Source organism: Actinoplanes regularis (genome assembly GCF_900188005.1).
GTDB lineage: Bacteria > Actinomycetota > Actinomycetes > Mycobacteriales > Micromonosporaceae > Actinoplanes > Actinoplanes regularis.
Map to the genome: position 1 here is coordinate 1 of NZ_FZNR01000008.1, position 115343 is coordinate 115343.

The 115343-nt window shown below is 69.9% G+C and carries 100 protein-coding genes, 3 tRNA genes, 1 other RNA gene and 2 pseudogenes (1 of these 106 running past the window's edge); 43 read left to right on the plus strand and 63 right to left on the minus strand.

The features are described 5' to 3' along the window. From CHC09_RS21445 to CHC09_RS21490, 10 genes are all read right to left on the minus strand, one after another. The coding region (locus CHC09_RS21445; RefSeq protein WP_143232455.1) for a Clp protease N-terminal domain-containing protein at positions 1–1148 on the minus strand (1148 nt) is incomplete at its 3' end. Positions 1149–1501: 353 nt separating this feature from the next. After that, positions 1502–1858: a histone-like nucleoid-structuring protein Lsr2 gene (locus tag CHC09_RS21450; protein WP_089294968.1), complete on the minus strand. Its 357-nt coding sequence runs from the start codon at positions 1856–1858 to the stop codon at positions 1502–1504. A 104-nt stretch (positions 1859–1962) separates the two neighbouring features. Continuing rightward, positions 1963–3471, minus strand: a complete 1509-nt coding sequence (lysS, locus tag CHC09_RS21455; protein ID WP_089294969.1) for a lysine--tRNA ligase — start codon at positions 3469–3471, stop codon at positions 1963–1965. A 60-nt stretch (positions 3472–3531) separates the two neighbouring features. Beyond that, positions 3532–4290, minus strand: a complete 759-nt coding sequence (locus CHC09_RS21460; protein ID WP_089294970.1) for a type III pantothenate kinase — start codon at positions 4288–4290, stop codon at positions 3532–3534. A 52-nt stretch (positions 4291–4342) separates the two neighbouring features. After that, positions 4343–5200, minus strand: a complete 858-nt coding sequence (nadC, locus tag CHC09_RS21465) for a carboxylating nicotinate-nucleotide diphosphorylase (protein WP_089294971.1) — start codon at positions 5198–5200, stop codon at positions 4343–4345. Beyond that, entirely contained in the window at positions 5197–6843 is a 1647-nt protein-coding gene (locus CHC09_RS21470; RefSeq protein WP_089294972.1) for an L-aspartate oxidase, read from the minus strand. Before CHC09_RS21470 ends, nadC begins: the two co-directional genes overlap by 4 nt. 61 nt (positions 6844–6904) lie before the next feature. Continuing rightward, entirely contained in the window at positions 6905–7885 is a 981-nt protein-coding gene (locus tag CHC09_RS21475; protein ID WP_089294973.1) for a septum formation family protein, read from the minus strand. Positions 7886–7979: 94 nt separating this feature from the next. Then, positions 7980–8408 carry an aspartate 1-decarboxylase gene (panD, locus tag CHC09_RS21480; protein WP_089294974.1) on the minus strand — a complete coding sequence of 143 codons (429 nt, stop codon included), beginning with the start codon at positions 8406–8408 and terminating at the stop codon, positions 7980–7982. Further along, positions 8408–9241, minus strand: a complete 834-nt coding sequence (gene panC / locus CHC09_RS21485) for a pantoate--beta-alanine ligase (protein ID WP_089294975.1) — start codon at positions 9239–9241, stop codon at positions 8408–8410. The genes panD and panC overlap by 1 nt, the downstream gene beginning before the upstream one ends. Then, positions 9238–10140, minus strand: a complete 903-nt coding sequence (locus tag CHC09_RS21490; RefSeq protein ID WP_089294976.1) for a Rossmann-like and DUF2520 domain-containing protein — start codon at positions 10138–10140, stop codon at positions 9238–9240. Before CHC09_RS21490 ends, panC begins: the two co-directional genes overlap by 4 nt. 297 nt (positions 10141–10437) lie before the next feature. Between CHC09_RS21490 and CHC09_RS21495 the strand changes: the two genes are divergently transcribed. Beyond that, positions 10438–11385: an SAM-dependent methyltransferase gene (locus CHC09_RS21495; RefSeq protein ID WP_089295246.1), complete on the plus strand. Its 948-nt coding sequence runs from the start codon at positions 10438–10440 to the stop codon at positions 11383–11385. 267 nt (positions 11386–11652) lie between these two features. Then, on the plus strand, positions 11653–12777 hold the full coding sequence (locus tag CHC09_RS21500; RefSeq protein WP_089294977.1) for an NADH-quinone oxidoreductase subunit D: 1125 nt from the start codon (positions 11653–11655) through the stop codon (positions 12775–12777). Between the two features lies 1 nt (position 12778). Here CHC09_RS21500 and CHC09_RS21505 read toward each other — a convergent pair whose 3' ends face one another. The 4 genes from CHC09_RS21505 to CHC09_RS21520 form a co-directional block, all read right to left on the minus strand. Then, entirely contained in the window at positions 12779–14707 is a 1929-nt protein-coding gene (locus CHC09_RS21505; protein ID WP_089294978.1) for a hypothetical protein, read from the minus strand. Between the two features lie 95 nt (positions 14708–14802). After that, positions 14803–15801 (minus strand): glycine betaine ABC transporter substrate-binding protein, encoded by a 999-nt coding sequence (locus CHC09_RS21510; RefSeq protein ID WP_089294979.1) that lies wholly within the window; start codon positions 15799–15801, stop codon positions 14803–14805. 139 nt (positions 15802–15940) lie between these two features. After that, positions 15941–16657 (minus strand): ABC transporter permease, encoded by a 717-nt coding sequence (locus tag CHC09_RS21515; protein ID WP_089294980.1) that lies wholly within the window; start codon positions 16655–16657, stop codon positions 15941–15943. 120 nt (positions 16658–16777) lie between these two features. Then, positions 16778–17500, minus strand: coding sequence for an ABC transporter permease (locus tag CHC09_RS21520; RefSeq protein ID WP_239138422.1), 723 nt, complete (start codon positions 17498–17500; stop codon positions 16778–16780). 2 nt (positions 17501–17502) lie between these two features. On the opposite strand from CHC09_RS21520, the gene CHC09_RS21525 reads away from it, so the two are divergent. Further along, positions 17503–18477: an ABC transporter ATP-binding protein gene (locus CHC09_RS21525; protein ID WP_089294981.1), complete on the plus strand. Its 975-nt coding sequence runs from the start codon at positions 17503–17505 to the stop codon at positions 18475–18477. Between the two features lie 37 nt (positions 18478–18514). Here the strand turns inward: CHC09_RS21525 and CHC09_RS21530 are convergent, their stop codons facing one another. The 7 genes from CHC09_RS21530 to folP all read right to left on the minus strand — a co-directional run bounded on the left by CHC09_RS21530 (position 18515) and on the right by folP (position 23101). Beyond that, positions 18515–19006 (minus strand): hypothetical protein, encoded by a 492-nt coding sequence (locus CHC09_RS21530; RefSeq protein WP_089294982.1) that lies wholly within the window; start codon positions 19004–19006, stop codon positions 18515–18517. Between the two features lie 47 nt (positions 19007–19053). Beyond that, positions 19054–19335, minus strand: coding sequence for a hypothetical protein (locus tag CHC09_RS21535; protein ID WP_373871931.1), 282 nt, complete (start codon positions 19333–19335; stop codon positions 19054–19056). A 16-nt stretch (positions 19336–19351) separates the two neighbouring features. Further along, entirely contained in the window at positions 19352–20587 is a 1236-nt protein-coding gene (locus tag CHC09_RS21540) for an ABC transporter permease (RefSeq protein WP_089294984.1), read from the minus strand. 126 nt (positions 20588–20713) lie between these two features. After that, on the minus strand, positions 20714–21247 hold the full coding sequence (locus CHC09_RS21545; RefSeq protein WP_089294985.1) for a DUF3180 domain-containing protein: 534 nt from the start codon (positions 21245–21247) through the stop codon (positions 20714–20716). Continuing rightward, positions 21244–21771, minus strand: a complete 528-nt coding sequence (folK, locus tag CHC09_RS21550) for a 2-amino-4-hydroxy-6-hydroxymethyldihydropteridine diphosphokinase (RefSeq protein WP_089294986.1) — start codon at positions 21769–21771, stop codon at positions 21244–21246. Before folK ends, CHC09_RS21545 begins: the two co-directional genes overlap by 4 nt. 61 nt (positions 21772–21832) lie before the next feature. Continuing rightward, on the minus strand, positions 21833–22204 hold the full coding sequence (gene folB / locus CHC09_RS21555; protein ID WP_089294987.1) for a dihydroneopterin aldolase: 372 nt from the start codon (positions 22202–22204) through the stop codon (positions 21833–21835). 78 nt (positions 22205–22282) lie between these two features. Beyond that, positions 22283–23101, minus strand: coding sequence for a dihydropteroate synthase (gene folP, locus CHC09_RS21560; RefSeq protein ID WP_089295248.1), 819 nt, complete (start codon positions 23099–23101; stop codon positions 22283–22285). Between the two features lie 364 nt (positions 23102–23465). Here folP and CHC09_RS21565 point away from each other — a divergent pair, with 364 nt between their 5' ends. The 7 genes and pseudogenes from CHC09_RS21565 (at position 23466) to CHC09_RS21595 (ending at position 31686) form a co-directional block, all read left to right on the plus strand. After that, a complete protein-coding gene (locus CHC09_RS21565; RefSeq protein ID WP_089294988.1) occupies positions 23466–23762 on the plus strand; it encodes a hypothetical protein in 297 nt (98 codons plus the stop codon). A gap of 1 nt (position 23763) precedes the next feature. Then, complete coding sequence (locus CHC09_RS21570) at positions 23764–24126, plus strand: hypothetical protein (protein ID WP_089294989.1); 363 nt, start codon at positions 23764–23766, stop codon at positions 24124–24126. Positions 24127–24157: 31 nt separating this feature from the next. Beyond that, positions 24158–27429, plus strand: a pseudogene (locus CHC09_RS48870) (ATP-binding protein). Between the two features lies 1 nt (position 27430). Next, the gene (locus CHC09_RS21580) at positions 27431–29416 is read left to right on the plus strand and encodes a hypothetical protein (protein WP_089294990.1); all 1986 of its coding nucleotides are present in this window, start codon (positions 27431–27433) and stop codon (positions 29414–29416) included. An 82-nt stretch (positions 29417–29498) separates the two neighbouring features. Continuing rightward, positions 29499–29966 (plus strand): hypothetical protein, encoded by a 468-nt coding sequence (locus CHC09_RS21585; protein ID WP_239138420.1) that lies wholly within the window; start codon positions 29499–29501, stop codon positions 29964–29966. Continuing rightward, positions 29963–31084 (plus strand): M23 family metallopeptidase, encoded by a 1122-nt coding sequence (locus tag CHC09_RS21590; RefSeq protein WP_089294992.1) that lies wholly within the window; start codon positions 29963–29965, stop codon positions 31082–31084. Before CHC09_RS21585 ends, CHC09_RS21590 begins: the two co-directional genes overlap by 4 nt. Then, positions 31084–31686: a hypothetical protein gene (locus CHC09_RS21595; protein ID WP_089295249.1), complete on the plus strand. Its 603-nt coding sequence runs from the start codon at positions 31084–31086 to the stop codon at positions 31684–31686. Before CHC09_RS21590 ends, CHC09_RS21595 begins: the two co-directional genes overlap by 1 nt. 1 nt (position 31687) lies before the next feature. On the opposite strand, the gene CHC09_RS49025 is transcribed toward CHC09_RS21595, so the two are convergent. After that, positions 31688–32323 (minus strand): Rv0361 family membrane protein, encoded by a 636-nt coding sequence (locus CHC09_RS49025; RefSeq protein WP_483398206.1) that lies wholly within the window; start codon positions 32321–32323, stop codon positions 31688–31690. 382 nt (positions 32324–32705) lie between these two features. On the opposite strand from CHC09_RS49025, the gene CHC09_RS21600 reads away from it, so the two are divergent. From CHC09_RS21600 to CHC09_RS21610, 3 genes are read left to right on the plus strand one after another with little or no spacing between them, the layout of a single operon-like run. Next, positions 32706–35300 (plus strand): FtsK/SpoIIIE domain-containing protein, encoded by a 2595-nt coding sequence (locus tag CHC09_RS21600; protein WP_089294993.1) that lies wholly within the window; start codon positions 32706–32708, stop codon positions 35298–35300. Further along, entirely contained in the window at positions 35297–35998 is a 702-nt protein-coding gene (locus CHC09_RS21605) for a hypothetical protein (protein ID WP_089294994.1), read from the plus strand. Before CHC09_RS21600 ends, CHC09_RS21605 begins: the two co-directional genes overlap by 4 nt. A gap of 19 nt (positions 35999–36017) precedes the next feature. Further along, positions 36018–36278: a hypothetical protein gene (locus tag CHC09_RS21610; RefSeq protein ID WP_089294995.1), complete on the plus strand. Its 261-nt coding sequence runs from the start codon at positions 36018–36020 to the stop codon at positions 36276–36278. A gap of 189 nt (positions 36279–36467) precedes the next feature. Here the strand turns inward: CHC09_RS21610 and folE are convergent, their stop codons facing one another. The 6 genes from folE to dacB form a co-directional block, all read right to left on the minus strand. Further along, the gene (gene folE, locus CHC09_RS21615) at positions 36468–37115 is read right to left on the minus strand and encodes a GTP cyclohydrolase I FolE (protein ID WP_089294996.1); all 648 of its coding nucleotides are present in this window, start codon (positions 37113–37115) and stop codon (positions 36468–36470) included. Continuing rightward, positions 37112–39124 carry an ATP-dependent zinc metalloprotease FtsH gene (gene ftsH / locus CHC09_RS21620; protein WP_089294997.1) on the minus strand — a complete coding sequence of 671 codons (2013 nt, stop codon included), beginning with the start codon at positions 39122–39124 and terminating at the stop codon, positions 37112–37114. The genes folE and ftsH overlap by 4 nt, the downstream gene beginning before the upstream one ends. Positions 39125–39422: 298 nt before the next feature. Next, positions 39423–39998: a hypoxanthine phosphoribosyltransferase gene (hpt, locus tag CHC09_RS21625; RefSeq protein WP_089294998.1), complete on the minus strand. Its 576-nt coding sequence runs from the start codon at positions 39996–39998 to the stop codon at positions 39423–39425. 65 nt (positions 39999–40063) lie between these two features. Beyond that, positions 40064–41071, minus strand: coding sequence for a tRNA lysidine(34) synthetase TilS (gene tilS / locus CHC09_RS21630; RefSeq protein ID WP_089294999.1), 1008 nt, complete (start codon positions 41069–41071; stop codon positions 40064–40066). A gap of 2 nt (positions 41072–41073) precedes the next feature. Then, complete coding sequence (locus CHC09_RS21635; RefSeq protein WP_089295000.1) at positions 41074–42132, minus strand: zinc-dependent metalloprotease; 1059 nt, start codon at positions 42130–42132, stop codon at positions 41074–41076. Between the two features lie 48 nt (positions 42133–42180). Then, positions 42181–43704 (minus strand): D-alanyl-D-alanine carboxypeptidase/D-alanyl-D-alanine endopeptidase, encoded by a 1524-nt coding sequence (gene dacB / locus CHC09_RS21640; protein WP_239138419.1) that lies wholly within the window; start codon positions 43702–43704, stop codon positions 42181–42183. Positions 43705–44372: 668 nt separating this feature from the next. Between dacB and CHC09_RS21645 the strand changes: the two genes are divergently transcribed. Further along, on the plus strand, positions 44373–44876 hold the full coding sequence (locus tag CHC09_RS21645) for an inorganic diphosphatase (RefSeq protein ID WP_089295002.1): 504 nt from the start codon (positions 44373–44375) through the stop codon (positions 44874–44876). A 66-nt stretch (positions 44877–44942) separates the two neighbouring features. Here CHC09_RS21645 and eccD read toward each other — a convergent pair whose 3' ends face one another. Continuing rightward, on the minus strand, positions 44943–46358 hold the full coding sequence (eccD, locus tag CHC09_RS21650) for a type VII secretion integral membrane protein EccD (RefSeq protein WP_089295003.1): 1416 nt from the start codon (positions 46356–46358) through the stop codon (positions 44943–44945). Between the two features lie 155 nt (positions 46359–46513). Here eccD and eccCa point away from each other — a divergent pair, with 155 nt between their 5' ends. Next, a complete protein-coding gene (eccCa, locus tag CHC09_RS21655; protein ID WP_089295004.1) occupies positions 46514–50428 on the plus strand; it encodes a type VII secretion protein EccCa in 3915 nt (1304 codons plus the stop codon). Positions 50429–50506: 78 nt separating this feature from the next. Continuing rightward, positions 50507–52036 carry a type VII secretion-associated serine protease mycosin gene (mycP, locus tag CHC09_RS21660; protein WP_089295005.1) on the plus strand — a complete coding sequence of 510 codons (1530 nt, stop codon included), beginning with the start codon at positions 50507–50509 and terminating at the stop codon, positions 52034–52036. Positions 52037–52657: 621 nt separating this feature from the next. Here the strand turns inward: mycP and CHC09_RS21665 are convergent. The 5 genes and pseudogenes from CHC09_RS21665 to CHC09_RS21685 all read right to left on the minus strand — a co-directional run bounded on the left by CHC09_RS21665 (position 52658) and on the right by CHC09_RS21685 (position 57373). Next, a complete protein-coding gene (locus tag CHC09_RS21665; RefSeq protein WP_089295006.1) occupies positions 52658–53836 on the minus strand; it encodes a MarP family serine protease in 1179 nt (392 codons plus the stop codon). 27 nt (positions 53837–53863) lie between these two features. Next, a complete protein-coding gene (locus CHC09_RS21670) occupies positions 53864–54589 on the minus strand; it encodes an NUDIX hydrolase (protein ID WP_089295007.1) in 726 nt (241 codons plus the stop codon). Continuing rightward, positions 54586–55128 (minus strand): TlpA family protein disulfide reductase, encoded by a 543-nt coding sequence (locus CHC09_RS21675; protein WP_239138418.1) that lies wholly within the window; start codon positions 55126–55128, stop codon positions 54586–54588. Before CHC09_RS21675 ends, CHC09_RS21670 begins: the two co-directional genes overlap by 4 nt. A 203-nt stretch (positions 55129–55331) precedes the next feature. After that, a pseudogene (gene nth / locus CHC09_RS21680) lies at positions 55332–56099 on the minus strand (endonuclease III); the annotation flags it as partial. Between the two features lie 92 nt (positions 56100–56191). Continuing rightward, positions 56192–57373 carry a CapA family protein gene (locus CHC09_RS21685; protein ID WP_089295009.1) on the minus strand — a complete coding sequence of 394 codons (1182 nt, stop codon included), beginning with the start codon at positions 57371–57373 and terminating at the stop codon, positions 56192–56194. Between the two features lie 205 nt (positions 57374–57578). On the opposite strand from CHC09_RS21685, the gene CHC09_RS21690 reads away from it, so the two are divergent. From CHC09_RS21690 to CHC09_RS21700, 3 genes are all read left to right on the plus strand, one after another. Further along, positions 57579–58256 (plus strand): Crp/Fnr family transcriptional regulator, encoded by a 678-nt coding sequence (locus tag CHC09_RS21690; protein ID WP_014447921.1) that lies wholly within the window; start codon positions 57579–57581, stop codon positions 58254–58256. 214 nt (positions 58257–58470) lie between these two features. Beyond that, the gene (locus CHC09_RS21695; RefSeq protein ID WP_089295010.1) at positions 58471–59841 is read left to right on the plus strand and encodes a carboxyl transferase domain-containing protein; all 1371 of its coding nucleotides are present in this window, start codon (positions 58471–58473) and stop codon (positions 59839–59841) included. 11 nt (positions 59842–59852) lie between these two features. After that, positions 59853–61856 carry an ATP-binding protein gene (locus tag CHC09_RS21700; protein ID WP_089295011.1) on the plus strand — a complete coding sequence of 668 codons (2004 nt, stop codon included), beginning with the start codon at positions 59853–59855 and terminating at the stop codon, positions 61854–61856. A gap of 248 nt (positions 61857–62104) precedes the next feature. On the opposite strand, the gene CHC09_RS21705 is transcribed toward CHC09_RS21700, so the two are convergent. From CHC09_RS21705 to sp36, 5 genes are all read right to left on the minus strand, one after another. Continuing rightward, positions 62105–63082, minus strand: a complete 978-nt coding sequence (locus CHC09_RS21705) for a serine/threonine-protein kinase (protein ID WP_089295012.1) — start codon at positions 63080–63082, stop codon at positions 62105–62107. A gap of 31 nt (positions 63083–63113) precedes the next feature. Beyond that, positions 63114–66716: an adenylate/guanylate cyclase domain-containing protein gene (locus CHC09_RS21710; protein WP_089295013.1), complete on the minus strand. Its 3603-nt coding sequence runs from the start codon at positions 66714–66716 to the stop codon at positions 63114–63116. After that, entirely contained in the window at positions 66713–67531 is an 819-nt protein-coding gene (locus tag CHC09_RS21715) for an MBL fold metallo-hydrolase (protein WP_089295014.1), read from the minus strand. The genes CHC09_RS21710 and CHC09_RS21715 overlap by 4 nt, the downstream gene beginning before the upstream one ends. A gap of 95 nt (positions 67532–67626) precedes the next feature. Beyond that, on the minus strand, positions 67627–68112 hold the full coding sequence (locus CHC09_RS21720; protein WP_179277216.1) for a RidA family protein: 486 nt from the start codon (positions 68110–68112) through the stop codon (positions 67627–67629). Then, on the minus strand, positions 68109–68264 hold the full coding sequence (gene sp36 / locus CHC09_RS46415) for a Sp36 family protein (protein ID WP_089295015.1): 156 nt from the start codon (positions 68262–68264) through the stop codon (positions 68109–68111). The genes CHC09_RS21720 and sp36 overlap by 4 nt, the downstream gene beginning before the upstream one ends. A 471-nt stretch (positions 68265–68735) precedes the next feature. Here sp36 and CHC09_RS21730 point away from each other — a divergent pair, with 471 nt between their 5' ends. From CHC09_RS21730 to bagB, 3 genes are all read left to right on the plus strand, one after another. Next, positions 68736–69383 carry an Rv0361 family membrane protein gene (locus tag CHC09_RS21730; protein WP_089295016.1) on the plus strand — a complete coding sequence of 216 codons (648 nt, stop codon included), beginning with the start codon at positions 68736–68738 and terminating at the stop codon, positions 69381–69383. A 33-nt stretch (positions 69384–69416) separates the two neighbouring features. Then, on the plus strand, positions 69417–70370 hold the full coding sequence (gene bagA, locus CHC09_RS21735; RefSeq protein WP_089295017.1) for an ATPase BagA: 954 nt from the start codon (positions 69417–69419) through the stop codon (positions 70368–70370). Positions 70371–70456: 86 nt separating this feature from the next. Beyond that, positions 70457–71587 carry an ArsA family ATPase gene (gene bagB / locus CHC09_RS21740; RefSeq protein ID WP_089295018.1) on the plus strand — a complete coding sequence of 377 codons (1131 nt, stop codon included), beginning with the start codon at positions 70457–70459 and terminating at the stop codon, positions 71585–71587. On the opposite strand, the gene CHC09_RS21745 is transcribed toward bagB, so the two are convergent. Continuing rightward, the gene (locus CHC09_RS21745; RefSeq protein ID WP_014695048.1) at positions 71588–71890 is read right to left on the minus strand and encodes a WhiB family transcriptional regulator; all 303 of its coding nucleotides are present in this window, start codon (positions 71888–71890) and stop codon (positions 71588–71590) included. Positions 71891–72222: 332 nt separating this feature from the next. Here CHC09_RS21745 and CHC09_RS21750 point away from each other — a divergent pair, with 332 nt between their 5' ends. Then, a complete protein-coding gene (locus tag CHC09_RS21750) occupies positions 72223–74625 on the plus strand; it encodes a transglycosylase domain-containing protein (protein WP_089295251.1) in 2403 nt (800 codons plus the stop codon). Between the two features lie 76 nt (positions 74626–74701). On the opposite strand, the gene CHC09_RS21755 is transcribed toward CHC09_RS21750, so the two are convergent. Further along, the gene (locus CHC09_RS21755; RefSeq protein WP_089295019.1) at positions 74702–75154 is read right to left on the minus strand and encodes a GatB/YqeY domain-containing protein; all 453 of its coding nucleotides are present in this window, start codon (positions 75152–75154) and stop codon (positions 74702–74704) included. A 25-nt stretch (positions 75155–75179) separates the two neighbouring features. Here CHC09_RS21755 and CHC09_RS21760 point away from each other — a divergent pair, with 25 nt between their 5' ends. Together CHC09_RS21760 and CHC09_RS21765 are read left to right on the plus strand one after the other, a co-directional pair. Continuing rightward, entirely contained in the window at positions 75180–76073 is an 894-nt protein-coding gene (locus CHC09_RS21760; RefSeq protein WP_089295020.1) for a metallophosphoesterase, read from the plus strand. Positions 76074–76147: 74 nt separating this feature from the next. After that, positions 76148–76224, plus strand: a tRNA-Pro gene (locus CHC09_RS21765). Positions 76225–76446: 222 nt separating this feature from the next. On the opposite strand, the gene CHC09_RS21770 is transcribed toward CHC09_RS21765, so the two are convergent. Further along, the gene (locus CHC09_RS21770) at positions 76447–76743 is read right to left on the minus strand and encodes a hypothetical protein (RefSeq protein WP_089295021.1); all 297 of its coding nucleotides are present in this window, start codon (positions 76741–76743) and stop codon (positions 76447–76449) included. Positions 76744–76894: 151 nt separating this feature from the next. Here CHC09_RS21770 and pyrE point away from each other — a divergent pair, with 151 nt between their 5' ends. Beyond that, the gene (pyrE, locus tag CHC09_RS21775; protein WP_089295022.1) at positions 76895–77425 is read left to right on the plus strand and encodes an orotate phosphoribosyltransferase; all 531 of its coding nucleotides are present in this window, start codon (positions 76895–76897) and stop codon (positions 77423–77425) included. A 57-nt stretch (positions 77426–77482) separates the two neighbouring features. Here the strand turns inward: pyrE and CHC09_RS21780 are convergent, their stop codons facing one another. Genes CHC09_RS21780 through CHC09_RS21790 form a run of 3 tightly spaced genes read right to left on the minus strand, consistent with a single transcriptional unit; the run spans position 77483 to position 80483 of the window. Then, on the minus strand, positions 77483–78157 hold the full coding sequence (locus CHC09_RS21780) for a hypothetical protein (RefSeq protein ID WP_143232457.1): 675 nt from the start codon (positions 78155–78157) through the stop codon (positions 77483–77485). Further along, a complete protein-coding gene (locus CHC09_RS21785; protein WP_089295024.1) occupies positions 78154–79209 on the minus strand; it encodes an aspartate-semialdehyde dehydrogenase in 1056 nt (351 codons plus the stop codon). Before CHC09_RS21785 ends, CHC09_RS21780 begins: the two co-directional genes overlap by 4 nt. Before the next feature lie 8 nt (positions 79210–79217). Further along, a complete protein-coding gene (locus tag CHC09_RS21790) occupies positions 79218–80483 on the minus strand; it encodes an aspartate kinase (RefSeq protein WP_089295025.1) in 1266 nt (421 codons plus the stop codon). Between the two features lie 183 nt (positions 80484–80666). Between CHC09_RS21790 and CHC09_RS21795 the strand changes: the two genes are divergently transcribed. From CHC09_RS21795 to CHC09_RS21810, 4 genes are all read left to right on the plus strand, one after another. Then, positions 80667–81458 (plus strand): hypothetical protein, encoded by a 792-nt coding sequence (locus CHC09_RS21795; protein WP_089295026.1) that lies wholly within the window; start codon positions 80667–80669, stop codon positions 81456–81458. Positions 81459–81645: 187 nt separating this feature from the next. Further along, a complete protein-coding gene (leuA, locus tag CHC09_RS21800; protein ID WP_089295027.1) occupies positions 81646–83376 on the plus strand; it encodes a 2-isopropylmalate synthase in 1731 nt (576 codons plus the stop codon). Between the two features lie 59 nt (positions 83377–83435). Continuing rightward, positions 83436–84083, plus strand: coding sequence for an HNH endonuclease family protein (locus CHC09_RS21805; protein ID WP_239138415.1), 648 nt, complete (start codon positions 83436–83438; stop codon positions 84081–84083). Further along, positions 83996–84340, plus strand: a complete 345-nt coding sequence (locus CHC09_RS21810) for a hypothetical protein (RefSeq protein WP_373871933.1) — start codon at positions 83996–83998, stop codon at positions 84338–84340. The genes CHC09_RS21805 and CHC09_RS21810 overlap by 88 nt, the downstream gene beginning before the upstream one ends. 88 nt (positions 84341–84428) lie before the next feature. On the opposite strand, the gene CHC09_RS21815 is transcribed toward CHC09_RS21810, so the two are convergent. From CHC09_RS21815 to ffs, 9 genes are all read right to left on the minus strand, one after another. Then, positions 84429–85466 (minus strand): ABC transporter ATP-binding protein, encoded by a 1038-nt coding sequence (locus tag CHC09_RS21815; protein ID WP_089295029.1) that lies wholly within the window; start codon positions 85464–85466, stop codon positions 84429–84431. Between the two features lie 19 nt (positions 85467–85485). Then, positions 85486–86520 (minus strand): ABC transporter ATP-binding protein, encoded by a 1035-nt coding sequence (locus CHC09_RS21820; RefSeq protein WP_089295030.1) that lies wholly within the window; start codon positions 86518–86520, stop codon positions 85486–85488. 11 nt (positions 86521–86531) lie between these two features. Then, the gene (locus CHC09_RS21825) at positions 86532–87533 is read right to left on the minus strand and encodes an ABC transporter permease (RefSeq protein ID WP_089295031.1); all 1002 of its coding nucleotides are present in this window, start codon (positions 87531–87533) and stop codon (positions 86532–86534) included. Positions 87534–87636: 103 nt separating this feature from the next. Further along, a complete protein-coding gene (locus tag CHC09_RS21830) occupies positions 87637–89421 on the minus strand; it encodes an ABC transporter substrate-binding protein (protein ID WP_089295253.1) in 1785 nt (594 codons plus the stop codon). A gap of 73 nt (positions 89422–89494) precedes the next feature. Beyond that, positions 89495–90502, minus strand: coding sequence for an ABC transporter permease (locus CHC09_RS21835; RefSeq protein WP_089295032.1), 1008 nt, complete (start codon positions 90500–90502; stop codon positions 89495–89497). A 409-nt stretch (positions 90503–90911) separates the two neighbouring features. After that, positions 90912–91505 carry a recombination mediator RecR gene (gene recR / locus CHC09_RS21840; RefSeq protein WP_089295033.1) on the minus strand — a complete coding sequence of 198 codons (594 nt, stop codon included), beginning with the start codon at positions 91503–91505 and terminating at the stop codon, positions 90912–90914. A gap of 4 nt (positions 91506–91509) precedes the next feature. After that, on the minus strand, positions 91510–91848 hold the full coding sequence (locus tag CHC09_RS21845; protein ID WP_179277235.1) for a YbaB/EbfC family nucleoid-associated protein: 339 nt from the start codon (positions 91846–91848) through the stop codon (positions 91510–91512). Positions 91849–92253: 405 nt separating this feature from the next. Continuing rightward, positions 92254–95340, minus strand: coding sequence for a DNA polymerase III subunit gamma and tau (locus tag CHC09_RS21850; protein ID WP_089295035.1), 3087 nt, complete (start codon positions 95338–95340; stop codon positions 92254–92256). A 91-nt stretch (positions 95341–95431) separates the two neighbouring features. After that, positions 95432–95527: signal recognition particle sRNA small type (gene ffs / locus CHC09_RS21855), an RNA gene on the minus strand. Between the two features lie 82 nt (positions 95528–95609). Here ffs and CHC09_RS21860 point away from each other — a divergent pair. Further along, a tRNA-Ser gene (locus CHC09_RS21860) sits at positions 95610–95697 on the plus strand. 379 nt (positions 95698–96076) lie between these two features. On the opposite strand, the gene CHC09_RS21865 is transcribed toward CHC09_RS21860, so the two are convergent. From CHC09_RS21865 to CHC09_RS21875, 3 genes are all read right to left on the minus strand, one after another. Beyond that, positions 96077–96418, minus strand: a complete 342-nt coding sequence (locus tag CHC09_RS21865) for an STAS domain-containing protein (RefSeq protein ID WP_089295036.1) — start codon at positions 96416–96418, stop codon at positions 96077–96079. 213 nt (positions 96419–96631) lie between these two features. Next, on the minus strand, positions 96632–96841 hold the full coding sequence (locus tag CHC09_RS21870) for a hypothetical protein (protein ID WP_089295037.1): 210 nt from the start codon (positions 96839–96841) through the stop codon (positions 96632–96634). A 342-nt stretch (positions 96842–97183) separates the two neighbouring features. After that, positions 97184–97273: transfer RNA gene (locus tag CHC09_RS21875), tRNA-Ser, on the minus strand. 116 nt (positions 97274–97389) lie between these two features. Between CHC09_RS21875 and deoD the strand changes: the two genes are divergently transcribed. Continuing rightward, positions 97390–98103 carry a purine-nucleoside phosphorylase gene (deoD, locus tag CHC09_RS21880; protein WP_089295038.1) on the plus strand — a complete coding sequence of 238 codons (714 nt, stop codon included), beginning with the start codon at positions 97390–97392 and terminating at the stop codon, positions 98101–98103. Positions 98104–98317: 214 nt separating this feature from the next. Here deoD and CHC09_RS21885 read toward each other — a convergent pair whose 3' ends face one another. From CHC09_RS21885 to CHC09_RS21900, 4 genes are all read right to left on the minus strand, one after another. Beyond that, positions 98318–98896 (minus strand): nucleoside deaminase, encoded by a 579-nt coding sequence (locus CHC09_RS21885; RefSeq protein ID WP_239138414.1) that lies wholly within the window; start codon positions 98894–98896, stop codon positions 98318–98320. Positions 98897–98922: 26 nt separating this feature from the next. Then, complete coding sequence (locus CHC09_RS21890; RefSeq protein WP_089295039.1) at positions 98923–99441, minus strand: tRNA adenosine deaminase-associated protein; 519 nt, start codon at positions 99439–99441, stop codon at positions 98923–98925. Positions 99442–99545: 104 nt separating this feature from the next. After that, the gene (locus CHC09_RS46420; RefSeq protein ID WP_179277217.1) at positions 99546–99713 is read right to left on the minus strand and encodes a hypothetical protein; all 168 of its coding nucleotides are present in this window, start codon (positions 99711–99713) and stop codon (positions 99546–99548) included. Positions 99714–99837: 124 nt separating this feature from the next. Beyond that, entirely contained in the window at positions 99838–100203 is a 366-nt protein-coding gene (locus CHC09_RS21900; RefSeq protein WP_089295041.1) for a hypothetical protein, read from the minus strand. Positions 100204–100387: 184 nt separating this feature from the next. On the opposite strand from CHC09_RS21900, the gene CHC09_RS21905 reads away from it, so the two are divergent. Continuing rightward, positions 100388–101341: a prephenate dehydrogenase gene (locus CHC09_RS21905; RefSeq protein WP_089295042.1), complete on the plus strand. Its 954-nt coding sequence runs from the start codon at positions 100388–100390 to the stop codon at positions 101339–101341. A gap of 41 nt (positions 101342–101382) precedes the next feature. Further along, positions 101383–101952 (plus strand): DinB family protein, encoded by a 570-nt coding sequence (locus tag CHC09_RS21910; protein WP_089295043.1) that lies wholly within the window; start codon positions 101383–101385, stop codon positions 101950–101952. On the opposite strand, the gene mtnA is transcribed toward CHC09_RS21910, so the two are convergent. Beyond that, complete coding sequence (mtnA, locus tag CHC09_RS21915) at positions 101953–102915, minus strand: S-methyl-5-thioribose-1-phosphate isomerase (protein ID WP_089295044.1); 963 nt, start codon at positions 102913–102915, stop codon at positions 101953–101955. A 9-nt stretch (positions 102916–102924) separates the two neighbouring features. Continuing rightward, complete coding sequence (locus CHC09_RS21920) at positions 102925–104778, minus strand: M48 family metallopeptidase (RefSeq protein WP_089295045.1); 1854 nt, start codon at positions 104776–104778, stop codon at positions 102925–102927. A gap of 121 nt (positions 104779–104899) precedes the next feature. On the opposite strand from CHC09_RS21920, the gene CHC09_RS21925 reads away from it, so the two are divergent. The 9 genes from CHC09_RS21925 to CHC09_RS21965 form a co-directional block, all read left to right on the plus strand. Continuing rightward, positions 104900–105847: a hypothetical protein gene (locus CHC09_RS21925; RefSeq protein WP_089295046.1), complete on the plus strand. Its 948-nt coding sequence runs from the start codon at positions 104900–104902 to the stop codon at positions 105845–105847. A 20-nt stretch (positions 105848–105867) separates the two neighbouring features. Continuing rightward, on the plus strand, positions 105868–106926 hold the full coding sequence (locus CHC09_RS21930) for a PHP domain-containing protein (protein ID WP_089295047.1): 1059 nt from the start codon (positions 105868–105870) through the stop codon (positions 106924–106926). Positions 106927–106969: 43 nt separating this feature from the next. Then, positions 106970–108658: a DUF885 domain-containing protein gene (locus CHC09_RS21935; RefSeq protein ID WP_089295048.1), complete on the plus strand. Its 1689-nt coding sequence runs from the start codon at positions 106970–106972 to the stop codon at positions 108656–108658. A 440-nt stretch (positions 108659–109098) separates the two neighbouring features. Further along, the gene (locus CHC09_RS21940; protein WP_089295049.1) at positions 109099–110277 is read left to right on the plus strand and encodes a hypothetical protein; all 1179 of its coding nucleotides are present in this window, start codon (positions 109099–109101) and stop codon (positions 110275–110277) included. Continuing rightward, positions 110264–113446 carry a sensor histidine kinase gene (locus tag CHC09_RS21945; RefSeq protein WP_089295050.1) on the plus strand — a complete coding sequence of 1061 codons (3183 nt, stop codon included), beginning with the start codon at positions 110264–110266 and terminating at the stop codon, positions 113444–113446. Before CHC09_RS21940 ends, CHC09_RS21945 begins: the two co-directional genes overlap by 14 nt. Beyond that, positions 113443–113889, plus strand: coding sequence for a roadblock/LC7 domain-containing protein (locus CHC09_RS21950; RefSeq protein ID WP_089295051.1), 447 nt, complete (start codon positions 113443–113445; stop codon positions 113887–113889). The genes CHC09_RS21945 and CHC09_RS21950 overlap by 4 nt, the downstream gene beginning before the upstream one ends. Continuing rightward, positions 113886–114350 carry a DUF742 domain-containing protein gene (locus CHC09_RS21955; protein WP_089295052.1) on the plus strand — a complete coding sequence of 155 codons (465 nt, stop codon included), beginning with the start codon at positions 113886–113888 and terminating at the stop codon, positions 114348–114350. Before CHC09_RS21950 ends, CHC09_RS21955 begins: the two co-directional genes overlap by 4 nt. After that, positions 114328–114954: a GTP-binding protein gene (locus CHC09_RS21960; protein ID WP_089295053.1), complete on the plus strand. Its 627-nt coding sequence runs from the start codon at positions 114328–114330 to the stop codon at positions 114952–114954. The genes CHC09_RS21955 and CHC09_RS21960 overlap by 23 nt, the downstream gene beginning before the upstream one ends. Positions 114955–115053: 99 nt before the next feature. Next, positions 115054–115343: the start of a hypothetical protein gene (locus CHC09_RS21965; protein ID WP_089295054.1), read on the plus strand. 349 nt of this gene lie beyond the right edge of the window; only the first 290 of its 639 coding nucleotides appear in the window; its start codon is at positions 115054–115056; its stop codon lies off the right edge, out of view.

Sequence of the window (115343 nt, forward strand, 5' to 3'; positions counted from 1 at the left end):
GCCAGCGTCGCCGCGGCCACCAGGGCGGCATCCGTGATGCTGATCCGGTGGTGCGCCTCGTAGCGGTCACGCAGACCCTTGAGGATCTCGATGGTGTGCGCCAGCGACGGCTCACCGACCTGGATCGGCTGGAAGCGGCGCTCGAGAGCGGCGTCCTTCTCCAGGTGCTTGCGGTACTCGTCGAGGGTCGTCGCGCCGATCGTCTGCAGCTCGCCACGCGCGAGCATGGGCTTCAGGATCGAGGCCGCGTCGATCGCGCCCTCGGCGGCACCCGCACCGACCAGGGTGTGGATCTCGTCGATGAACAGGATGATGTCGCCCCGGGTGCGGATCTCCTTGAGCACCTTCTTCAGGCGCTCCTCGAAGTCACCGCGGTAACGGGAGCCGGCGACCAGCGCGCCCAGGTCGAGCGTGTAGAGCTGCTTGTCCTTCAGCGTCTCGGGCACCTCGCCCTTGACGATGGACTGGGACAGGCCCTCGACCACGGCGGTCTTGCCGACGCCCGGCTCGCCGATCAGCACCGGGTTGTTCTTGGTCCGGCGGGACAGCACCTGCATGACCCGCTCGATTTCCTTCTCCCGGCCGATCACCGGGTCGAGCTTGCCCTCCCGGGCGGCCTGCGTGAGGTTGCGCCCGAACTGGTCGAGGACCAGCGAGGTGGACGGCGCGGCCTCGCCGGTGGCGGTGCCCGCGGCGGCCGGCTCCTTGCCCTGGTAACCGGAGAGCAGCTGGATCACCTGCTGGCGGACCCGGTTGAGGTCGGCGCCGAGCTTGACCAGCACCTGGGCGGCGACGCCCTCACCCTCCCGGATCAGGCCGAGCAGGATGTGCTCGGTACCGATGTAGTTGTGCCCGAGCTGCAACGCCTCCCGCAGCGAGAGCTCCAGCACCTTCTTCGCCCGCGGCGTGAACGGGATGTGCCCGCTCGGCGCCTGCTGACCCTGGCCGATGATTTCCTCGACCTGCTGACGGACCCCCTCGAGAGAGATGCCGAGGCTCTCGAGAGCCTTTGCGGCGACGCCCTCCCCCTCGTGGATGAGGCCCAACAGGATGTGCTCTGTACCGATGTAGTTGTGGTTGAGCATCCGGGCCTCTTCTTGGGCCAGGACGACAACCCGTCGCGCTCGGTCGGTGAACCGCTCGAACATGCCCTCGTGCTCCTCACGTGCCGTGCGCCAATGCTGAGCCTGTCTCAACAGCTGGCGGGGCCAGCGCACGGGCATCGGTGATACCCGTGCTGTAACTCTATCGCCGCCGGGAGCATCCGCCGGGCCCCTCGCAGGCCCTCAAAACGATCCGCAACGTTGATTTAGCCAACTTCGCACGCTCAGCGGCTCTTCCCCCACCCGAACGTGTACGCGGACAGCGAAATCCGCTTGGTCCACAGCCTGTGGACAACGCGGTCCTCCCTGTGGATAACCGTACTGAAGGCGACTCGGCGACGGGCTGGAAGCACAGAGAGGGCGTACCGGTGACCGGTACGCCCTCTCCAGCGAAAAACTCAGGCCCGACCGGGGCCCTTCGCGTGGTACTCGTCGACGATCTCCTGCGGGATGCGCCCGCGGTCGGAGATGTCGTAACCGGCCTTCTTGGCCCACTCCCGGATCGCCTTGTTCTGCTCCCGGTCGGCCGCAGCCCCGCCCCGGCCACGGGCCGCGCGGCCGCCAACGACCACACCGCCACGAGCCACCTTGGTGCCCGCGCCCACGTACGGAGCGAAGACCTCCCGCAATTCCGCGGCGTTCTTCTCCGAGAGATCGATCTCGTACTGAATACCGTCAAGCGCAAACTTCACGGTCTCGTCGGCTTCGGCACCGTCGATGTCATCGACCAGCTTGTGAATGATCTGCTTGGCCACGCGCCGTTATCCTCCCGAACACAGGTTCTCTCCCACGCAATGCGAGAACAATAACGCCAGGGGGACATCGCCCGTCAATGGCGGGGGCAGTAATTGACGATCGGCTACTCCGGGCGGACCAACGGGAAGAGGATCGTTTCCCGAATGCCCAGGCCGGTGAGCGCCATCAACAGCCGGTCGATTCCCATTCCCATGCCACCGCTGGGCGGCATTCCGTACTCCATGGCCCGGAGGAAATCCTCGTCGAGCTGCATCGCCTCGGCGTCGCCGCCGGCCGCCAGCAGCGACTGGGCGTGCAGCCGTTCCCGCTGAACAACCGGGTCGACCAGCTCGGAGTACGCGGTGGCGAGCTCGAAGCCGCCCACGTAGAGGTCCCACTTCTCGGTGAGACCGGGCGTCTCCCGGTGCGGCGCGGTCAGCGGCGCGGTCTGCTCCGGGTAGTCCCGGACGAAGGTGGGCGCCTGCAGGGTGTGCTGCACGAGGTGCTCGAACAGCTCCTCGGCCAGTTTGCCGGCGCTCCACTTGGGGTCGACACCGAGCTGGACCTTCTCCGCGTACCGCTGGAGCTGGGCCAGGTCGGTCTCGATGGTGACCTCCTCGCCGAGCGCCTCGGAGATGGCGCCGAAGAGGGTGATCTGGTTCCACTCGCCGCCCAGGTCGACCTCGGTGCCGTCGTGGTGGGTGACCACGTGCGAACCGGCGACCGCCTGCGCGGCCTCCTGAATCCACTCGCGCGTCTGCACCTGCATCACGTTGTAGTCGGCGTACGCCTGATATGCCTCGAGCATGGCGAACTCCGGGGAGTGCGTGGAGTCCATGCCCTCATTCCGGAAGTTCCTGTTGATCTCGAAGACCCGGTCGATGCCGCCGACCACGGCCCGCTTCAAAAACAGTTCCGGAGCGATCCGCAGATAAAGATCAGTATCCAGTGCGTTGCTGTGCGTCACAAACGGACGAGCGGTCGCGCCACCGTGCAGCAACTGCAACATCGGCGTTTCCACCTCGAGATAATTGCGGCGGAACAGCGACTCCCGAAGGCTACGGACCACAGTTGCGCGAGTACGCACGGTGTCCCTGGCCTGCGGTCGAACGATGAGATCCACATAACGCTGCCGCACCCGGGTCTCCTCGGAAAGCGGCTTGTGCGCGACCGGGAGCGGGCGCAGCGCCTTGGCGCTCATCGACCAAGAATCGGCGAGAACGGAGAGCTCACCACGCCGGCTGGTGATCACCTCACCGGTGACCGCGACCAGGTCACCGAGGTCGACCAGCCGCTTCCACTCCTCCAGCCGCTCGGCACCGACCCGGTCCAGCGAGAGCATGGCCTGCAGTTCGGTGCCGTCACCCTCCCGGAGGGTGACGAAGCAGAGCTTGCCACCGCTCCGGATGAAGATCACCCGACCGGTGACCGAGACCTGGTCGCCGGTGGCGGTGTCGGTCGGCAGCTCCGCGTACTGCTCGCGGATTTGGGCCAGGCTGATCGTCCGGGGGACGGTGACCGGGTAGGGCTGCACACCCTCGGCCAGCATCCGGTCCCGCTTCGCCCGGCGGACGCGCATCTGCTCGGGAAGGTCCTCGGCGGGTTCGGTCGCTGGCGTGTTCTGCTCGGTCACGGCACGTCTTCCTGTGGAGTGGGGCTGGGACAACGACTCGGAAAGCCTACTCAGCCCGGTTCAGACGTTCCGCTCATATACCATCCGCAGGCCGATCAGCGTGATCATCGGCTCATGCGCGGTCAGCGTGCGGCACTCGTCCTTCACCAGCCAGGCCAGGCCGCCGGTGGCGATCACCGCGCGGACCGGGCCGATCTCCTCGACCATCCGCTCCACGATCCGGTCCACCTGACCACCGAAGCCGTAGTAGAGCCCGGCCTGCAGGCACTCCACGGTGTTCTTGCCGATCACCGAGCGCGGCTTGGTCGGCTCCACCTTGCGCAGCTGGGCGGCCCGGGCGGCGAGGGCGTCGAAGGAGATCTCGATCCCCGGGGCGAACGCGCCGCCGAGGAACTCGCCCTTCGCGCTGATCAGGTCGAAGTTGGTGGTGGTACCGAAGTCGACCACGATCGACGGCCCGCCGTAGAGCGCGTGCGCGGCCAGGGTGTTCACCACCCGGTCCGCGCCCACCTCCTTCGGGTTGTCGATGGCCAGCTGCACCCCGGTCTTCACGCCCGGCTCGACGATCACGCTGGGCACGTCGCCGTAGTACCGCTTGAGCATCGTGCGCAGGTTGCGCAGCGCGGCCGGCACCGTGGAGCAGGCCGCGACCCCGGTGATCTCCACCGCGTCGCCGGCCAGCAGCCCGCGGAACATCAGACCGAGCTCGTCCGCGGTCGAGGCGGCGTCGGTCTTGATCCGCCAGTTGTGCACCAGCTTGTCACCGTCGAAGGTGGCCAGCACGGTGTTGGTGTTTCCGATGTCAATGCAAAGCAGCACGGATGCCCCTAAGGATCAAAATCAAGAGCCCTATTCTGTACGGGCGGTGCTGTCAGCGCGGGCGCAGGTCCAGTGCGATGTCCAGGATCGGCGACGAGTGGGTCAGCCCGCCCACCGACAGGTAATCCACCCCGGTCGCCGCGTAGGCCGCCGCGGTCGCCAGGGTCAGGTTCCCGGTCGCCTCCAGCTCGGCCCGCCCGCCGATCGCACCGACCACCTCGGCCAGCAGCTCCGGGCTCATGTTGTCGCAGAGCAGGAACGTCGCGCCGGCCTCCACCGCCTCCCGCGCCTCGGCCAGCGTGGTCACCTCGACCTGCACCGCCACGTCCGGGAAGGTGTCCCGGACCAGCCGGTACGCGGCGGTGATGCTGCCCGCGGCCAGCTTGTGGTTGTCCTTGATCATGGCGACGTCGTACAGGCCCATCCGCTTGTTGGTGCCGCCGCCGGCCCGGACCGCGTACTTCTCCAGCGATCGCAGCCCTGGCGTGGTCTTGCGGGTGTCCAGCACCGTGGCCTTGCTGCCGGCCAGCTGGTCGGCCCACTTACGGGTGTGGGTCGCCACCCCGGACATCCGGCTGATCAGGTTGAGCGCGGTCCGCTCGGCGGTGAGCAGCGCCCGGGTCGGCCCGGTCACCATAGCCAGCACGTCACCCCGCGCGACCCGGTCGCCCTCCTCGGCGATCTGCCGGAACTCCGCGTGCCCCTGCGAGGTGATCGCGAAGACCTCGGCGGCCACCGGCAGGCCGGCCACCACGCCGTCGGCGCGGGCCACCAGCTCGGCGGTGTCGACCTGATCGGATGGGATGGTCGCCTCGCTGGTCACGTCGCGGGGCGGGTCCCCGAGGTCCTCGGCGAGCGCGGTCAACACGATCCGCTGCACCTCAGCGAAGTCCAACCCGAAGTCGTTCACTGCATCTCCTGAAAATTCTGGGTCATGCCGCCGCCCGCGACGATGGAGTCGAGCAGGTGCCCACGCCACTCGTCGGCCGCGGTCGGGTAGTCCTCACGCCAGTGACAGCCCCGCGTCTCCCTCCGGCTGCGCGCCGAGGCGACCAGCGCGGTGGCGACGGTGAGCAGGTTGGTCGCCTCCCACGCCGCGGTGTTCGGGGTGGCCCGCGACTGGGCCAGCCGGGTCAGCTCCTTGGCCGCCGTGTCGAGCGAGTCGGCCGAGCGCAGCACCCCGGCGCCGCGGGTCATGGCGCGCTGCACCTCGGGGCGGATCGCCGCGTCGGCCACCCACGCCGGGGTCATGTTCATCCGCACCGGCTCGGCCTGAGCGGGCAGCTCCCGGCCGATGTCGTCGGCGATCCGTTTGGCGAAGACCAGGCCCTCCAGCAGCGAGTTGCTGGCCAGCCGGTTGGCGCCGTGCACGCCGGTGCAGGCCACCTCGCCACAGGCGTACAGACCCGGGATGGTGGTGCGGCCGTGCAGGTCGGTGCGGACCCCGCCGGAGGCGTAGTGCGCGGCCGGGGCGACCGGGATCAGCTCGGTCGCCGGGTCCACGCCGGCCGCCCGGGTGGAAGCCATGATCGTCGGGAACCGGTGCTCCAGGAACTCCTTGCCGAGGTGCCGGGCGTCCAGGTAGACGTGATCCGCGCCGGTGGCCCGCAGCACCCGGTAGATGCCCTTGGCGACCACGTCGCGCGGGGCCAGCTCGGCCAGCTCGTGCTGCCCGACCATGAACCGGTCGCCGTTCTCGTCGACCAGGTGCGCGCCCTCGCCCCGCAGCGCCTCGGAGATCAGCGGCCGCTGCACCGAGTTGAGCCCGGAGGTGACGAACGAGGTCGGGTGGAACTGGACGAACTCCACGTCGGTGACCGCCGCGCCGGCGCGCAGCGCGAGCGCCACCCCGTCGCCGGTGGAGACCGAGGGGTTGGTGGTGGACGCGTAGATCTGCCCCATCCCGCCGGTGGCCAGCACGACCGCGCGGGCCAGGATGGCGCCCACGCCGTCCTCCGAGCCCTCGCCCAGCACGTGCAGGGTGATCCCACAGGCCCGCCCGTCGGCGGCCCGCAGCAGGTCCAGCACCAGCGCGTGCTCGACCAGCCGGATCCACGGGTCGCGGCGGACCGCGGCGTGCAGGGCGCGCTGCACCTCGGCGCCGGTCGCGTCGCCGCCGGCGTGCACGATCCGGTCGGCCCGGTGGCCGCCCTCGCGGGTCAGCATCAGGGAGCCGTCCGGGTTGCGGTCGAACTCGGCGCCCCGGCGGATCAGCTCCCGGATCCGCGCCGGGCCCTCCTCGACCAGCACCTTCACCGCCTCCGGGTCGCAGAGCCCGACACCGGCGATCTCGGTGTCGTACGCGTGCGCCTGCGGCGTGTCCAGCGGGTCGAGGACGCCGGCGATCCCGCCCTGCGCCCAGCGCGTGGAGCCGTCGTCGATGTTGACCTTGGTGACCACCGTGACGTGCAGGCCCTGCTCACGCAGGTGCAGAGCGGCGGTCAGCCCGGCTATCCCGGAACCGATCACGACCACGTCGGTGGTCTCGTTCCAGCCCGGCTCGGCGGCGGCGAGCCGGCGCGGTAGCGCCGGTAGATCCGCGAGAGGTGACATGTGGTCAGTACACTCCGCCCGTGCACACCCGGCACGGCGGGGGCACCATCAGTGGTCAGTGTTACTTGTACTGGACCGGCAGCGCTTTGGGCCCCTTGCCCTTCAGCGAGGACGTCAGCGCGGCGCCGTCCAGCCAGAAGTAACAGCGCACACCCCGGTCACCCTGTGCCCAGACGTCCGAGTTTCCGGGGAGCGAGACCACGCCCGTCCGGTATTCGAGGTTCTTGTCGTCGGGCACCCCGATGTAGTCGGCGACCACCGAGCGACAGCCGTCGTGGAACCTCTCCCAGGCTTCGTCGCCCTTCGGGTACGAGATGTCGGCCGGCGCCTTCCACACCCCGGCGAACTCGGCGTTGTGCTTGGCGCCGCAGGAGGCCGGACCCATGGTGTCGATCGCACCGCTCGAGTCCAGGCTGACCGCATAGCAGCCGAGCCTCAGCCTGGCGCCGGCGTCGGTGGCCAGCACGTTGCGCAGGCTGCCCTTGCGCTCGACCAGAGCGCCGTTGTCCTCGATCGAATCGAGCTCGACCACCTCGCAGCGGAACCAGCGGGAACCGCCGGCCCACGCCGCGGGCGACGGGTGGGTCACCCCGATCCACAACCGGGCGGTACGCCACGGACCCCCGACGTAGGCGGTCGTCTTCTGGTCGCAGATCTCGTAAGCCTTGTGCGCCCCCGCGGAGGCCTCCGACGGCGGCTGGTCAGCGGTCGCGGCCTGCCCGGTGTACTCGCCCACGTAGACCGTCTCGGTGCGGTGCGGCATCGCGCAGTTGACCTCCTCGTAGGTCGCCCGCGGGCCGGTCGACGCGAAGTTGGCCATGTGACAGGTGTCGGCCTTGGGTTCGAAGCCGGTCGCCGGGGCCATCGCGGCCCAGTTGTTGGTGAGGTCCCCGTCGACGTTGCCGGGGTTTCCGCACCCGGCGGCCAGCAGCATCAATCCCAGCAGGGCGGCCAGGTCGACGCCGAAGCCCGGACTCGAACCGGCGCGCCGGTTCCGCGCGCCGGCACGCCGGTGACGCGATCGGGCACGCCAGAGTCGCATGAAGGACCTCCCCACACGCCGCCGATGTCCGATTTATCGATCATATGATGATCAGACCGGTTCATCGGCGGCGTTCGGGAAAGTCACTCCACGATCAACGGGCGGGCAGCGTCAGGTCGCCCCGGACCAGCTCGTCGGCCATCCCGGCGACCGCCTCGGCCGGGTCCGCACCCAGCTCGATCACCCGGTTCTCGGCGTCCACGTGCACCACCCGAGGCTGGTACGCACGGGACTCCGCGTCGTCCATCTGCCCGTAGGAGATCAGGATGACCAGGTCACCGGGGTGGACCAGGTGCGCGGCGGCACCGTTGATGCCGATCACGCCGGTGCCCCGCTCACCCGGGATCACATACGTCTCCAGCCGCGCGCCGTTGGTCACGTCGACGATCGCCACCAGCTCGCCGGGCAGCAGGTCGGCCGCCTCCATCAGGTCGAGGTCGACGGTCACCGAGCCGACGTAGTGCAGGTCGGCCTGCGTCACGGTGGCACGGTGGATCTTCGACTTCAACATGGTGCGCAGCATCAGGCTTCCTTCCGGAGAACGATCGAGACGTTGTCGATCAGGCGGGTGGCGCCGACCCTGGCGGCCACCAACAGGCGGGCCGGGCCGTCGGTGGGGACTGCCCCCAGGTCGGGACCGGTCAGTTCGAGGTAGTCAAGGCGTGCGCCCGGCTCATCCGCCAGGATCTTCCCGGCGGCGGCCAGGACCGCTTTCGGCTCGCTGTGTACGGCGCCCTCGCGCAGAGCGCGGGAAAGCGCCAGCGCGGAGATCCGTTCTGTCGGCGAAAGATACCGGTTACGGCTGGACAGGGCCAGACCGTCGTCTTCCCGTACGGTCGGAACCCCGACGATCTCCACGCCGAGCTCCAGATCGACCACCATCCGGCGGATCAGCGCAAGCTGCTGGAAGTCCTTCTCGCCGAAGAACGCGACGTCGGCGCGGGTGAGCCGCAACAACTTCTCGACCACGGTGAGCATGCCGGAGAAGTGACCCGGTCGGCTGGCGCCCTCCAGGATCGCGCCGAGCGGCCCCGGATTCATCGTGATCGACGGCGCCCCGCCCGGATAGACGTCGTCCCGGCCGGGCGCGAAGACCACCGCCGCGCCCTCGGCCCGGCACGCCTCGAGATCCTCGTCCAGGGTCCGCGGGTACTTCTCGAAGTCCTCGGCCGGCCCGAACTGCAACGGGTTCACGAAGATCGTCACGACCACGAACGGCGACCGCTCCCGGGCCACCCGGATCAGCCGCCGGTGCCCCTCGTGCAACGCGCCCATGGTCATCACGACCGCGATCTCGCCACCCGCGGCGTCCAGCACCGCGGCCAACTCGTCGCGGGTGTGCACCACCTGGGTCATGCCGGGCTCCTCACTGTGCCGTCTGCCACCGTCGCCACGCCGTCCCGCGGTGCGAAATCCGCCACCGGGAACAACACCCGCAGAAGATCCTCGGCGTCCTGCGGGCGCAGTCTTCCGGACGTGAGCGCGCGGTCCGCGGTGCGCCGGGCCAGAGCCAGATACGCCGGTACGGCCTCGTCCGGCAGCCGATCCAGGTGTTTCGCCACCGTGCCGGCGTCCCCCCGGGAGACCGGCCCGGTCAGCGCGGCGTCACCCATCCGCAGCGCGTTGTCCAGCGCCGCGGTCAGCAGCGGGGCGAGCACCCGGGCGGGCTGCTCGACCCCCGCCGCGCGCAGCGTGTCAGCCGCCTCGTTGACGAGCGTGACCAGGTGGTTCGCACCGTGCGCGAGCGCCGCGTGGTAGACCGGCCGGGCATCCTCGGCGATCCACTCCGGCACGCCACCCAGGTCGGCGACCAGCCGGGTGGCGAACGCCCGGTCCCGGCTCGTCACGCCCCAGGCGATGCCGGGCAGCCGGGCCAGATCGGTCTCCGTGCCGGTGAACGTCATCGCGGGATGCAGCGCCATACCGGTTACATCGCCGAAAACGTCCAGTCCGTGAGCACCGGAGGTGTGCGCGACGATCTGATCCGGACGAAGCGCCCCGGTGCTGTTCAAGCCGGCGACCACGCTCCGGAGGGCGTCGTCGGGGACGGCGAGCAGCAGCAGGTCGGTGGCGGCGCGGGCGACCTCGCCGGCCGGCCGGATCACGGCCTCCGGCAGTAGGCGGGCGACCCGCTCGCGGGAGGCGGCCGAGACGGCCGCGGCGGCGACCACCCGGTGCCCGGCCGCGTTCAGCGCCGCGCCCAGCACAGCACCCACCCGGCCGGCGCCGATCACGCCGACGGTCAAAGCGTTCATGGATCCAGTCCTCAGGTCGGGTACCGGTCGAGCGCCAGTATGCGCCGCCGTAACACGCTCGTAGCAACCACGTGTGAACAACCGCACCGGGCCCCCTGCCCGGTCGTTCCCAGGGGTGTATCGGACGTTCTCCGACACCCCTGAGCCCTGGCACGACGTTCCCGGCCGGGGCAACCCTAGACACCCCGGACCCCGGCCCGGCGCCGCGCTGGGACCGGTGCGACTCGAGGGAAGCGGCCCGGGCCCGGCGGAGCCTTCTAAGCTGACGGCGTGACGGGGATCGGCTGGCGGTCGGCGATGGGGTCGGCCCTCTACGGCCCGGACGGGTTCTTCGTGCGCCCGCAGAGCGGCCCCGCTGATCATTTCCGGACCAGCGTGCACGCGTCGCCGCTGTTCGCCGGGGCGTTGGCGCGACTGGTCGAGCGGGTCGACACGGCGCTCGGCCGGCCGGAGCGGTTCGACCTGGTGGATGTCGGAGCCGGGCGCGGAGAGCTGCTCACCACGCTGTGCGCGGCGCTGCCCGGGGACCTGGCCGACCGGGTGCGGCCGGTCGCGGTCGAGATGGCGGCCCGGCCGGAAGGGCTGGACGGGCGGATCCGGTGGCGGCGGGACCTGCCGGAGACGGTGACCGGGCTGCTGATCGCCACGGAATGGCTGGACAACGTGCCGCTCGACGTCGTGGAGACGGACGGGTCCGGGCGGCTGCGGAAGGTCCTGGTGGACCGGCGCACCGGGGTGGAGACGCTGGGCGGGCCGGCCGACGCGGCCGAGGTCTTGTGGGCGAGCCGCTGGTGGGCCGGGCCGGGGCGGATCGAGATCGGCGCCCCACGGGACGCGGCCTGGTCGGATGCGGTCGAGCGGGTGCGCCGCGGCGCCGCACTCTGCATCGACTACGGCCACCGCCGGGAGGAGCGGCCTCCACTGGGGACGCTCACCGGGTTCCGCGACGGCCGTCAGGTTCCACCGGTCCCGGACGGCAGCTGCGACGTCACCGCCCACGTCGCCGTCGACGCGACCGCGGAGGCGACCGGTGTGCCGTACGAGATGATCCGTCAGCGTGAGGCGCTGCGACCGTTCGGGATCAGCGGTGCGCGCCCGTCGCTCGCCCTGGCCGGCAGCGACCCGGTGGTCTATCTGCGCGCCCTCGCCGCGGCCGGCGAGGCGGCCGAGTTGACCTCCACCAGCGGGCTCGGTGCCCACTGGTGGCTCTGGCACCCCATCGGCATCGATCTCTCGCTCGCCTGACCTCCACCGCTCGGCGCGTCGCGGCCACGCGGTGGCGGCGACGCCGCGCGAGATCGGCCCGGGGCGTGGCCCGAAAGGGCTGGACACGGGGCTCCACAGGTCGTACCCGGGAATGGTTTGCGGTGGGACCGAAACCGGGTGGCGCGGCCGGGTCGTCCGGTGGGTGTTCGTCGCGCGGGCCGCCGCGCGCCGGAAAGCGAGCGGCTGACCCGGACCGGACAGCGGCGGGCGTGCGACGATGCGTCTGTGACGGACTCGCTGAGGGAGATGACTGTCGGGACCGGAGCCGGGCTGGAGACGGCGGACATGGTCCTCAACATCGGGCCGCAGCATCCGTCGACGCACGGCGTGCTGCGGCTCAAGCTGACGCTGGACGGGGAGCGGGTGGTCACCTGCGAGCCGATCGTCGGGTACATGCACCGCGGCGCGGAGAAGCTCTTCGAGGTGCGGGACTACCGGCAGATCATCATGCTGGCCAACCGGCACGACTGGCTCTCCGCGTTCTCGAACGAGCTGGGCGTGGTGCTCGCGGTCGAGCGGCTGATGGGCATCGAGGTGCCCGAGCGGGCGATCTGGCTGCGGATGGCCCTCGCCGAGCTGAACCGGGTGCTGAACCACCTGATGTTCCTCGGCTCGTACCCGCTGGAGATCGGCGCGATCACGCCGATGTTCTACGCCTTCCGGGAGCGGGAGACCCTGCAGGCGGTCATGGAGGAGGTCTCCGGCGGGCGGATCCACTACATGTTCAACCGGGTCGGTGGCCTGAAGGAGGAGGTCCCGGCCGGCTGGACGAAGCGGGCGCGGCAGGCGGTGGCGGCGGTCCGGCGGCGGATGCCCGATCTGGACCGCATCATCCACAGGAACGACATCTTCATGGCGCGGACCGTCGGGGTCGGCGTCCTGTCCGCGGCCGACGCCGCCGCCTACGGCGCCTCCGGTCCGGTGGCGCGGGCAAGCGGTCTGGATTTCGATGTACGGCGGGACGAGCCGTATCTCCTCTACGACCAGCTCGACGTTCCAGTGGTGACCCGGACGGCCGGGGACTGTCACGCGCGGTTCGAGGTGCTGCTGGAGCAGGTGTACGTGTCACTCGACCTGGTCGAGGCGTGCCTGGACCGGGTGGAGCGGATCGGCGGGCCGGTCAACGTGCGACTGCCCAAGGTGGTCAAGGCGCCGGAGGGCCACACGTACGCGTGGACCGAGAACCCGCTCGGGGTGAACGGGTACTACCTGGTGTCCCGCGGCGACAAGACGCCGTGGCGGCTCAAGCTGCGGACGGCGTCCTACGCGAACGTGCAGGCGCTGGCGACCCTGATCCCGGGCTGCCTGGTGCCGGATCTGATCGCGATCCTCGGGTCGATGTTCTTCGTGGTCGGAGACATCGACAAGTAGGTCACCAGCCGGCCGGGGCGTCTCCGCGGTAGCCGGGCATGTTGGCGAAATCGGCCAGCGAGCCGACGTTGGTGTCGTTGGCCGAGGGACGGTGCCGGCGGGCCTTGTACTGGCCGGAGTCGTCGCCGTTCGCCGGGAAGCCGCCGCTGGCGGGTTCGAAACCGTTGTCCGGGCCGTAGCCGTTCGCGGATTCGAAACCGTTGTCCGGGCCGTAGCCGTTCGCGGGGTCGAAACCGTTGTCGCCGCCGTAGCCGCCGTCCGAGTCGTAGCCGTAGCCGCCGCTCGGGCCGTAACCGTTGGCCGGGCCGTAACCGTCTTCGGCGCCGTAGCCGTCGTCAGAGCCGTAGCCGTTGCCGGGTACCTCGTTCATACCGGCGTAGCCGTTGGGGGCGTCAGGGCGGCCGTACACCGCCGGGGCGGGGCGGACGGCGGCGGAGGCGCGCGGCTGTGGACCGGAGGTGGCGCCGGCCGGGGCGGCGCCGTAGACGCCGCTGGGGGCGGGAGGCGCGACGGCGACGCGGGCCGTGCCGGCGGCCGGTGGAGGTACGGAGGCGGCGCCGCGCTGGCGTGGCGTCGGAGCGCCGGACATCGGGGCGCCCGGCATCGGGGCACCGGGCCGCGCAGTGCCCTGAATCGGAGCGCCGGGCCGCGCAGCACCGGACATCGGAGCACTCGGCATCGGAGCACCGGGCCTCGCAGCACCCTGAATCGGGGCACCGGACCGCGCAGCACCGGACATCGGAGCACTCGGCATCGGAGCACCGGGCCTCGCAGCGCCCTGAATCGGAGCGCCGGACCGCGCAGCACCGGACATCGGAGCACTCGGCATCGGAGCACCGGGCCTCGCAGCGCCCTGAATCGGAGCGCCGGACCGCGCAGCACCGGACATCGGAGCACTCGGCATCGGAGCACCGGGCCGCGCGGCACCCTGAATCGGGGCACCGGACATCGGAGCGCCCGGCATCGGAGCGCCGGGCGGCGGGACGACCGCGGCCGCACCGAACGAAGCCGAACCCACCACGGCGGCGCCGGTGGCGGGGCCGCCGATCGAGGCGGAACCGGTGGGGACCGCCGCGGATGCGCGGCCGGCCGGGCCGCCCGGTGACATCGGGCGGGCGCTGCCCGCGACCACGGCACGGCCGCCGGCGGGGCGGGCGGGTTCGGGGGCGACGGGCTGGCTGTACTCGTCGTAGTAGTCGTTCTGCTGGTCGCCGTAGCCGGGCTCGGCCTCGTAGCCGTTCGAGCCCGGCCCGTTGAAGGCTCGGTCGTCATAACCGGGCTGGCCGTCGAAGCCCTGCTGGTTGTCGAAGCCCTGCTGGCTGTCGAAGCCCTGCTGGCCGTCGAAACCCTGCTGCCCGTCGAAACCCTGCTGCCCGTCGAAACCCTGCTGCCCGTCGAAACCCTGCTGGCTGTCGAAGCCCTGCTGGTTGTTCATGCCGGGCTGCGCGTCGGGCTGGCCGTCGAAGAAGCCGTTCTCGGGGGCGAAGCCGTTGTCCGGGCCGAAGCCACCGCCTTGCCCAGAGCCGCGACCCGGCTGCGGAACGTAACCGTTCGGGGTACCCGCTCCGGCCGGGACCGGCACCCGGGCGCCGGGCGTGCGCGGCGTCAGCGGCGGCCGGTTCGGATCCGGCGCGGAAGCGGCCGCCCGTGCCGATATCTCCGCGGTCAGTTCCTTTCGAAGCCGGTCGATCTCCTCCGCGACGCGGTCCTCGACATCCATCCGGAGCAGCATCGGATCACTGCGGATCAGCACCGACGCGCCGATCAGCACGACACTGACGGCGATCAGCAGCACCGCGAACCGGACCGAGCCCAGGCTTCCGCCGACCATCACGAGCGCGGCCGCCAGCGGGGCGAGGATCACTCCGGCCCAGAGAAGGCCGCGAAGCAGGCGTGCGCTGTGTCCCGCTTGGGAGTCCCGTTCCGGCATGGGCGCAGATGTTACCGAGAGTGCGCCCGGGACGAAACGGCCGAACGCCGGGTGGCATACACCGGCCCGGCGTTCAGCACATCTGTCACCGATCGTCAGCCGGCCGCGAGCGCACCGTCCGAGCTGAAGACCAGGCCCACCGAGATGGTGCCCTGCTTCAGAGCGTTCTTGGTGAGCGGACCGCCCGCGTCCAGCGTGTCGAACCGGCCGGCCTGGAAGCTGTACGTCTCGACGAGGCCCTGCTGGCACTTGGGCCGCTGCGGGCACTCGGCCGGGCCGCCCAGCACGGTGGCCGCGCCGGAGCACTTGCTCGCCAGGTCGGAGAGCGTGGTGAGGGCGTACTTCTCGGCGAAGGCCGTGGTGACGGCGAACGCGTTCTGATCCTGCGCGGCGCTCGCCTGACCGAAGACCAGGCCGCGCTTCTCACCGAGCGCCTTGAGGCTGGCCACCGTCGCATCCAGGTCGGACGACGAGGGGTCCTTGGCGTTCTTGTCGACCTTGCCGGACAGGAACGTCGCGAGGGTCGCGGCGTACTCCGGGACGACCGAGATCTCGCCCTTCTCCAGAGCCGGCTCGTAAAGCTCACGGTTGCCGATCTGCTGCACCTTCACGGTGTAGCCGGCCGCGGTGAGGACGATGCCGTACAGCTCGCCGAGTGTGGCGTTCTCGGAGAAGTTCGCCGCCCCGACGGTGATCTTGCCGCCTGCGCCCTTGGCGAGGCCCGCGGTCAGGTTGTTCGCCGTGACGAACTCCTGGGCGGCCGCCTTGGACGACTTGCGGTCGACGTCGACGGCCTTGTTCAGCTCGACCAGCTTGGCGGTGTCGAGCGCCGCCGACACCTTGTCCAGCGCGGCGATCAGCTCGGGGCTGGACGCCTTCTTGTTGATGGCCGGGATGACGTTGTCGGTGTTCTGCAGCTTCTTGTCGTCGGTGAGCACGACCAGCTTGTCCCCGGCGACCGGGGCACAGCCCTGACCACCGGCGGCCGCCGACGGGGGTGCCGCGGTGCCGGAGGAACCGGCTTCACCGCAGCCGGCAAGGACGACGGCGGCCGCGGCGAGGACGCCGGCCGCACGGAAAAGGTTCTGACGCATCACTGCCGCCTTCTGTGTCCCGGCACCGCCCAGGTGGCGGTGCCGCGTGTCCGACGGGCAGCCGGAATCGCGATGCCCGCTGGTTCTCGTCTTTCCTACCAAGGGGGTATGACAAGATCACCCTTTTGATGCCGGAGCGTTATCCGGTGGTCACCGTCACACCGGTTCGACGGCGCTTGCGAGCCCGCAGGGCAGGCGGGGTGACCAGGCGTTGCACGAGTGCCAGCAGGGCCTCGACGAGAAGTGCCAGCAACGCTACGGCGAGACCGCCGGCGACGATCTGTCCCCCGCCGCCGTTGCTCATCCCGATCCCGAACCCGGCGCTGATGATCTGTCCCAGGCCACCGCCGTTGACCAGGGCGGCCAGCGCCGCGGTCGCCACCACCTGGACCGCCGCCGTGCGCAGCCCGGCCGCCAGGTACGGCACCGCGAGCGGCAGCTCGACCTGGCGCAGCAACTGCCCGCCGGAGAGGCCCATCCCGCGGGCCGCCTCCCGGGTCTCCGGGTCGACCGAGCGCAGCCCGGTGTACGCGTTCGCCAGCAACGGCGGCACCGCGAAGACGGCGAGCGCCACCACCACCGGCGGCTTGCCGAAGCCGAGCGGGGTGAGCGGCAGGATGGTCAGCAGGGCCAGCGTGGGGATGGCCAGGGTGAGGTTGGCGACAGTGATGACCGCGCCGCCGCCCCGGCCGCGGTGCCCGAGCCAGATCCCGACCGGCCAGCCGACCGCGCAGCCGAGCAGGACCGCCCAGAGGCTGATCAGCAGGTGCTCGGTCAGGCGGTCCAGCAGGCCGCCGGGGTTGCTCCAGTTCAGCGGATCGTTCAGCCAGACGATGCCCTCGTGGAGATAGCTCATCGGTACACCTCCACTGAGCCCACTGATTCGCTCGCAAGCTCGCTCATGCCGCCACCTCCGCTACGCTCCGGCGTCGACATGAGCCAACAACTGAGCCCATTGATTCGCTCGCAGGCTCGCTCATGTGGCCCGACCCCGGGTCCAGGGGGTCAGCAGCCGGCCCAACCCGGCCAGCAGCAGATCGAGCACCAGGGCCAGCCCCACACAGAGGACCGTGCCGGTGAGGATCTCCGCTTTGTAGAAGTTGTTCCGGAAGCCGCCCAGGATGAGGTCGCCGAGACCGCCCTGCCCGATCAGCGAGCCGACCGTGACGAGCGCCACAGTGGAGACGGTGGCCAGGCGCAGGCCGGTCAGGATGCCCGGCAGCGCGAGCGGCAACTCGACCCGCAGCAGCCGGCCCGACCGGCTGTACCCCATGCCGGTCGCGGCGTCGATGACCTCGGGCGGGACCTGGGTGAGCCCGGCCAGCGAGTTCCGGACCAGGACCAGCAGCGCGTACATCACCAGGGCGACCAGGACCGAGGTGGTGCTGGTCGTGCCGAGCAGCGGGGCCAGCAGGGAGAGCAGCGCCAGCGAAGGGATCGTGTAGAGAATCCCGGAGAGTGCGAGAATCGGCGCGGTCAACGGTTTGATCCAGTAGGCGACGACGGCCAGCGGCACGGCGACGACCAGTGCGAGGAGCACGGTCTGCGCGGTCAGCCCGGCGTGAAAACGCAAGGCTTCGCCGATGGTGTCGGCGTTCTCGTGGACGTACCGCCAGGAGAACCAGGGATTTCCCGGCCCGTCGCCGGCGGGTGCGGCCACCGGCGTCAGCAATGCCGGTCCCCAGGACAGGAGAGACATAGGTGGACGCTACCGCGGCATCGATCACCCTGGCGGACGTCGGCAAGGTCTATCCGGACGGCACCGTGGCCGTCGACGGCTTCAGTCTCGAGGTGCGTGCCGGCGAGCTCGCCGTGCTGATCGGCGCCTCCGGCTCCGGCAAGTCGACCATCCTGCGCATGATCAACCGGCTGATCGAGCCGTCCCGCGGGACGATCACCATCGACGGGCGCGACATCCTCGAGCAGGATCCGGTGCGGCTGCGCCGGCAGATCGGCTACGTGATCCAGAACGTCGGGCTCTTCCCGCACCAGACGGTCCGGGCCAACGTCGGCACGGTCGCGCGCCTGCTCGGCTGGGACCGCAAGCGGATCAACACCCGCGCCGACGAACTGCTGGAACTCGTCGGCCTGGACCCGGCGCGGTACGGCAAGCGGTACCCGCACGAACTCTCCGGCGGCCAGCGCCAGCGGGTCGGGGTGGCCCGCGCCCTCGCCGCCGATCCGCTGGTGCTGCTGATGGACGAGCCGTTCTCCGCGGTCGACCCGATCGTGCGGGCCCGGCTCCAGGAGGAGTTCCTGCGGCTGCAGGCCACCGTGCGCAAGACGATCGTGCTGGTCACCCACGACATCGACGAGGCGGTCCGGATGGGCGACCGGATCGCGGTGCTGGCCGAGGGCGGCCGCCTTCTCCAGTACGCGACCCCGGCCGAGCTGCTGAGCCGACCGGCGTCACCGGAGGTGCGGGACTTCGTCGGCGCCGACCGCGGCATCCGGCGGCTCGCGGTGACCCCGGTGCGGGACGTGATGTCGGCCCACGACGGCCCGGCCGACGGCCTGCCCAGCGTGGACGTCGCGGCGACGCTGCACGAGGTGCTCGCCGTGATGCTCACCGAGAACGCCGGCACGGTCCTGGTGACCGAGAACGGCCGTCCGGTCGGTCAGGTGACCCGGACAGCCGTCTTCGAGACCCCCGTACCGGAGGAATCCGCGGTCTGACCGGCCCGCTACCGGGCATTTCGCCGAGCGGGGCCGATCACCTGGTTCCCCGGCGACCGCCGAGGCTCGCCAGGCCGACAATCCAGCCGACGAAGAGACCGTATTGGGCGCCGCTGCCGGCCGACCGGAACGCGCCGAGCAGCGAGGGGTTGGCAAGGAAGAGGGTGGCGAGCAGGGAGGCGAGACCACCCGCGAAGATGTACGCGGCCCAGCCGGCGAAGAGCTGGCTGATCGTGCCGCGAGCCCGGGCCAGCTGCGAACCGGGCAGCAGGACCAGGAAGATGAAGGTCAGCAGGACGAGAAGGATCGCCCTGAGGTCACCGACGACCACGTCGCGCAGCGAGTCCGAGGTGTCGAACTGCCAGCTCGGCCAGTGCAGCAGGCGCAGCCACCAGCCGCCCGCGGTCTCCGGGTCGGTGTTCTCCCCGACCCAGTCGCCGTACCAGGGGCTGCCGAAGATCAGAACGAGTATGAGCGCGGCGAGAGTGCCCGCACCGGGTGCGGTCTTGTAGCTGTTTCCGAGAGCCATGGCCCCGCTATTCCCGGCGGGGACACGCACTCAAACGACGACTGTCACTATTTGCCGAGATAGTCGATGAACGCGGCCCGCAGCAGCGGCTCCTGCTCGCCGAGGTTACGGCCTTCCAGCTCGCGGTAGAGCGCGACGGCCTCGTCGATGGTCGGGCCGATCGAGTTGGGCGCGCCGTCCAGCGCGGCGGCCTCGTCGGCGTCCGGCAGGTGCCCCAGCACCGACCAGAAGAAACGGACATCGCGCTTCTCACGGGCCCTGGCGAAGGCACGTTCCCGCAGCTTTTCGGTGGACAGGGCGTCCAGTTCGGCGAAGCCGGGCGTGGTCATGTCCGAAAGCATACTTTCAGCGAGTGGCGCCCCACGGTCCGTCGTCCCAACGGTCACCGCGCGCGGGCTGGGCCGGGGCGGTGGTCCAGGTCTCCGGCATGGTCGGCGACCAGCTGGTGGCGAGGCCGCTGGAGGGCGCGGCGTTCCAGTTCTGCGTGGTCGCGGCGTTGGCCAGGCGGCCGTACGACTCGACGATCCGGGTGGTGATCAGGCCCGCGACGAAGATCGCGCCGGCGATCGCGAAGAGCGAGATCCGCAGGTCCCGACGGTCCTGGAAGTCCAGGAACAGGGTCAGCGCGATGACCGCGAAGAGAGTGCCGAAGATCCCGCCGCGGCGACCGTACGCACTGGTCCCGCCGAGCAGCGCCAGGCCGAGGCCGATACCGGTCCACTCGAGGCCGGTGCCGGGCCGGATCGGAGCGGCCGAATGACCGGCCAGGATCACGCCGGCGCCGGCCGCGAAGACCGAGGAGAGGACCAGGGCCACCAGCACCGGCAGCACGGCCCCGGCGCCGCGCCGGGCGGCCGGGTCACCGTCCGGGCGCATCCGGCCGAGGAACCGGCGCACCGGGCCGATCGCCCCGAGGCCGGAGCCCAGCACGGCCAGCAGCGCGAACCCGCCGAAGAGCAGGAAGGCGCGGTCGGTCGGCTCCCAATCACCCTGCACCGCGACGGCGCCGACCCGGAGCTGGTCGAAGGTGATCACGCCGAGCGCGGCGGCCAGGGTGGCCGCCCAGCCCGGCACGTGCAGCACCAGGATCAGCACGCCCACGATCAGGCCGCCGGCGGCCGCGATGATCAGCGCTGGGACCAGCGCCTGGAGGATGCCCTTGTCCCCGTTCTCGGCGAACTGGAACTCGGCGGCCAGCACGATCGGGCCGATCGCCAGGTTCGGCACGCCGGCTCGCAGGGACAGCCCGGCACCGAGCGTGATCAGGCCGACCGCGGCGCCGACGACCAGCAGGCCGTCCAGGGCGGGGCGCTGCAGGACGGCGGAGTTCTCCCGCCACAGCAGGAAGCCGATCACCCCGGCAGCGACCAGGAGAACGATCTCCCAGCCCAGGTGGACGCCGAGCCGGTCCCGGCCGTCGTCCTCGGCCGCCGGAACCGCGCCAACCGGGGCGGGCAACGACTGGTCGAGGGTGGAGCCGCCGGCGGTGTCGTCGAGCTGGACACGGCGCCGGTACGCGGCCGGGTCGGTCTCACCGGTGCTGTCGCCGGGCCGGCGGAACGCCGTCTCGTCGTACGCCATGGTCCGCGCCTCCTTACGCCCCCAACAGCGGTTCGAGGCGCACGCTACTCCGGGTCGGGTGACCCGCCGCACAGGATACGGATACGAGACGGCCACAGTTCAGAGCCCATAACACTTTGACGTTTGTCAACGCCTGTCGGAGGGCCTGCCGGAGTCGTCGTCCTTCCGGTCGGGCCGATCCGGCACCCGGCAGGAGCGCTCCAACCAGAGTGCCGTGCCGATCAGGGCGACCGCCGCGACCAGTGTGGTCGCCACCGTCGGGATGTCCGCCTCGGCGAAGTCGGTCGGCTCCGTCACGAGCCAGATCAGAAGCCCCGCGGAGAAGCCGGCGGTGAGCGCACCGACCAGGGAGGACGCCTTGGCGAGTGCGGCGTAGCGGGCCACGGCGAGCGGCTCGACCGGCGGTGCGCCGGGCTTGCGCTGGATCCGGGCACTGGTGTTCTGCGCGAGATAGCCCTCGACCACCGCGAGCGCGAACAACACGATCGCCCCGGTCCAGGGCAGCGGGGTCAGCTTGTAGAAGAGCTGGTTGTAGCCGAGCAGCAGCCAGCCCAGCGCCGCACCGATCAGCGCGGCCAGCACCAGCGCCGAGACGCTCGTCGGTTGCAGTGACGGGTCGGTCCGGCGCCTGTCCGGGGAGCCGTCGGGGTTGGCGCTCACGCCATCGACTCTAGCGACAGATCCGGGCGGAACGTCATCGCGGCGACATCGGCGGCGAGTTCCGGCGCGGCGAGCAACTCGGCGAGCGCACCGTGGCCGGGCAGGTCGCCGTCGGGCTGCAGGTCGAGCCACGGGCGCAGCACGAAGGCCCGCAACCGCGCCCGCGGATGCGGCAGGGTGAGTTCCGGGTCGTCCACGGAGACCGGGCGGCCGTCGGCGTCCCACACGGCGATCACGTCGACGTCCAGGGTGCGTGGGCCGAACCGGCGGTCCGGGTTCCGCTCGCGGCCCTCGGCCGCTTCACAGGCCCGCGCCCGGTCCAGCCAGTCGTGCTGGGTCGCGGCGGGATCCTCGACCAGGATCACCGCATTGAGGTACGCCGGTTGATCCGGATCGCCCCATGGGGGCGTCTCGTAGACCCCGGACACCGCTCGCACGCTGTCGCCGAGCAGGTCGACCGCCGCCCGCAGGTGGGCCTGCCGGTCTCCCAGGTTGCTCCCGACCGAAAGAACGGCCCGGCTCATGCCGCCACCTCCGCTGCGCCCCGGCGTCGACCTGAGCTGACTGATCCGCTCGCAAGCTCGCTCATGCGGAACGCTCCCGGCGCAGGGTGACCGCGACATCGGCGAACTCGTGCGGGATCGGGGCCTGCGGTTTGTGCACGGTGACCTCGGCGGCGGACACCCGCGGGTCGGCCAGGCAGACGTCGAGCAGCCGGTCGGCGAGGCGTTCCAGCAGATTGACCGGCTCACCGGTGAGGACTTCCACCAGGGCGGTCGCCAGTTCGCCATAGTGCACGGTGTCGGCCACGTCGTCGGTCGCGGCGGCCCGGCCCAGGTCGAGGTCGAGGTCGAGGCGGACGTCGACGACGAAGTCCTGGCCCTGCTCACGCTCGAAGTCGTAGACGCCGTGCCGGCCGCGGGCGCGCAGCCCGGTCAGCGTGATCTGTCCGGTCACCCCGGTTCCCCCTGTCTCACTCGTTGCCAGGTCAGCTCGGCCTCCGGGCCTGGAATGGGGCGGACCCGGGTCGTACCTCTAGCTGTTCTGGGTCTTTTTCAATCGCGGCGACCCGGTGGCGCGCCAGACCGCGAGGGCGTCCGCGGTCTCGCGGACCTGATGGACCCGGATCCCCCAGGCGCCGGACGCGGCCGCCAGCAGTGAGGTGGCCAGGGTGGCCGCCTCGCGACCGGGCACCGGGCGCGGCGTCCCGTCCGGTTCCGCCAGCAGTCTTCCCAGGTAGGTCTTGCGGCTGGCGGCGAAGAGGACCGGGAAGCCGAGATCGATCAGGACGTCGAGGTGCGCGCTGAGCGCCCAGTTGTGTTCCGGATTCTTGGCGAAGCCGAGACCCGGGTCGAGGATGATGCGGCCGGGGTCGACCCCGGCCGCGATCGCGGCGTCCGCCCGGGCCCGCAGTTCGTCGCGGACCTCGGCGACCACGTCCTGATAGACGGCCAGCCGCTGCATGTCGCGGGAGTGTCCGCGCCAGTGCATCAGAACCCACGGGCAGCCGGCCGCCGCGGCGACCGTCGCCATGGCCGGATCGGCCAACCCGCCGGAGACGTCGTTGATCACCACAGCGCCGGCGGCCAGGGCGGCCTCGGCGACCGCGGCGCGGCTCGTGTCGATGCTCAGCGGGACGCCGGCGGCGGCAAGACCTTCGATGACGGGTACGACCCGAGCCGCCTCCGTGGCGGCGTCGACACGCTCCGCGCCGGGGCGGGTCGACTCACCTCCGACATCGACGATGTCCGCGCCCGCACGGAACAGGGAAATGCCATGTTGAACGGCGGCTTCGAGGTCGGTGAAACGGCCACCGTCGGAGAACGAGTCCGGCGTGACGTTCAGGACGCCCATCACGACCGGGTGATCCCGATGCAGCAGTTCAGCGCCGGTGACCTGGGCATCTGTCGGCGGAGTGAGCACCCGCCGAGAGTACGGGGCCAGGGTGTTTCGAACAGGTGTACGATGCCATCGTGACGCTCATTCATCCATTCCTTCACCATGGGTAACGAAACGGACGCTTGTTGCTCGCAAGTACGAGCCGTACTCTTCGGATCTGGGCATCATGAAGTGACCGAAGAGAGCAGACGAGCATGGCAGTGCCCGAATGGCTCACTCGACGTGGTGAGCTACAGGCAGCACGATATGGGCGTTGCCGAACGGCTTTACAACTGCAGCGTGTCCGCACCCCCCATACCGGACACGGGGAGGTTTACCGATGATTGCCACCGAGCTCGCCGGTCACGTCGCGACGGCGCTCCAGAGCAGCGTGCTCGCAGCACCCGCGGAGACTCCCGGCATCAACACGTCGGGCATCGTCTCTTTCTTCGCGAAGAACATCGCACCGATCCTGCTGGCGGCACTCGGCGTGATCTTCATCGGCCGGGCCAGTCGCGGCGAGGTCTCCAAAGTGCTCACCAGCTCGGCGATCGCCATCGTGGGCCTGGCCTTCATCGCCGGCGCGGCAACCCTCTTCTTCGTCGGCGACTACCTGATCAAGTTGATCTTCAACTGAGATGCGGCTCCGGACCGACGACGACATCTACCGGGCTCGCCTGGTCTACCTAGGCCCGCCCGGGTACACACTGCCGATCCACCTGCCATATGCGCAGTACGGCATGTTCGTGGTGTTGGTACCCCTCTTCATGGTCCTCCACTACCTGATCACGCTCGACTTCGATGCGTTCCCGGCCTGGGAGATCGCCCTGGCCATGGTGACGACGTCGTACGTGTTCCGGCACGTCGACCCGGATCGGCCGGCCCGGGTCGTCATCCGCACCGCGCTCACCGACTGGCGCCGCACCCGCGAGTCCGCGGTGGAGCGTCGCGATCCCAGACTTGTCGCCACTCGCATCCGGGTTCGGGAGGAGTTGGTATGACCGGTTCGGCCATCCTCGGCGGTGTTCTCGCATGACCACGACCCCTCCACCGCACGGGCGCCCCCGCGCGGGCGCTTCCGCCCCGGGCAGGCAAAGTAACGGTGTGCGCTCGGACAATTACTCCTCGCCCGATTCGCTGGAAGGAGCCGAGGAACTGGTCGTCGCTCCCGGACACGGCGGCGTCGGCGTATTCCAGGCGCCGGGCGCGGTCCGGTCACCGGGCGCCCCGATCGACACCACCATGGACATCGACTCCCCGTTCCTCGATCTGTTCGGCGGCGCCGGCGGCCCCCTGCCCACCCGTCCGAGTGATCCTCCGACGAAACCGGATACGGCCAACGGCCATCGCACCAACGGGTCCGGCCCGGCGCCCCTGCCGGTCGCCGTCGACCCGCCCGCTTCGAACGGCTGGCAGGGCACGTCCCTCACCCGGGCTCCGGCCCCCGCCCAGCCCTTCACCGCCGAGCCCTTCACCCCGTGCCGAAGCCCGACTTCCAGCCGGATCCCGGCACCGACGAACCCGACGACTGGTCCGACTTCGACGAGTGGCCGCCACAGCCCGCCCCGGTTCCGCCGGCCCGGCAGAAGGCGCCGGCACCCGGCCTGCTGCCCGCCCCGGCCGCCGCACCGCTGCCGGTTCCCGTGCCGGAGAAGGCGCCGGCCAAGCGCACGGAGAAGGCTCCCGCCCGGCGCGAGCCCAAGCAGGCCCGCCGCAAGGAGCCGAAGGCCGCGGCACTGCGCCCGCACAAGCTCAAGTTCAACGACCGCGATCCCGCCATCGAGCTGGCGATCAGCGAGATCGCCGGGCACCTGACGTTCACCCAGAGCACCGTGACCGCGTGGTACTCGCTGCCCGAGGTGCGCTGGGCGTTCCGTCCCGACGCGGAGCGCGAGGCGCTGCTCAGCGCGATCTCCGAGCAGTACGCCGGCCTGGCCGGGTTCCGGTTGCACCTGCGGCGCACCACCCGGCCGTTCCCGGCCGACGAGTGGGCTCGCACGGTCGACTCGTTCACCACCAAGCCGCTGCCTGACGTGCACGGCGCGACGTCCTGGTCGGACCATCTCGTCGCGGCGCAGCGACACCTGCTCTCGGTGAACCACGCGGAGGGGCAGACCTACCTCGGCGTCACCTTCGCCCGGCGTTCGCTCGGCGACACCTTCTCCGAGCGGATCCTGCGCGCCTTCGGCCGCGGCACCTCGGAGAACGAACGGCGCAAGCTCGGCCGTACGGTCGAACAGTTCGACGAGGTGCTGAACGCGTTCGGGATGCGCGGCCGGCGGGTCACCCCGCAGGAGCTGGAGTGGCTGCTGTTCCGTTCGGTGGCGCTCGGCATGGCCCCGCCCGGGCTGCTGTCGCCGGTCTCCAACGGCCACTGGGAGACCGGGGACCTGCTCGCCCTCACCGAGCAGGTGGAGCGCTACCGGACGCCGTACGGTTCCACGGTCAAGCTGGTCAATCGGATGACCGGCGAGGAACGCCACGTCGCGGTCCTCTCGGTCGGCCGGATGGAGCCGCTGGAGATCCCGGAGAAGCATGAGCCGTGGATGCACTTCCACGAGCGACTGCCCTGGCCGATGGAGCTCTCCTCCCGGCTCGACATCCTCGGCTCGAACAGCTCTTTCAAGAACCTCGAACACCGGCTCCGGATGATCCGGTCGCAGCAGCTCGACTACGCCGAGCACGGCATCGACGCCCCGCCGGAACTGGAGCGTCTGGCCAAACGCGCACTGGTGATCGGCGACGAGATGACCACCGGCCTGCCCACCGACTCGGCCCGGGCACACGGCTGGCACCGGATCGCGGTCAGCGGCGCCAACCGCGAGGAGTGCCTGGAACGCGCTCGCCGGCTCATTCAGCTCTACTCCCGCGAGCTGCGGATCTCCCTGCAACACCCGAAGAACCAGGACCAACTGGCCCGCGAGTTCATCCCGGGCGAGCCGATCGCCAACACCGGATACGTCCGCCGGATGCCGGTCAAACTGCTGGCAGCGGCGCTCCCACAGGCTGCTTCCACGGTCGGCGACCGGCGTGGCGACCTGATCGGCCGGACCGCCGGCACCTGCCGACGCCCGGTCTTCCTCGACCTGCACTTCCCGATGGAGGTGCGGGAGCGCTCCGGGCTCGGCGTCTTCGTCGCCGAGCCGGGTGGTGGTAAGTCGACGCTGATGGGCGCGCTCGGCTACCTCAACGCCCGCCGTGGCGTACAGGTAACCCTGCTCGACCCGTCCGGGCCGCTCGCCCGCCTGTGCCAGATGCCGGAGCTGCGGCCGTACAGCCGCGTTCTGAACCTGACCGGCTCCGAGCAGGGCACCCTCGCTCCGTACTCGCTGATCCCGACCCCGATCCGCTCCGAGTTCCCGACCGGCCCCACCGGCGACCGGGAGTACGAGATCGCGATCTCCAACGCCCGGGCCGAACGCCGCATGCTGGTCCAGGACATCTGCTCGATGCTGGTTCCCCCACAGGTCGCCAAGGAGGCCTCGACCGCGACCCTGCTCCGGCACGCGGTGCGGCAGGTCCCGGCCGAGGAAACCTCCACCCTCGACGACGTGGTCACCACCCTGCAGGGACTCGGCGACGACGAGGGCCGGGAACTGGCCAACCTGCTGCTCGACACCGCGGAGATGCCGCTCGCCCTGCTCTTCTTCGGCCGCCCGCCGGAACACCTCCTCGGCGCCGACGCCGCACTCACCGTGATCACCATGGCCGGCCTGCGCCTTCCCGACCTAAAAATCGAACGGGAATACTGGTCCGCCGAGGAGTCGCTGGCCCTGCCGATGCTGCACACCGCTCACCGCCTCGCGGTCCGGCGCTGCTACGGCGGCTCGATGTCCTCCCGCAAGATGGTCGGCCTCGACGAGGCCCACTTCATGGAAGGCTGGCGCTCCGGCCGCTCCTTCCTCGTCCGGCTCGCCCGCGACTCCCGGAAATGGAACCTGGCCGCGCTCGTCGCCTCGCAGAACCCCCGCGACATCCTCGGCCTGGACGTCCAGAACCTGGTCTCCACAGTCTTCGTCGGCCGGATCGCCGAAGACCAGGAGATCGCCTCCGAGGCGCTCCGTTTGCTGCGAGTCCCGGTCCACGACGGTTACGAGGCCACGCTGGCCAGCCTCTCCCAGGTCGACACGGCGTCGCAGCACCGCCTGGGCTTCCGCGAATTCGTCATGCGGGACGTGGACGGGAGGGTCCAGAAGGTCCGCGTCGACGTCTCATACGTCGAGGGCTTGCTGGAGCACCTGGACACCACACCCGGAGTCGCACCGCCGACGGTGGTGCCCCTCCCGTCCGACCTGGAGGTTTGAGATGGTGCGGCGGGGGTTGGCGCTGTTCTCAGTCCTGGTCATGACAGTGGTGGCATCCGTCGCCTGGGCTGTAGCAACCCCAGCCAGCGCATACGCAGCGCCTACTAAAGCGCCAGGTGGCGCCTGCAGCGTAGAAGAATGGCGTAACGGCATTGACGAGTGCCTTGACCGACTTAAGAAGTCTGTTGGAGACAAGGCGAAATGCGAAAATGCACCAACCCCCAGCACACCCGATTCGGGATTGGCTGGGTGGTTCGCGGAGCGGCCAGCACAATCAATCGAGACCGGCCGAACTGGCATCTATACCCAATATGGGTATGCTGGGTATAATTTTCCAAGCTATGACCAGGGTGGTGGATGCGCAGCTCCGATCACCGAAGTTGATTCGCGAGCCGAGTCGACCATCGCAAACGGCGAATTTATGGTTGCGACAGCAATTATTGGAGCATCGAACGCGCTTCGCGAGCGCGCTTGGGATCCGAAATCCCTGTGGGGTTGGGCCGACAGCCTTGTCGAACAAGCAACCAAGGACGTTTACGAAAAAGTATTCCACGTCTTCGGCGCAATCACTCTCGCAATAATCGGTCTATACCTAATCTGGCGCTCCCGGCAGGCCGACATGGGCGCGGCAACAACCACTGTTGGCTGGGCCATCCTCATCATGGTTGCCGTTACAGCGATCGCCGCATGGCCCGTTCGGTCGGCGAATATAGCAGATCAAAGTCTTGTGACATCACTAGACGTTGTTCACAATGCGCTCGACCCAAAGAAGCAAAGCGATGTGGAGCAGAACTGCAAGCTTGGCGACCCAAAGGCATGCATCGATAACCGACCGCCTGCCGTACGCGCAAGCGATACCGTAACCGAAACCATGCTCTATCGAAACTGGCTACGAGGCATCCTTGGATCGGCAGATAGCGAGACTGCTCAAAAGTATGGCGCCGCTCTTTATCGGGCGCATTCTTTCCAATGGGATGACGTTGAGGACATTCGAAATAATCCCACGACCCGAGATGCAAGGATCGAACTAAAGAAGGCTGAATGGCGGGCACTTTCAGCCCAGATCAAGACCGAGGATCCTGAAGCCTACGAATACCTTCAGGGAACCAACGGCATGGAGCGCATCGGATCGGGATTCATCGCCGCACTTGCCGCATTAATGTTCGCCATGTTCGACATTACGGCCTCGGTTTTGGTCCTGCTGGGTTTTTTGGTTTTTCGCTGGGCTGTGATAGTTGCGCCTATTCTCGGGACAATCGGACTTCTAAGACCTGCAAGTGCAGGAATTCGTCGCCTCGGAAACGCGGTCGTAGCGGCAGTGTTCAACATTGCCATCTTTGGAACAGGAGCCGCCATCTACCTGTTCGCCGTCGACCTAATCATGAATACGGAAACACTCCCCGGATGGCTGCAAGTAGTTCTGGTCTGGCTGTGCGGCGTAGTTGGCTGGCTGCTACTTCGGCCATATCGCCGAATCACTCAACTCGGTGGAAAAGACAGCGCCGCCGAGATTGCCTCGGGGGGCTCTTGGCATCGTCGGTTCTTCCGCGACATGCGCGAGGCCGCCAAGCTTGAAATCTCGGACGGCGAAAGTACTCGGGAGCCTGCTCTCGGCAAGGGTGGTCGAACGGTCTTCGCGGAGCCGCGAAACGTGCGACCCGAGGCCCGGCTGGAAGACCCGGCGCACTCAGCTACGGCCCTTAGCGAGCCAGGCCGCACTGGCTTCCAAGAAGGCTCGAGACTTCCGGCACCAAACCGCCCAGACGGCAATGAGTCGACCCAGCAGGGAAGAGCCACGGCCGAATCGACTGGCAATGCCACCAATGGCACCAGTCGCTCTGCCCAGAACCGGTCGCGGACCCGGCATACCGACTGGACCGATCCGGACGTGGCCGAACAGCCGACCTCGTACACGATCTACCGGCCGGCTACCGGATCCACCACTCAGGAGCCGGTCACCCCGCGGATGCGTTCCGAGGCAAGGTGATTGCATGTCGGGGATATTCGCGCGTGGACTTAACGCTCTTTTCCGTTCGAGGTGGGGCGTTGCCCTGGTTCTAGTTGCCCTCGTGCTGATCATCGTCGGCGTCGGACGGCTCTTATCAGACGGGAAGTCCGAGTCAAACCCGATCGGGCTGGGCTCTCCCGCGCCTGCAATCAGCATCGACCCGTCCGAGGATGACAGCGTCGTCTTTTCAGACCCGCCACCCACACCGAAAACCAGTCCAGGCGGAGCCCAGCCAGAGCAGGTAGCTTACGCCTTCGCCTCCGCCTGGGTGAGCCACACAGGTGTTACCTCGAAGAAGTGGCTGGACCGTCTGCTACCAAACGCCACCACCGACCTCGCCGACCAACTTCGCGGAGTCGACCCTGATGGTGTTCCAGCAGACCGTGTGATAGGACGGCCCGCTCTCGACGTGGTCAACGAGACACAGGTCAACGCAATCGTCACCATGAACTCCGGCAAACTCGGCCTCCGACTGGTCTCACCGGAAGGCCATTGGCTGGTCGACGGCATCGACTGGGAAGGGGCATGACCCTCCGGCGGCCACGAAGGGCCGTCTTTCTTGTCGCTCTGGCTACCGCTCTCGCCCTACTGTGCTGCGGCGGAAGCCTCACCGTACTACTTCTTGGTGAACTCACCAACGACGGCGATCAGGCTAATCTGACCGCTACTGGGTTCGAATGCGGGCAGGGTGGGCCAATCGATGCGAACGCTAAACTGCCGAAGGCTCGGCAGTATGGCGCGCAACAGATCCGCAACGCAGCCATCATCATCAACGTCGGCGCGAGGCTTAGGCTACCGCCTCGCGCTTGGGTGATCGCCGTGGCGACGGCAATGCAGGAATCCGGGCTTTCCAACCTCGGCAACCTAGGCGCCCGTAACGACCACGACTCCCTCGGCTTATTCCAGCAACGCCCGAGCTCCGGATGGGGAAAGCCGGCGGAAATCCAGAACCCGGAGTATGCCGCCACAAAGTTCTACGAGAAGCTCAAGACAATTCAGGGCTGGGAGAGCATGTCTCTAACCCGGGCGGCGCAGGCGGTCCAGATCAGTGCTTACCCGGATGCATACGCCAAACACGAACCAGCCGCCACCCAGATCGTCAATATGCTCGCTCACGGTGCAGCGAACGCCGTTGGCAACTCGCTCTCAATGTCGTGCGCAGGAGCTGGGCAAGTCGCCGCCTCCGGCTGGACCATCCCGGTGAAGGCAGACGTAGGCTCCGGCTTCCGAAGCCCAGAACGGCCTAACCACCAAGGCGTCGACCTGATCGCCTCGAGATACACACCAATCGTCGCAGCCGCGAGCGGCATCGTATCCGTAGTGAAGTGTGATGAAGACTTCAAGGGACGGAAGACCTGCAACGTCGACGGATACCCCGGCAAGGGCGGCTGTGGCTGGATGGTAGAGATTCACCATGCAGGAAATGTAATGACCCGTTACTGTCACATGGTGCAGCCACCCTTTGTCAAGGTGAACCAGAAGGTAACCGCCGGCCAGGTCATCGGCCGGGTAGGTACAAGTGGAAACTCTTCCGGTCCACATCTGCACTTCGAGGTCCACTATAACTACGATCGGTCAAGTGTCGGGGCAACCAATCCCGTGACATTCATGCAAAAGCAAGGCGCACCCCTAGGAAATGCCGGATGATGGACGATCCCATTTCAGATCCATTTATCGGCCAGAACTATTGGAAGCTGGATCCGCCTCGTCCGGTCATAGCGATTCCAGCAACCATGACCGACAGCCTGCGTGGCCGTCGGGTACTCATTGGACTTCCCGGCATCGGCTGGCGCAGTGATCTGCGAGCAGACGAAAAGACAATCAAGGGAAGTCGAACGTATGTTCCTATTATGTCAGAGTCAGAGTGGTATCGGTCTGAATCGGAAAAGATAGAGGTATTCGCTGCGCTAGTCCCGATCGACCGAGTCTGGGTGGAAGATCTAGGTATCGCCAGCCCGTCCAACTTAATCCAAGAAGCACAACCACACCTCGTATCGCTCGACGCTCCGCCGCGACGCCTTCCAACATTGGCCGAACGAGCAATTTCTTTAATGGGACGGCGCGCGATCAGACTCCTCGAGGACGGCGTCGAGCAGCGCGATCTGCGCGTGGCGACAGAGCTTTACACCGGCGAAGACGGCAATATTTGCGCACGAGTGGCTAAGGAACTTGAATGGTATAACTGGTCTTGGAGCGGCCACGTTCCCCAAACATTAGAGGTTCACGCAAAGCTCCTCTGGATTGAATAAGTCATGAATTTGGGCTAGCGGAACAAACGCGCCAGTCACCATCATTCAATAGATCGAATTTCCATGGAGCAGACGTTCTTTCCGAGCCATCCGAAACCGTACGAACAATATCAACAGTCGCAGCCGCATGGTCACCCGAGATTTGAACGTTCAAGTTCCTCCAGGTTACCACAACCTCGATTGAGTACTTCTTCTCAGCTGCCTCAATCTCCCTCCTGAAGAGGCTTAGCTCGCCGAGGTCGCTCTTATCTTTGCAAATATACAGCGCGGCATCTTGGTCATTTCGGTGAGTCATATATGCGCTCAGGAAATTTACCATGACAACGCTTGGGTCCGACCTTTTTACTTTTGTCGCATTGTCGTATAGGGCGACGATTACTCCAAAGCTACCTAAACAGAGCAGTGCTACAACCCCCGCACTCAGGGCCAGCCATAGGCGGGCCCTGGGGCTACCGCCACGCTTTCGGGATGTAGCCAGGGTCGCGACGGACCGAGCAGGCGACGGGTTGGCCAAGCTCGGAGACTGGGTCGGACCAGGGGTCTGTGGCGAGATGGGGTTGGCCGATGGGGCCTGCGAGCCCATCGGCGCTCCCGATGGCGTGGGTCCGACTCCGGATTTCGGCTCGCGCGGCTGCATACATACGACACTAATTCGTCATCGTCGTCTCATCACAACAGGACGAGCATCAAAGCACAGCACGGAAGGCAACCTGGGCAACGCCTCAGTCGGCCAACGCAGCCGCCACTTGGGCCACCACGTCAGATGGCCGACCCGGGTGTTCCACCTGGCGAATCATGGCGCTGGCGGGCCTGGACAGTTGAACGACTCGAAGCGGTCGAACTGCGAACGACCGAGCCGTGTGCTCGTCGCCGACGATCGTCAGCTCCAGGTGACTCCTGATAGGACTCGCCTGGCGGGCATCATAGGAGCGACCACCACGGATGCCACGAAACCCCACCGGGACCGCATTGCGTAGCCCCCCGCCCGTCTGGGATAGGTTTTATGCGCGCGACAGGAGGTGACAGCAGTGGCGGATTCGGCTCTGCGGGTCCGGCAGGCTGCTGCTTTGCACCGGCAAGCGGTGGCGACAGTGGACGCGGCCTCCGCCGCCCTAGGTGCGTTCGCGCCGAACGCAGCCGACCCCAGAGAGCAGCATCGTCTGGCCGGGCAGCTACGGGCAGCCGCCGCACAGGTCGCCCCGGGCTGGCTCGGAGCGCCGTTGGACGCCCTGACGCGGATGGCGCCGCTCGGCGGTGGACAGACTCCACAGTTCGTCCGCATCGGAGTCGGCCAGCCGCTCGATGACGTCCGCTTCCCGGCCGTCGTACCGCTGCTCGGGGTAGGCCATCTCACCATCGATGCCAGCGCCACCGATCCACGAGTCTTCGGGCTGATCAGGTCTTTGATGCTGCGTTTGTTCGCGGCCGCGCCGGCCGGCTCGCTGCTGGTGCGCACGGTGGACGGGGTGGGTGGCGGCGCGGTCTTCCAGCCGTTCGAGGAGCTGGCCGATGCCGGGCTGATGTCTCCACCGGCCACCGACCGGCAGGGCCTGCGGGATGTGCTCGCCGAGGCGGAGAAGTGGCTGCGCCCGGTCCGAGGCACCGCACGGCGGATCCGGCGGGATCGGATGCTGCTGGTGGTGATCGCCAGCCTGCCCGAGATGACCGAGGGCGAGGAGCTACGCCGGATCGCCGCGCTGGCGCAGCAGGGACCGGATTCCGGCCTGCATCTGATCGTGGCCGGCTGGCCGCCCCCGCCGCTCACCGCGGAGACCACTCAGGCCCCGCTGCCGCGTACCACCGCGATCTCGGTGCGTAATCCGTTCGCGGTGGTCGGCGACCCGCCCGGTGGGGCCTTCGGGTCGACGGCGGAGGCGCCGTGGCTGAACGCGCCGGTCTTCCTCGACGAGGAGCCACCACCGCATCTGGTCGACGCGGTCTGCCAGGAGCTCGCCGCGCACAGCGCGGAGGCTTCCCGGGTGACCCTCACAGATCTGCTGCCCGAGCCGACCGAGGAGCTGTGGTCGGCGGACGCGGCCGGTGGGGTGGAGACGGTTGTCGGGCATCACGGCGATGTGCCGCTGGTGCTGCGGTTCAACGATCTGACTCCGCATTGGATGGTCGGCGGCCGGTCCGGCGGCGGCAAGACCGCTTTCCTGATCAACGTGCTGTACGGGCTGGGCACCCGCTACTCCCCCGATGAGCTGGCCCTCTACCTGCTCGACTTCAAGGAGGGCGTCTCCTTCGCCGAGTTCGTCCCCACCCAGCGGGACCGGACCTGGCTGCCGCACGCGCGCGCGGTCGGTGTCGAGTCCGACCGGGAGTACGGCTTGGCCGTCCTGCGCGAGCTGGACGCCGAGATGGGCCGCCGGTCGATGGCGTACAAGCGGGCCGGGGTGTCGCGCTTCGCCGACTTGCGGGCGGTCGCCGCGGAGGAGGGCCGGGGAAGTCCACTGCCTCGGGTTCTGTGCGTGATCGACGAGTTCCAGGTGCTGCTGGCCGGCAACGACCCGACGGCCGCCGAGGCGGTGGGGCTGCTCGAGTCGCTGGCCCGCAAGGGCCGGTCGTACGGCATCCATCTGGTCCTGGCCAGTCAGACCGTGCTCGGGGTCGAGGCGTTGTACGCCAAGCGCGATTCGATCTTCGGCCAGTTCCCGGTGCGAATAGCGTTGCCGGGCGGTGGTGATGTGCTGGAGCCGACCAATGATTCGGCGGCCGGCCTGCCGCTGGGCAGCGCGGTGGTGAACACGGCCGGCGGCCTGGGCGGCCCGCGAGGTGCCACCCGGGGCCACGAACGGGTGGTTCGTTTCCCCGATCCGCACGCCGATCAGGGGCTGCTGAGCGAGCTGCGGCACAAGCTGTGGGGCGCCCGGGACCCGGAGTCGATCCCGCCACGGATCTTCGCGGGGTACGCGCACCAGCATCTCGCCGACGACCCCACCTATCGGGCCGCGCTGGCCGGCCGCGCCGGCCGGCCGACCGCGCTGGTCGGCCGGATGATCGACGTGAGCCTGTCGACCGCCGCGTTCCCGTTGGACTCGTCGCCGGGCCGGCACCTGGCGATCCTGGGCTCGCAGGCGGCCGGTGCCGAGGTCCTGGACGCGGTGGCGCGCAGCGTGGCGGCCTGTCACGCGCCGCGGACCGCCCGGTTCGTGATCTCGTCCCTGGTCGCGGAGGGGGACGCGCTGGCCGAGGCGCTTGCGGCGGAGATCGCCCACCGGCAGGACGTGGTCGTGGTGGACGCGGCGGGGCTCGCCGCGGAGCTCGGTTCCGGGGAGCCGGGCTACCGGGTGGTGTTCGGGATGGACGCCGCGCCGCAGGGCGGCCTGGTCGGCCTGCGACAGCTGCTGCGTGAGGGGCCGAGCCGGGGCGCGCATCTGCTCTCCTGGTGGCGCGGGGTGCGCCGGTTCGGTGAGGAGACCGGCGGCAGCGTGGGCCGGGAGGACGTGGCCGGGCTGCTGTTCCTGAACGTTCCGCAGTCGGAGGTGTCGTTGATGCTGGGCCGTCCGGTGGACTGGCAGCCGCGGCCGAACCGGGCGCTGCTGCACGACCGGCACACCGATCGCACATCCACCGTGGTCCCGTTCGTGCAGCCGGAGGGCGACAACCCATGACGGACCAGGAGCAGGCGGAGCAGAGCGGCGTCGTGCCGGCGCAGGCGGCCGCCCCGGACGACGGTCCCTGGGCGGCCTACCTGACGGCTGCCCGGGAGCTCGACAGGGTGCGCAGGGCGGCCAGCACGGTGGCCGGGGAGCAGGCGACGACGATCGGCGCCGCGCAGCAGGAGCTTGCTTCGGTGCGGGCCCGGCTCGCCCCGCAACGAGCACGGCTGGTGCGCGATTTCGGCGTACCGGAGCTGGATCTGATGCCGTTGGAGGGTGAGCGGGCCGCCGCTCTCGCGGCGATGACCGGCGGTCCGGCCGCCATCCTGGCCGCGCTGCGGCAGGCCCGGCGCACCGCGGACGCCGCGGATCATGCTTTCATCGGCCCGCTTCCGGCCGGTTCCGGCCGCCCCTGGGCGCGGAACCTTCTGGTGTACGGCCCGTTCGCGGCCGCGGTGCTGTTCGTGCAGATCATTCTCTACCTGGTGGCGCCGAGCGGCTCGCTGCCCACCTACACGCTGCTGTGCGGGCTCAGCATGCCGCTGCTGGCGTTCGGGCTCGGGTGGGGCACCATCGGCTTCGTCTGGGGCGCTGACGGCGAGCAGGGCGGGGTGAAGGCGGACCGGACACCGGTGCTGGGCATCGTCACCTGCCTCATCCCGGTGCTGCTCACCTGCATGGGTGTCGGCCTGCAGCAGCTGCTGAGCTGAGTCACGAGAGGACCTGGGCATGGCGAACGTCGAGGAAGTCAAAACCAACATCGCGGTGTCGGTGGCCGGGGCGGACCGGGCGATCACCGGCATCCAGGTGGTCAGCGATCAGCTCGACCAGTCGTTGGCGCTGCTGCGACTGACCTCGGTCGGCTCGTTCCATCCGGCCGCTGTGGCCGCGATCGCGCACCTGGAGCAGGCTCGCACCCGGCTCGACGAGGCGATGCAACTGACCCGCGCGGCCATGGACTCGGCCAACCAGTTCCGAAGCATGATCTGAGAACCAGACCTAGATCAAATTCAAGAAGCGGATGTCGTGCGTCCGCTGGGGTACAGATCGCCGCTCCCGCCGGGACCCCTCCGGGCTTCGCTGGCCGCTACGCGTCCAGAACGCGAAACCCTCCGGGGCGACGTCCGTGAGTGGGCACGGTCCAAGAACCGAAACCCGGATCGACAGGAGCCGGGGCGGTCAGCGGGCGTTTATCAACGCCATGGCCTCGGCCCGCACCTTGCCGTCGGTCTGGAAGGCGCCGCGGACCGCTGAGGTGACCGTGCGCGCCCCGACCTTCCGGATCCCGCGCATCTCCATGCACAGGTGCTCGCACTCCAGCACCACGATCGCCCCGCGCGCTTCCAGCTTCTCCATCAGGAGGTCGGCGATCTGCGAGGTGAGGCGCTCCTGGACCTGCGGCCGGCGGGCGTAGACCTCGACCAGGCGGGCCAGTTTCGACAGTCCGGTGATCCGGCCGTCGGTGCCCGGAATGTAGCCGATGCTCGCGACACCCTTGAACGGCAACAGGTGGTGCTCGCACATGCTCTGCACCTCGATGTCACGGACCAGGACGAGTTCCTCGTGGTCCGCCTCGAAGGTGGTGGTGAGCACGGTCGCCGGGTCCACCCGCAGGCCGGCGAAGAGCTCGGCGTAGGCACGGGCGACCCGGGCCGGGGTCCGCTCGAGGCCGTCCCGGTCCGGGTTCTCGCCGATCGCGAAGAGGATCTCCCGGACCGCCTTCTCGATCCGCCCGAGGTCGACGGCCTGCTCGACCGGGGTACCGGTGAGCTTGCCGTCGACCAGTCGGGCGGCGAGGTAATCGAGTTCGTCGCGCGTTTTGATCAGATGCTGCTTTCAGAGCCGTTCGCGTTCGGGTTTCCGACCGCGATCTGGCCGTCCGCCTCGGCCTGTGCCTTCAGCTTCTCCCGCTCGGCGGGAGTGAGTACCGGCGGAGCCTCCGACGGCAGGCGCTTGCCGAAGCCGTTGAAGGGGGACATCGGGGGACGCTTCTGCACCCGGGCGCAGATCCGGTCCATGTCCTCGCGGGTGATCGTCTCCTTCTCGATCAGCTCGAGGACCATGTCGTCGAGCACGTCGCGGTACTCGACCAGGATCTCCCAGGCCTCGTCGTGGGCGAGCTCGATCAGAGCGCGCACCTCCGCGTCGATGTCGGCGGCGACCGAGTCCGAGTAGTCCCGCTCGTGGCCCATGTTGCGACCCAGGAACGGCTCGTCACCACTGGTGCCGTACTTCACGGCGCCCAGCTTGGAGCTCATGCCGTACTGCGTGACCATGGCACGGGCCAGGCCGGTCGCCTTCTCGATGTCGTTGCCGGCGCCGGTGGTGGGCTCGTGGAAGACGAGCTCCTCGGCGGCCCGGCCACCCAGCGCGTACGCCAGGGTGTCGATCATCTCGGCACGGGTCTGGGTGTACTTGTCCTCGGTCGGCAGGACCAGCGTGTGACCGAGCGAGCGGCCGCGCGGCAGGATCGTCACCTTGTGCACCGGTGCGGAGTGCGGCAGCGCGTAGGCGACCAGCGCGTGTCCACCCTCGTGGTACGCGGTGATCTTCTTCTCGTTGTCGCTCATCGCCCGGGTGCGGCGCTCGGGGCCGGCGATGACCCGGTCGATCGCCTCCTCGAGGAAGTAGTTCGAGATCGCCCGCTTCTCGTTGCGCGCGGTCAGCAGCGCGGCCTCGTTGATCACGTTGGCCAGGTCGGCGCCGGAGAAACCGGGCGTACGCCGGGCCACCGAGTCGAGGTCGACGTCGGGCGTGAACGGCTTGCCCTTGGCGTGCACCCGCAGGATCGCCTTGCGGCCCTCCATGTCCGGGTTGTCGACCGGGATCTGCCGGTCGAAACGGCCGGGACGCAGCAGCGCGGGGTCGAGGATGTCGGGCCGGTTGGTGGCCGCGATCAGGATCACGCCGCCCTTGGTGTCGAAGCCGTCCATCTCGACGAGCAGCTGGTTGAGGGTCTGCTCGCGCTCGTCGTGGCCGCCACCCATGCCGGCACCACGGTGCCGGCCGACCGCGTCGATCTCGTCCACGAAGACGATCGCCGGCGCGTTCGACTTGGCCTGCTCGAAGAGGTCGCGGACCCGGCTCGCGCCGACACCCACGAACATCTCCACGAAGTCCGAGCCGGAGATGGAGTAGAACGGCACCCCGGCCTCGCCGGCGACCGCGCGGGCCAGCAGCGTCTTACCGGTACCCGGCTGACCGAAGAGCAGCACGCCCTTCGGGATCTTGGCGCCGAGGGCCTGGTACTTCGCCGGGTTCTGCAAGAAGTCCTTGATCTCCTGCAGCTCCTCGACCGCCTCGTCGGCGCCCGCCACGTCGGCGAACGTCGTCTTCGGCGTGTCCTTGGTGATCATCTTCGCCTTGGACTTGCCGAAGTTGAGCACCCGGGAGCCGCCGCCCTGCATCTGCGACATGAACAGCAGGAGCAGGATCACCAGAATGGCGATTGGCAGCAGGTTGATCAGCAGGCTGAGCAGGATGTTGTCGCCCGAGACGGTCGTGTTGATCGTCCCGGTGATCCGCCCGGCCGACTTGGCCTGCTCGACGTCGTCCCAGATGGCGCTGGTGACCTCGTACGGATACTGGGTCTCGATCTTGTTCGTCGACTTGCCGTCGAACTGCTCGGGGCTCTTGAGGTCGATCTGGAGCGTCTGCTCCTTGTCCTTCTGGACGACCTTCTCGATGCCGGGCTGGTTCAGACGGTCGAGTGCGACCGAAGTGTCTACCCGCTGGTAGCCGGGATCATTGGCGAAGATCGAGCTCAGCGCGATAACGCCGATGATCACCAGAATGATCCAGACCACCGGGCGGCGGAAGAAACGCGTACGTTCCATACTGTTGTCGGGCGCCAAGCGCCCGGACCCTCCTGATCGGCGTCCTGGTCACCTCAACGTCGCCGCTCACCGGCGGCCGCCGGGATCAACTGCCCCCGTCTGGCGGTGGCGAATCACTCCCAGCCCCTCCGGCGCTCGTGACACCACGCCATCGGTCACTCGACCGTACACCGTAGGCACGGATTGCGAACCCGTGAGGCTGCAGCGCGAACTCCACGTAACCCCCCCGCAATCCAGCGCGTTTCAGCAATAAAACAGGCTATAACCACCATTACTGAGAACACGCTGAGAAATTGGTTCAGCTACGGGCGTAGACCTCCGGCTTGAGAACACCCACGTACGGAAGCTCTCGGTAACGCTCGGCGAAGTCCAGACCGTAACCGACGACGAACTCGTTGGGGATGTCGAAGCCCACGTAGCGAACCGGAACCTGCACCTTGACCGCGTCCGGCTTGCGGAACAGCGCGACCACCTCGACGCTGGCCGGCTGCCGCGATTCGAGGTATTTCATCAGCCACGACAGGGTCAGCCCGGAGTCCACGATGTCCTCGACGACCAGCACGTGCCGGCCCGCGATGTCCCGATCCAGGTCCTTCAGGATGCGCACCACGCCGGAGGAGGTGGTCCCCTGCCCGTACGACGAGACCGCCATGAACTCCATCTCGGTGGACGGCCCCTGCCGCCCCAGAGAACGGGCGAAGTCGGCCATGAACATGACCGCACCCTTGAGCACGCAGACCAGGAGGATCCCGTCGGCGGCATCCGCGTGGTCCGCGGCAACCTGCTTCGCCAGTTCGTCGATCTTCTCGCGGATCTGCTCCTCCGAGATGATCACGTGGTCGATGTCGGCGTCGTACCAAGAACCATCAGCCATGGGGCTAAGCCTGCCGCATGGAGGTTACCGTTCGTGAAACGGGGGCGGATTCCGATCCGGATCGCTCACTTGGTAGGGGCCGGAACCACCCGAACGAGTTCACTCCCCCGCCGCGCCACGGCGATCCCGCCGGGCAGGTAGGCCGGGCCCTGGCCGTGCCAGTCGGTCACCAGCGCGTCCAGCGCGGTCACATGCCCGTACGCCAGCGCGCTCCCGGGCGCCCCCAGCTCCCGCGCCCACCGGTGCAGCACCCGGCCCCGGATCGCGGCCCGCAGCCCGGCCAGCACCGGCGCCGACAGCCCGGCGGCGGACCGGGCCCGCTCCAGCGCCTCGACGGCCAGCTCGTCCAGCACCTCGTTGTCGGCGGCGAGCAGCGCTGCCGTCCGGGACAGGTTGCCCACCACGGCGGGCCCCAGCTCGGCCACGAGCGTCGGCAGGGCCGCGCCCCGGACCCGGGATCGGGCGTACGCCGGATCGGTGTTGTGCGGGTCCTCCCAGGGCACCAGCCCCAGGGCGGCACACGCCTTCCGGGTGTCCGCCCGGGCCACGTCGAGCAACGGGCGTCGGAAGACACCGCGCCGCTGCGGCATCCCGGCCAGCCCGCGCGGCCCGGCGCCGCGGGCCAGCGCCAGCAACACCGTCTCGGCCTGGTCGTCCCGGGTGTGTCCGAGCAGCACCGCGGACGCCCCGAGCCGCGCGGCGGCGGCCTCGAGAGCCGCGTAACGCGCCGTCCGGGCGGCCGCCTCGGGGCCACCGGGCAGACCGGCGGTCGTGACAGTCGACACATGCACCGGGTCGAATCCGGCGTCGCGCGCCCATGCCGCCACCGACCGGGCCCTGCGGTCCGAGCCCTCCTGCAGGCCGTGGTCCACGGTGACCAGACCGACCCCGCCGACACCGAGCTGACCACCGACACCGAGCTGACCACCGACGAAGTGGGCCGCGGCGGCCAGCGACAGCGAGTCGGCGCCACCCGAGCAGGCGACCAGTACGAGCGCGCCGGGCGGCAGGTCCGCCAGACCGCGCCGGACCGCCGTGCGGACCGCGGCGACCGGCGCCGGGATCCGGGCCATGATCAGTCGAGCGCCGGGCGCGCGCCGTGCACCCGCGCCACCCAGGCGTCCGGGTCGCCCAGCTCGTCCAGCCAGGGCAGGGTCAGCGGGGACTCGAAGATCTTGTTGAAGCCGTCCATCCCGACCCGCTCGACGACGCCGTGCACGAACTTGCGACCCTCCGCGTACTGCCGCATCTTGACCTCGATGCCGAGCAAACGGCGGACCGCCTTCTCCAGGGGGTTGCCGCCCTCGCGGCGGCGGTTGAACTTCGCCCGGATCGACTCGACGGTCGGGATCACCTCGGGGCCGACCCCGTCCATCACGAACTCGGCGTGCCCTTCCAGCAAGGTCATCAGCGCGGTCAGCCGGTCCAGCACGGCTTTCTGCGCCGGAGTCTGCACGATGTCCAGCACCGAGACCCGGCTCTCCGAGTCGCGTAGCGCGTCGGAGAGGGTGGCCACCCCGCGGCGCAGCCGCTCCAGCATGTGCTCGCCGCCCTGCGAGGCGTCGACGAAGGCCTGCACCTCGCCCAGGAAGTAGCCACGCATCCAGGGGACGGCGGTGAACTGGGTGCGGTGGGTGACCTCGTGCAGGCAGACCCAGAGCCGGAAGTCCCGCGGATCCGCGTCGATCTTGCGTTCCACCTCGACGATGTTCGGCGCGTTCAGCAGCAGCTGGCCGGGGTCGCCGGAGAACACCTCGTATTGCCCCAGCACCCGACCGGAGAGGTAGGCCAGGATGGTGCCGGCCTGCACACCGGTCACCCGGGAGCCGATCGCCTCCGCGAACGCGCCGGGCGGCTTGTCCCCGGAGAGCTTCGTGACCAGCGGGTTGATCACCTGCTGGAGGCCGACGATGTTCACCTTGGCCCAGTCGCGGCGGTCCACCACCCGCACCGGGGACACCTCGACCTGCGAGGTGAGCCCCGTGTACTCCGCGACGTGCCCGGCAGCCTCCTCGGTCAGCTCCCGTAGCTCGGACACCACCCGGGCAGCGTCGTCGTAGGAGACCGCCGGGCCTGATTTGGACAGCGCGCCCGCGGTCGCGGCGGCCAGATCCCAGTCAACGAACTGCGCCATGCAGCCGACAATACCCGCGCGAATCCAGAGCGCACTCCGGTGAATCCCCTAGGAACAACCGCAGGCGACCAGCCGGGCGGCGACCTTGTCGAGCGCCGCCTTCGCGCTGCCCGGGTCCGAGGTCGAGCTCGCCATGATCGCGAAGGAGAGCACCCGTCCGTCCTTGGTGATCAGCACCCCGGCCAGCGTGTTGACCCCTCTCAGCGTGCCGGTCTTGGCCCGCACGATGCCCTGTGCGCTCTGGTTCACGCTGGGCGTGACGAAGCGGGTCCGCAGCGTGCCGGACCAGCCGGCCACCGGCAGGCCGTTGAACATCGCGGAGAGCTCCGGCCTGGTGCCCCCGGCCGCCAGGGCCAGGGTCTGCACCAGCAGGGTCGGGCTGATGCCGTTGTGCCGGGAGAGGCCGCTGCCGTCGTACAGGTTCGCCTCGTCGCCGGGCAGGCCCAGCTCCCGCAGCTTCTTGATCATCGCCTCGGAGGCGCCGTCGAAGCTGGCCTCGACGCCGGCCGCCACCGCGACCTGCCGGGCCATCGCCTCGGCCAGGGTGTTGTCACTCTGCTGCAGCATCCAGTCGAGGATCTGCACCAGCGGCGGCGACTCGACCCGGCCCAGCTCCTGACCGGGAGTCACCGCGGCGGCCGGGGCGGAGGCCGCGGCGCCGGTCGCGGCGTCGGCGGCTGGGGCCGTGCCCTTGCTGACCTTGCTCGACGGCACGCCGAGCTGCTTCGCGAAGGCCCGTCCGGCGGCCAGCGCCGGATCGGAGAAGCGCGGGTCGCCCCCGGAGTCGTTGTGCACGGGGGTGATCCGGCCGGCGTTCGTCATCAGCGCCTGGATCTTGGACACCTGACCGCCCGGCGAGATGTCGTCCGAGGACCAGCCGGTCGCCGTCTCCGGCCCGCTGAACAGGGAGATGTCCACCGTCACCTTGGTGACCGGGGTGTCCCCCAGCGCCTTCTTCACCTGCGCGGCCAGCCGGTCCAGCCGGGCCGCGCCGGGGAACTGTCCCTTCGCGTTGATCGCCAGGGTCGGGTCGCCGCCCCCGATGATCACCACCTCACCCGGGTTCTCGCCGGCCACTACCCGGGTGGCCAGCCGGTAGGCCGGGCCGCGCGCGGCCAGCGCGGTCGCCGCGGTGAGCAGCTTGGTGGTCGAGGCGGGGGTGGTCGGAATGTCCGCGTTCTGGGAGTAGAGCACCTGGGCCGAGGCCACATCCATCACCGAGACATGCACCGTCGAGCCCAGCGCCGACGACTTCACCAGCGGATCCAGCGCTTCCTTGACCGCCGCCGCGTTCGGTACCGCGCCCTGGGCGTTCACCGCGGCGAGCACCGGGGTCGGCGTGGGGTCGGGCGTGGTGGCCTCGGGGGAGGGCGTGGACGAGTCGTCGAGCCAGCCGGCGATCGGGCCGGGGCGCTCCACCAGGCCCACCACGAATACGGCTACCAGGACCACCACGGCGAGGACGATCGAGGCGACCTTCGTACTGGAGAAGACGCCTGTTCCGGAATCGGCGTCGCCGCCGGTCTCCGGCTCCACCTCGGCCGCCGGCTTCACCACCGCCGGCTTCACCACCGCGGGCTGCGCAACCGCGGGCTTCGCAACCGCGGACGGCCGGACGGAGGCGGACGGCGCCGGGCGAGCGGTGTTCAAGGGCACAGACGCTTTGCCGTACGGCACATCGGGCGCCGCCGTGCCACCCGCACCGGGCCGAGGGGTGGGCTGGGCCGGTTGGGGGGCGGGCTGAAGCGGTTGGGGGCCGCTCGGCGGGTAGGCGCCGGCCGGGGGGTTGGCAGCCACCGGGGCGATCGGCGACACCGGCACGACGGGAGCCACCGGAGGGGCCGACGTCGCCGGAGGGATCGGCACCACCTGCGGAATGGGCACCGTCGGCTGTGTGTCCGGCGTCGGAGCCGGGAGGCCGGGCCAGCCCGGATTCGCCGGTGGTGGACTCACGGCCGATGGCGGTGGGGGCTGAACCGGGGGCACACCCGGCCATCCGGGCTGCCGTTTACCAGCATCCGGGTGATTCGCCCCGCCCGACACGCCGTCGTGGTCCGGACCGCTCTGTGAATCTTGCCTCGTCACACGCCCCTCCTCGCCCGTGGCGTCAGACTTAGGGGAGACTAGCGACATCCGGCACACCGTTGCGCGCGGATCCTGCGGGCCTGCTTCCATTCCCCCCGCTTCCCCGCCCGGCGGCCCGGCCTAATCAAGCGGGCAAAGCAAAAGGGGAGCGAATAATGGATTTCGACGTTCTGGTTGAGATCCCCAAGGGGCAGCGCAACAAGTATGAGGTGGACCACAAGACCGGTCGCATCCGGCTGGACCGGACCCTCTTCACGGCGACACAGTATCCCGCCGACTACGGCTACATCGAGGGCACCCTGGGCCAGGACGGCGACCCGCTGGACGCTCTCGTGCTGATCCAGGAGCCGACCTTCCCCGGCTGCCTGGTCCGGGCCCGCGCGATCGGTATGTACCGGATGACCGATGAGAAGGGCCGTGACGACAAGGTCCTCTGCGTGCCCTACGAGGACCCGCGCCAGGAGCACCTGCGGGACATCCACCACCTGGGCGAGTTCGACCGGATGGAGATCCAGCACTTCTTCACCGTCTACAAGGACCTGGAGCCGGGCAAGTCCGTCGAGGGCGCGACCTGGGTCGGCCGGGTCGAGGCGGAAGCCGAGATCCGCGCGTCCTTCAAGCGCGCCGAGGAGGCCGAGGGCGAAGAGGGCGAGCACTGACCGCTCGCTTCCCGCTGTACCGCTGACGACCGCACCTGCGGGGCTCCGGCCTCGCAGGTGCGGTCGTCAGAAGGCGATTCCGCTGACCGCGCTGTAGAGGCCGGCGACCGCGCAGGCGACCGGGATCACCGAGACCGTGGCCAGCACGTCGAGCAGATCGGCGGCGCGGCTCAGATAGGGCGATGGCGACCGGTCCGACCAGGTCAGCCCGCCCGCCACCACCGCCAGGGCGAGCAGCGCGCATCCCACGGCCACCGCGGGCAGCGCGGCCGTGTCCACCTCGCCGAGCAGATCGGCACCGAACGCCACGAAGGCGGCCAGCCCGCCGGCGGCCAACGGCAGCCGCTGCCGCCGGGACCGGAACAGCCGGGAGCGCAGCAGCAGCGCGATCGCGCCGGCCGCGAGCAGGATGCGGGCCGCCAGGGTGTTCGTCACGGCCAGCACCGCCGCCGCCCCGGCCACCAGCACCGCGTGGCCGAGCAGCAGGCCGGCCAGCGACTCGTCGGTGCGGCGCACCGCGGCGAAGACCACCTCCCGGTCGGGACGGTGACGGATCGCCTCCAGGGCCGCGTCGGCCGGGCCGTCAGCCGGATCGGCCGGCAACGTCACCGGCGGCATCGGTGTGCGGCCCAGCCGGATGGCGAGCGCCGGGAACAGTGAGATCCCGCAGACCAGCAGCGCGAACAGCGCCGCCGCGCCGGCCTCCGGGCCGCCGGCCAGCCCGGTGAGCGCGGCCGGTGCGCCGAGCGCCCCGACGGTCGCCCCGGCCGTGAAGACCCTGGCGCCGGTCGCCACTCCGGCACCGCAGAGGACCGCCGCCAGCAGCACCGCGACCGAGCCGGCGAGCAGTTCCGGGCCACCGATCCAACGCAGACCGGGCAGCACCCCGTCCCGGCCGGCCGAGGTGACCAGGGCGGCCCCACCGGCGAACGCGTAGGGCATCGCGAAGCCGCCGAGGACCACGCCGGCGGGTGCCGCGCCGTACGCCCGGGAGGCGGTCGTCGCGGCGAGGGCGAGCAGGACGGCCAGCCCGAGACCGGCCCAGCCCGCGCCATCGCCTCGCAGATCGGCGGCGGCCAGGGCGACCAGGCCGATGGTGAACGCGGTCCCGGCCGCGATCAGGGCGGCCGTCCGGGTGGTCGCCGGGGTCCAGGCGCCACCGCGCCGACGGGCTCCCTCCGCCACCGCCTCGACGACGTCGTCGTACTCCAGCTCCGGCCAGTCGTCGTGGGCGGGACGCAGGTGCAGCACCTCACCGTCGCGTACCCCCTGGGGATGCAGGCCCCGGTCGACCTCGAGCGTGACGCCGTCCGCCCGGCGCAGCACCCACCCGCCGTGCCGCTCACCAGCGTCGGCGAGATCCTCGCCGGCGTGCCGGAGGACCTCCGGCAGCAGCTCCGCGAGGGGCACCTGCTCGGGCAGCGCCACATCCACCCGGCGCTGTGGAGCACTGATCGTCACGCGAGCCAGACCGGTGTTCATCAGGCCCCTCTCAGTTGTCCACAGGGGACTCGTCCCGGGTTGTCCACAGCGACGAAGATCGATGCTGCGGAATCGACGGCACTTTACCTAGCATGGGCGCGTCGTGATGCCCCGTGACCGTTGGGGCACGGTGTGCGACGGAGAGGTGGCGTGCGATGGGCACCGTGGTGTTCAAACGGGCCGAGCGGCGGCCTGCTCCCCGGATCCCGGTCGGTGACCTGCCGGTCGAGCCGCCGCCGGAGATGCCGCAGCAGCTCACCGGGCGGTGGCAGCAGGCGCTGATGCTGCTGCCGATGCTCGGCGGCACGGTCGCCATGGCGATGATGATGGGCCAGGGCCGCAGCGGTCCGTACGCGTACGTCATCGGTGGTCTCTTCGGCGTCTCCTCGCTCGCCATGCTGGCCACCTCGTTCGGCTCGGCCGCCGGGCCGCGCCGGGCCGAGGCGGCCGCCGCCCGACGGGAGTACCTGCGGCATCTCGCCGGTCTGCGCCGGCGAGTCCGGGAGACCGCCCACCAGCAGCGTGCCGGCCTGCTCTACCGCCATCCCGACCCGTCCCGCCTCTGGTCCACGGTGTCCAGCCATCGCGTCTGGGAGCGCCGGCCGGACGATCCGGACTTCGGCGTGGTGCGGGTCGGGCTGGGGCCGCAGACCCTGGCCACTCCGCTGCTCCCACCGGCCACCCGGCCGCTGCACGAGCTGGAGCCGATGACCGCGGGCTCGCTGCGGCGCTTCCTGGACGCCTACTCGGTCGTGCCGGACCTGCCGGTCGCCGTGTCGCTGCGCGGATTCGCCCGGATCCACCTGCGCGGCGGCGAGCCGGCCCGGGCCCTGGTCCGCGCCGCGATCCTTCAACTCGCGGTCTTCCACGCGCCGGACGACCTGCTGATCGCGGTCTGCGCCGGCCCCGAGCAGCGGACCGGGTGGGAGTCGGTGAAATGGCTGCCGCACTGCCTGCACCCGCGGCGCGTTGACCTGCTCGGCCCACTCCGGCTGGTGGCCGGCTCCGGCCCCGAGCTGGAGCGACTGCTCGACGACGTGATCGGCGGCCGCCCCCGCTTCCAGCCCGGCGTCGCGGGCCACAACGAACCACACGTGGTGATCGTCAAGGACGGCGCCGACCCGATCCCGGGCGACGCCAATCTCGACGGGGTCACCGTGCTGGACCTGGACACCCCGGCGCCCCGGCTGCTCGACCGGGCCACGCTGGTGCTCGCGGTGGACCGGGACGGCGCCCTGCACACCGCCACGATGGACCTCGAGACCGAGGCCGGGTGGGCGGACTCGTTGCCGGCGACCGCGGCCGAGGCGATCGCCCGGCGGTTGGCGCCGCTACGCCTGGCCGGCGTCACCGACCCGGACGGGACGTCGCCGCCGGCCGAGACCGGATTCACCGGCCTGCTCGGCATCGACGACCCGGAGAGCTTCCGTCCGGCCCAGGGGTGGCGGCCACGAGCGGCCCGGGAACGGTTGCGGGTGCCGATCGGGGTGACCGCCGAGGGGCTGCCGGTCGAGCTGGACCTGAAGGAGTCGGCACAGGACGGGATGGGCCCGCACGGCCTGCTGATCGGCGCCACCGGGTCGGGCAAGTCGGAGCTGCTGCGGACCCTGGTGCTCGCGCTGGCCGCCACGCACTCCTCGGAGTCGCTGAACTTCGTGCTGATCGATTTCAAGGGTGGGGCGACCTTCGCCTCGCTGGACCGGCTGCCGCACACCGCCGCGCTGATCACCAACCTGAAGGATGAGCTGCCCCTGGTCGACCGGATGGCGGAGGCGATCGACGGCGAGTTGGTCCGGCGGCAGGAGTTGCTGCGCAAGGCGGGCAACTTCGCCGGGCTGCCGGACTACGAGCGGGCCCGGACGGCGGGCGCGGCACTGGCCCCGCTGCCGTCGCTGTTCGTGATCGTCGACGAGTTCGCCGAGCTGCTGCTGCACAAGCCGGACTTCATCGACATGTTTCTGCAGATCGGACGGGTGGGGCGATCGCTCGGCGTGCACCTGCTGCTGGCCAGCCAACGATTGGAGGAGGGACGGCTGCGCGGGCTGGACACCCATCTGTCGTACCGGATCGGGCTGAAGACCTTCAACGGCATGGAGTCACGGGTGGTGCTCGGCGTGCCGGACGCGGCCGACCTGCCGGGCGCGCCCGGGCACGCCTACCTGAAGTTCGGCAACGGGCCGCTGATCCGATTCCGGGGGTCCTTCGTGTCCGGGCCGGCGCCCCGGGCCGGCGCCCGGAGCGGCGGGGCGGCCGGGCCGGCGGAGGCGCGGGTGATGCCCTACACGACCTGGGCGGTGGCCACGCCGGCCACGCCCCCGCCACTCCCCTCGGCGGAGCCCGCGCCGAACGAGCCCACCCTGCTCAGCGTGCTCGTCGACCGGATGGCCGGGCAGGGCCCGCCGGCCCATCAGGTCTGGCTGCCACCGCTGGACCGATCAGCCACGCTGGACGACCTGCTCGGGCCGCCGGTCGTCGCCGGGGAGCGCGGCCTGGCCTGCGCCAACCCGGCACTGCACGGGGCGCTGCAGGTGCCGGTCGCGCTGGTGGACAAGCCGCGTGAGCAGTTACGCGATGTGCTCTGGCTGCAGCTCGCCGGGGCGGCCGGGCATGTGGCGGTGGTCGGCGGCACGCTCAGCGGCAAGTCGGCCGCGCTACGCACGCTGATCTGTGGGCTGGCCCTGACCCACACCCCGGCCGAGGCGCAGGTGTACTGCCTGGACTTCGGGGGCGGATCGCTCGGCGGGCTGCGCGGGCTGCCGCACGTGGGTGGGGTGTTCGGGCGGCTGGAGGCGGAGGGCGTGCGCCGCACCGTGGGCGAGATGGTCACCCTGCTGGCCGAGCGCGAGCGGACGTTCGCCGAGCTCGGGGTGGATTCGATGGCCGAGTTCCGGAGATCACGGGGCGGGGCGGACGTGTTCCTGGTGGTGGACGGCTGGGCCACGGTGCGGACCGACTTCGAGGAGCTCGAGGCGGTGCTGACCGACCTGGCGAACCGCGGCCTCTCGTACGGCATCCATCTGGTGGCCAGCGCGTCCCGCTGGATGGACTTCCGGCCGGCCGCGCGAGACCAGTTCGGCTCGCGGGTGGAGCTGCGGCTCGGCGATACGTCCGATTCGCACGTCGGGCGGCGAGCCGCGGCGGCGGTGCCGGAGCAACAGCCCGGGCGCGGTGTGGTCGAGCATCCGACGGTCAAGGGGCAGTGGCTGCATCTGCTCACGGCCCGGCCCGAGGTCAGCTCGCTGGGCGACACCGCCGCGCTGGTCAAAGCGGTGGCCGCGGCGTGGTCCGGACCGCTCGCGCCGCGGGTGCGGTTGCTGCCGCCGACCGTGGCGTGGGCGGAGATCGCCGGTGCGGGCGAGGGCCTGCGCCTGCCGATCGGCCTCGCCGAGGCCGACCTGAAACCGGTGACCATCGACTTCGCGACCGACCCGCACTTCCTGCTGCTCGGCGACGCCGAGTGCGGCAAGTCGTCGTTCCTGCGGGCCCTGGCCACCTCGGTGACCAGCCGGTTCGCCCCGGAGCAGGCCCGGATCATCCTGGTCGACCACCGCCGCAGCCTGATCGACCTGCCGGAGACCGAACACCGGATCGGGTACGGGATGCAGGCCCAGACCACCCTGGACCTGATGCAATCGGTGGCCGGCTACATGGAGAAGCGCCTGCCCGGCCCCGAGGTCACCGCGAGGCAGTTGCGGGACCGTTCCTGGTGGACCGGCCCGGAGCTGTTCGTCCTGGTCGACGACTACGACCTGGTGGCCGCCGGGCCGGTCAACCCGCTGACGCCCCTGCTCGAACATCTCCCGCAGGCCCGGGACATCGGCCTGCACCTGGTGCTCACCCGCCGCGCCGGCGGTGCCGGCCGGGCCCTCTACGAGCCGGTCATCCAACGGCTTCGGGAGCTGTCCGCGCCCGGGCTGGTGATGTCCGGGCCATCCGAGGAGGGTGCGCTGATCGGCACCGTCCGGCCCGAACCACTACCTCCGGGACGTGGTCGCCTGGTCACTCGGCGCGAGGGGATTCGCCTGATCCAGCTGGCTCAGCCGGAAACCGAGCCCGGGACAGACTCCTAGTGCGATTAGGGACCCGGGACCGCAGCAACGCGCAATGCTTTCGGAGTAATCTCCCCCCATCGACTGACAATCATCAGAATGGCGACGCCGACCCGTGACCAGAGTGAGCGCAACCTTCCGGCCCCAGCGGCCGTGGTGTCGTGCACGCCTCGGTGGTGTCTCGTGCTGAGCGCACGCCACCTCGGAGCGGCGACCCTGGCCGGATCCCTCGCGCTGGCCCCAGCGGCCGCGCCCGCCTTCGCCGCCGCGCCGTCGCAGAAGGCCCCGGCCGCGGTCGCCTTCGCCGCCGACTCGCCACAAACGGCCGCGACCACCCTCACCTTCGCCGCCGAGTCGCCACAGAAAGCCGCGACCACCGTCGCCTTCGCCGCCGAGCCGCTGCGGGGGCCGGTGCTGGCTGAGCCCGGCGTGACCGACGAGGTCATCGACGGCAGCATGCTGGTGGATCAGGGCGCCGCGACCGACGTCCGGGCCGACGAGTGGCAGTTGCAGACTCTCGACCTCACCGACGCCTGGACCTATGCGGACGGCAACGGGATCACGGTCGCCGTGCTCGACTCCGGGGTCGACGCGCACCACCCCGACCTGGAGGGTCAGGTGCTGCCCGGGCTGGACCTGGTGAACACCAAGGGCAATGGCGACACCGACCCGGTCGGTCACGGCACCACGGTGTCCGGCATCATCGCCGGCCGCAACGACGACAACACCGGCGTGGTCGGCATCGCCCCGAAAGCCAAGATCCTTCCGGTTCGGGTGCTGAACGAGCAGAACCGGTACGACGACGCCCTGATCGTGGCGAAAGGCCTGCGCTGGGCGGTCGACCACGGCGCCCGGGTGGTCAACATGTCGCTCGGTGGCAGTGCGAACAGCCCGGCGCTGGCCGCCGCCCTGGACTACGCGTTCGCCAAGGACGTGGTGGTGATCGCCTGCACCGGCAACGTCAGCGCCACCTACACCGGCACCGGCACCCCAGGAGTCTGGTACCCGGCTCGCGAGCCCGGCGTGATCGCGGTCGCCGGCATGGAACGCAACAGCACCGATCTCTGGTCCGGCTCGATCACCGGCAAGGAGACCGTGGTCACCGCGCCCGCCACCGAACTGGTCGGGGCCAAGCCCGGCGGCTACTGGCGGGTGCAGGGCACCAGCTTCGCCGCTCCGATGGTGGCCGCCACCGCGGCGCTGATCCGATCCCGCTGGCCGGACATGCCCGCCGCCGAGGTGATCAACCGGATCATCCGGACCGCCAAGGATCGCGGCGCACCGGGCCGGGACAACGTCTTCGGCTTCGGCCTGATCGATCCGACCGGGGCGCTCACCGCCAGCGTGCCGGTGGTGGTGAGCAACCCGCTGGACAACACTCCGCCGGCCGGGGTGGCACGGTTCGGCAGTGCACCGGCGCCGGGCGAGGCCCAGTCCGCCCCGAGCGACGACGCCGGCCCGCAGACGACCGCCGCGGCACCGGGTACGAATGCCGGCGGCCTGGCCGCCCCGGAGACCGCCCGACCCGACGGCACGCAACGCGGCCGTCTGATCGCGATCGCCCTCTTCGTGACTTCAGCGCTGGTCGGCGCCGTCACCATCCGCCGCTTCGCCCGCACCGCGGGCTGAGGCCCCACCGGCTCGCGACGGCCCAGCTCCGCACACCGCAGGCTGAAGCCCTACCACCGGCTCGCGGTCCATGCGAAACGGCCCGCCTCCGCGCACCGCAGGCTGACCATCCGGCCTCGCCATCACCGGCTCGCAGACCGCGCGCAAGACAACCCGCCTCCGCGCACCGCAGGCCGACCCATCCAGCTTCACCACCACCGGCTCGCAGACCCTGCAAGACGACCTGCCTCCGCGCACCGCAGGCCGACCCATCCGGCCTCGCCACCACCGGCTCGCAGACCCTGCAAGACGACCCGCCTCCGCGCACCGCAAGCCGACCCATCCAGCCTCGCCACCACCGGCTCGCAGACCGCGCGAGATGCCCCGCCTTCGCGCACCGCAGGCTGAACCGCCACCGGCTCGGATCCTCCCGTCGAGACGGTCGATCCGCACGACTGGACGGCCCCGGCTTCATGTCACGGCCCCTACGCCGGCGTGACACCGGTCCGGGGCCACTCGCGTTCGAAGAGCGGCTTGGGCTGTGAAGTCAGCGCCGACCACGCGTGCTGAGCAAAAGACCTGCTCAGGGCCGCGGGATGAGGAGGAACATGCCTGCTCAGGGTCGGCGTGGGAAGTGGAGGGTCAGGCGCACTCGCCGGTCTTGACGCCGCGGGTGCTCTCCCGGCCCAGCTTCGCAATCGGGGCGGCCTCGGCCGCGGTCAGGGCGAAGCCGACGTTCTTGTCATCGGCCGCGGCGGCGAAGATGACGCCGAGGATCTCGCCGTTCGGGGTGATCAGCGGGCCGCCGGAGTTGCCGCTGCGGACCAGGGATTTGATCGTGTAGATCTCGCGGGTGACGTCGCCCGACTCGTAGATGTCCGGTCCGGTGATGTCGCCGACGTCGCGGACCCGGGCGGACTGCGCGTTGTACGGCCCGTCCTGCGGATAGCCCAGCACGATCGCGCTCGCCCCGGACGTCGCCTGCTTCGCGACGAACGACAGAGCCTGAGCCTTCAGACCCGGGACCCGCAGCACCGCGAGGTCACGTTTCGGGTCGTAGACGACGACCGTGCCCTCCAGCTGCCCGCGGGACGTCTCCACCACCACGTCCCGGGTGCCGGCCACCACGTGCGCGTTGGTCATCACCCGCTCGTCCGCGTAGACGAAGCCCGTCCCCTCGATCCGCCGGGAACAGCTCGGCGCCGCGCCGAGCACCTTGAGCACGGCCTGCTTCGAGGTCTGCACGACCTTCGAGTTCCGCAACGCGGGGTCCGGCTCGGCGACCTCCTTGGCCTGGGTCCGGGAGAGGCCGCCGAAGACGTCCGGGAAGCCGTTGGTGTCCAGAGTCTCCCGCAGCGCCGAGGAGAGCGCCTGCGCCTGCTCCGGCATCAGACCGTTGATGCCGCCGAGGATCGCGCTGCTGCGCACCGCCTTGTTGATCGCCGGGAACGGGGTGGAACCCATCGGCACGGCGACCAGCCAGGCCGCCATCAGGACCGCGACCACCGACACGACCGCGCCGCCGGCGTCGTCGAGATGTTGCAGCGGCCGGTTGAAGATGGCATGACGCAGGCTGGTGCCGAGCCAGCCGGCCAGCGTCTGCCCGAGCACGGCCAGGGCGAGGATCACGGCGAGCGCGACGATCATGCGGACTGTTCCGTCAGCGAACTGCTTGGCCAGCAGCGGGCCGAGTTGCAGCCCGATCAGGACACCGCTGAAGAAGCCGCCGAGCGACAGCGCGCCGATCACAAAGCCCTGACGGTAGCCGCTGATCGCGAACAGCAGCATCAGCACGATCAGGAGAACATCGACCACGGGCACTCACTCAACATAGAAGTCAGGCGCACGTCACGGCACCACCTCGTCGGGCGCGCCGCCACGCGCCGCGGGTACCGGCGCCGCGGCGACGGGCAGATCCACGATGCGACCCGGCTCCCAGGGGAGCGCCCAGCCCGCCATGTCGAGCAAAACCGAGATCACCCCCGCTGTGAAACCCCAGACGAACATTCCGCGCACCTGGAATGCCGGACCGGTCCAGCCGCTCGGGTGTCGCACCCGGATACGGTTCGCGGGGTCGACGAGTTCACTTATCGGCAAACGTGCCACATGGGCGACCTCTTGGTGCTGCCGCGGGCGGACCGGATGCGGGTGCCGCCACCAGGCCAGCACCGGGGTGACCGAGAACCGGCTGACCGGGATCCACAGCTCGGGCAGCAGGGCCAGCGCCTCGGCGCTGGGCGGGTCCAGGCCGACCTCCTCGTCGGCCTCGCGCAGCGCGGTCGCCACCGCGTCGGCGTCCTCCGGGTCGGTGGCGCCGCCGGGGAAGGCCGGCTGGCCGGCGTGGTTGCGCATGGTCGCGGCCCGCTGAAGGATCAGCAGGTCGGGGCCGCCCGGGGTCTCGGCGGACGGCGGGCTCTCGCCGAGCAGCACCAGCACCGCGCTGGATCGCCCGCCGCCGGTCGGCGGGCGCAGCACGCTGAAGTCCTCCGCCCGGCAGGTGGCGGCCCGGGTCAGCAGCGGCTCGAACCAGGACGGAAGATCCGCCGGCCGGTTCAGCAGCACGCCGTGACTCATAGCCGGACCTCGAGGCCGGTGTGTTCCCGCACCTGCTCGGTCAGGTCGGCGGCGTCCATCGGATACCGGTGCACGTACATCTTTCCGGCGGCGTCGACGAAGACCGTGCTGGGCAGGCTGACCACGCCGAGCGCGGTGACCAGCTTGCGGTCCGGGTCGAACAGTGTCGGCATGCTGACCCCGTGGTCGGCCCCGAACGAGGCCGCCGCGGTCCGGGTGTCGTTGGTGTCCACTCCCAGCACGGTCAGCCGGCCCGCGGTGGCGTCGGCGAGCCGCTGGATGACCGGCAGTTCCTGCCGGCAGGGTCCGCAGTAGGACGCCCAGATGTTGATCACGGCGGGACCGCGCAGGTCAGCGAGACGGATCTGGCCGTCGCCGGTGAAGCAGGCGAGCGAGACGTCCGGGAGTTCGGTACCGCCGCCCGGCTGGGCGGCACAGGCCGCGAACGGCGATGGAGGCTCGGGTTCGGTGGGGGTGGCGGTGCATCCGGTGAGCAATACCGCGGCCGCCACGACCGGCAGAATCCGGCCCAACCTCACAATCCCTCCGAGTCGACGAGCGAATTCTCTGAGCCGACGAGCGAGTCGTCCGAGCCGACGAGCGAGTTCTCCGAGCCGGCAAGCGAGTCATCCGTGCCGACGAGCGAGTTCTCCGAGCCGGCAAGCGAGTCCTCCGAGCCGGCAAGCGAGTCCTCCGAGCCGGCAAGCGAGTCGTCCGCCGAGCCCGCGAGTGGCTCTTCAGGAGCGAGCACAGCCCCGGCCGGCACCAGGTCGGGGTCGACCCCGGCGGCGGCCGCCAGCTCGCGAGCCCGAGGTCCCTTGAGGAGCTTCGCCGCCGGCGCGGCCTCGGTCGGCCCGGTCCCGTACGACGGACAGAGCGCGGTCAGCGTGCACGCCCCGCAGGCCGGCTTGCGCGCGTGGCACACCCGCCGCCCGTGGAAGATCACCTGATGCGACAGCATCGTCCAGTCGCGCTTCTCGATCAGGTCGGCGACCAGAAACTCGATCTTGACCTCGTCCTGCTCGTCGACCCAGCCGAAGCGATTGGTGAGCCGCCGGAAGTGGGTGTCGACGGTGATGCCGGGCACGTCGAAGGCGTTACCGAGGATCACGTTGGCCGTCTTGCGCCCGATCCCGGGCAGCGCGACCAACTCGACCAGCTTGCGGGGCAGCTCGCCGTCGTACTTCTCCTCGAGGACCTGGCCGAGCCGGATCAACGAGTTGGTCTTGGCCCGGAAGAAGCCGGTGGGCCGGAGGATCTCCTCCATCGTGGCGCGGTCGGCCGCGGCATAGTCGGCGGCCGAGCGATACTTCTGGAAGAGCAGCGGGGTCACCTGATTGACGCGGACGTCGGTCGTCTGCGCCGAGAGGATGGTCGCCACGGCCAGCTCGAGCGGCGTGGTGAAGTCCAGTTCGCAGTGCGCGTCCGGATGCGTCTCGGCGAGCAGCCGGGCCATCTTCCGGGCCCGTCGTTTCCGCCCGATCGGCGTCTCGCCCCGGAACCGCTTCATCGACCGCGCCAGCACGGCGGTCCCCGGGTCGGCGGGCGCGGTGCGTGGGCGGGTCACCGGTAAAGAATACGTCGCTCGGCGGGACTCACCGGTCACGCGGCGGGCTTGATCGCCCCGTCGTCACCGATCGACGCCCCGGTCTCCGGGAAGTCCGCGGCGGTCAGGTCGGTGATCAACCCGCGACCGCGCTCGTTCGCGGTGTCGCGGGTGGGCAGCCCGTCGCCGTTGAGATAGGTGGAGACGAATTCGCCACCCACGTACGACCCGTCCTTGTTGAGGGTCACGCGCAGGATTCCCGCGTACTTCAGATTGCCGTCCTTGCTGAGCGTGTGCCCGCCGCCGGCGAAGTTCCCCAGGCTGTACGCGATCAGCTTGCCCTTGTAGAACTCCATGCCCCGCAGCACGTGCGGCCCATGCCCGATGACCAGGTCGGCACCGGCGTCGATCACCGTATGGCTGAATTTGATCGGGTCGCCCCGGTTCTCGCTGCCGAGAATCTCGTTGCCCGGCTTGACGTGGTTCTTCGTCACGCCCTCGGCGCCCATGTGTGCCTGCACCACGACCAGGTCGGCCTCCGCCTCGGCCCGCTTCACGATCTCGCGGGCGTGCTCGAGGTCGTTCAGGTTGTTGGCGCCGGAGTACGGCGAGAAGCCGATCACCGCGACCTTGACGCCCTTGATTTCCAGGGTAGTGATCTTGTCTTGCTCGCCGGTGTATTCGAGCCCGGCGCCCTTGAGGGCTTCGATCGTGTTGCGGTAGCCGGCCGCGCCGAAGTCCTTGGCGTGGTTGTTGGCCGTGTTGAGCAGCTGGAAGCCGCCGTCCTTGAGGTGCTTGGCGTAGGACGGCGGGGAACGGAACGCGAAGCACTTGCTCGCTGCCGGGCTGCCGCATTTGGAGACGCCGGTGTCCTCGGTGAGCGGCTGTTCCAGGTTGCCCATCACCAGATCGGAAGCGAGGCTCTTGCGGACACCGTCGAAGAAGCCGGCACCGTTCTTCGGCGGCAACCCGTTCGGCGCGCTGGACATCATGATGTCCCCGGTGGCCGAGAGTGTCACCGATTCGACAGCGACCGACTCCACCCGGGCCGACGTGCTCTTGCCCGGGACCGCCGCGGCGCTGGCGGAGACCCAGACCGGGTCGTGGTCGTCGCTCCCCCGATTGGCCATGGCGACCCCACCGAGGGCTGTACCCGCGACCGCGACGAGGACAAGGGCGACAATGAGGGCGGAACGACCCGAACCGCTCTCTCGGTGAGACTGGGGATGCGAATTCATCGACGGGGACGATACCGTCGCCTGGCAAGCGGGGGCGACCGACGAAAGTGCCGTCCCGATATGCCCGGACCGTCGAATTGTCACCACCGGTCTCGGCGAATCTGGTTACCGTCCAGTATCTGGATCAAGGGGTGGCCGCCCGTTTCCCGCCCGCGTGCGCCTAGACTGATCGAGCGCAGACGTTGCGCGTTTCGGAGGTGCGGCGATGGATGAGGTACTGGCGCGCAGCGGAATCTTCCAGGGCGTTGACCCGGAAGCCGCAGAGGCGCTCGCCAAGGAGATGGACACGATCGAAGTCCGCAAGGGCGACGTGGTCTTCAACGAGGGCGAGGCCGGCGACAGCCTGTATATCGTTCTGTCCGGGAAGATCAAGCTCGGTCGCCGGGCGGCGGACGGACGGCAGAACCTCGTCTCCATCATGGGTCCGTCCGACATGCTGGGCGAGCTCTCCCTCTTCGACCCAGGCCCGCGCACGGCGACGGCGACCGCGGTGACCGACAGCCGGCTCGCCCGGCTGAAGAAGTCGTCGCTGCGTCCGTGGCTGAACAACCGGCCCGAGATCGCCGAGCAGCTGCTGCGAGTGCTGGCCCGGCGGCTGCGGCGCACCAACGACGCGCTGGCCGACCTGATCTTCACCGACGTGCCCGGCCGGGTCGCGAAGAACCTGCTGCAGATGGCCGGCCGGTTCGGTACCCGGGACGGCGGCGTCCTGCGCGTCACGCACGACCTCACCCAGGAGGAGCTGGCCCAGCTGGTCGGCGCGTCCCGCGAAACGGTGAACAAGGCGCTCGCCGACTTCGCCTCCCGCGCCTGGCTGCGGCTGGACGGCAAGAGCGTCATCATCCTCGATCCGGAGCGGCTCGCCCGGCGCGCTCGCGTCTGACCCTCCACCGCACTACGTCGTTGAGGGGCTGTCCTGCGGGACAGCCCCTCAAACGTGCTTGATCCACTCTTCCCGGTGACCGGGCCTCGAAGCCCGGATCCGTGTCGCGCCCGCACAGCCACTCGTTACGGAGGTGGCCGAGAGGCACTGGCGGGACAGGGAAGGGCGCGGCATTGAACGCAGGTAGGCGCGTAGCGGGCATCGGGGTGCCGTCGTGACCTTGCTCGGCACCACGCTGGATCCCCGCGACCCCGCATACCTGGAGGGTCGCGGCGCCACCATGCAGTGGCTCGCCGAGTTGGAGGCCGCCCTCGACGAGGCGCGCGCCGGCGGCGGCGAGAAGTGGGTGACCCGGCACCACGCGCGCGGCAAGCTGCTGCCCCGGGAACGTATCGAGATGCTGCTCGACCAGGACAGCCCGTTCCTGGAGCTGTCCCCGGTAGCGGCCCTCGGCTCGGAGTTCCCGGTCGGCGCCAGCGTGGTCACCGGGATCGGCGTGGTCGAGGGCGTCGAATGCGTGGTGATCGCCAACGACCCGACCGTGGACGGGGGCGCGGTCAACCCGTACACCGCCGCCAAGATCCGCAGGGCCGCCCGGATCGCCTCGGAGAACCGGCTGCCGCTGGTCAACCTGGTGGAGTCGTCCGGCGAGGCGGCCCCGGCCGGGAGCATCGCCCGCGAGCTGAGCCGGCTCACCGCCGACCGGGTGCCGACCGTGTGCGTGGTCTTCGGCACCACCAGCGGGGACGCGGCGTACCTCCCGGCGCTCTCGGACTACACGATCGTGGTGCGCGGGCACGCCAAGATGCTGACCATCCACCCGCAGCGCACCGGTGTCGAGGTGCGCGCCACCCCGGTGGTGCCGGCCGGACCGCCCGGGCCCGCCGACCAGCTCGCCGAGGACGAGCGGGACGGCCTGCGCCTGGCCCGCCAGTGCGTACGCCGCTTCAACTGGCGCAAGCAGGGCCCGTCGCCCCGGAACACCCGCCCGAAGGAGCCCCGTTACGACACCGAGGCGCTGGTCAGCCTCGCCGCGGCCGGTCCGGCCGGCTTCGACCCGCGGGAGGTGCTGGCCCGGATCCTGGACGACTCCGACTTCGACGAGTTCAAGCCGGGCCAGGGCAGCGTGCTCGTGGCCGGCTGGGGCGAGCTGCACGGCTACCCGGTCGGTGTGCTGGCCAGCCCCGGCATCTGGCTCTCCCCGGCCGAGTCGCAGAAGGCCGTGCACTTCCTGCAACTGGCCAACGCCACCGCCACACCGGTGCTGTTCCTGCGACACCCTGGAGAGATCAAGAAGAGTGATGACGCCGACGTGCGCCACGACGCCCCGCTGGTGCACGCCGTCGCCAAGTCCACCGTTCCGCACCTGGTCCTCACCATCGGACCGGAGCCCGGCGGCAGTCCCGACCGCGCCGACCAGCCCCGTTTCCAGTTCAGCTGGCCGCGTCCCTCGGCGGAGCCCGCCGCGGCCGACGACGGCGTCATCGACCCCCGCGACACCCGTACGGTCCTCGGCCTCTGCCTCTCCGCAGTGCACAGCGCCGCCGTGGCTGGTGCAGAACACGTCGGCGTGTTCCGACCTTGAAAGGTAGACCAGTGATCCGACGACTCTTGGTGGCGGACCGTGGTGAGATCGCCCGCCGGGTGTTCGCCACCTGCCGCCTGGTCGGCATCGAAACGGTCGCCGTCTACTCGGACGTCGACACCGACGCCCCGCACGTCAACGAGGCCGACTATGCCGTCCACCTGGAAGGCAGCACGATCGCCACGACGTACCTGGAGCAGCACGCGCTGATCGCGGCCGCCAAGCGGGCCGGCGCGAACGCTGTGCACCCGGGCAACGGGGTGCTCGCCGAGGACCCGGAGTTCGCCGCCGCGGTCACCGACGCGGGGATGATCTGGGTCGGTCCGCCGGCCGCGACGCTGCGCACCCTGCACCGCAAGAGCGAGACGAAGAAGCTGGTCTCCGAGGCGAAGGTGCCGGTGCTGCCGACCTTCACCGACCCGGAGACGGTGGTCGGTTTCCCGGTGCTGATCAAACCGGACGCGGGTATCGGGGGCGCCGGCATGCGGGTCGTCCGGGACGCCTCGACGCTGGCCGAGGCGGTCGCGTCGGCCCGGCGCGAGGTGGACGGTGACGTCTTCTGCGAGCCGTACCTGCCCAACGTCCGGCACGTCGAGGTGCCGATCCTGGCCGACGCGATGGGCGCGGTGGTGCCGTTCGGCGAGCGCGAGTGCTCGGTGCAGCGCCGGTACCAGAAGATCGTCGAGGAGACCCCGTCGCCGGCGGTCGACGCCGCGCTGCGCGAGGACCTGTGCCGGGCGGCCATCGTCGCGGTGCGGGCGCTCGGCTTCGTCGGCGCCGGCGCGGTCGAGTTCCTGCTCGACGCGGACGGCGACTTCTGGTTCCTGGAGCTCACCCCGACCCTGCAGACCGACCACGCGGTCACCGAGTGCACCTCCGGTTACGACCTGGTCCGGTTGCAGCTGCTGGTCGCCGAGGGTGGCAGCCTGCCGATGCCCGGCCCGCCGCCGATCCGCGGGCACGCCATCGAGGTCCGCATCTGCGCGGAGGATCCGGCGTACGCCTGGCTCCCCTCGTCGGGCACCCTGCACCGGTTCGCGGTGCCGGACGTGGCCGGTTCGTTCCGCCCGCTGCCGCAGCCCGGCCTGCGCCTGGACTCCGGCGTCGCGGACGGTTCGGTGACCGGGGCGCACCACGACCCGACGCTGGCCAAGCTGGTCGCCTGGGCGCCGTCGCGGCAGGAGGCGGCCCGGATGCTGGCCTCCGCGCTGGCCCGGGCCCAGCTGCACGGCGTGGTCACCAACCGGGATCTGCTGGTCCGCACGCTGCGGCACCACTCGTTCCGGTCCGGCGACATCGACACCGGCTTCCTCGACCGGCACCCCGAGGTCTTCGCCCCGCTGCTCTCCTCGGTGGACGCGGTCCGGCTCTCCTGCCTGGCGTCGGCGCTGGCCGGCGCCGCCGACCGGCGAGCCGGCGCGCCGGTGCTGAGCACGCTGCCGTCCGGCTGGCGCAACGTCCCCTCCGGCTCGCAGACCGCGGTCTACGACGGCCCGACCGGCCCGGTCGAGGTCGGTTACCGGATGAACCGGCACGACGAGCTGGCCGGCTGGTGGGTCCGCCCGGTCGACCCCGAGGAGCTGGACCTGGCCGGGCTGGGGCAGGCGCCGGTCGACGAGCATCCGCCGATCGTGGTCGTCTCGGCGAGCCGGGACCGGGTGGTGCTCAACGTCCAGGGCATCCGCCTGGCGGTCCTGGTGCACCGCGTCGGTGACGTCTCGTACGTGGACAGTCCCGAGGGATCGGTAACGCTGCGTGAGATATCGCGTTTCCCGTTGCCGGCTCCGGAGGCCGCGGAGAGCTCGCTGATCGCCCCCTTGCCGGGCGCGGTCCGGCGGGTCCTGGTGGTCCCGGGTCAGCGGGTCCGGGCCGGGGAACTGCTGCTCACGCTGGAGGCGATGAAGCTCGAGCACCCGGTCCACGCCCCGTCGGCCGGCGTGGTGTCATCCCTCCCGGTCCATCCCGGCGCCGAGGTCGACACCGGCGAACTCCTCGCGATCCTGGACCCGGAGTAATCAAAATCCTTATCCGGTACGACCGATGGGGCCCCGTGCGAGGGCCTCTCGGCCGAGCTTGCGTGCCGATCTCGCGCGGCGCCCGGCCCGCTCCTGAACCCGGCGGCGCGGTGCGGACCCGGCGGGGCGCGGACCTCGCGGGCCGTGGCGACGGGGCTCGGCTCCGGCCTGGCCACGGGGGGCGTAGGTCGTACCGGAAAAGGATCTTGATCTGGGAAGTGACCGTGAGTGGGCCGCGACCGCGAGGTCTACCAGCTGAACCATTTCGCGAAGAAGCCCTTGCGGTCGGTGGTGACCGTCGGGGTCTCGTCGAGGGTCGGCGTGCTGGGCGGGATCGGGCGCGGCGGCGGCACGTACGTCGAGGTGGAGCGGTAGACGGGATGCGGCGGCGGCGCGTACGGGTCCAGGTGCATGCTGCTCAGCTCGTGGAGCAGTTCCTGCGCGGAGGGACGCCCGCGCGGATCGTTGTGCATGCCGCGGCGCAGCAGGTCGGTGAGCGCGCGCGGCACGCCCGGCAGGTCCGGGATCGCCTCGTCGAACAGGTGCATCAGGGTGAGCAGGCCCGGGCTGCGGTCGCTCGGCCAGCGCGGCGGGCGGCCGTGCATGACCGCGTAGAGCGTCGCGCAGAGCGAGTACACGTCGGCGGCGCCGGACGGTGCTTCGTGCCGGAACATCTCGGGCGGCGCGTAGGCCGGCGTGAGCACCTCGAGGGTCACCGACGAGTCCCGCATCTCGCCCAGCACGGCCAGCCCGAAGTCGGCCAGCACCGCCGCGTTGAAGTGCGAGTACAGAATGTTGGCCGGCTTGACGTCGCGGTGCAGCACCCCGTTGGCATGGGTGTGCACCAGCGCGTCGGCGATCTTCACCCCGACGTCGCGGGCCTCTGCCGGGCTGAGCGGCTTGACCCGCATCCGGTCCAGGTACGACCCGTCACAGAGCTCCATGATCAGGTACGGGTGCTGATCGACCGTGACGCCGACGTCGACCAGGTCGACCACGTGCGGGTGCGAGGACATCCGCCCAGCGGCCCGGGCCTCACGCAGGAACCGCGCCTGATCCCGAGCGTTGTCCAGGGTGCGATTTTCCATCTTGATGGCGACTTCACGCCCGACGGAATCCTGGACCGCCCGGTATACGGTGGCATAACCTCCACGGGCCATGACCGACAAACCGGACATACCCGGGACAAATGGCGCGGGCAGGGCCCCAGGCGGTGTCTCCGTCACGGCTTAGAAAATACGCCAGCCGCCGGGAAGATCATCCAGGCACATCAGACGCGTAGACGACAGTTTCCGAGGGAACCGATTCGACCTCGGTCATCACCAGGGCATCCAGCAACTCCTCGGCCGGTCCACGCTCGCCGGCCTGCTCGGTGGAGTACGCCAGGCGGACCGCCTCCTCGGCCGACGCGCGAGCCTCCGCGTACCGGTCCGAGGCGGCCAGCACCCGGGCCCGCACCATGGCGGCCATCACCCCGCTGCGCACGTCCTCGGCCGGCACCTCACGGGCCCGCTCGATCCAGGTCAACGCCTCACCCACCCGCCCCTCGGCGAGCAGCGCGGACGAATACGACGCCAGCGTGTGCCGCCGCGAGAAAAGCAGCGAGGGCGCCGACGTGTCACTCGCGATCGGCGCCAGCAGCCCGATCGCCGTCGCCGCGTCCCCGGCCCGGATCCGCGCCTCGGCGAGCAGCACCCGCGGACCGACCTGGGCCGGAGCCAACGCGTTGTGCGGCTCGACCGCGAGCATCACCCGACGGGCGTCCGCCTCGGCCCGATCCAGGTCCCCCTGTTTCAGCGCGACGAAGCCGTGCAACGTGCCGGCCATCCCGAGCAGCAGCGGGTGACCGGTCCGTTCGGCGAACCAGAGAGCGTCGTCCAGCAGGTCGGCGGCGTGGTCGAACTCGCCCAGCCCACGCGCGATGGCGCCGCGCACCACCATCGCCAGCCCACAGCCCCAGTCGTCGGAGACCTCCTGGAACTCCCGGTAGGCCCGCCGTGCCTGACTGTCGGCCGCGCCCAGGTCGCCCAACTCGGCCGCCGCGTACGCCTCGACCACCCGCAGCGTGCCGACCGCCCAGCCCTCACCAACCCGGTCACCGAAGGGCAGGAAGATCCGGGCCAGCCGACGCGCCTCCACCAGCCGGCCGGCCAGCAGCCGGGCGAAGGCCGTGGTGCCGCGCAGCCAGGACCGGCCGACCGGGTCACCGAGCTCGGCGAAGAGCCGGGCGGCCCGGCCCAGCACCGCGTCGGTCCCGGCGAAGTCACCCCGGGTGGTGGTCACCCAGGCCAGGTTCTGCAGCGCCCAGGCCTGCCCGTGCCGGTCGCCGGCGGCCAGTGTCACCTGATAGGCCGCGGCGAACCGGCTGCTCGCCTGGCTCAGCCGCCCGTTCAGGAAGTCGGCCATGCCGAGGCGGCGCATCGCGTTCGCCCGCTCCGGCAGCAGCTGCGCCTCGGTCGCCACCTCCAGCGCCTCCTGCCAGGCGGCCACGGCGCGGCCGCCGTCGCCGAGCGCCTCGTGCGCACGGCCGAGCAGGATCATCGCCTCGGCGCGGCAGACCGGGTCCTCGGCGGCGCTCTTGGTGAGCTTCTCGCCGTACGCCAGCGCCTCCTCGGCCCGGCCCAGCCGCAGCAGGGCCCGGGCCAGCACCAACTGGTCGGGCAGCGGCAGGTCGCCGCCGGAGAGCACCGCGGCCCGTTCCGCGTACTCGATGGCGGCGGCCGGCTCGATGTTGGCCAGCGCGCGCCGGGCCATCCGGCCGAGCGCCGCCACGGCCAGGGCGGCGACGTCGCGGACCGCCGCGTCCGGGCGCAGGCGGACCGCGTCGGCCAGGTCGATCGCGGCCTCGGCGTGGGTGGCCACGAACGCGTCCCGCTCGTTCTCGGTCACGCTCAGCGTGGCGGCGCCGTCGGCATGCCGGCCGACCGTCTCCGGGGCGGCCCAGGTCGCCAGGTAGGCGTGCCGCTCGGCGAGGTCGGCCTTGCCGATGCCCGCGTACGCCGCCTCGCGCATCAGCGGGGTGGTGAACTGGAAGCCGCCCCGGCTGCGGTGGATCATGCGCCGCTGCAGCAGCTCGTCGACGACCGGTTCGAGCTCCTCGGCGGGCGCCCGGCGCTCCCGCAGCGCCTGCAGCACCCCGCTCGGCACGGTCGTCCCGGCCACCGACGCGTCCCGCAGCACCGCCCGCGGCTCGGCCGGCAGCGCGTCGATGCGCGCCGCCAGCACCGCCGCGAGGTCCCGGGAGAGCAGTTGGCTGCCGAGCGAACCGGCCGCGAGCTGCCACTTGCCGGCCGCGTTCGCACCCACCGCCGGGGTCAGCGCGCCCCGCTCCATCAGCAGGGTGACCATCTCGGCCAGGTAGAACGGGTTGCCCTGGGCGGTAGCCAGCAGCCGGTCGCTGTCCGGCTGCGGCAGTTTCCCCCCGGTCAGGTACGACGTGAGCAGCCGCGACGCGTCCGCCCCGCGCAACGGCGGCAGGGTGTGCACCTCGGCGTCGGCGAGCCGGGTCAGCGCGCCCGCGGTCCGCACCAGCTCCGGCCGCCCAAGCAGAAGAACCACCACCGGGCCCTCCAGCCGGGACAGCGTGCTGCCCAGCGCGTCGACCGTGGTGGCGGTGGCGTCGTGCAGATCGTCCACGATCACCACCAGCGGGGTGGTGGTGGCCATCGCGTTCAGCAGGTCGGCGACCGCGATCGAGATGGCGTCGGCGTCCACCCGCTTGGCGCTCGGTGGCCAGTCCGCGGGCGCGGCCGGGCCGCCCGGGTTGACCGGGGCCTCGCCATAGCCGAGCAGGACCAGCAGGCGGTCGATGTCGAGCGGCACACCGAGCCGCTGGGCGACCTTGCGCAGGCGCTCCTCGACGACCGTGCGGCCGATCGTGGTGACCACGTCCTTGGGCAGGCCGGCGGCCTTGCGGACCAGGTCGGCCAGGGGTGCGTAGCGGCGCCGCTCACCGAACGCCCGGCAGCGCACCCGCAGCACCCGGGCGCCGTGCCCCGCGTACGGCCCGGTGCCCACCTCGTAGCCCGCGGCCAGCCGTTTCACCTCGCCGGCGAAGCGGGACTTACCGATCCCGGCCTCGGCGGTCATCACCAGGACGCGGGGCGTGCCAGAGTCGATCGCCTCGGCGAGCCGGCCGGCGAGCCGGCCCAGTTCCGCCTCCCGGCCCACGAACGGCGCCTCGTCGCCCAGGCCGGAGCGGGTGCCCGGGGCGTCGTGCAGACCGAGCAGCTCAAAGGTCGGCACCGGCTCGCGTTTGCCCTTGAGCCGCAGCGGCCGCAGTTGCCGCCAGGAGGCGACGTGCCGGGTCCCGTTGCTGGTGCGCTCGCCGGCGTAGACCGCGCCGACCGCGGCGGCGTCGGCCAGCCGGGCGGCGGTGTTCACGGTGTCGCCGATGACGGTGTATTCGATGCCGGCCTGCATGCCGGCGACCACCTCGCCGGTGTTCAGCCCGACGCGCAGGCCCAGCGGGGCACCGCCGCCGCGCTCGTCGTCGAGCACCCGGCGGACCGCGCGCTGCATGCTCAGCGCGGCCCGGACCGCCCGCTCGGCGTCGTCCTCATGGGCCACCGGGGCGCCGAAGACCGCCATGATCCCGTCGCCGGTCAGCTTGTCCACGTGGCCGCCGAACGTTTTGACCGCGCCGGCCAGCGCGGCCAGCACGCGGTCGGTGACCGCGCCGACCCGTTCCGGGTCGAGGTCCTCGGACCAGGAGGTGAAGTCGGAGAGGTCGCCGAAGAGCACGGTGACGATCCGGCGTTCCGCAGCCGGCAGCGTGGCGGCGGCCGGCAGCGCCGAGCCGCAGTGGTGGCAGAAGCGAGCACCGGGAACGGCGACGGTCCCACACACGGGGCAGGTCACAGCCGGTCCAAACCGTCGGCCCCCGCCGCTGATTCCCGCATCAGGTGATCGATCTGCGCCGCCGCGGACCACTCGGCCGCGAACCGCACCCTCGGGTCGATGTCCGGATAGACCACGTCGACCACCGCCTCCGGCGTCCGCGCACCGGCCGCCATCGCGGCCCTGACCTGCGCGAGGCGTTCCCTGCGATGGTCCAGATATTCCTCGGCGAGGGCGCCGGTGTCGGCCCGGACCGGGCCGTGGCCCGGCAACATCAAGACTTTTCCGTACGTCCGGAGAAGTTCCAGACTCTCCAGGTACGAGCTGAGATCGCCGTCCGGAGCCGCCACCACCGTGGTGCCACGGCCCAGGATCGTGTCGCCGGTGAACATCACGCGCTCGCCCTCGCACTCAACGAGAAAACACACCGAATCGCCCGTGTGTCCAGGAGTGTCCAGGACCTGTATTTCCAGTCCGTTCCCGCCGAGGCTCTCTCGTGGGTCCAACGGCTCACCGTGCCGGCAGTGCGCGGGGTCGGCGGCCAGGACGGCGGTGCCGCCGAGCAGCTCAGAGAGCCGCTCGGCGCCCTCGACATGGTCATGATGACCGTGCGTAATCAAAATGAACTGAAAAGGCCCGAGATCCGCGATGCGGCGCAGGTGCCCCTCGTCCAGCGGGCCCGGGTCGACGACCGCCGCGAACTCCGCGCCCGGTGCACGCAGAATCCAGGTATTGGTGCCGTCGAGCGTCATCGGGCCCGGGTTGGGAGCGCGAAGCAACGACACCCAACCCGGCAGCCGGTCGACCTCGGCCGACGTGGGCTCAGCACCCCCCATGCCGAGAATCGTACGTCGCGATTTCGAGGTGAGCCGAGACACGATGTCCGTTCCGGTCACCTTCGGTGATCAAACCCGGCCGAACCCACACAAGATCACGCCACTTCGGCGATGACCTCGACTTCCACCGGCGCACCCAGCGGCAGTTCGGCGACTCCGACCGCGCTGCGCGCGTGCCGCCCCTGCTCGCCCAGCACCTCGCCGAAGAGGTTCGAGGCGCCGTTGACCACGGCCGGCTGACCGGTGAAGCCCGCGGCCGAGGCCACGAAGCCACTCACCTTGACGATCTTCACGAGCCGGCCCAGGCCGACCAGCCCCTCGATCGCGGCCAGCGCGTTCAGCGCGCAGATCTTGGCGAGCTCGGCGGCCTCCTCGGTGGTCACGTCGTCGCCCACCTTGCCGGTCCGCAACAGCTTGCCGTCGACGATCGGCAGCTGGCCGGAGACGTAGACGTAGTTGCCGGACTGGACGGCCGGCAGGTAGGACGCCAGCGGCGGGACCACCTTCGGCAGGGTCAGGCCCAGCTCGGCCAGCTTCGCGTAGGCGTCCACACCGCCCTCACCGGCGATCGGCGTGGTCACGACTTCGCCCGCTTCATGTAGGCGACCAGCTGTTCCGGGTTCGGTCCCGGCACCACCTGGACGAGCTCCCAGCCGTCGTCGCCCCAGTTGTCGAGGATCTGCTTGGTCGCGTGTACCAGCAGGGGCACGGTTACATACTCCCACTTCTGCATGGCTCGGACACTCCTTAGTCGGGTACCGGCACAGCTTAGGGCCCGGCGTTCCCGCTGGTTGGCTAGGCTGAGCGGCAATACACGGAAAGCATGCAAGTAGACACGGAGGGTGACGTGACGCAGCCCGGCCACCCGGATCCGCCGCCGTCGCCCGACCCCGAGCCGCCGGCGCCGCTCCCGCCCGGCGACCCGATTCCGATTCCGGAACCACCGCACCTCGGCCGGCACGCCCTCACGGACGAGCCCGCCCGCACAAGCGAACCTGCCCTCACAAGCGAGTCCGCCCGCACAAGCGAACCTGCCCTCACAAGCGAGTCCGCCCGCACAAGCGAACCCGCTCTCACAAGCGAGTCCGCCCGCACAAGCGAACCCGCTCTCACAAGCGAACCCGCTCTCACAAGCGAGTCCGCCCGCGCAGGCGAGCCTGCTCTCACGAGCGAGCCCGCTCTCACGGCGACCGCGGAACATCAGATGGTCGACGACGGGTGGCACCAACCCGCCCCCAACGGCCCGTGGCACGCCCAGCACGAGAAGCCCGGCGAGTGGCAGCACCCCCCGCCCGAGCATCTGGCCTGGGAACACTCCCCGCCGGCCGAGGCGCCACCGGAGGGACCGGAGCCGATCCGGGTGAACCCGTCCAACGGCCGGCGCCCGCCACCACAGTTGCGTCGCCCGCTCTCCCCGCGCTCCTCGCTCTTCGTCTCCCTGGCGCTCGCCGCCACCCTGGCGCTCTGCGGCGGCGGCGCGGTCTCGGCATATCTGCTGTTCCGGGACGTCGACACCCCCGGCTCGCCGGATCCGGCCACCGCCGTGAACCGCTTCCTCACCGCGGTCTACACCCAGCAGGACGCCGACGCCGCCGAGGACCTGGTCTGCCGCAAGTCCCGGGACGCGACCAAACTCGCCGACCGCGTGCAGCAGATCCGCGACTACGCCGACGGCTACGAGGGCGCCTCGTTCCGCTGGGACGAGCCCACGGTGAAGAGCGACAAGGACGACGAGGCCGAGGTCGGGGTGCGCGTGGTGATGTCGACCGCGGACGAGAAGAGCGCCGCGCAGGAGCTGGAGTTCACCGTCGTCCGCAAGACCGGTTGGCTGGTCTGCGAAGTCTCCGGCTGAGCCGCGTTTTCCGAACGTCGTAACGTGGACGACATGGGCGAGCATCACGGTAACTGGCCGGAACGATTGCACATCGTGACCGGCAAGGGCGGCACCGGGAAGACCAGCGTCGCCGCCGCACTGGCCCTGGGGCTGGCCGCCGGTGGCCGCCGCACGCTGCTGGTCGAGGTCGAGGGTCGGCAGGGCATCGCCCAGCTGTTCGGGCTGGGCCCGCTGCCGTACGCGGAGCGCCGGATCGCCACCACCGCCGGCGGCGGCGAGGTCCGCGCCCTCCCGGTGGACCCCGAGGAGGCGCTCCTCGAATACCTCGACATGTTCTACAAGCTCGGCGCGGCCGGTCGGGCGCTGCGCAAGGTCGGCGCCATCGACTTCGCCACCACGATCGCACCGGGCCTGCGCGACGTGCTGCTCACCGGCAAGGTCAAGGAGGCCACCACCCGGTCGGCGGACGGCCGCCGGGTGTACGACGCGGTCGTGCTGGACGCCCCGCCCACCGGCCGCATCGGCCGCTTCCTGAACGTCACCGCGGAGACCGCCCGGCTGGCCAAGATGGGCCCGATCAAGACCCAGAGCGACGGGGTGTCCTCGCTGCTGCGCTCGCCGATGACCGCGGTGCACGTGGTCACGCTGCTGGAGGAGATGCCGGTGCAGGAGACCCTGGACGCGATCGAGGAGTTGGCCGGCCTGGGCATCCCGGTCGGGCGGATCGTGCTGAACGGTGCCCGGCCACCGCTGCTGGCCGGCGGGAAGTTCACCAAGGCGGAGATCAAACGGGGCCTGGCCGCCGCGGGCCTGCCGGCCGCCCCGGTCACGGTCAACCAGCTGGCCGCCGAGGCCCAGGCCCACCTGACCCGCCGCGAGCTGGAGGAGTCGCTCCGGCTCGAGCTCGCCGAGCGGGGCCGGCCGATGGTCGAGCTGCCACTGCTGCCGGACGGTGTCGACCGGGCCGGGCTCGATGTACTCGCCGCCCGGCTTCTACCTGGTTGATACGGTTTTTCGCCCGGCAGGGCCGCTCAGCGTGTTTGCTCACCTCGCGTCCGATCACGACGCATTACTCTGGAGTAGTGGTTGATGTGACCGCTCCACGGCTCGACATCGACGGCCTGCTCGCCGATCCGGCCATCCGGATCGTGGTGTGCTGCGGGGCCGGCGGGGTCGGCAAGACCACCACCGCCGCGGCGCTCGGGCTGCGGGCCGCCGAGGTGCACGGCCGGCGCACGGTGGTGCTGACCATCGACCCGGCCCGCCGGCTGGCCCAGTCGATGGGCCTGACCGAGCTGGACAACACCCCTCGCCAGGTCAAGGGCATCGACGCCGGGGAGTCCGGCGGCGAGCTGCACGCCATGATGCTGGACATGAAGCGCACCTTCGACGAGGTGGTGGAGCAGCACACCAAGCCGGATCGTGCCGCGGAGATCTTCGCGAACCCCTTCTACCAGGCCATGAGTTCGACCTTCGCCGGCACGCAGGAGTACATGGCGATGGAGAAGCTGGGCCAGCTGCGGGCCGACGACGAGTGGGACCTGATCGTGGTCGACACCCCGCCCTCCCGCTCGGCGCTGGACTTCCTGGACGCACCGGCCCGGCTCTCCCGGTTCCTCGACGGCCGGATGCTGCGGATGCTGCTGGCTCCCGCGCGGACCGGCGGGCGGAGCATGTTCAGCCTGGTCACGGCGTCGTTCGGGCTGTTCTCCCGGGCGGTGCAGAAGGTTCTGGGCGCGCAGCTGCTGACTGACCTGTCGGGCTTCGTCGCGGCGCTGGACTCGATGTTCGGCGGCTTCCGGGAGCGCGCCGATCAGACGTACCGGATCCTGCAGGACCCGCAGACGGCGTTCCTGCTGGTCGCAGCCCCGGAGCGGGACGCGGTCCGGGAGGCGGCCTACTTCGCGGAGCGGCTGGTCGCGGAGCGGATGCCGCTCGGCGGCCTGGTGCTGAACCGGATGCACAAGACCGAGGCGGCCGGCCTGCCGGCGAGGGAGAGCGAGGCCGCGGCGGAACGGCTCGACGCCGTCGGCGACCTGCCGATCGCGGCGGACGTGCTGCGCATCCACGCCGGTCTGCTGCGGCAGTCCGAGCGGGAGGTCCGGGTCGCGGCCACCTTCACCGAGGCGTTCCCGCAGGTGCCGACGACCGCGGTCGCGGCGCAGCCCGCCGACGTGCACGACGTCGACGGGCTGCGGACAATAGGCAAGTTGCTCGCCTGATCAGCGGGTGGAGACGAGCACCTTGTCGGCGCCTTTCTCCTTCAGTGCGGCCTCGAACATCTTCCGCCAGCTCGCCACGTGCGGGTGGCGGCGCAGCAGGGCTCGCCGCTCCCGTTCCGTCATGCCTCCCCAGACGCCGAACTCGATCCGGTTGTCCAGGGCGTCGGCGAGGCATTCGTAGCGCACCGGGCAGCTGCGGCAGATTCTTTTCGCCACGTTCTGCTCGGCACCCTGCACGAACAACGCGTCAGGGTCGCCACTCTGACACGCCGCCATGCTGGGCCAGTCGCTGATCATCCCCATTGGTAAACGTCCCCCCTTGCTTTCACCCCCGAACGCCCGCCGCGGCAGCCCATGTCCCCCAATGCCGGGCAGACGTCATGCGAGATGTCTCGCCGGACCATCATGCTCTGTAGTTGGGTGATTACGCAACGTTGTCCCTCAAATACGTATAGCTCGGTAGTTCCGGGCAAAGCGGCCGGAGGGGGTGGGCCGAACGGGGGTATCTTTGGTGCAGAAGTGGGAAAACGACCCGCCGAGTTGAGTGATAAGCCACACTCGAGGTGAGCGAAGGCCGCCGCTCGGCGGGCGGTCGCGTGCGCGGTTCGCGTATCCTGCGTCGGGTGACCTCCTGGATGCGCAGACGCGATCACAACATCTTTACGAACGCGACATCGCTACTCGTCTGCGGTTTGCTGGCCGGCGTCGTGGTAGCCGCCGCCGCGTTCCCCGCCGCGGCGATGACCGGTCTCGCCGCCAAGGCGGGCGGCCAGGGGTTCGCGGGCCTACCCAGTGAGCTGAAGAACTTCAGCTCACCCCAGATCACCCGGGTCTACGCCTCGGACGGGCGCACCCTGCTCTCGCAGTTCTACGACGAGTTCCGCAGCGATGTCCCGCTCAAGGACATCTCGAAGAACATGCAGAACGCGATCATCGCCGCCGAGGACCGCAAGTTCTACGACCACAACGGCGTCGACCTCAAGGGTGTCGCCCGCGCGTTCGTGAGCAACAGCCAGGGTGATTCCCACCAGGGCGCCTCGACGCTCACCATGCAGTACGTGCGGATGTCGCTCGCCTACTCGGCCACCAACCCGCAAGAGGTGGTCGACGCGACGAAGGACACCCCGAAGCGCAAGATCAATGAGATGAAGTACGCGCTGCAGGTCGAGAAGCAGCTCACCAAGGAGCAGATCCTCGAGCGCTACCTGAACATCGCGCCCTTCGGCAACCAGGCGTACGGCGTCTACGCCGCGAGCCAGGTCTACTTCAACAAGAAGCCGAAGGACCTGACGGTCGGTCAGGCCGCGATGCTGGCCGGCATGGTGAAGGCGCCGAGCAGCTTCAACCCGACCGTCAAGTCGGGTCACGAGCAGATCCAGGTCCGGCGCGACGACTACATCATCCCGGAGATGGTCGCCATGGGCGCGATCACCCAGGCCGACGCCGACAAGGCCAAGAAGGAGAAGATCCCGACCAAGGTCAAGCCGGTCGGCAACGGCTGTGTCTCGGTCGCCAAGAACAGCTGGGGCTTCTTCTGCGACTACTTCTACCGCTGGTGGATGGAGCAGGAGGCGTTCGGCGCGACGTCGTACGACCGCGAGCGGCGACTCAAGAGCGGCGGCTACCAGGTCGTCACCACGCTGGACCTGAAGGGTCAGGCCTCGGCGCGCGCCCAGATCGCCGATCGGCAGGCGGACAGCAGCCAGGACGCGCTGCTGCTGGCCGGCATCGAGCCGGGCACCGGCAAGGTCCGGCTGCTCGCCACGAACCGTAAGTACGCGCTCGACGACCCGTCGCACCCCACCAACAAGATCTCACCGGACCCGAAGAAGAAGAAGAAAAAGATCCGGGGTTCGTTCCCGAAGACGACCAACCCGCTGATCACCGGCGGTGGTGACATCACGGGCTACCAGGCGGGCTCGGTGTTCAAGATGTTCACCATGGTCGCCGCCCTGGAAAAGGGCATCCCGCTCAGCTACCCGATCAACTCGCCGCCGACCTTCCACTCGAAGTACAAGGCCGGCTACGGCACCTCGTCGTCCTGCCCCGGTTCGGACGACTGGTGCCCGAGCAACGCCAGCAAGAAAGAGGCCGGCGTCTTCAACATGTGGTCCGGCTTCGGCAAGTCGGTCAACACCTTCTTCGTTCCGCTGGAGCAGAAGGTCGGTGCCGAGAACGTAATCGCGGTCGCCAAGCGGTTCGGTGTCCAGTTCAGGAACCCGGAGGACGCCAGGAAGGCCAAGGAGGAGGCATCCACCTGGGGTTCCTTCACTCTGGGCGTGATCGACTCCACCCCGCTGGAGATGGCGAACGCGTACGCGACGCTGGCCGGTGACGGCAAGTACTGCGCGCCGACCCCGGTCGAGCAGATCAAGACCAAGGACGGCGAGAAGATCGACGTCGGCAAGCCGCACTGCATCCAGGCGACTCCCAAGAACGTCGCCCGCGCGGCCCTGGACGCGGCCCGCTGCCCGGTCGGCGACTCGGCCCAGCTCGGCAGCTGCAAGGGCGCCACGGCGCCGGACACCCGGGGCATCGTCGATCGCCCGGTCTTCGGCAAGACCGGTACCACCGACAACAGCAAGACCGCATCGCTGATCGTGGGCACCACGTCGCTGGTGGTCGCGGGTTACATGGCCAACCCGGACTGGCAGGACCACACCAACCAGATGTCCCACTACGTCATCAACAAGGCCGTGCAGTACACGCTCAAGGACTACATGGAGAAGCGGCCCAGCGTTCAGTTCAAGGAACCGACGAACGACGACATCACGACCGGTGACCTGCGCAGGGTCCCGGACGTGACCTGTGACTCGATCGGTAAGGCGAAGGACGTGATCCGGGGCGCCGGCTTCGACCCGGTGGTCGGACCGACCGTCGACTCGGACTGCCCGGCCGGCTCCGCCGCGGGCACCTCGGAGTCGCGCACGATCAAGGACGGCGCGGTGACCATCGAGGTCAGCAACGGCAAGAAGGGCAAGAAAGAGGACGACCCGCAGAACCCGACGCCGGAGAAGACGAAACCCGGCAGACGGTAGGTAGCGCGGCGGTAAGCAGAGAACGGGCGGGAGACGCGATCTCCCGCCCGTTTTTCATGCCCGCAGGACGCGGTGCTCAGCTGAGCCGGCGCCGCACCTCGGCCGCGACCCGGCCGCCCTCCGCGCGCCCCGCGACAGCCGCCTGGGCCGCCTTCATGGCCGGGCCCATCTGCGCCTTGCCGGAGAAGCCGCCGGCCGCGAGCGCCTGACCGACGATCTCGGCGATCTCCTCGTCGGTGAGCTGCTTGGGCAGGTAGCGGTCGAGGACCTCGCCCTCGGCCGTCTCCTTCGCCGCCTGGTCGGCCCGGCCCGCGCCGGCGAACGCGGTGGCCGCCTCACGGCGCTTCTTCGTCTCCTTGGTCAGCACCGCCAGAACCTCGTCGTCGGAGAGCTCACGGGCCTCGACACCGGCGACCTCCGCGGTACGCACGGCGGCCAGCGCCATCCGCAGCGTCGAGGTGATCAGCTCGTCCCGGGACTTCATCGCGGCGTGCAGGTCATCGTTCAGGCGGTCTTTCAGCGTTCCCATGGACGGAGAAACTACCCTTGCCGTCATGCGTAAGCGCTCCCTTATTTCCGCCGCCGCCGCACTGGCCGCCGTCGGCGGCGCGACCCTCGCCTATGCCTCCCTCGTCGAGCGGAACATGTTCACGCTCCGGCGCTTCGATGTCCCGGTGCTCGACCCGGACGCGGAACCGCTGCGCATCCTGCACGTGTCCGACCTGCACATGATGCCGGAGCAGCGGCGCAAGCAGGAGTGGGTGGCCGGCCTGATCGGCACCGACCCGGACCTGGTGGTGGTCACCGGCGACAACCTTTCGTCACCGGACGCGGTGCCCGGTGTGCTGCGGGCCCTCGAGCCGCTGCTCGACGTGCCCGGCGCGTTCGTCTTCGGCAGCAACGACTACCGCGGCCCGGTCTGGAAGAACCCGCTGGAGTACCTGCTGCCCGAGCGGGAGTACGTGCAGGGCGTCGACCTGCCCACCGAGGATCTGCGCGCCGCGTTCCTCGACGCGGGCTGGGCCGACCTGAACAACGCCCGCACCATCATCAAGGCCGGCGGCCGCTCGATCGAGCTGGCCGGGGTGGACGACCCGCACGTCGATCGCGACGACTACCCCGCGGTGGCCGGTCCGATCAGCCCCGGCGTCGACCTGCACCTCGGGGTCACCCACACGCCGGCCTCCCGGGTCCTGGACCCGATGGCCGCGGACGGCTTCGAGCTGCTGCTGGCCGGGCACACCCACGGCGGCCAGGTGTGCGTGCCCGGCTACGGCGCCCTCACCACCAACTGCGACCTGCCCAGCCGCATGGCCAAGGGCCTGCACCGCTGGCCAGGCTCGGATTCGTGGCTGCACGTCTCGGCCGGACTGGGTACCCACCCGACCGCACCGATCCGTTTCGCCTGCCGCCCGGAAGCCTCGATGCTCACCCTGATACCGCGCTGAGCTGGGGAAACACTGTCTAGGGGTCCCGGATTTCGAAGCTGCCGCGCGGTCCGCTAGTATTCTCTACGCAGCAGCGGGGTGTGGCGCAGTTTGGTAGCGCGCTACGTTCGGGACGTAGAGGCCGTGGGTTCAAATCCCGCCACCCCGACCAGGTTGCAGTCAGGCCCGGCCCTCCGGAAACGGAGGCCGGGCCTGATTCGTTTTCGACGCCGATCATGCCGGGGGCGGTGTCGGCACCCGTTCAAGAAGATCCCTCTGTCGCGCTGAGCGGTCGCGGAGCGCGCTCGCAGGCGCCGGCCTATACCTCGCGACCATCGCGCTCGTCCGACGCAGAGAGCGGCGATGAGAATGGTTACGAGCGCGGACGGAAAGGTCAGATGGCGAAGCCCGGGCGGACCGGGATGCCGGCCACCGCCGGGCCGACCGGACGCGGGGCCATCTGCTGCGGTACGGCGTACGGGCCCAGCATCGTCTCCACCACCGGCGCGATGGTCTGCCGCTCGCCAAGCTGCATCAGCCGGGTGGCCCGAGCCAGCGAACCGGTCTCACCGTCCCGGAAGCCCTCCCGATATCCGCGCTCGTAACGCTCGCCACGTCCGAAGGCCCGGCCGAGGGCGAAGCACGACGAGCCGGCGAAGGCGAGGAGCAGGAGGAGGGCGAAGGGCGTCACAGCAATGTTCCTTCCGGGCACAAGCCGCTAATTAGGCGAAAACTACCCCAAACAGACATAGAATGCGGTACTGCGCAGATCAAGTACGCCAACGGGTGACGACAGGGGTGGTTGCGCCTCGCCGCACCCTCGCCTGACAAGCTCAGACCTTGTGACTGACTCCATCGACCTCGCCCGCCAGGTCCGCTCCGTGAGCCGCCTGACCGGCGAATTCACGCTCCGTTCCGGCCGCACCGCCACCGAATACTTCGACAAGTACCAGTTCGAGGCCGACCCGGTCCTGCTCGACCAGCTCGCCGAGCGGCTCGCCCTGCTCATCCCGGAGGGCACCGAGGTGCTGGCCGGCCTGGAGATGGGCGGCATCGCGGTGGTCACCGCCCTGGCCCGGCACGCCAAGCTGCCCACCGCGTTCGTCCGCAAGGAGGCGAAGAAGTACGGCACCGCCCGGCTCGCCGAGGGCGCCGAGGTGGCCGGCCGCCGCGTGCTCGTCGTCGAGGACGTGGTGACCTCCGGCGGCCAGGTGGTGATCTCCACCGGGGAGCTCCGCAAGCTGGGCGCGCACGTGGACCACGCGCTCTGCGTGATCGACCGTCAGGAGGGCGGCGCGCAGGCCCTGGCCGCCGAGGGCATCACCCTGCGGGCGCTGCTGAGCCGCGCCGACCTGGACGCCGCGGCGTCCTGACGCTTCCGGTTCGACGTGGCGCGTGCCAGCGCGCCACGTCGACGTGACGAGCCCGGCTCAGGGCAGCGCGGCCCGTAACACGTGGACCGCCCGGCCCAGCGTCTCCCGCAGCACGGCGAGCTCACGGGCCGACCACACCGGCTGGTACTCCTCCAGGCCGAACATCCAGGGCGCCTGGTTCGCCATCAGCTTGTCGTGGCATCTGTCCCGAAGGCCGCCCCGCTGGACGAAAGCCTGCCCCGTCGACCGGGCCACATCGATGCCCAGGTTCCACAGGTTCAAGGCGCTCTCGGTCGGGACGCCCAGGCGCTTACCTCGTACCCAATCCTGTGCCGGACCCAGATCGGCTGCGACCGGATCGTCGTCGCCCTCCGCCGCGCCGCCGTCCTCCGAATCGGAGTCCGCGGCCGCGGAATCGCAGCCGCAGGAAGCGGAGGCGGGCCCGCACCCGACCGGACCACACACGGGGCCCGCGGCGCCGGGCGTCGGCGAAGCCGGAGCGACGGCCTTGAGCGACAGCACCGGAAACGTCGCCTGGACCGCGGCGGCCGACTCGAAGGTGAGCAGGCGACCACCGCGGATCGCCACGCAGTCCTCGCCGTCGAGGTCCGGCCCCCACCAGAGCCATCGCTCGACCCCGTCGAAGACCAGGCCGGCCGGCTCCCCGAAGAGCGGCCCGGCATCGAAGCGCGGCTGGATCCGGATGGTGGGGCTGGGGTGGATCATGGTCACTTACTGAGCTCCGCGGCGAGAAGTTCGGCGGTCTGGACTGTGTTGAGGGCCGCGCCCTTGCGCATGTTGTCACCGGTGACGAAGAAGTCGAGCGCGCGCGGATCGTCCATCGCCCGGCGGATCCGGCCGACCCAGGACGGGTCGGTGCCGACCGCGTCGATCGGCATCGGGAACTCGCCGGCCTCCGGATCGTCGACCAGGATCACGCCGGGGGCGTTGCGCAGCACCTGCTGGGCGCCTTCCGCGGTCACCTCGGAGGCGAAGACCGCGTGCACCGCGATCGAGTGCCCGGTCACCACCGGCACCCGCACGCAGGTCGCGGAGACCTTGAGCGCGGCCACGCCGAGGATCTTCCGGCTCTCGTTGCGGAGCTTCAGCTCCTCGGAGGACCAGCCGAGCGCGGCGATCCGCCCGGCCCAGGGCACCACGTTGAGCGCCAGCGGAGCCGGGAAGGGACCCAGGTCGTCGCCGATCGCCTGCCGCACGTTGCCCGGGCGGGAGCCGAGCAGCCGGTCGCCGGCCACCTTGGTGAGCTGGTCGTGCAGGGTGTCCACGCCGTCCTGACCGACGCCCGAGGCGGACTGGTAGGTGGCCAGGACCAGCTCGCGCAGCCCGTACTCGAAGTGCAGCGGGGCGACCGCCATGATCATCGCGGCGACCGTGCAGTTGGCGCTGGAGAGGATGCCGCGCGGACGGTGCGCGATCACCTCTCGGTTGATCTCCGGCACCACCAGCGGGACGTCCGGCTCCATCCGGAAGACGGCCGAGTTGTCCACGACGATGACGCCCCGGGACGCCGCGATCGGGACCCAGTGCGCCGCCACGTCGTCGGGCACGTCGAACATCGCGACGTCCACGCCGTCGAACGCCTCGGCGGTCAACGGCTGGACCGGAAGGACCTCTCCGCGGCAGGTCAGCGTCTTACCCGAGGAACGGGAGGAGGCGATCAGCCGAATCTCGCCCCAGACGTCACGCCGGGACGAGAGCAGGTCGAGCATGACGGCCCCGACGGAACCGGTGGCTCCGACGACGGCGAGCGTTGGCCGCGCCATCGACGGGCTTACCGGCCGGTCCCGCCGTAAACGACGGCTTCCTCGTTGCCGCCCAGCTCGAACTGGTCGTGCACGGCGCGGACAGCGGTGTCGAGGTCGGTGTCCCGGCAGACGACCGAGACGCGGATCTCCGAGGTGGAGATCATCTCGATGTTCACGCCGGCCTCACCGATGCAGGCGAAGAAGGAGGCCGCGACACCCGGGTGCGAGCGCATGCCGGCGCCGATCAGCGAGACCTTGCCGACGTGGTCGTCGAAGAGCAGGCTCTTGAACTTGATCTGCTCTTTGATCTTGTCGAGCGCCGCCATCGCGCTCGGCCCGTCCGCCTTCGGCAGGGTGAACGAGATGTCGGTGCGGCCGGTGCCCTCGGTAGACACGTTCTGCACGATCATGTCGATGTTGATCTCGGCCTGCGCGACGGTCTCGAAGATCCGGCCGGCCGAGCCCGGCTCGTCGGGCACCCCAACGATCGTGATCTTGGCCTCGCTGCGGTCGTGCGCGACCCCGGTGATCAGTGCTTGCTCCACGTCAGGGTCCTCCATCGAGCCGGTAACGAGCGTGCCTTCTTTGTTCGAGTACGAAGAGCGTACGTGGATCGGCACCTTGAAGCGGCGCGCGTACTCCACGCATCGCAACATCAGCACCTTCGCCCCGCCCGCGGCCAGCTCAAGCATCTCCTCATAGGTGATCTTCTTGATGTGCTGGGCGTCGGGAACGATCCGCGGGTCGGCGGTGAACACACCGTCCACGTCGGTGTAGATCTCGCAGACGTCGGCGTGCAGCGCCGCCGCGAGCGCGACCGCGGTGGTGTCCGAACCGCCGCGGCCGAGGGTGGTGATGTCCTTGGTGTCCTGCGACACCCCCTGGAAACCGGCGACGATGGCGATCGCGCCCTCGTCCAGCGCGGTCCGCAGACGACCGGGGGTGACGTCGATGATCCGGGCCTTGCCGTGCACCGAGGTGGTCAGCACGCCGGCCTGGGAGCCCGTGTACGACCGGGCCTCGTAACCCAGGTTGTGGATCGCCATGGCGAGCAGCGCCATCGAGATCCGCTCACCGGAGGTGAGCAGCATGTCCAGCTCACGGCCGGGCGGCAGGGGGCTGACCTGGTTGGCGAGATCCATCAGCTCGTCGGTGGTGTCACCCATCGCCGACACGACCACGACCACGTCGTGCCCCGCCTTGCGGGCGGCGACGATGCGCTCGGCCACGCGTTTGATGCGCTCGGCGTTCGCGACTGACGAACCACCGTACTTCTGCACCACAAGAGCCACGGACAATCATTCCTTCGGTCACACGGAACAACGACGCCGGTCAGGGCAATCGCCACCACCCTAGCCGCGCGGGCTCGGAGCCTCGACAGACGATCCCAGAATCCGGCCGTTCCGGCGCGACACGCCGAACGGCATCGACCGGCGTGTCGCGCGGGACGGGCGGTATCGGGCGAGAATGGCACCGTGCACCCTCCCTCCGGATCCGGGCGTGGCCTGCCCGCGCTGATCGCCACCGCGCTGGTCCTCGGCCTGGCCGGCTGCGGCGACGACGGCACGCCGGACGCGGCCCCGGCCAGCTCGGCCCCGGTCACGGCCACCGGCGCGACCGCGGACGCGCGCAGCCAGCTCACCGGCCTGGCCGCGATCGCCCTGGACCGGAGGTACGCCGCGCTCTACGCCTTCACCGGCGACAACGGCGTCGCGCGCAACGTGGTCGCCACCGTGGCCGGCGACGGCAGCTGGCGGGTGGACATCGCGAACGGCGCGCTCGGCGGCACCGCGGACGTCTCGATCGTGCACAACCCGAACGGCGTCTACCAGTGCTCGCTCTCCATGTCCGGCACGCCGGTCACGCCCGGCTGTGTGCACGTGGCGACCAAAGGGGAGAAGGTGCCGAGCCGCTACGACCCGCGGGTGCAGCGGCTGTTCCGGCAGTGGCTGCCGGTCTTCACCGATCGCAACTCGGCGCTGTCGGTCTCCGCGGTGCGGCCGCTGGACGGTGCGCAGGGCGGTGCCTGCTACTCGGTCGACTCGATCTTCGCCTCCGGGGACGCGCCGGTCGATGTCGGCGTCTACTGCTACTCGGCGGACGGCCTGCTGACCGCGGCCCGCGTCGGTTTCGGCGTGCTCACCCTGGTCCGCCAGGTCGCCGCACCGCCCACCGTGCAGTTCCCCGGCCCGGAGGTGGGCGGGGAGGCGATGGGCATGCACGCGTCCTCGATCGAGTCGCCGGCGGCGTCGGGGGCCGCCGGTTGACCGCGGGGCATTCCCACGATCCGGTCGATAGGATGGCCGCCCTGATGTGGATCACGTAACGTGGTGTGCGACATGTGGCAGAACCTCATTCTTCGCTGCCGCGACGAGGCCCCAATTCCAGGCCGGCACCTCGTCGCGGAGGTGACGCGCGCCGCCTGCTCGTCTTCTTCCTGACTGGAGCAGTCACATGTCCGCCGAGAATCCCTTCACCACTCAGCGCCCGAGCTCGATGCCGTTCCAGCGGTACGAGGGGTATCAGAAGCAGTTCTCCATGCCCCTGATCGACCGGCAATGGCCAGGCCGGGTCGTCGAGACCGCCCCGCGCTGGTGCGCGGTCGACCTGCGGGACGGCAACCAGGCCCTGATCGACCCGATGTCCCCGGAACGCAAGCGGCGGATGTTCATGCTGCTGGTGAAGATGGGTTACAAGGAGATCGAGGTCGGCTTCCCGGCCGCCAGCCAGACCGACTTCGACTTCGTACGCCAGCTGATCGAGCAGGATCTGATCCCGGACGACGTCACCATCCAGGTCCTGGTGCAGTGCCGTGAGCACCTGATCGATCGCACCTTCGAGTCGATCCGCGGCGCCAAGCGCGCGATCGTGCACTTCTACAACTCGACCTCGACGCTGCAGCGGCGGGTGGTCTTCGGCCTGGACAAGGACGGGATCACCGATATCGCCACCACCGGCGCGCGGCTCTGCCAGAAGTACGCCGAGATCCACACCCCGGACACCGAGATCTTCTACGAGTACTCGCCCGAGTCGTACACCGGCACCGAGCTGGAGTACGCCCTGGAGATCTGTTCCGCGGTGATCGACGTCATCGACCCGACCCCGGACCGGCCGCTGATCATCAACCTGCCGGCCACCGTCGAGATGGCCACCCCGAACGTCTACGCCGACTCGATCGAGTGGATGCACCGCAACCTGCCCCGCCGGGACAGCGTGGTGCTCAGCCTGCACCCGCACAACGACCGGGGCACCGCGGTGGCCGCCGCGGAGCTGGGCCTGCTGGCCGGCGCCGACCGGATCGAGGGGTGCCTGTTCGGCAACGGCGAGCGCACCGGCAACGTCGACCTGGTCACCCTGGGCCTGAACCTGTTCTCCCAGGGCATCGACCCGCAGGTGGACTTCTCCGCGATCGACGAGATCAAGCGCACCGTCGAGTACTGCAACCAGCTGCCGGTGCACGAGCGGCACCCGTACGCGGGCGATCTGGTCTACACCGCGTTCTCCGGCTCGCACCAGGACGCGATCAAGAAGGGCTTCGCCGCGCTGCAGGCCGACGCGGACGCCGCGGGCACCTCCGTCGACGACTTCGCCTGGGGCGTTCCCTACCTGCCGATCGACCCGAAGGACCTGGGCCGCACGTACGAGGCGGTCATCCGGGTCAACTCGCAGTCCGGCAAGGGCGGCGTGGCGTACATCATGAAGGAGGAGCACAAGCTCGACCTGCCGCGGCGGCTGCAGATCGAGTTCTCCGGCGTGGTGCAGCACCGCACCGACGAGGAGGGTGGCGAGGTCTCCCCGCAGCAGATGTGGGACATCTTCGCCGCGGAGTACCTGGTCGAGCACCAGATCGCGACCGCTTTCAAGGTCGAGAGCTACAGCACGGCCACGGTGGACGGCAAGGTCGAGATCGACGTCGAGGTGTTCCACCGCGGCGTGCGGCGGCCGCTGACCGGCGTCGGCAACGGCCCGATCGACGCGTTCACGCAGGCCGTCGAGCCGCTCGGGATCAAGGCACGGGTGCTGGACTACCAGGAGCACGCGCTGACCTCGGGTGGGGACGCGCAGGCCGCGGCGTACGTCGAGGTCGAGGTCGGCGACCGCGCGTTCTGGGGTGTCGGCGTCGACGCCAACATCGTCAGCGCCTCGATCAAGGCCGTCACCAGCGCGATCAACCGCGCTCGTTGATTCACTCCGCCGTGTGCCGCCGAGAGGCGGCACACGGCGGACGCCTTTACGCTGAGTTGGTGCCCCCCGCTCGATGGTTCCTCCCGCTCCTGCTCGCCACCACCCTGACCGCCGGCTGCGACGTCGCTGACGCACGCTCCCCCGGCACCACGCCCGGTTCCAAAGACACCTCGACCTCGTCGAGTGGAGCCGAAGCACAGCTGAAGAAGCTCACCGTCGCGGACGCCGGCAAGATGACCGGCTACAGCCGGGAGAAGTTCCCGCACTGGCAGAGCACCGGCAAGAACTGCGACGTCCGCGACTCGGTGCTGGAACGCGACGGCACCAAGGTCAAGCTCTCCGGATGCAACGTCGTCGCCGGCACGTGGAAGAGCCTCTACGACGACAAGACCCTGACCTCGCCGACGCAGGTGGACATCGACCACATGGTCCCGCTCGCCAACGCCTGGCGCTCGGGTGCCATCGCGTGGACCACCGAGCAGCGCAAAGCGTTCGCCAACGACTTGGACCGCCCGCAGCTGGTGGCGGTGTCGGCCGCTTCCAACCGGTCGAAGGGTGACCAGGACCCGTCCACTTGGAAGCCGCCGGCGAAGGACGCCTGGTGTTCCTATGCCGAGGACTGGGTGGCGGTGAAGACTTACTACCAGCTCACCGTGACCCAGAAGGAGAAGGAAGCCTTGCAGGACATGCTGGAGACCTGCCGATGACCGGACCCGCACAGAGCAGGACCACCGACATCGTGCCGGGGCCGGGCGGCGTGATGACCGACGAGGTCGGCGTCGTGACCGGCGACCTGACGCTGCGCAGCGAGCTCACCGGGAAGGAGGTGGCCCTGCGGGTGCAGTACAAGGACGCCGAGGAGTGGTACACCGTCACCGGCGGCAGAGCGACCATCGCCGACCCGGCCGACCTGGAAGCCGTGCACAACATCGCCGTGGGGCTGCTCCACCGCCCCGAAGGTTGATCGACGCGAATGCAGATCGCCCGAGATCAGGTGGTCCTGATCTCGGGCGATCCTGCGATGTTCGTACCTGATCTGCGGTTTTTGAGGATCAGGCCGGAGTGGCGGCCGGAGCCCGGCCGGCGACCGCCTCGTCGTCGACCACCGGGAAGTGGCAGGCGGTCAGGTGCGAGTCCGGGTCGTCCAGCCGCTGCACCAGCGGCGGCTCCTCGGTCGCGCAGATGTCCTGCGCCTTCCAGCAGCGGGTGCGGAACCGGCAGCCGGAGGGCGGGTTGATCGGGCTCGGCACGTCGCCGGTGAGCAGGACGCGGCCGCGCTGCGCGCTGTCACGCCGGACCGGGTCGGGCACCGGGACCGCGGACATCAGGGCCACCGTGTACGGGTGCCGCGGGTTCTTGTAGAGATCGTCGCGGTGCGCGATCTCCATGACCTTGCCGAGGTACATCACGGCGACGCGGTCGGAGATGTGGCGGACCACCGACAGGTCGTGCGCGATGAAGACGTAGGTCAGGTCGAACTCGCTCTGCAGGTCCTCCAGCAGGTTGACCACCTGAGCCTGGATCGACACGTCGAGCGCGGAGACCGGCTCGTCGGCGATGATCAGCTTGGGTCGCAGCGCGAGCGCGCGGGCGATGCCGATGCGCTGCCGCTGACCGCCGGAGAACTCGTGCGGGTACCGGTTGTAGTGCTCCGGGTTGAGCCCGACCAGCTCCAGCAGCTCCTGCACGGCCTTCTTCAGACCCTGCGGGGTGGGGATCTTCTGGATCTGCAGCGGCGCGGAGATGATCGTGCCGATGGTGTGCCGCGGGTTCAGCGACGAATACGGGTCCTGGAAGATCATCTGGACGTCACGGCGCAGCGGCCGCATCTGGGTCACCGACTTGTGGGTGATGTCCTCACCCTCGAAGACGATCTTCCCGCCGGTCGGCTCCAGGATCCGGGTGAAAAGTCGCCCGGCTGTCGACTTGCCGCAGCCGGACTCGCCAACCACGCCCAGCGTCTCGCCCGCCACCACGTTCAGGTCGATGCCGTCCACCGCGCGGACCGCGCCGACCTGACGTTTGAACAGCCCCTTCGTGATCGGGAAGTGTTTCTGCAGCCCGGTCACCTCGAGCAGGTTCTCGCTCATCGTTCTCTCTCTTCCCCGCTCAGAGGTTCGGTGCCACTTCTTCCTTGAAGATTTTGGCGCGCTCTTCGGCCGGCAAGTGGCAGGCGACCGCGTGCGCTCCACCGGTCAGCACCGGCGTGTCCGTGAAGGACCTGTCGCCGTTGCGGCCCGCGTACGGGCAGCGCGGGTGGAAGGCGCAGCCGGACGGCAGGTTGATCAGGCTCGGCGGCGAGCCCTTGACCGGGGTGAGCCGGTCCCGGACCTCACGGTCCAGGCGGGGCATCGAACCGAGCAGACCCCAGGTGTACGGGTGCTGCGGCCGCTGGAAAAGGTCGACCGCCGCGCCACGCTCGATGATCTTGCCGCCGTACATCACCAGGACGTCGTCGGCGAGTTCGGCCACCACGCCCAGGTCATGAGTGATCATGATGACCGCGGAGTGGAACTCCTGCTGCAGATCCCGGATCAGGTCCAGGATCTGCGCCTGCACGGTCACGTCCAGGGCCGTGGTCGGCTCGTCGGCGATCAGCAGCTTCGGGTCGTTGACCAGCGCCATCGCGATCATGGCACGCTGACGCATACCCCCGGAGAACTGGTGCGCGTAATCGTTGAACCGGCGCGACGGCTGCGGGATGCCGACCCGGGCCAGCATGTCGATGGCCCGCTCGCGCGCCGCCTTCTTGCTCACCTTGGGGTTGTGGACCCGGTACGCCTCGACGATCTGCGCACCGACCGTGTAGTACGGGTGCATCGCGCTCAGCGGGTCCTGGAAGATCATCGACATCTTGCCGCCGCGCAGCGCACGCACGTCCTGGTCGGACGCCGTGACCAGCTCCTGGTCATCGAGCCAGATCTGGCCGCTGACCTTCGCGTTGCTGCGCGTGCGGTGCAGACCGAGCAGGGCCAGCGAGGTGACGCTCTTGCCGGAGCCGGACTCGCCGACGATGCCGAGCGTCTTGCCGGCTTCCAGCGAGAAGTTCGACTCCGTGACGGCCTGCACGATGCCGTCGTCCGTCTCGAACCGGACGGTGAGGTCCTTGACCTCGAGGAACGGGCGTGGGGTGACCGAAGACAACTCTCTCTCCCTCAGGCCAGCCGCACGCGCGGGTCGATGAGGCCGTAGACCAGGTCGACGACCAGGTTGGCGATGACGATGAACCCGGCGGCGATCATTGTGACGCCCAGGATCACCGGCAGGTCGTTGCCCTGGATCGCCTGAAGGGCTTGATATCCCAGCCCTCGAAGGTTGAACACCTTCTCGGTGAGGACGGCGCCACCGAGCAGCGCGCCGAGGTCGAGACCGAAGACGGTGACGATCGCGGTGAGGCCCGAACGCAACGCGTGCTTGCCGATCACAACACGCTCCGGCAGGCCCTTGGCCCGGGCGGTGCGGATGTAGTCCTCGCCGAGCGTCTCGAGCATGTTCGCCCGGGTGAGACGGGCGTAGGTGGCAGCGAAGAGGAACGCCAAGGTGATCCAGGGCAGCAGCAGCTGGGTGAACCACTCGCTGGGACTTTCGAGGAACGGCACGTACTGCCCCTGGGGCAGCCAGCCCAGCTGGTACACGAAGATCGCCGAGGCGATCAGGCCGGTGAAGTAGATCGGCATGGAGACACCGAACAGCGCGGCGCTCATCACCGTTCTGTCCAGCAGGCTGCCTCTTCGTAGTGCGGAGATGACACCGGTGGAGACGCCGATGATGAGCCAGAGGATCGCGGCTCCGAGCGCCAACGACAGGGTCACCGGCAGGACGCTCATCAGCAGCGGAGTCACCTCCTGCTCGGTCTTGAACGAGTAACCGAGGCACGGGGCGTCGCAGTGCGTGACCTCAGGTCCGCTGACGTAGTCCCGGCCGGCCACCAAGCCCTTGAGGAACTTGCCGTACTGCACCAGGACCGGGTCGTTGAGACCCATCTTGACCCGGATGCCCTCGATCGAAGCGGCATCGGAGGTCTTGCCGATGTAGAGCAACGCCGGGTCGCTGCCGGTGATTTTCGGAACCATGAAGAAGATGCCGAAGGTCACGAGTGAGACCACAAGCAGCGTGAGGACGGCGTTGATCAGCCGCCGGATGAGGTAAGCCAGCACGACTTTCGGCCAAGAGACAAGCGGGCGTCGATTGCGAGAACCGACGCCCGCCCGCCGCGGGCGGCCTTCACCAACCCTTCGAATTACCCGTTCCGGTTACTTGTCACTTGCCGTCGTTGACGCCGAGGGCCTGGAAGTCCAGCATGCCGAAGGCGTCGTGAATGTAGGCGTTGGTCAGCCGCGGGTTGCGGTAGTTGAGCGCCTTGTCGACCACGAACGGCAGGTAGTACGCGCCTTCCATGATCTTGTGGTTGATCTGGCTGTAGATCTCGGCGGCCTTGGCCGGGTCGGTCTCCAGCTGTGCCTGGTCGAAGAGCGCGTCGATCGACGGGTCCTTGATCTCGGCCAGGTTGTAGTTACCGTTCTTCGGGATGAAGCGGCTGTCCGACAGCGGCTGCATGTAGCCGGTGCCGGTCGGGTAGTCAGCGCCCCAGCCACCGATGATGATGCCGTAGCCCTTGGCCTTCACGTTGTCCGGCGAACCGGTGATGGAGGCCTGCTGCGCACCGTCGTACTGCTCGATCTTGGCGTTGATGCCGGCCGGCTTGAGCGCGGCCTGCAGCGCCTCGGCGGACTTGACCTCGGCCGGCTTGTTGTTACGCACGGCGATGGTCACGTCGAAGCCGGTCGGCTTGCCACAGGCGGTGAGGGCCTTCTTGGCCTCCTCGACCTGCGGCTTGCCGGGCAGACGGTTGAACGGGTCGTACTTGGGGTCCGAGCCCGCGATGTTCGGCGGGAGCATGCTGGTGCCGATGTCGCCACCCGCGATCGGGCCACCACGGGCCGCCTGGATCGAGGTCGGGTCGGCGGCGTAGATGATCGCCTTGCGGCACTCGATGTTGTCCAGCGGGGCCACCGAGGTGGCCAGACCCGCGTACCGGAGGAAGCCGGTGACCGGGGTGTCCGCGTTCGCCTTCAGGGCCGGGTCCTGGAGGATCTTGGTGCGGGTGGCCGCCTGGACACCGGTCTGACCGGCGTCGGCGTCCACGGTGCCGGCGATCAGGCGGCTGTCCATGTCCTCGGCGTTGGTCGTGACCGTGAAGGTGATCTGGTCCGGCAGCGCCTTACGGATCGGGTCGGTCGCCGGGTCCCAGTTCGGGTTCCGGACGAAGATCGCGCCCTTACCCGGCTGGATGCTGCCTTCCTTGAACATGTACGGGCCGGAGGCGGCCGGCGCCGTGGTGTACTTCGCGCCGGTGTCCCGCTTCTGCGGCACCGGGCCGGAGCCCGGCATGGCCAGCAGGTACATGAAGTCGGCGGACGGCTTCGAGAGCTTGAAAGAGATCGTCGAGTCGTCCGGGGTGGTCACCGACTTCAGACCCAGCTTGTTCGGGTCGCTGTCCTTGTACGGGCCCTTGTACTCGCCCTTCGGGTCGAGCACGGCGGGCAGGTAGACCGGGCCGCCGGAGATGACGTCGGTGGCCCAGACCCGCTCGATGCCGTACTTGATGTCCTTCGACGTGATCGGGGTGCCGTCGTCGAACTTGAGGCCGCTGCGCAGCTTGAAGGTGTAGTTCAGCTTGTCGGCGCTGATCTCGGGCATCGCCTGCGCGAGGTCGGGCTTCAGCTCCAGCCCGGCCTTGCCCGGGGTGGCGGCGTATTCGACGAGCTTACGGGTGTAGAGCCGGTTCAGGTTCCACACGAACGCGTAGTAGCCGCGGGCCGGGTCCCAGAAGTCGGCGTCCTGCGCGCCCCACAGGTTCACCGTGCCGCCCTTGGCGGTGGACGGGTTCACGACCTCGGTGATCGCGAGGTTGTAGGCGGACTTGCCACCGCTCGCGCCGTCGGTCTTCTTGTCATCGCTCTTCGAACCGCCGCAAGCGGCGGTCGTAAGGCCGAGTGCGAGCGCGACGCCGGCCGCCGCGATCGCCCTAGTGTTCCTGGACACCTGTTCTCCTACCTCCTCGAACAGCGGAACCTGACGGTCCGCGAAACATGCGATGTTCCAGCCGCCCTGCGAATCAGCGGGCCTTCGGGTCGAGCGCGTCGCGCAGGCCGTCACCGAAGAGGTTGAAAGCCAGCACCGTAATGAAGATCATTCCGCCCGGAATGATCATGTACATCGGGTCGGTCTGGTAGGTGCTGATCGCGTCCGACAGCATGCCGCCCCACGACGGGTTGGGCGGCGGGATACCGACGCCGAGGAAGCTCAGCGCCGCCTCCGTGAGGATGTTCGTGGGGATGATCAGCGTGGTGTAGACCAGGATCGGCGCCGCCAGGTTCGGCAGCAGTTCGCGGAAGAGGATCCGCGGCGACCGGGCACCCATGCTGCGGGCCGCCTCGACGAACTCACGCTCGCGCAGCGACAGCGTCTGCCCACGGACGATCCGGCCGATGTACGGCCAGCCGAAGAAGCCGATCACACCGACCAGCACCAGGATCCGCGACCAGCGGCCGTCCAGCCCGAGAATCGAGTAGGGCAGGACCGAGACCAGCGCGATCGAGAAGAGCAGCTGCGGGAAGGCGAGCAGGAGGTCCATCACCCGGCTGATCATCGAGTCGATCCAACCGCCGAGGAACCCGGCGGCGGTGCCGAAGATGACACCCAGGATCGTCGACACGAACGCCGAGAGGAATGCGACCGTCAGCGAGGTCTGGGCGCCGTAAACGACCCGGCTGAACACGTCCCGGCCGGAGGTCGGCTCGACGCCGAAGATGAAGTCGGAGCTGATCCCACCCCACGGCTTGATCGGTGTGCCGAAGGTCGGGTCGATCTGATCGATGTGGTACTCGTCGATCGGATGGCCGAACAGCTTGGTCAGCAGCGGCGCCAGAATCGCCACGACAATCAGCAGGAGGACGACAATTCCGCCGCCGACCGCCACTTTGTCCTTCTTCAGGCGGCGCCACGCGATCTGCTTCAGAGAACGGCCGGCGATCGCCTTTTCGGCGGGCCCCCGCACCTCAGCCGCGTCGGCAGTCGGTGCCGACGTCTCGTCGGTGACCGACGCTTCTGGGCCAAGCGACATCTGTTTCGCCGGTCCTCTCCCGGCCACCGTGCAGCAGAGAGCCCACGGTCACCCGGCGCGTGGTACACGGAAACTCCCACGGCCCGGAGACGATGGCCCACGCTGCGAGCGGTAAACCGATCGGTTATCGCATGCCTCGAGTGCCGCCCTCGCCGAATCCGACCCAGATCGGGACGGGATCACGAGGGCACCTGATGACGGGTGTGGCCGCCATCGAGAGGAACATTCACCTAGTGCACCGCTCGGGTCAAGCTCACTGACCGCACACGGGTGCTTCCGTGTCTCCCTCGTGATGTCACCGTGACCTAGACGCCGAACAAACGGAAGGTACCGCGTAAGGGGCTCGCAAGTGGCCAATCCGGGCTAAACAGCTGGCATCGCGTTACCCGAGCATTACACGGTGTAAATTCTAAATTGCTCGGCGGCCCTCAAAAGCCCTACCGAGGGTTATCTCGTCCGCATACTCCAAGTCACCGCCGACGGGAAGACCGCTCGCAAGTCGGGTGACGGCGATTCCCATCGGCTTCACCAGCAGCCCCAGATAGGTCGCGGTCGCCTCGCCCTCGGTATTCGGGTCGGTCGCCAGAATCAGCTCCTGGACCTCGCCGGTGCCGAGCCGCATCAACAGCTCCCGGACCCGGAGATTGTCCGGCCCGACGCCCTCCAGCGGATTGATCGCGCCACCGAGCACGTGGTACCTGCCGCGAAACTCGCCGGTCCGCTCGATCGCGACGACGTCCTTGGGCTCCTCGACCACACAGAGCACCTCGTTGGTACGCCGCGGATCACGGCAGACACGACACTGCTCGGCCTCGGCCACGTTGAAGCAGGTGGTGCAGAAGCGCACCAGCTCCTTCACCTTGCGCAGGGCGGTGGCCAGCCGGTTGACGTCGGCCGGGTCCGCGGACAGGACGTGGAAGGCGATGCGCTGGGCCGACTTCGGGCCGACACCCGGCAGCCGACCCAGCTCATCGATCAGGTCCTGGATGGCACCTTCGTACACGGGATCAGAACCCGGGCAGGGAGAGGCCGCCGGTGGCCGGGCCCATCTTCTTCTCGGCCAGCTCCCGCTGCGCCTCGGCCGCATTGTGGATCGCGGCGAGCACCAGGTCCTCCAGCGTCTCGACGTCGTCGGCGTCCACCGCCTTCGGGTCGATCTTCACGGCCTTGAACTCGCCCAGGCCGGTCACCGTCACCGTCACCAGGCCGCCGCCGGCGGTGCCGGTCAGCTCGGCCTCGGCCAGCTCGGCCTGCGCCTGAGCGACCTGCTGCTGCATCTTCTGCGCCTGCTTCATCAGCTGCTGCATGTTCGGCTGTGCACCGGGGCGCATGGCTTTACTCCTCAGGTAGTCGCTCACTCTTGCCGGACAACCGCCATCGATGACCGCGGGGCGTCCGAATCAACCGCCGCCAGCGTAACCGTCGGCCACGCTGTTCCCGGCCAGCCCACCGACACGCCGCGCCCGACACGCCGTCGCACGCGCGGGCCTGAGCGGTGGCCGGTGACGTGACCAGGCACGCCTGGGCCGACCGCCGTCTCACGCGCAAGCCTTAGGTGGTCGGTGGCGTGACCGGACGCGCCGGGACCGACCCGCCGTCTCGGGCGCAAGCCTGAGGTGGTCGGTGGCGTGACCAGACGCGCCGGGACCGGCCCGCCGTCTCGGGCGGGATGCGGTGACCAGATAGGTGTACTGAGTCGCCTCCACCCATGCGGAAGCCGCCGCCCTCGACGAAGGCCGGCGGTCAGCGCGTCAAAGGTCGCCGATCTTCTCCGCACCGAAGGCGTCGCGCAGCAGTTGGAAGGCTTGCTCCTCGCTGCTCTGGCGGGCCGTCTTCTCGTCGATCACCTCGTCCAGCGGCTCGTCGCCCGGATCGAAGCCCTCGTAGCCGGCCCCGGCCGGAGGCGCACCGTCGTACTCGGGGTCGTAGGGCGCCTCGCCGATCGGAGAGCCGTCGGACCAGGCAGCGGCACCGGCCGGGCCACCAGACGCCGGCACCGAACCCCCGGCGGCACGCGCCGGGCTCGAACCGCCGGCGGCACGCGCCGGGGTCGCGTTGCGGGCGTTGGCCGCGGCGGCACGGGCGGCGGCCAGTCCGCTGCCGGCAGCCGCGTTACCGCCACGTGCCGCGGCCGCCCGGGCCGCCTCCATGGCGGGCGAACGGGAGACAGCCGGTGTCGCCGTGCCCGGGCCGGCCGAACCGGTCGGTGACGCGGAGGCCGTGGGCCGGTTGGATGGCGAGCCGCTCCCGGAGGCCTGTTGAACCTCCGGGCCCGCGGAATATGGGTCCGCGGCGCCGGATGGCGATGACACCCGCGGGGAGTACGCCGCCGGGGCAGCCGGTTGCTGCACGCCGGACGGTGGGACAGCCGGCTGGCTGACGCCTGACTGGAAAGCCGGCTGTCCAGCAGCCGACGAGGCATCCGGACGGCCAGCAGCCGACGGGGCAGCCGGATGACCGACGGCCGACGAGGCATCCGGATGACCGACGGCCGACGAGGCAGCCGGATTGCTCGTAGCCGACGAGGCATCCGGATAACTGGCGGCCGACGGAGTGGACGGTTGGCCGGTGGTCGACGGGACAGCCGGCTGGCTGGCGGCGGCCGGAGCGGGCGCGCGGGTGCCCGGCTTGACCGGCTCGGGCCAGTCGTCGTCCGCCGGGGCCTGCGCGGGCTCCGGAGCGGCCGTACCCGGCCGAACCGGTTCGGGCCAGTCGGTGTCGCCGGAGGTCACCGGAGGAGCGGAAGCGGCCTCTCGCCGATCCGGACCCGCTGCGACGGCCCCTCCAACGGATTGATCCGCGAGCTGAGAGTCCTGGATATAGGAGTCAGCGTCCGGCTCCGGGGAGAGCGGTGTGGACGAGGCCGGCCAGTCATCGTCGGAGTCGGCGACGGGGGCTCGCTGCGGACGTGGCGGACGGGACTCCGTCCTCCCGGTGTTCCGTTCCGGGGCCGAGGAGGGCGCGGCACGGCCCGGAGCGCTCGGCGACACATTGCGGCCGGCGGTCTGGTCCCGGACGGGGGCCGGTCCACGAGCAGTGCTCTCACCGACCTCGCAGCGGATCTGCCAGCTCCCGCCGAGCTCGGTGCCGAACTCCGCGATGATGACGTCGGTGTAGGTAAGGAAGCGCTCCGCGTACCTCGGCGACGGGGCGGCGAACACGACCGTGCCGTCCTCGACCGCGCGGATGCCGATGCCGGAGTTCTGCATCAGCTGGATCTTGTCGTGCTTGGGGCCGAAGGCCTGCCAGACGGCACGGACCTGTGACTCGTCCACCCGAGGGCCGGCCGGAGCGGCGGCCTCCTGGGCGACCGGCGGCTCCGGATCCCACGGCGGCTCGTCGTCGTGATGACCGCCGTCGGCGACCTGGTTCCAGTCGGCCTCACCACGAGCCTCGGTCCCGGAGGCAGCCGTCATCGGCGCGGCCTGCACCGGAGGAGCAGCCGGCACCGGGTCGGCTGACGACGCGGAAACCGCCGGCGCGGGGGAAACGGGACGGACGGAACCGCCCGTGGTCCGGCGGCCCGCGGCCAGAGCCGCGGCCCGGGCGGCAGCCTTGCCACCACTGGAAGCGTCGGAAACCGCGGGCAGGGCCGCTCCGGAAGCGCCGGATACCGTCGGCACGGCCGCTCCGGGTGCGGCGAGCTCCATCCCGGCAGCGTCGGAGACCGACACGGTCATCGGGCCGCGCTTCTCCAAGCGCTCCAGGCGCTGCAGCAGGGCCCCGGTCGAATCGTCCGCGCCCGGCAGCAGCATGCGCGCGGTGATCAGCTCCAGGAGCAGGCGCGGAGCGGTGGTCCCGCGCATCTCGACCAGGCCGTTGTGCACGATGTCCGCGCACCGCGAGAGCGTGGCCGCCCCGAGCTGGGACGCCTGGGCATGCATCGCCTCGAGCTGGTCGGCCGGGCCGTCGATCAGGCCCTTGGCGACCGCGTCCGGCACCTGCTGAAGAATGATCAGGTCGCGGAAGCGTTCCAGCAGGTCGGAGGCGTACCGCCGGGAATCATGGCCGGCCTCGGCGACCCGGTCGATGGTCTCGTACGCCGCGGCGCCGTTGCCGGCGGCCAGGGCGTCGCACATCTCGTCGATCAGGGCGACGTCGGTGACGCCGAGCAGGGCGACCGCCCGCGCGTAACTGACACCATCCGGTCCGGCGCCGGCGATGAGCTGGTCGAGCACCGAGAGCGTGTCCCGGGCGCTGCCGCCGCCGGCCCGCACCACCAGCGGGAACACCGCCGGCTCGACGCGGACGCCCTCGGCCTCGGTGAGCTGCTGCAGGTAGGGCCGGAGGGTCGCGGGCGGGATCAGCCGGAACGGGTAGTGATGGGTCCGCGAGCGGATGGTGCCGAGCACCTTGTCCGGCTCGGTGGTGGCGAAGATGAACTTCACATAATCCGGCGGCTCCTCGACGAGCTTGAGCAGCGCGTTGAAGCCCGCCGACGAGACCATGTGCGCCTCGTCGATCACGTAGATCTTGTAACGGCTGCTGGCGGGCGCGAAGAACGCCTTCTCCCGCAGCTCACGGGCGTCGTCGACACCACCGTGGCTGGCCGCGTCGATCTCGATCACGTCGATCGAGCCGGCACCGTCGTTCGCCAGCGACTTGCAGGAGGCGCAGACGCCGCACGGCTCCGGGGTCGGGCCCTGCTCGCAGTTGAGCGACCGGGCCAGGATGCGCGCGCTGGACGTCTTGCCGCAGCCGCGTGGGCCGGAGAAGAGATAGGCGTGGTTCAGCCGACCGCTGCGCAGCGCCTGCGACAGCGGTTCGGTCACGTGCTCCTGACCGATGATCTCGGCGAAAGTCCGCGGCCTGTACTTCCGGTAGAGGGCGAGAGCCACTCCTGCCACCTCCTGAACGACCGCGCCATTGTCCGTCGAGGCTGTGACAAGAACAAACGACATGCCCCGACAGTGCAAGGCGGGAGGAGATATGAAGGACCCCCCGTGCACCCGCCAGAGCCCGCTTATCCTTGCTGCCTTCCGGCCCTGGGGAGGTTCACAGGATGACGCCGCACGAGGGGCTGCCGACAGAGTACCCGGCCGCCGCGCCGATCGCCCGGCACCCCTCCCGTGCGGGAGTCTGACAAGCCGTATGTATCCTGGCGAACGGAGGATTCGCCTAGAGGCCTAGGGCGCACGCTTGGAAAGCGTGTTGGGTTAACACCCTCACGAGTTCGAATCTCGTATCCTCCGCCAGCTCCATCAGCGGAAACATGCAAGGCCGGACCCGGCGGGTCCGGCCTTCTTGCGTTCAGCGTCCCAGTTCTCGTCTCACTCAGGGAACGACTCTCACTCAGGGACACGACGCCCGGCCCGCGTGGGCCACTCCGTCTCGGTCGCCCACCGCGTCGCGGATGGTGAACCTGACGGAGCGAGCTGACCTCCCCGTGACTAGGGATACCACTGCGTGAGGTGCCTGTCGCGTCTCGTATGCTCCGGCACGAAAACAGTGCAGGCGAGGGCCGGCCCCGATCGGGCCGGCTCTCGCCGTTTTCCGTACTGACCGCCGTACCGGCGAATCGGGCGAACCGTCGGCATCGACGGCCGCGACCTCGCCGCGGAGCTGGACCGGGTGCTACAGCTGGCCGGCCGCGATCGCGTCGTCCACCTCGGGGAAGATCGCGAAATAGCGGCTCAGGCCGACGGTCTGCATCAACCGGGTGAGGAACGGGTTCGCCGCGGCGAAGGTGAGCCAGCCGCCGCGGGCGGCGATCACCTCTTTGCTGACGATGAAGGTGCTCAACCCGATCGAGTCGCAGAACTTCAACTCGGTTAGGTCCACCACGATCCTGGGTATTGGACGCTCCAGCAGACCGGTGAAGACGACACGCAACTCCGCGGCGGTGTCCGCGTCGAGCTCGCCCTTGAGGTGCAGCACGGCAACATCCGGCCGATGCTCAGTGATGGTGGCTCGCATGGCAATCGCTTTCTACCAGTTCGATGGAATTTCAGGGTAGATCGCGAAGAATGGCGCACATCGGACTGAAGGTGCGTCGCAGACCGGCTTGACACAGATGCCGAAGGCGCAGACGCAGATGGGCCGAACCCCCCGTCAGGGGTCCGGCCCATCTCGTAAGGCTGGCCGAAAACAGTCAAGCAACGACGGCACAGCCCTGGCTCCTGGCGCTCCTCAGAGCTCGCGCCACCGCCAGCGTGGACCGCGCCACGCGTCGGCCAGGATCATCGCTGACGCCCGGCCGGGACACTGCTGCACCTTCGACTTCCCGTCGGGTCCGCCCAGCTGGGCCTCGACCTCCCAGGTGCTGCCGTCGGTGCGGACGTAGACATCGCGGCGCTGAAGCCGGACGTCGCCATTCCACCAGTGATGCTCAACTCTCACATGTCAAATCTAGGACATGCATCGACAGACCCGCCTTGGGCGTTTCTGTGAAAGTTTCTCGCCGCCCGGTCGGAACCACATTGTCTGATCCGGTGTATTTGAGTTGCGTGACTTGCGCAACACCCTATGTCGCTGGGCCGTCCATGATTGACTACACAACGTAGTTCAAGGCTTTGACGTGCGACGACATCTTCCCGTTACACAACCGCCGCTGATCATGGATAACGACCGAAGGGACTAGGCGGGCGCGGTACGTGCGGGCGATCCGGAATCAGGGCACACAGAGTGACGGATGCGCGGGGAGAAAGCAAGAGAGCCCGATCCATGCGGATCGGGCTCTGTTGGCGGTGGCGGCGGGATTTGAACCCGCGGAGGGCTTGCACCCTCACACGCTTTCGAGGCGTGCTCCTTAGGCCACTCGGACACACCACCGGGAAGTACGTTACCGGACGCTCAGCGGCGCCTGTCGCCGGGTCACCCATAACCCTCCGCCACCCCGCTGAACTGGCAAGATCGGCGGGAGGAACCGAACGAGACGGAGATACGGCATGAGCGTGCACATCGGTGCGAAGCCGGGAGAGATCGCCGAGCGGGTGCTGCTGCCTGGCGACCCGATGCGGGCGAAGTGGATCGCGGAGACGTTCCTGGAGGATGCGGTCTGCTACACCCAGGTCCGCGGGATGCTCGGCTTCACCGGCACCTGGCAGGGACAGCGGGTCTCGGTGCAGGGCTCCGGCATGGGCATGCCGTCGGCCTCCATCTACACCCACGAACTGATCAACGAGTACGGCGTGAAGTCGGTCATCCGGATCGGCTCGTGCGGCGCTCTGGCGATGGACCTGAACCTCGGTGACGTGGTCGCCGCGATCGGCTCGGCGACCGACTCGAACATGAACCGGTCCCGCTTCGACGGCCTGATCGACTACGCCCCGGTGGCCGACTTCGGCCTGCTGCGTTCGGCGGTCGACATCGCCGAGGCGCAGGGTGTGCCGATCCGGGTCGGCCCGATCCTGGCCGCCGACGCGTTCTACACCGACCGGCCCGACCTGTACGACGCGCTGGCCCTCTACGGCGTGCTCGCCGTCGAGATGGAGTCCGCCGCGATCTACACCATCGCGGCCCGGTACGGCGCCAAGGCGCTGACCATCCTGACGGTGAGCGATCACATCAAGCGTGGCGAGGCGATGGAGTCGGCGCAGCGCGAGCAGGGCTTCGGGAACATGGTAAAAATCGGCCTGAACACCATCATCGCCGACGCCTGAACGGCCTTCCCCGACGCCACCCGATACCACCGTGATCGCCGGCCGACGCACTTTGGCCGGTTGTCACGGTGGGGGCTCGGCGGCGCGATGCGGCCTGGAGTGGCGGTGGCCTCGCGCGAGGCCGGCACGGGGCTTGGCCCGCGAGGGCTGGCCACGGGACTCCATCGGTCGTATCGGGGAATGAATTTGATCTTCGGGGTTGCCGGTGGCGGGATCAGCGGAAGAAATCGCGCATCAGTTGGGCGCATTCCTGTTCCAGGACGCCGGCGTACACCTCGGGGCGGTGGTTGAGGCGGGGGTCGCGAACGACGTCCCAGAGTGAGCCGACCGCGCCGGTCTTCGGCTCCCAGGCGCCGAAGACCACTGTCGAGATGCGGGCCAGGACGAGCGCGCCGGCGCACATCGTGCACGGTTCCAGGGTGACGACCAGGGTGCAGCCGTCCAGCCGCCACTCTCCACGGATCGCTGCGGCCCGGCGCAAGGCCAGCACCTCGGCGTGCGCGGTCGGGTCCCCGGTCCGTTCCCGTTCGTTCCGGCCGGCGGACAGTTCAGTGCCGTCCGGACCGAGAATGATCGCCCCAACCGGCACATCCGCCAGAGAACCAACCGCCGGGTCCGCCGGCGAATCAACCGCCGCGTCCGCCAGAAAATCAACCGCCGTGTCCGCCGGCGAACCAAGCGCCGCGTCCGGCAGAGAAGCGACCGTCACGTCCGGTAGCGAGCCGACCGACATGCCCGCGGGAGAAGCGGGAGAAGCGGGAGGCGTGGAGGCGACGGACAGCGCCCGCCGCATCCACAGCTCATGCCGTTCGCGCCGGATCACGCCTCACGCAACTCCTCCATCTCATCGCCGCACCCGATCCTCTGGCAGATCTCGGCCGTGATGTCGGACGGCAGCATGCCCTCCATGCCGCACAGCGCCAGCAGCCGCTGCGAACTCACACCCAGGTCGTTCAGCAGTTCCGCGTCACCGATCGGATCGGCGTCCGGGTCTGCGGCCGGCCGGTCCTCCTCGTCCTCGTCATCCTCACCGGCGGACAGGTCGTCGACCCCGAGCGCCGGGGTCTCCACCTCGCCGAGCAGCACCGACCCGATCCGGGACTCCTCGACGAACGCCGAGTCGGATCCGAAGACTCGCAGGTCCTCGCCCTCGTCCAGGCGAAGGATCGACAGGTACTCATCGTCGCTCTCGACGAACAGCAAGGCCAGCCCGGCGTCCGGCTCGGCATCCCGGAGCGCATCCACCACCTCGTCGATGTCGGCCAGGCCCGAGAGGTCCAGCTCCGTCGCGGTCCACCCGTGCTTGCTCCGGGCGACAGCGGCAGCGAAAATCGACACGATTCCCCCAACGCGGTTCTTATTCCTCAGCGCCTGACGGTAGCTGGTGGGGAGGCGGGCGCGACGCGCCACGCCCTTTCTTGCGAACTCGAAAGCAGGAAGGCTCAGCCCGAGGTACGTCGACGCGCGGCGATCAGCTCGCGTAGTCGCAGGCCGCGCACCCGTTGCGGGGGTGTCGACTCGCGCACCGATTTCGCGTGGGCCAGAGCCGCCAGCAGTTCCAACCGGCGACGGCAGCGTTCCGCGTCGAGACGCTGCGGTGAGGGTGCCATGCAGCCGAGAGTGCCGAGCGGACCGGCGTTCGTCAAGGGTCGATCAACTCCCGGCGCGGACCCGTGCGGAGGGCGATCAAGACCCTCCGGAGCGTTGCCGCGCGCCCGGGTCAAACCCGGACAATCACCACAGCGGAAAGTTGGCGGTGTCGATCCATCGGACGGCCACCAGACCCAGAGCGAGGGAGAGGCCGAGCCCGCTCGCGCAAGCCACCCCGAGGGCCACGCCACGGTCGCCGACCAGGGTCAGCACCACGGCGACCAGCCAAGCGGTCACCGCCGCCAGGATCGTCCACCACGCATAGGACACCAGGTCGCCGCCGAGGCTGCCGAAGAGGACCAGCCAGAGGGTGCTCGCGGCGAGGCCACTGATCACGGTGCCGGCGGTGATCGAATGCGGCTCGCGGTAGACCGGACGGGGTGGCAGGCCCGCGTAGAGGCCCGGCGGCTGGAGCGGCGCCTGCGGCACCGGGGGCGGCCCGGGATGCATCTCGTCTCTCCCTCCGCGGTCGTCGGTCTCGTGTCCCGATGCAGCCTATCCGGCACCGGCGGGGATCGGGTCCGGGCGAATCGCCGCCGAGGCCCGGACAGCGCCCCGTGTTCACCGCGAATTCAGTTCCCGGCCAAGACCGCCGAGCGGAGGACCCGCCTCGGCAACGCCTAGAGTCAGCGACGTGCGGATTGCGGTCATCGGGCTGGGACTGATCGGCGGCTCGCTGCTGCGGGCCCTCACGGCGGCGGGCCATGAGGTCACCGGGTTCGACGCCGACCCCGCGACCCGGGACCTGGCCCGGGCGGCGGGATGTCGCGTTCTCGACTCGACCGCGGCGGCCGTGGCCGGGACCGAGGTGACGGTGCTGGCCGTGCCGTTGCCGGTGCTGCCACGGATCTTCGAGGACCTCGCGGGGTACGACGGCGTGCTGACCGATGTGACCTCGGTGAAGGGCCCGGTCCAGGACCTCGCCGAGAAGTACGGGGTGCGGCGCTTCGTCGGCGGGCATCCGATGGCCGGCACCGAGGCGTCCGGGTTCGCGGCCGCCGACCCGAAGCTGTTCGGCGGCTGCATCTGGGTGCTCTGCCTGGAGCCGCACGGCACCGGCCTCGACGACTGGCTGACGCTGGCCCGGCTCTACACCGCGCTGGGCACCCGGGTGCTGCCGATCACCGCGGTGGAGCACGACAACGCGGTCGCTTCGATCAGTCACGTCCCGCATCTGCTCGCCGCCACGCTGGCGACGAAGCTGCTGGAGAGCCCGCTGAACAAGGCGCTGGCCGCCGGTTCGTTCCGGGACGGCAGCCGGGTCGCGGCGACCCGGCCCGAGCTCACCGCGGCCATGTGCGGCGGGAACGCGAACGAGGTGATCCGCGAGCTCACCCACGTGATCGATGATCTCGTGCGGCTGCGGGAGCGGCTCGAGCTCAGCGATCCGGTGCACGCGCAGCTCGACTACCTGCGCCGGGCGAGCGAGTTGCGGCGGGCCTGGCCCCCGGTCCCGGGTGCGGCGGGCCGGCTGACCGCGGACGTTCAGGCGCTGCTGGCGCTGGGCCGATCCGGCGGATGGGTGACTTCGGTCGACGGCCACGAGGTCGCGACAATCCGGCCGGAAACTGACCGCTATAGCTCCTAGCGTGGTTCTCGACGGAGAAACCACGACGAACAGGAGTCACCATGCCCGGCCAGGTCGGACCCATCGGCAACGAGCAGGAGGGCCTGCTCGCCTACCTCGCCCAGATGCGTTACGTCCTCAAGCTGACCGCGCACGGCCTCACCCCGGAGCAACTGCGGGCCGCCCCGAGCGCCAGCCCGCTCAGCGTCGGTGGGCTGATCAAACATTGCGCGTCGACCGAGGAGGGCTGGCTGGCGACCGTGCGCGGCGCTGACCAGAAGCCCGACTTCGCGGCCTACCAGGAGAACTTCAAGCTCGTCGACGGCGAGACGATCGAAGAACTCTTCGCGCGGTACGACCGGATCGCCGCGGAGACCGAGAAGACCATCACTGAGCTCGGCGACCTGGACTTCCGCATCCCGGTCGACCGGTCGGTGCCGTGGAACCGGCCGGATCTCGACCATTTCACGCCGCGCTGGATCCTGCTGCACCTGATCCAGGAGACCGCCCGGCACACCGGGCACGCCGACATCGTCCGGGAGAGCATCGACGGCGCGACCGCGTTCCCGCTGCTGGCGGCCGCCGAGGGTTGGCCCGAGACGCCGTGGCTCAAGCCGTGGACGAAGGCGTAGCTAGGGCTTCTCGCCCCGGTCGATCCGGATCACCCGGCGGTCGGTGACGATCGCGGTGACCAGATCGTGCGGGGTCACGTCGAACGCCGGGTTGACCGCGTCGCTCCACGCGGTCACCTCGGCCGCCCCACGGTCCTCGATCTCGACGTGTGCGCCGGTCGGGGTCGCGAGGTCGACCGTGGACTCCGGGGCCACCACGATGAACGGGATGCCGGCGCGGCGGGCACCGAGCGCGTGCGAATAGGTGCCGATCTTGTTGATCACGTCGCCGTCGGCACAGATCCGGTCGGCGCCCAGGATCACCGCGTCCACCTCGCCGCGGGCCATCAGGAACGGCCCGGCCGAGTCCACCGCCACCCGGTGCTCGACGCCCCAGCGGGACAGCTCCCACGACGTCAGCCGGGCACCCTGCAGCAGCGGCCGGGTCTCGCTGGCGATCACCCCGGCCAGCCCGCCCCGCCGGTGCAGTTCGCCGACCACGCCGAGCGCGGTCCCGACGGTCACCGTGCACAGCCCGCCGGTGTTGCAGTGGGTCAGCAGCCGTGGCCGGTCACCACACAGCTCGACGACCAGATCCGCACCGCGGGACGCCATCGACTCGGAGGCGGCGATCTCCTCGTCCCGAATCGCGCAGGCCCCGGCGAGCACGGCATCCGGGCCCAGGGGCAGCAGGGCCGCGGCGCGTTGCGCGCCGCGGGCCAGGTTCACCGCCGTCGGCCGCGCGGTTTCGATCCGGCGTACGGCGTTGTCCAGCGCCCCGGGATCGTCCGCGTGCACCCGGGCCGCCAGCGCGACGCCGAACGCCCCGGCCACACCGAGGGCCGGGGCGCCGCGCACGGCCAGCGACTGGATCGCCGCGATCAGCTCCCCGACCGTGTGCAGCCGGAGCACCCGCAGCTCACCGGGGAGCACCGTCTGATCGATGATCTCGACGGCCCCGTCCACCCAGTCGATCGTTCGCATCAGCGAAGCCTAGCCATCGCCCTTCTCCCGGAGGTTGCCGAGGATCTCGCGGATCAGGTCGTCACTCTTGCCGACCTTGTCCGAGGTCCAGCGCTCCTGGAAGGTGACCGTCCGGCCGTCGTGCAGCAGCAGCGTCGCGTTGACCGGGACCTCCCGGTCGATCCGGACCGTCGCGACGTCCTCGAACGCGACGTAGCGGTACCGCGCGGTCAGCTCGGCCGGCGGGTTGTGGGCCAGCAGCGCCATGACCCGCTTCTCGCCGTCGTCGGTCGACTTCGGGGCCGGCGTGAAGACGAAGCCCTTGCTGAGCACGATCAGGTCGGCGTGCTCGCCGCCGTCCAGCTTGACGTTCGGCATCGCGCCGAGCACCTCGGCGCCCTGCCCGGTGGCCTTGCTCTGGACCACGCGCGCGGCCTCCACCGCGATCCCCCGCTCGGCCAGGCGTGCCCGGGCCTCACCCAGGGTCTCCGGCACCACGGCGAGCTTGGCGATCTCACTGAGGTCGGCGACCTCCCCGGTCATGTCGACCAGACGGGCCGGCCCAGACCAGGAGTGCTGCCAGCGGACCGTGCCGGAGCGCACCGCGGCGAGCCCGAACAGGATCTCCATCAGGTCGGCGAACTCGGTGGCCGCCTCCTTGCGGGTGGACTGCGGGAAGAACTCGGCGGCCAGTTCGCCGAGCTTGCCCGCCTCGACCAGGCCGAGCACCTCGGCCAGGCCGGCCTCCGGGACACCGGCGTGCCGGGCCGCGCTGCGGAACACCCGGTCGGCCCGGTTCTGCATGATCATCGCCATCGAGGCGGCGGTGAAGTCGTCCCAGGGCAGGACCGTGCGGTTGCCGAAGTTGACGACCTCCTGCTGCAGCGCCAGCCCGGCCGACTCGGCCGCCGGCAGCAGCACGATGGCCGGCCGCCCGTCCACGGTGTGCGAGGTACGCGGCGCGGCGCGCATCGCCTCGATCCGCTCGGCGATCGCCGGGTGGCTGTCCCAGCGCGACGTCTCGTCGGACGGCTCCTCCTCGCGCATCCGGGCCAGCTCGTCGGTCCGGGCCCGGTAGAGCTCGGCGAAACCGCCGAAGACGTCGTCCGGCGCGTATCCGATCTCCCAGCCGGACGAGATGTACCGCTCGAAGTAGAAGTCCCAGGCCGTACCGACGACCGGAATCTCGCGCAGCGCCGAGGTCGCCGCGTCGACACCGGCCACCCGCACCGAGGCGAGGTCCGCCTCCAGCTCCTGCCGGCGCGCGACCGCGCTGCTCACCAGGCGGTACAGCCAGCCGTACGCCTTGAAGGCCCAGCCGAACACGTTCCAGTTGCTGACGCCGTCGAGCGTCTCGTGCATCGCCATCCGGCCCCGGTACGCGACGGCGGACAGCCGGGTGTGCGAGCCGGAGTAGTGGCCCAGCTCGTGGGCGAGCACCGAGCGGAGCTGGTCGACGCTGAACGTCTGCAGCAGCGGCATGCCGATGTAGAGCCGCCGGGTGCCGCCGATCAGGCCGAGCAGCTTGGTCTCCTCGTCGACCGCGGCGTTCACCTCGGGAACGAGACGGATCTCGTCGGGTGCCCGGGTGCCGACCTCGGCGGCCAGGGCGTGGACCTGCTGCCAGAGCTCGGGCGTCTGCGCGGGCGTGACGACCAGGCCGTGCGGGTGGCTGGGCTTGGCCCGGATCGCCCGCCACAGACCGGCCATGACCGCGCCGACCGCGGCGATCAGCAGGTAGCTCAGCTTGGCCGCGCCCGCGCCGTGCGCGTGCAGCCAGATCTCGACGACCAGCCAGCCCACCAGGGCAACCTGGGCCAGCCCGAGCAGATAGAAGCCAACCAGCATGACCACCGAGACGGCGGCGCGCATCGCTGTGGGCATTGACTGTTCCCCCCGTGTAGGCCGTTCATCCCGTCGAACGGCGCAGGGACCATACCGATGCGAATCTTTACTGGGCAAGCCCGATACGATCTCCGGCCATACATCGAGGGAGTTGACTCTTATGTGGCCATTCGCGGCGAAGATCGACCCGACCCTGGGCGACCCACGCGCCCGGGCTCTGCTCACCGCTCTGCGGACCGCCGACCGGGCGACGGTCCGGGAGATCTTCACAGCCACCACCGACCCGGACGAACGGGCGTTCCTGATGGTGGCGGCCGACGACGTCCCCGGCGTGCAGGACTGGATCGGCCAGTGGATCGCCGACGAGCCGGAGTCGACGCTGCCGGTGCTGATCCGGGGCTGCCACGCGGTGGCCTGGGCCTGGGAGGCGCGCGGTTCCCGCCGGGCCAACGTGACCAGCAAGAGCAGTTTCCAGGAGTTCTTCCGGCGGCTGCGGATCGCCGAGAACTGCCTGGACGAGGTGATCGAGCGGGACCCGGACGAGGTGCTGGCCTGGACCTGGCTGACCACGTCGGCGCGGGGCCGGCAGATCCCCGCGGAGCAGGCCGCGGCCCGGTTCCGCGAGGTGACGAAGCGGGCGCCGTTCCTGCTGCACGCGCACGAGCAGCGCCTGCAGTACCTGTGCCGCAAGTGGTTCGGCAGCCACCAGGAGATGTTCGCGTTCGCCCGGGAGGCGACCGCGAGCGCGCCGGCCGGGCACCCGCTGCCGGGCGTGCTGGCCAGCGCACACATCGAGTACTGGCTGGACCTGCCGGCCGGCCAGGACGACACCTACATGACCACACCGGCGGTACGGGCCGATCTGATCGCGGCCGCCGAGAAGTCGGTGCTGCATCCGGACTTCGTCAAGGTGGCCGGCTGGGCGACGCGGGCCAACACCCTGGCGATGGCGCTGCACATGGGCCAGGAGTTCGCACACGCGGCCCGGGTCTTCGACGTGATCGGCGACAACGTCACCGAGTGGCCGTGGTTCTACCGCACGCTGTTCGGCGGCCCGGCCCGCAAGTTCGCCCAGGCTCGCCGTGACGCGTACCGCGCGCGGGGTTGATCCGGCCTAGTCTGGGGCGTATGGCATCCCGTGACCCGGTCGCCGACCTGCGGCGCATCGCGTTCCTGCTGGAGCGGGCGAACGAGGCGACGTACCGGGTCAAGGCGTTCCGGTCGGCGGCCGCGACGGTGGCCGGGACCCCGCGTGACGAGCTGGTCGAGCGGGCCACGGCCGGCACGCTGGCGAAGCTGGCCGGGGTCGGCGAGGTGACCGCCCGCTGCGTAACCGAGTCGCTGGCCGGCGAGGAGCCGGTCTACCTGCGCCGGCTCCTCAGCACCGAGGGCGCGGATCTGCCGGCCGCGGCGGCCGCGCTGCGGGAGGCGCTGCGCGGCGACTGTCACGTGCACTCGGACTGGTCGGACGGCGGGTCGCCGATCGAGGAGATGGCGCTGGCCGCGGCCGAGGTGGGCCACGAGTGGTTCGTGCTCACCGACCACTCGCCGCGGCTGACCGTCGCCCACGGCCTGACCGCCGACCGGCTGCGCCGCCAGCTCGACCACGTGGCTCGACTGAACGAGCAGCTGCCCGACGGCTTCCGGATCCTCACCGGCATCGAGGTGGACATCCTGGAGGACGGCTCCCTGGACCAGGAGGACGAGCTGCTGGCCCGGCTGGACGTGGTGGTCGGCTCGGTGCACAGCAAACTGCGTGACGACTCGACGAAGATGACCCGGCGGATGCTGGCCGCGATCGCCAACCCGCACCTGGACATCCTCGGCCACATGACCGGGCGCAAGGTCGCCGCGGCCGGGGCCGGCGACGCCGCGCACCGGACCGCCCGGACCCGCCCGCCCAGCACGTTCGACCTGGAGAAAGTGCTGGCCGCGTGCGTCGAGCACGACAAGGCCGTGGAGATCAACTCCCGGCCGGACCGGCTCGACCCGCCGAAGCGGATGCTGACCGTCGCGGTCGAGGCCGGCTGCCGGTTCAGCATCGACACCGACGCACACGCGCCCGGGCAGCTGGACTGGCTGGGTAACGGGTGCGAGCGGGCGGCGCTGTGCGGGGTGCCGGTCGATCGGGTGGTGAACACCTGGACGGCTGATCGCCTGCGGGAGTGGACGGCGTCGCACGACTGAAATCGAACGGCTCATCGGGCACGTCATCCCATAGGGTCGGGCCGTGGGACGAATTGACGAACTCGCCGACCGATACGTTGATGAATGGGCCGAGCTGAACCCGATCGGAGCCACCTCCGCCGGTATCGCGGGGCACGACGACCGGACCGATGACCTCTCGCCGGAGGGCTTCGCCGCCCAGGCCGAGCTGATCCGCCGTACCGTCAACGAGCTCGACGTGATCGAGCCGGAGCACGAGTCCGAGCAGGTCGCGAAGGAGGCGATGCTCGAGCGGCTCGGCCTGGAGCTGACCCGGCTCGACACCGGCTTCGCCGCGGCCGAGGTCAGCGTGATCTCCAGCAGCCTGCACGGGCTGCGCATGGCGCTCGACCTGATGCCGACCGAGGGGGAGCAGGCGGTACGCAACATCGCCACCCGGCTCAACGACTTCCCGGTCGCGCTCGCGCAGTACCGCCGGACCCTGGTGGAGGGCGCCGACCAGGGGGTGGTCAGCGCCCGGGCCCAGCTGGCGGCGGTCGCCGAGCAGTGCGACGCGTGGACCGACCCGGATCGGGACGACTTCTTCCACGGTCTGGCCGACCGGATCGGCCGGTCCGGCGGCAGCGGAGCTTCCGGCGCGCTCGCCGCCGACCTGCGCCGGGGCGCCGAGGCGGCGAACGCCGCGACCGCGGAGTTCGGCCGCTTCCTGCGGGACGAGCTGGCCCCGCGGGGGCGGGAGAAGGAGGCGGCCGGGCCGGAGCGGTACGCGCTGGCCTCGCAGTACTTCCTCGGCGCGAAGGTGGACCAGCAGGAGACGTACCTCTGGGGCTTCGAGGAGCTGCATCGCCTGGAGCGGGAGATGGCCGCGGTCTCCGCGGTGATCGCCGGCTCGGGCGCCACGGTGGATCAGGCGGTCGCGACGCTGGACGCCGACCCGGCCCGCAACATCCTGGGCAAGGAGCGCTTCCGCGACTGGATGCAGGCGCTCTCCGATCGGGCGATCAGCGAGCTCAACGGCGTCCACTTCGACATCGAGCCGCCGGCTCAGAAGCTCGAGTGCTGCCTCACCCCGACCAGCGACGGCGGCATCTACTACACCGGCCCGAGCGAGGACTTCTCCCGTCCCGGGCGGATGTGGTGGGCCGTGCCGGAGGGCCAGGACACGTTCTCCACCTGGCGCGAGGTGACCACGGTCTACCACGAGGGTGTGCCCGGTCACCATCTGCAGATCAGCCAGACCCTGCTGCGGGCCGGCTCGCTGAACCGCTGGCGGCGGCTGCTCGCCTGGTGCTCCGGGCACGGCGAGGGCTGGGCGCTGTACGCCGAACGCCTGATGGACGAACTGGGCTACCTGACCGACCCGGGTGACCGACTGGGCATGCTCGACGCCCAGGCGCTGCGCGCGTGCCGGGTGATCGTCGACATCGGCATGCACCTGGAGCTGGAGATCCCGCGGGACAACCCGTTCGGCTTCCACCCGGGTGAGCGCTGGACACCGGAGCTGGGCTGGGAGTTCCTGCGGGCGCACTGCCGGATGCCGGAGGAGGTGCTGCGCTTCGAGTGGAAGCGGTACCTGGGCTGGCCGGGGCAGGCTCCGTCGTACAAGGTCGGCGAACGGATCTGGCTGCAGGCACGGGACGAGGCGAAGCAGCGCAAAGGCAGTGATTTCGACCTCAAGGCGTTCCACAGGGAGGCGTTGGACCTCGGGGCGCTCGGTCTCGATCCGCTTCGAAAAGCGCTTGCCAGGATTTAAGTCATTCGGGTCTCTCCGTACCGAAATCGGGACGGAGGGACCCATTTTTTTGTGTTGGATCAGTTACTCAAAGTAATATCGCGCCTTTCTGTAATTGCTATCACACTATCCGTGGATGGCACCGCACCCAAGACGTAACGAATCCGAAGTAGAACTCATATTCACGTCTCAGCCGCTATCCGGATACCATCTGTCCGGCACTTGTCACCCAGCTGACAGAACCTGCGCAGGCAGGGGCTCCCCCAACCGCCCCGACGACGCGGGTACAGCGTGGTCGACGGTGCCGCGTATCCCCCGATCAGCCGAGCGAACTCTGACCCTTGGAAAGGGGTTACTTGAGGATTTCTCGGATAGATTGACCCGGATTGGTGCGCCCGCTCGGCTACTTTCAGTAGCCCCCAATGGCCCATCGCGTGTGTGCATGGCGGAGGACGAAAGCAATGTCAGTCTCGGTGAACAGCCGGCGAACCCGTTTACGCTCCGCCCTCGCGGTGCTGCTGACGGTTCTCGTCCTGCTGCCGGCCGCAGGCCTGCTCCTGCGGGTCCTGCAAGAGAACTCGAAGCAGCGTGACAACGTCCAGCTGGAGCAGGACGGCACCGAATACCTCAACGCCCTGGTCCCGCTGATCTCTGCGCTCGCCGAGTCGCAGTCCGCGGCGCTGCAGGGCGTCGCCGCGGAACCCGCCTCGGTGACCGCGGCCGTGTCCCGCGTGCAGATCGCCGACGACAAGTTCGGTAAGAGCCTCGAGACCACGAGCCGCTGGACCGGCCTGAAGGCGAAGATCGCCAAGCTGCCGGCGATCGGCAAGGGCACCGCCAAGATCTTCACGGCTCACGTCGAGGTCGCCGACCTGACCCTCGCGCTGTTCGACACGGTCCGGGAGAACTCGACGCTGAACCGTGACCCCGACGCCGACATCTGGTTCCTCCAGGACGTCGTGGCCGAGCAGGCGCCGGTCGCCGTCACCGCCGTCAGCCGGATGAGCGACCTCGCGAACATGGTCGTCGCCGCCTCGTCGAAGACCCGGGAGCCGCTGAAGCTGCAGTTCGCCTACCAGGTGCAGAAGGTGCAGGAAGTCGTCGGTGACCTCACCGACGGCCTCCAGGAGGCGGTCAACGACACCAACAGCGACACCCTCAGCGGCAACCTGGTGAGCAACCTCGACTCGTTCCGTCGTGGTATCGAGGCCGCGAACCGTGGCGCCAACTTCGGCGCCGGTAAGCCGGACGTCTCGGTTCTGGTGACCGCGCAGTCCACCCTGCAGACCGCGCTGAGCGCGCTGAGCGGCGTGGTGCTGAAGGAGATGGCCGGCCTGCTCGACGACCGGTCGGACACCCTGACCTACAAGCGCATCGAGGCGTTCGCCGTGTTCGGCGTCGCGTTCGCGCTGATCGTCGTCGCCACCCTGTGGACCCGGGGCCGGGCCCGCCAGGTGCAGGCCGCGCTCTCCGAGCAGCCGGGCGAGAACCGCCGCGACGTCTCGGTCCAGGCCGCGGGGGCCACCGGCGGCAGCGCACCGGCCAACCCGTACGGCAACAACCCGTACGACCAGGCCCCGAGCTACGGCGAGATCCCCAACTACGGCGGCGGGCGGGAGCGTTCCGGTGCTGTTCGGTAAGTTCCGCATCCTGGGCAAACTTGCCCTGCTGGTGCTCGTACCGCTGGTGGGTGTTCTCGCCCTGACGGTCCCGATCATCTACAACCGTGTCGAGGCGGCGTCCGAGGCGCAGGACACCTCGGACACCATCCAGTTGGCCACCCGGGTCAGCTCGGCGGTCCTGGAGCTCCAGGAGGAGCGCCTGCTCTCGGTCGGTTTCGCCCTGGGCATCGTCGACGAACCGGCCCTGGTGGCGCAGAGTGCCGAGGCCGCCGCGAAGGTCGCCGAGCTGCTCACCGACGAGGACATCGAACTGCCCAAGGCGCTGCGCCGCTCGGTCATCCTGGCCACCAAGCTGGACAGCACCCGGCAGAACCTGCTGAACCCGAGCCTGACGAAGAACCCGACCCTGGTGGTCGCCGACTTCACCAACGTGATCACGCCGATGATCGACGGTCTGGGGCTCAGCAGCCACGCCGACCTCACCACCGGCGTCGGTCAGCAGGTGTTCGCCCTGGAGCGCTCGATGCTCTCCGACGACATGATCTCGCAGGCGTCCTGCTATCTGGCCACCGCGGCAGTGCTGGCCCAGTCCAAGAACAAGGACATCCGGGCGTCGGCGCCGCTGCAGCTGAGCCTGTTCACCCAGACGCTCAGCCAGCTCCAGTCGGCCATCCGGTCGTCGAAGCCGTACTTCACCGACGGGCAGTACAAGCTCTACCAGAACACCCAGGAAGCGTTCCAGTTCCGGGTGGGTTCGGCGTTCATCGACCAGCTGTCGAAGAACCCGACCCTGGCCCTGAAGAGCCTCAAGGTCAGGACGCTGTTCCCGTCGCTGCAGTCCACGATGGTTCTCGGTGGCTTCGTCGAGAAGCGCGTGGCGAAGGACGTGGACACCACGGCTACCGCCAACCGCTCCAGCGCCCTTCAGCAGGCGCTGTTCGTCGGTGGTGGCGCGCTGCTCCTGCTCCTCCTGGTGATCACGCTCTCGATCTTCATGGCCCGCGCGGTCGCCCGGCCGCTGCGGCGTCTGACCGTCTCCGCCGACCGCATCGCCCGAGCGGCCGAGGCCGAGCTCGAGCGCGTGGCCGACGACGAGGGTGAGGCCCAGGTACGCCCGATCCGCCTGGACCCGGTCGACGTCGAGGCCCAGGACGAGATCGGTGACCTGGCCCGCGCGTTCGACCGGGTGCAGACCACCGCCGCCCGGCTGGTGGAACGCCAGGTGCTCGGCCGCCGTAACGTCGCCCAGATGTTCGGCCACGTCGGCCGGCGTACCCAGAACCTGGTCGGCCGTCAGCTGACCCTGATCGACGGTCTGGAGCGCCGGGAGACCGACAGCGACCGTCTCCGCGAGCTGTACCGACTGGACCACATGTCCAGCCGTCTGCGCCGGAACGCGTCCGCGCTCGTCGTGCTCTCCGGTGCCGCCGGTGCGAACGAGCACATGGCTCCGCTGGCCCTCTCCGACGTCGTCCGTCTCGCCCTCGGTGAGATCGAGGACTACACCCGTGTCGAGGTGGACGTCCCCGAGGAGATCGTCGTGGTGCCGGCCATCCTGGCCGACCTCACGCTGCTCCTCGCGGAGCTGCTGGAGAACTCCACCACCTTCTCCCCGCCGCACACCAACGTCACGGTCTCGGCCGAGGAGCTGCGCGGCGGTGCCCGCCTCGCGATCATCGACCACGGCCTCGGCCTCAAGCCCGAGCGGCTGGCCGAGGAGAACGCCCGACTGACCCGCCGTGAGCGACTGGACCTGGCCCCCACCGAGGTGCTCGGTCTCTTCGTGGTCGGTCGTCTGGCCCGCCGGCACGGCATCGAGGTCACCCTGACCGACACCCCGGACGGCGGTGTCACGGCCTGGGTCGACCTGAGCCCGCAGCACCTGATCACCCGGGTGGAGAGCCTCGCCCCGGCCGGTATGCAGGTCATCGCGCCGCCGGCTGTGCCGCAGGTCCCGATGCCCCCGTCGATGCCCCCGATCAGCGGCGCGCTGCGCGGCAACACCGCCGAGGTGGCCATCGCCAGCACCTCGGTCCGCACCGTCCCGGGCAGCCAGCAGCCGTTCGACCCGGCGGCGCTCGGCCGGGCCACCCGGACGCTGGAGTCGGTCCCCTCGTGGAACGCGTTCGGCGGGGCGCCTGCCCAGCCGGCCGTCGAGGACCCGTACGCCGGGCAGCCGGTCTACGACGCCGAGCCGGTGTACTCGCCGGGAGTGGCGTACCAGGAGCCGGCCACGCCGTACCGCGAGCCGGAACCCACGTACGGCTACAACAGCGGCATCCCGGTCGCCGGTCGTAACCCGGGCTCGATGCCCGAGCTGCCCGCCGCCGGTCGGTCTTCCTGGGGCAACGAGCCCGCTCTGCCGGCCGGACCGGGCTGGAACACCCCGCAGCCGGCCGACACCAGCTGGCACCCGTCGGCTCCGGCCGAGTCCAACTGGAACACCCCGCAGCCGGCCGAGCCGGCCTGGAACACCCCGGCTCCGGCCGTGGAGGCGCCGATGGCTTCGGCCAGCAACTCGGGCTACTCGCCCTCCGCTCCTGAGCCGACCGCTCCCGAGCCGACGATCAACCCGGCCGCCGGTGGCAACAAGCCGCTGCGCCGCCGGGTGCCGGGCAGCCAGCTCCCGACCGACAGCGGTCCGAAGCAGCACGCCGCGGCACCGTCGCAGGACGACGCCCTGGCTGCTCGCGCCGCCTTCGACGCGTTCGAGAGCGGCGTCAGCCGGGCGCACGAGACCAGCACTTCGCTGCCCGCCCCGGACTTCTCCGCCGGGCAGTGGAGCATGCCGGCCTCGCTGCCGGACATGCCCGCACCGCAGTGGAACGTGCCGGCTCCGACTCCGGAGGCGGCACCGCAATGGAACGTGCCGGCCCAGGCACCGGCCCCGGAGGCCGCGCCGCAGTGGAACGAACCGGCCCGGTCGCAGCAGTGGGACGCCCCGGCTCCGGCCGCCGCCCCGCCGGCTCCGCCCGCACCTCCGGCGCCGAACGGCGGTGGCGGGGGACTGACCCGTCGCGTGCCGGGAGCAACCCTGCCCCGGGACGAGCCGCACCAGCCGATCCTTCCGCCCGCTCCGAGCGTGATGGATCCGGAGCAGGCCCGAGCCTTGATGGACCAGTTCGAGTACGGCGTCTCACTCGCACTGAATGAAACTCAGCCACAACCCGAGGGACAACCGCGATGACTTCCCCATACCCCACCGCGCAAAGTCAGCTCAGCGCTGAAGCCAAAACCTTCAACTGGCTGCTGGACTCCTTCACGTCGGGAACCGCCGGCGTGATCGAGGCCATCGCCGTCTCCTCGGACGGTCTGCTGATGGCCATGTCCGCGATCAAGGACCGCCCCAACGCCGAGCGGCTGGCGGCTGTGGTCTCCGGCCTCACCAGCCTCGCCGGCGGCGCCGCGAGCTGGTACCGGCTGGGTGCCCTGAACCGGGTCATCATCGACATGGCCGACGGCTACCTGCTGGTCACCGCGATCAGCGCCGGCTCGGTGCTCGGCGTGATCGCCGACCGCACCGCCAACCTGGGCACCCTGGCGTACGAGATGACGCTCTTCGCCACCCGGGCCGGCGGCGCTCTGAGCCCGCGCCTGATCGCCGAACTGAAGAACGCCGTCCAGCAATGAGCTACCCGGACCCCGCCGACGAACCGGTACCTCCGGCGCGCCCCGGAGTCCGGCCGTTCCTGCAATCCGGTCCGAAGCACTCGACCGGCGGCTACACCCCCACCGGGGAGCAGCCGCCGGTCGCGGCACAGACCAACACTCTGCGCCCGTTCGTCATCACGGCCGGGCGGACCGATGGAAGTGACCCCGACATCGGTATGGAGACTCAGGTGACGATGGTGCTCGGTGCACCACCGTCCCGGCTTTCACCGGAAACCAGGGCGATCGTGTCTCTCCTGGAGGAGAGCCCGATTTCGATAGCCGAGATCTCCGCACGCTTGCGTCTGCACCTGGGCGTCTGCCAAATCCTCGTCGGCGACCTGCGCGCCGCCGGCCAGGTGGACGTCCATGTGATCGACAACGACACCCCTGACCCCGAGACCATCATGCGAGTAATCCGTGGACTTCGATCCATCAGCTAACCGCGTCGTCGGTACCGCGCGAATACCGGGCGCGCCCGCGCCCAAGAAGGCGCCCGTACCGGTAAAGATCATCGTGGCCGGCGGCTTCGGGGTGGGTAAGACGACGACCGTCGGCGCCATCTCGGAGATCTCGCCGCTGACCACCGAGGCCGAGATGACCTCGGAGTCGGTCGGCATCGACAACCCCGGTCAAGCCACGATGAAGACCACCACCACCATCGCGATGGACTTCGGCGTGCTGACCATCGACCAGACGCTGAAGCTGTACATCTTCGGCACGCCTGGTCAGACCCGGTTCGCCTTCATGTGGGACGACCTGGTGAAGGGTGCCCTCGGCGCCCTGGTCGTGGTGGACACCAACCGGATCGACGACTGCTACCCGGCGGTCGACTACTTTGAACGGCTCGGCCTGCCCTTCGTGGTCGGCGTCAACACGTTCAACGGCAACATGGCTTACAGCCTCGACGAGGTGCGCTGGGCGCTCGCGGTTCGCGAGGACGTGCCGGTCATCTCGTACGACGCCCGCTTCCGCGCCTCTGTCCGAGATGCACTGCTCATCGTTCTCGACCAGGCTCTCGACAAGGCGATAAAGATGAAGTCGTAGGGTGTGCGACGGGTCGCCCGGTACACAGTATTCACAATCGTGCCCGCGAGGGGGCACAGTGTGGGTTACCGGGCGACCGTGCGAGAAAAGGACGGTGACGTGCGAGGCGGACTGGACGACGCGCTCGACAAGCTTGCCCGCCGTGACGAGCTGCGGCGGCGTGCCGCGGCCGGGGAGAGTCCGGCCACCCCGCCGGCCTTGACCGAGCTGGTCGAGGCCATCGCCGGGGTGATGACCCGATACCCCGAGCTGGGCGTGTCCGTCGGGGTCGAGGGCGCCGGCGATCCGGTGATACTGCATTTCGGATTCGCCGACGGCACCGTACAGGTCAGAGCGGACCATTCGGTGGGCGCGGCGCCGGCCGCCGAGCCGGCGCGGATACATGCCGA

Bases quoted from the DNA above. Each gene is read 5' to 3' on its own strand.
- CHC09_RS21470 (WP_089294972.1), bottom strand. From the start codon at position 6,843: ATGTCACCTCTCGCGGATCTACCGGCGCTACCGCGCCGGCTCGCCGCC.
- CHC09_RS21475 (WP_089294973.1), bottom strand. From the start codon at position 7,885: ATGCGACTCTGGCGTGCCCGATCGCGTCACCGGCGTGCCGGCGCGCGG.
- panD (WP_089294974.1), bottom strand. From the start codon at position 8,408: ATGCTGCGCACCATGTTGAAGTCGAAGATCCACCGTGCCACCGTGACG.
- panC (WP_089294975.1), bottom strand. From the start codon at position 9,241: ATGACCCAGGTGGTGCACACCCGCGACGAGTTGGCCGCGGTGCTGGAC.
- CHC09_RS21490 (WP_089294976.1), bottom strand. From the start codon at position 10,140: ATGAACGCTTTGACCGTCGGCGTGATCGGCGCCGGCCGGGTGGGTGCT.
- CHC09_RS21495 (WP_089295246.1), top strand. From the start codon at position 10,438: ATGGGGTCGGCCCTCTACGGCCCGGACGGGTTCTTCGTGCGCCCGCAG.
- CHC09_RS21500 (WP_089294977.1), top strand. From the start codon at position 11,653: ATGACTGTCGGGACCGGAGCCGGGCTGGAGACGGCGGACATGGTCCTC.
- CHC09_RS21505 (WP_089294978.1), bottom strand. From the start codon at position 14,707: ATGCCGGAACGGGACTCCCAAGCGGGACACAGCGCACGCCTGCTTCGC.
- CHC09_RS21510 (WP_089294979.1), bottom strand. From the start codon at position 15,801: ATGCGTCAGAACCTTTTCCGTGCGGCCGGCGTCCTCGCCGCGGCCGCC.
- CHC09_RS21515 (WP_089294980.1), bottom strand. From the start codon at position 16,657: ATGAGCTATCTCCACGAGGGCATCGTCTGGCTGAACGATCCGCTGAAC.
- CHC09_RS21520 (WP_239138422.1), bottom strand. From the start codon at position 17,500: ATGTCTCTCCTGTCCTGGGGACCGGCATTGCTGACGCCGGTGGCCGCA.
- CHC09_RS21530 (WP_089294982.1), bottom strand. From the start codon at position 19,006: ATGGCTCTCGGAAACAGCTACAAGACCGCACCCGGTGCGGGCACTCTC.
- CHC09_RS21535 (WP_373871931.1), bottom strand. From the start codon at position 19,335: ATGACCACGCCCGGCTTCGCCGAACTGGACGCCCTGTCCACCGAAAAG.
- CHC09_RS21540 (WP_089294984.1), bottom strand. From the start codon at position 20,587: ATGGCGTACGACGAGACGGCGTTCCGCCGGCCCGGCGACAGCACCGGT.
- folK (WP_089294986.1), bottom strand. From the start codon at position 21,771: ATGAGCCGGGCCGTTCTTTCGGTCGGGAGCAACCTGGGAGACCGGCAG.
- folP (WP_089295248.1), bottom strand. From the start codon at position 23,101: ATGGGCGTCCTGAACGTCACGCCGGACTCGTTCTCCGACGGTGGCCGT.
- CHC09_RS21565 (WP_089294988.1), top strand. From the start codon at position 23,466: ATGATTGCCACCGAGCTCGCCGGTCACGTCGCGACGGCGCTCCAGAGC.
- CHC09_RS21570 (WP_089294989.1), top strand. From the start codon at position 23,764: ATGCGGCTCCGGACCGACGACGACATCTACCGGGCTCGCCTGGTCTAC.
- CHC09_RS21580 (WP_089294990.1), top strand. From the start codon at position 27,431: ATGGTGCGGCGGGGGTTGGCGCTGTTCTCAGTCCTGGTCATGACAGTG.
- CHC09_RS21590 (WP_089294992.1), top strand. From the start codon at position 29,963: ATGACCCTCCGGCGGCCACGAAGGGCCGTCTTTCTTGTCGCTCTGGCT.
- CHC09_RS21595 (WP_089295249.1), top strand. From the start codon at position 31,084: ATGGACGATCCCATTTCAGATCCATTTATCGGCCAGAACTATTGGAAG.
- CHC09_RS49025 (WP_483398206.1), bottom strand. From the start codon at position 32,323: ATGCAGCCGCGCGAGCCGAAATCCGGAGTCGGACCCACGCCATCGGGA.
- CHC09_RS21605 (WP_089294994.1), top strand. From the start codon at position 35,297: ATGACGGACCAGGAGCAGGCGGAGCAGAGCGGCGTCGTGCCGGCGCAG.
- CHC09_RS21610 (WP_089294995.1), top strand. From the start codon at position 36,018: ATGGCGAACGTCGAGGAAGTCAAAACCAACATCGCGGTGTCGGTGGCC.
- ftsH (WP_089294997.1), bottom strand. From the start codon at position 39,124: ATGGAACGTACGCGTTTCTTCCGCCGCCCGGTGGTCTGGATCATTCTG.
- hpt (WP_089294998.1), bottom strand. From the start codon at position 39,998: ATGGCTGATGGTTCTTGGTACGACGCCGACATCGACCACGTGATCATC.
- tilS (WP_089294999.1), bottom strand. From the start codon at position 41,071: ATGGCCCGGATCCCGGCGCCGGTCGCCGCGGTCCGCACGGCGGTCCGG.
- CHC09_RS21635 (WP_089295000.1), bottom strand. From the start codon at position 42,132: ATGGCGCAGTTCGTTGACTGGGATCTGGCCGCCGCGACCGCGGGCGCG.
- CHC09_RS21645 (WP_089295002.1), top strand. From the start codon at position 44,373: ATGGATTTCGACGTTCTGGTTGAGATCCCCAAGGGGCAGCGCAACAAG.
- eccD (WP_089295003.1), bottom strand. From the start codon at position 46,358: ATGAACACCGGTCTGGCTCGCGTGACGATCAGTGCTCCACAGCGCCGG.
- eccCa (WP_089295004.1), top strand. From the start codon at position 46,514: ATGGGCACCGTGGTGTTCAAACGGGCCGAGCGGCGGCCTGCTCCCCGG.
- mycP (WP_089295005.1), top strand. From the start codon at position 50,507: ATGGCGACGCCGACCCGTGACCAGAGTGAGCGCAACCTTCCGGCCCCA.
- CHC09_RS21670 (WP_089295007.1), bottom strand. From the start codon at position 54,589: ATGAGTCACGGCGTGCTGCTGAACCGGCCGGCGGATCTTCCGTCCTGG.
- CHC09_RS21685 (WP_089295009.1), bottom strand. From the start codon at position 57,373: ATGAATTCGCATCCCCAGTCTCACCGAGAGAGCGGTTCGGGTCGTTCC.
- CHC09_RS21690 (WP_014447921.1), top strand. From the start codon at position 57,579: ATGGATGAGGTACTGGCGCGCAGCGGAATCTTCCAGGGCGTTGACCCG.
- CHC09_RS21715 (WP_089295014.1), bottom strand. From the start codon at position 67,531: ATGGGGGGTGCTGAGCCCACGTCGGCCGAGGTCGACCGGCTGCCGGGT.
- sp36 (WP_089295015.1), bottom strand. From the start codon at position 68,264: ATGCAGAAGTGGGAGTATGTAACCGTGCCCCTGCTGGTACACGCGACC.
- CHC09_RS21730 (WP_089295016.1), top strand. From the start codon at position 68,736: ATGGTCGACGACGGGTGGCACCAACCCGCCCCCAACGGCCCGTGGCAC.
- bagA (WP_089295017.1), top strand. From the start codon at position 69,417: ATGGGCGAGCATCACGGTAACTGGCCGGAACGATTGCACATCGTGACC.
- CHC09_RS21745 (WP_014695048.1), bottom strand. From the start codon at position 71,890: ATGGGGATGATCAGCGACTGGCCCAGCATGGCGGCGTGTCAGAGTGGC.
- CHC09_RS21750 (WP_089295251.1), top strand. From the start codon at position 72,223: ATGCGCAGACGCGATCACAACATCTTTACGAACGCGACATCGCTACTC.
- CHC09_RS21755 (WP_089295019.1), bottom strand. From the start codon at position 75,154: ATGGGAACGCTGAAAGACCGCCTGAACGATGACCTGCACGCCGCGATG.
- CHC09_RS21760 (WP_089295020.1), top strand. From the start codon at position 75,180: ATGCGTAAGCGCTCCCTTATTTCCGCCGCCGCCGCACTGGCCGCCGTC.
- CHC09_RS21785 (WP_089295024.1), bottom strand. From the start codon at position 79,209: ATGGCGCGGCCAACGCTCGCCGTCGTCGGAGCCACCGGTTCCGTCGGG.
- leuA (WP_089295027.1), top strand. From the start codon at position 81,646: ATGTCCGCCGAGAATCCCTTCACCACTCAGCGCCCGAGCTCGATGCCG.
- CHC09_RS21815 (WP_089295029.1), bottom strand. From the start codon at position 85,466: ATGAGCGAGAACCTGCTCGAGGTGACCGGGCTGCAGAAACACTTCCCG.
- CHC09_RS21835 (WP_089295032.1), bottom strand. From the start codon at position 90,502: ATGTCGCTTGGCCCAGAAGCGTCGGTCACCGACGAGACGTCGGCACCG.
- CHC09_RS21865 (WP_089295036.1), bottom strand. From the start codon at position 96,418: ATGCGAGCCACCATCACTGAGCATCGGCCGGATGTTGCCGTGCTGCAC.
- deoD (WP_089295038.1), top strand. From the start codon at position 97,390: ATGAGCGTGCACATCGGTGCGAAGCCGGGAGAGATCGCCGAGCGGGTG.
- CHC09_RS21885 (WP_239138414.1), bottom strand. From the start codon at position 98,896: ATGCGGCGGGCGCTGTCCGTCGCCTCCACGCCTCCCGCTTCTCCCGCT.
- CHC09_RS46420 (WP_179277217.1), bottom strand. From the start codon at position 99,713: ATGGCACCCTCACCGCAGCGTCTCGACGCGGAACGCTGCCGTCGCCGG.
- CHC09_RS21900 (WP_089295041.1), bottom strand. From the start codon at position 100,203: ATGCATCCCGGGCCGCCCCCGGTGCCGCAGGCGCCGCTCCAGCCGCCG.
- CHC09_RS21910 (WP_089295043.1), top strand. From the start codon at position 101,383: ATGCCCGGCCAGGTCGGACCCATCGGCAACGAGCAGGAGGGCCTGCTC.
- mtnA (WP_089295044.1), bottom strand. From the start codon at position 102,915: ATGCGAACGATCGACTGGGTGGACGGGGCCGTCGAGATCATCGATCAG.
- CHC09_RS21920 (WP_089295045.1), bottom strand. From the start codon at position 104,778: ATGCCCACAGCGATGCGCGCCGCCGTCTCGGTGGTCATGCTGGTTGGC.
- CHC09_RS21925 (WP_089295046.1), top strand. From the start codon at position 104,900: ATGTGGCCATTCGCGGCGAAGATCGACCCGACCCTGGGCGACCCACGC.
- CHC09_RS21930 (WP_089295047.1), top strand. From the start codon at position 105,868: ATGGCATCCCGTGACCCGGTCGCCGACCTGCGGCGCATCGCGTTCCTG.
- CHC09_RS21940 (WP_089295049.1), top strand. From the start codon at position 109,099: ATGTCAGTCTCGGTGAACAGCCGGCGAACCCGTTTACGCTCCGCCCTC.
- CHC09_RS21950 (WP_089295051.1), top strand. From the start codon at position 113,443: ATGACTTCCCCATACCCCACCGCGCAAAGTCAGCTCAGCGCTGAAGCC.
- CHC09_RS21955 (WP_089295052.1), top strand. From the start codon at position 113,886: ATGAGCTACCCGGACCCCGCCGACGAACCGGTACCTCCGGCGCGCCCC.